Annotated in this window: 120 protein-coding genes (2 of these 120 running past the window's edge); 56 read left to right on the forward strand and 64 right to left on the reverse strand. The window is 68.8% G+C overall.

Features of this window, described 5'->3' with window-relative positions:
- On the reverse strand, window positions 1–957 hold the 5' portion of the coding sequence (locus BM417_RS11455; protein ID WP_093591486.1) for a medium chain dehydrogenase/reductase family protein. It extends 93 nt beyond the left edge of the window; 957 of the gene's 1050 nt are visible here — the first part of the coding sequence; it begins with the start codon at window positions 955–957; the stop codon falls past the left edge of the window.
- A 107-nt stretch (window positions 958–1064) separates the two neighbouring features.
- On the opposite strand from BM417_RS11455, the gene BM417_RS11460 reads away from it, so the two are divergent.
- Entirely contained in the window at window positions 1065–1691 is a 627-nt protein-coding gene (locus BM417_RS11460) for a TetR/AcrR family transcriptional regulator (protein ID WP_218164448.1), read from the forward strand.
- Window positions 1692–1700: 9 nt separating this feature from the next.
- Here BM417_RS11460 and BM417_RS11465 read toward each other — a convergent pair whose 3' ends face one another.
- The 4 genes from BM417_RS11465 to BM417_RS11480 all read right to left on the reverse strand — a co-directional run bounded on the left by BM417_RS11465 (window position 1701) and on the right by BM417_RS11480 (window position 5539).
- Window positions 1701–2645, reverse strand: a complete 945-nt coding sequence (locus tag BM417_RS11465; RefSeq protein WP_093591491.1) for a ribose-phosphate diphosphokinase — start codon at window positions 2643–2645, stop codon at window positions 1701–1703.
- Between the two features lie 10 nt (window positions 2646–2655).
- The gene (locus BM417_RS11470; RefSeq protein WP_245821858.1) at window positions 2656–3138 is read right to left on the reverse strand and encodes a hypothetical protein; all 483 of its coding nucleotides are present in this window, start codon (window positions 3136–3138) and stop codon (window positions 2656–2658) included.
- Window positions 3135–4643 (reverse strand): PHP domain-containing protein, encoded by a 1509-nt coding sequence (locus tag BM417_RS11475; protein ID WP_093591493.1) that lies wholly within the window; start codon window positions 4641–4643, stop codon window positions 3135–3137. The genes BM417_RS11470 and BM417_RS11475 overlap by 4 nt, the downstream gene beginning before the upstream one ends.
- 89 nt (window positions 4644–4732) lie before the next feature.
- Window positions 4733–5539, reverse strand: coding sequence for a metal-dependent hydrolase (locus BM417_RS11480; RefSeq protein WP_093591496.1), 807 nt, complete (start codon window positions 5537–5539; stop codon window positions 4733–4735).
- 272 nt (window positions 5540–5811) lie between these two features.
- Between BM417_RS11480 and BM417_RS11485 the strand changes: the two genes are divergently transcribed.
- The 3 genes from BM417_RS11485 to BM417_RS11495 all read left to right on the forward strand — a co-directional run bounded on the left by BM417_RS11485 (window position 5812) and on the right by BM417_RS11495 (window position 10296).
- A complete protein-coding gene (locus BM417_RS11485) occupies window positions 5812–7035 on the forward strand; it encodes an NADP-dependent isocitrate dehydrogenase (protein ID WP_093591499.1) in 1224 nt (407 codons plus the stop codon).
- A 200-nt stretch (window positions 7036–7235) separates the two neighbouring features.
- On the forward strand, window positions 7236–7523 hold the full coding sequence (locus BM417_RS11490) for an SH3 domain-containing protein (protein WP_093591502.1): 288 nt from the start codon (window positions 7236–7238) through the stop codon (window positions 7521–7523).
- Between the two features lie 142 nt (window positions 7524–7665).
- Window positions 7666–10296, forward strand: coding sequence for a LuxR family transcriptional regulator (locus BM417_RS11495; RefSeq protein ID WP_093591505.1), 2631 nt, complete (start codon window positions 7666–7668; stop codon window positions 10294–10296).
- Window positions 10297–10324: 28 nt separating this feature from the next.
- Here the strand turns inward: BM417_RS11495 and BM417_RS11500 are convergent, their stop codons facing one another.
- Entirely contained in the window at window positions 10325–10639 is a 315-nt protein-coding gene (locus BM417_RS11500) for a hypothetical protein (protein ID WP_093591508.1), read from the reverse strand.
- A gap of 168 nt (window positions 10640–10807) precedes the next feature.
- Here BM417_RS11500 and BM417_RS11505 point away from each other — a divergent pair, with 168 nt between their 5' ends.
- A complete protein-coding gene (locus BM417_RS11505) occupies window positions 10808–11026 on the forward strand; it encodes a hypothetical protein (RefSeq protein WP_093591511.1) in 219 nt (72 codons plus the stop codon).
- Between the two features lie 11 nt (window positions 11027–11037).
- Window positions 11038–11832 (forward strand): exodeoxyribonuclease III, encoded by a 795-nt coding sequence (locus BM417_RS11510; protein ID WP_093591513.1) that lies wholly within the window; start codon window positions 11038–11040, stop codon window positions 11830–11832.
- Here BM417_RS11510 and BM417_RS11515 read toward each other — a convergent pair.
- The gene (locus BM417_RS11515) at window positions 11829–12278 is read right to left on the reverse strand and encodes a hypothetical protein (protein ID WP_093591516.1); all 450 of its coding nucleotides are present in this window, start codon (window positions 12276–12278) and stop codon (window positions 11829–11831) included. The genes BM417_RS11510 and BM417_RS11515 overlap by 4 nt on opposite strands.
- 184 nt (window positions 12279–12462) lie before the next feature.
- On the opposite strand from BM417_RS11515, the gene BM417_RS11520 reads away from it, so the two are divergent.
- From BM417_RS11520 to yhjD, 5 genes are all read left to right on the forward strand, one after another.
- On the forward strand, window positions 12463–14121 hold the full coding sequence (locus tag BM417_RS11520) for a TIGR03767 family metallophosphoesterase (protein WP_093591519.1): 1659 nt from the start codon (window positions 12463–12465) through the stop codon (window positions 14119–14121).
- A gap of 61 nt (window positions 14122–14182) precedes the next feature.
- The gene (locus BM417_RS11525; protein WP_093591522.1) at window positions 14183–16705 is read left to right on the forward strand and encodes a bifunctional FO biosynthesis protein CofGH; all 2523 of its coding nucleotides are present in this window, start codon (window positions 14183–14185) and stop codon (window positions 16703–16705) included.
- A gap of 123 nt (window positions 16706–16828) precedes the next feature.
- Window positions 16829–17020, forward strand: a complete 192-nt coding sequence (locus tag BM417_RS11530; RefSeq protein WP_093591525.1) for a hypothetical protein — start codon at window positions 16829–16831, stop codon at window positions 17018–17020.
- Window positions 17021–17047: 27 nt separating this feature from the next.
- Window positions 17048–18073 carry a tryptophan--tRNA ligase gene (gene trpS / locus BM417_RS11535; protein ID WP_093591528.1) on the forward strand — a complete coding sequence of 342 codons (1026 nt, stop codon included), beginning with the start codon at window positions 17048–17050 and terminating at the stop codon, window positions 18071–18073.
- 24 nt (window positions 18074–18097) lie between these two features.
- Window positions 18098–19084 carry an inner membrane protein YhjD gene (yhjD, locus tag BM417_RS11540; protein ID WP_093591531.1) on the forward strand — a complete coding sequence of 329 codons (987 nt, stop codon included), beginning with the start codon at window positions 18098–18100 and terminating at the stop codon, window positions 19082–19084.
- Between the two features lie 57 nt (window positions 19085–19141).
- Here the strand turns inward: yhjD and BM417_RS11545 are convergent, their stop codons facing one another.
- Window positions 19142–20407: a D-alanyl-D-alanine carboxypeptidase family protein gene (locus BM417_RS11545; RefSeq protein WP_093591534.1), complete on the reverse strand. Its 1266-nt coding sequence runs from the start codon at window positions 20405–20407 to the stop codon at window positions 19142–19144.
- Window positions 20408–20468: 61 nt separating this feature from the next.
- On the opposite strand from BM417_RS11545, the gene BM417_RS11550 reads away from it, so the two are divergent.
- Window positions 20469–20696, forward strand: a complete 228-nt coding sequence (locus BM417_RS11550; protein WP_030478462.1) for an SCO4848 family membrane protein — start codon at window positions 20469–20471, stop codon at window positions 20694–20696.
- Between the two features lie 10 nt (window positions 20697–20706).
- Window positions 20707–21057: a hypothetical protein gene (locus BM417_RS11555; protein ID WP_093591537.1), complete on the forward strand. Its 351-nt coding sequence runs from the start codon at window positions 20707–20709 to the stop codon at window positions 21055–21057.
- Between the two features lie 97 nt (window positions 21058–21154).
- Here the strand turns inward: BM417_RS11555 and BM417_RS49140 are convergent, their stop codons facing one another.
- Complete coding sequence (locus BM417_RS49140; RefSeq protein ID WP_245821860.1) at window positions 21155–21712, reverse strand: hypothetical protein; 558 nt, start codon at window positions 21710–21712, stop codon at window positions 21155–21157.
- Between BM417_RS49140 and BM417_RS50280 the strand changes: the two genes are divergently transcribed.
- Both BM417_RS50280 and BM417_RS11570 read left to right on the forward strand, forming a co-directional pair.
- A complete protein-coding gene (locus tag BM417_RS50280) occupies window positions 21681–21758 on the forward strand; it encodes a hypothetical protein (protein ID WP_406601764.1) in 78 nt (25 codons plus the stop codon). The genes BM417_RS49140 and BM417_RS50280 overlap by 32 nt on opposite strands.
- Before the next feature lie 39 nt (window positions 21759–21797).
- Window positions 21798–22715: a hypothetical protein gene (locus BM417_RS11570; protein ID WP_245821861.1), complete on the forward strand. Its 918-nt coding sequence runs from the start codon at window positions 21798–21800 to the stop codon at window positions 22713–22715.
- Window positions 22716–23430: 715 nt separating this feature from the next.
- Here BM417_RS11570 and BM417_RS11575 read toward each other — a convergent pair.
- Genes BM417_RS11575 through sdhC form a run of 4 tightly spaced genes read right to left on the reverse strand, consistent with a single transcriptional unit; the run spans window position 23431 to window position 26822 of the window.
- Window positions 23431–24213, reverse strand: coding sequence for a succinate dehydrogenase iron-sulfur subunit (locus BM417_RS11575; RefSeq protein WP_093591539.1), 783 nt, complete (start codon window positions 24211–24213; stop codon window positions 23431–23433).
- The gene (gene sdhA, locus BM417_RS11580) at window positions 24213–25967 is read right to left on the reverse strand and encodes a succinate dehydrogenase flavoprotein subunit (RefSeq protein ID WP_093591542.1); all 1755 of its coding nucleotides are present in this window, start codon (window positions 25965–25967) and stop codon (window positions 24213–24215) included. The genes BM417_RS11575 and sdhA overlap by 1 nt, the downstream gene beginning before the upstream one ends.
- Window positions 25968–25989: 22 nt before the next feature.
- Window positions 25990–26397: a succinate dehydrogenase hydrophobic membrane anchor subunit gene (locus tag BM417_RS11585; protein WP_086660969.1), complete on the reverse strand. Its 408-nt coding sequence runs from the start codon at window positions 26395–26397 to the stop codon at window positions 25990–25992.
- Between the two features lie 2 nt (window positions 26398–26399).
- Complete coding sequence (sdhC, locus tag BM417_RS11590) at window positions 26400–26822, reverse strand: succinate dehydrogenase, cytochrome b556 subunit (protein ID WP_093591546.1); 423 nt, start codon at window positions 26820–26822, stop codon at window positions 26400–26402.
- Between the two features lie 545 nt (window positions 26823–27367).
- Here sdhC and BM417_RS11600 point away from each other — a divergent pair.
- From BM417_RS11600 to BM417_RS11625, 6 genes are all read left to right on the forward strand, one after another.
- Complete coding sequence (locus BM417_RS11600) at window positions 27368–28501, forward strand: BMP family lipoprotein (RefSeq protein WP_093591553.1); 1134 nt, start codon at window positions 27368–27370, stop codon at window positions 28499–28501.
- A gap of 93 nt (window positions 28502–28594) precedes the next feature.
- Window positions 28595–30175, forward strand: coding sequence for an ABC transporter ATP-binding protein (locus tag BM417_RS11605; RefSeq protein WP_093591556.1), 1581 nt, complete (start codon window positions 28595–28597; stop codon window positions 30173–30175).
- Entirely contained in the window at window positions 30175–31248 is a 1074-nt protein-coding gene (locus BM417_RS11610) for an ABC transporter permease (protein WP_093591559.1), read from the forward strand. Before BM417_RS11605 ends, BM417_RS11610 begins: the two co-directional genes overlap by 1 nt.
- Before the next feature lie 53 nt (window positions 31249–31301).
- Window positions 31302–32498 (forward strand): ABC transporter permease, encoded by a 1197-nt coding sequence (locus BM417_RS11615; RefSeq protein WP_093593541.1) that lies wholly within the window; start codon window positions 31302–31304, stop codon window positions 32496–32498.
- Entirely contained in the window at window positions 32491–32880 is a 390-nt protein-coding gene (locus tag BM417_RS11620; protein WP_030478475.1) for a cytidine deaminase, read from the forward strand. Before BM417_RS11615 ends, BM417_RS11620 begins: the two co-directional genes overlap by 8 nt.
- Window positions 32877–34151 carry a thymidine phosphorylase gene (locus BM417_RS11625; RefSeq protein WP_093591562.1) on the forward strand — a complete coding sequence of 425 codons (1275 nt, stop codon included), beginning with the start codon at window positions 32877–32879 and terminating at the stop codon, window positions 34149–34151. Before BM417_RS11620 ends, BM417_RS11625 begins: the two co-directional genes overlap by 4 nt.
- On the opposite strand, the gene BM417_RS11630 is transcribed toward BM417_RS11625, so the two are convergent.
- Both BM417_RS11630 and BM417_RS11635 read right to left on the reverse strand, forming a co-directional pair.
- Window positions 34148–35608, reverse strand: coding sequence for a serine/threonine-protein kinase (locus tag BM417_RS11630; protein ID WP_245821862.1), 1461 nt, complete (start codon window positions 35606–35608; stop codon window positions 34148–34150). The genes BM417_RS11625 and BM417_RS11630 overlap by 4 nt on opposite strands.
- Before the next feature lie 189 nt (window positions 35609–35797).
- Window positions 35798–37228, reverse strand: a complete 1431-nt coding sequence (locus tag BM417_RS11635) for a hypothetical protein (RefSeq protein ID WP_407656147.1) — start codon at window positions 37226–37228, stop codon at window positions 35798–35800.
- A gap of 374 nt (window positions 37229–37602) precedes the next feature.
- Between BM417_RS11635 and BM417_RS11640 the strand changes: the two genes are divergently transcribed.
- The gene (locus BM417_RS11640; RefSeq protein WP_093591565.1) at window positions 37603–38697 is read left to right on the forward strand and encodes an adenosine deaminase; all 1095 of its coding nucleotides are present in this window, start codon (window positions 37603–37605) and stop codon (window positions 38695–38697) included.
- Here BM417_RS11640 and BM417_RS11645 read toward each other — a convergent pair.
- On the reverse strand, window positions 38681–39664 hold the full coding sequence (locus BM417_RS11645) for a dTDP-glucose 4,6-dehydratase (RefSeq protein ID WP_093591568.1): 984 nt from the start codon (window positions 39662–39664) through the stop codon (window positions 38681–38683). The two genes, BM417_RS11640 and BM417_RS11645, sit on opposite strands and share 17 nt — an antisense overlap.
- Window positions 39665–39666: 2 nt before the next feature.
- On the reverse strand, window positions 39667–40410 hold the full coding sequence (locus BM417_RS11650; RefSeq protein WP_093591571.1) for a GntR family transcriptional regulator: 744 nt from the start codon (window positions 40408–40410) through the stop codon (window positions 39667–39669).
- Window positions 40411–40499: 89 nt separating this feature from the next.
- Here BM417_RS11650 and BM417_RS11655 point away from each other — a divergent pair, with 89 nt between their 5' ends.
- Window positions 40500–40832: a hypothetical protein gene (locus BM417_RS11655; protein ID WP_093591574.1), complete on the forward strand. Its 333-nt coding sequence runs from the start codon at window positions 40500–40502 to the stop codon at window positions 40830–40832.
- A 57-nt stretch (window positions 40833–40889) separates the two neighbouring features.
- Here BM417_RS11655 and BM417_RS11660 read toward each other — a convergent pair whose 3' ends face one another.
- Genes BM417_RS11660 through BM417_RS11675 form a run of 4 tightly spaced genes read right to left on the reverse strand, consistent with a single transcriptional unit; the run spans window position 40890 to window position 43545 of the window.
- The gene (locus BM417_RS11660) at window positions 40890–42107 is read right to left on the reverse strand and encodes a primosomal protein (protein ID WP_093591577.1); all 1218 of its coding nucleotides are present in this window, start codon (window positions 42105–42107) and stop codon (window positions 40890–40892) included.
- A 54-nt stretch (window positions 42108–42161) separates the two neighbouring features.
- Window positions 42162–42608 carry a YbaB/EbfC family nucleoid-associated protein gene (locus tag BM417_RS11665; RefSeq protein WP_093591580.1) on the reverse strand — a complete coding sequence of 149 codons (447 nt, stop codon included), beginning with the start codon at window positions 42606–42608 and terminating at the stop codon, window positions 42162–42164.
- Window positions 42596–42949 (reverse strand): hypothetical protein, encoded by a 354-nt coding sequence (locus BM417_RS11670; RefSeq protein WP_245821863.1) that lies wholly within the window; start codon window positions 42947–42949, stop codon window positions 42596–42598. Before BM417_RS11670 ends, BM417_RS11665 begins: the two co-directional genes overlap by 13 nt.
- Window positions 42950–42954: 5 nt before the next feature.
- Window positions 42955–43545 (reverse strand): TetR/AcrR family transcriptional regulator, encoded by a 591-nt coding sequence (locus BM417_RS11675; RefSeq protein WP_093591583.1) that lies wholly within the window; start codon window positions 43543–43545, stop codon window positions 42955–42957.
- Between the two features lie 86 nt (window positions 43546–43631).
- Between BM417_RS11675 and BM417_RS11680 the strand changes: the two genes are divergently transcribed.
- Entirely contained in the window at window positions 43632–44048 is a 417-nt protein-coding gene (locus tag BM417_RS11680; protein WP_245821864.1) for a tautomerase family protein, read from the forward strand.
- Between the two features lies 1 nt (window position 44049).
- Here BM417_RS11680 and BM417_RS11685 read toward each other — a convergent pair whose 3' ends face one another.
- Window positions 44050–45231, reverse strand: a complete 1182-nt coding sequence (locus BM417_RS11685; RefSeq protein WP_093591589.1) for a C40 family peptidase — start codon at window positions 45229–45231, stop codon at window positions 44050–44052.
- Window positions 45228–45554, reverse strand: coding sequence for a hypothetical protein (locus BM417_RS11690; protein WP_093591592.1), 327 nt, complete (start codon window positions 45552–45554; stop codon window positions 45228–45230). Before BM417_RS11690 ends, BM417_RS11685 begins: the two co-directional genes overlap by 4 nt.
- A 92-nt stretch (window positions 45555–45646) precedes the next feature.
- Between BM417_RS11690 and BM417_RS11695 the strand changes: the two genes are divergently transcribed.
- A complete protein-coding gene (locus tag BM417_RS11695; protein WP_177320387.1) occupies window positions 45647–46183 on the forward strand; it encodes an SMI1/KNR4 family protein in 537 nt (178 codons plus the stop codon).
- On the opposite strand, the gene BM417_RS11700 is transcribed toward BM417_RS11695, so the two are convergent.
- The 4 genes from BM417_RS11700 to BM417_RS11715 all read right to left on the reverse strand — a co-directional run bounded on the left by BM417_RS11700 (window position 46180) and on the right by BM417_RS11715 (window position 50341).
- Window positions 46180–46770 carry a MarC family protein gene (locus BM417_RS11700; protein WP_177320388.1) on the reverse strand — a complete coding sequence of 197 codons (591 nt, stop codon included), beginning with the start codon at window positions 46768–46770 and terminating at the stop codon, window positions 46180–46182. The two genes, BM417_RS11695 and BM417_RS11700, sit on opposite strands and share 4 nt — an antisense overlap.
- A 114-nt stretch (window positions 46771–46884) precedes the next feature.
- Window positions 46885–47406, reverse strand: coding sequence for a VanZ family protein (locus tag BM417_RS11705; protein ID WP_093591601.1), 522 nt, complete (start codon window positions 47404–47406; stop codon window positions 46885–46887).
- A 77-nt stretch (window positions 47407–47483) separates the two neighbouring features.
- Complete coding sequence (locus tag BM417_RS11710; protein WP_093591604.1) at window positions 47484–49661, reverse strand: FtsX-like permease family protein; 2178 nt, start codon at window positions 49659–49661, stop codon at window positions 47484–47486.
- Window positions 49658–50341 (reverse strand): ABC transporter ATP-binding protein, encoded by a 684-nt coding sequence (locus BM417_RS11715; protein WP_093591606.1) that lies wholly within the window; start codon window positions 50339–50341, stop codon window positions 49658–49660. The genes BM417_RS11710 and BM417_RS11715 overlap by 4 nt, the downstream gene beginning before the upstream one ends.
- A 109-nt stretch (window positions 50342–50450) precedes the next feature.
- Between BM417_RS11715 and BM417_RS11720 the strand changes: the two genes are divergently transcribed.
- From BM417_RS11720 to BM417_RS48620, 3 genes are read left to right on the forward strand one after another with little or no spacing between them, the layout of a single operon-like run.
- Window positions 50451–51581 carry a sensor histidine kinase gene (locus tag BM417_RS11720; RefSeq protein WP_177320389.1) on the forward strand — a complete coding sequence of 377 codons (1131 nt, stop codon included), beginning with the start codon at window positions 50451–50453 and terminating at the stop codon, window positions 51579–51581.
- Window positions 51578–52204, forward strand: coding sequence for a response regulator transcription factor (locus BM417_RS11725; RefSeq protein WP_093591611.1), 627 nt, complete (start codon window positions 51578–51580; stop codon window positions 52202–52204). Before BM417_RS11720 ends, BM417_RS11725 begins: the two co-directional genes overlap by 4 nt.
- On the forward strand, window positions 52201–52395 hold the full coding sequence (locus BM417_RS48620) for a helix-hairpin-helix domain-containing protein (protein ID WP_245821865.1): 195 nt from the start codon (window positions 52201–52203) through the stop codon (window positions 52393–52395). The genes BM417_RS11725 and BM417_RS48620 overlap by 4 nt, the downstream gene beginning before the upstream one ends.
- Window positions 52396–52400: 5 nt before the next feature.
- On the opposite strand, the gene BM417_RS11735 is transcribed toward BM417_RS48620, so the two are convergent.
- From BM417_RS11735 to BM417_RS11770, 8 genes are all read right to left on the reverse strand, one after another.
- Window positions 52401–53264, reverse strand: coding sequence for an aldehyde dehydrogenase family protein (locus tag BM417_RS11735; RefSeq protein WP_093591613.1), 864 nt, complete (start codon window positions 53262–53264; stop codon window positions 52401–52403).
- Entirely contained in the window at window positions 53257–54684 is a 1428-nt protein-coding gene (locus tag BM417_RS11740) for an aldehyde dehydrogenase family protein (protein WP_093591616.1), read from the reverse strand. The genes BM417_RS11735 and BM417_RS11740 overlap by 8 nt, the downstream gene beginning before the upstream one ends.
- Window positions 54685–54688: 4 nt before the next feature.
- Window positions 54689–55645, reverse strand: a complete 957-nt coding sequence (gene deoC, locus BM417_RS11745) for a deoxyribose-phosphate aldolase (protein WP_093591619.1) — start codon at window positions 55643–55645, stop codon at window positions 54689–54691.
- A gap of 10 nt (window positions 55646–55655) precedes the next feature.
- Window positions 55656–57818 carry a bifunctional polysaccharide deacetylase/glycosyltransferase family 2 protein gene (locus BM417_RS11750; RefSeq protein WP_245821866.1) on the reverse strand — a complete coding sequence of 721 codons (2163 nt, stop codon included), beginning with the start codon at window positions 57816–57818 and terminating at the stop codon, window positions 55656–55658.
- Window positions 57815–58150 (reverse strand): hypothetical protein, encoded by a 336-nt coding sequence (locus BM417_RS11755; RefSeq protein WP_143138611.1) that lies wholly within the window; start codon window positions 58148–58150, stop codon window positions 57815–57817. Before BM417_RS11755 ends, BM417_RS11750 begins: the two co-directional genes overlap by 4 nt.
- A gap of 259 nt (window positions 58151–58409) precedes the next feature.
- A complete protein-coding gene (locus BM417_RS11760; protein WP_407656140.1) occupies window positions 58410–59054 on the reverse strand; it encodes a DUF1707 SHOCT-like domain-containing protein in 645 nt (214 codons plus the stop codon).
- A 19-nt stretch (window positions 59055–59073) separates the two neighbouring features.
- The gene (locus BM417_RS11765) at window positions 59074–59271 is read right to left on the reverse strand and encodes a hypothetical protein (protein WP_143138612.1); all 198 of its coding nucleotides are present in this window, start codon (window positions 59269–59271) and stop codon (window positions 59074–59076) included.
- 100 nt (window positions 59272–59371) lie between these two features.
- Window positions 59372–59722 carry a hypothetical protein gene (locus tag BM417_RS11770; protein WP_093591631.1) on the reverse strand — a complete coding sequence of 117 codons (351 nt, stop codon included), beginning with the start codon at window positions 59720–59722 and terminating at the stop codon, window positions 59372–59374.
- Window positions 59723–59895: 173 nt separating this feature from the next.
- Between BM417_RS11770 and BM417_RS11775 the strand changes: the two genes are divergently transcribed.
- Entirely contained in the window at window positions 59896–60156 is a 261-nt protein-coding gene (locus BM417_RS11775) for a hypothetical protein (RefSeq protein ID WP_093591634.1), read from the forward strand.
- Here the strand turns inward: BM417_RS11775 and BM417_RS11780 are convergent.
- The 3 genes from BM417_RS11780 to BM417_RS11790 all read right to left on the reverse strand — a co-directional run bounded on the left by BM417_RS11780 (window position 60134) and on the right by BM417_RS11790 (window position 62094).
- Window positions 60134–60358 carry a sigma factor gene (locus BM417_RS11780; protein ID WP_218164450.1) on the reverse strand — a complete coding sequence of 75 codons (225 nt, stop codon included), beginning with the start codon at window positions 60356–60358 and terminating at the stop codon, window positions 60134–60136. The two genes, BM417_RS11775 and BM417_RS11780, sit on opposite strands and share 23 nt — an antisense overlap.
- A 61-nt stretch (window positions 60359–60419) precedes the next feature.
- A complete protein-coding gene (locus tag BM417_RS11785; protein ID WP_093591640.1) occupies window positions 60420–61412 on the reverse strand; it encodes a Gfo/Idh/MocA family protein in 993 nt (330 codons plus the stop codon).
- Window positions 61413–61446: 34 nt separating this feature from the next.
- Window positions 61447–62094, reverse strand: a complete 648-nt coding sequence (locus BM417_RS11790; RefSeq protein ID WP_093591642.1) for a maleylpyruvate isomerase N-terminal domain-containing protein — start codon at window positions 62092–62094, stop codon at window positions 61447–61449.
- On the opposite strand from BM417_RS11790, the gene upp reads away from it, so the two are divergent.
- On the forward strand, window positions 62093–62716 hold the full coding sequence (gene upp / locus BM417_RS11795) for a uracil phosphoribosyltransferase (protein ID WP_093591645.1): 624 nt from the start codon (window positions 62093–62095) through the stop codon (window positions 62714–62716). The two genes, BM417_RS11790 and upp, sit on opposite strands and share 2 nt — an antisense overlap.
- Before the next feature lie 94 nt (window positions 62717–62810).
- Window positions 62811–64109, forward strand: coding sequence for a glycoside hydrolase family 18 protein (locus BM417_RS11800; protein WP_093591648.1), 1299 nt, complete (start codon window positions 62811–62813; stop codon window positions 64107–64109).
- Between the two features lie 91 nt (window positions 64110–64200).
- Here the strand turns inward: BM417_RS11800 and BM417_RS11805 are convergent, their stop codons facing one another.
- Window positions 64201–64800: a TetR/AcrR family transcriptional regulator gene (locus BM417_RS11805; protein WP_093591651.1), complete on the reverse strand. Its 600-nt coding sequence runs from the start codon at window positions 64798–64800 to the stop codon at window positions 64201–64203.
- 55 nt (window positions 64801–64855) lie between these two features.
- Between BM417_RS11805 and BM417_RS11810 the strand changes: the two genes are divergently transcribed.
- Genes BM417_RS11810 through BM417_RS11825 form a run of 4 tightly spaced genes read left to right on the forward strand, consistent with a single transcriptional unit; the run spans window position 64856 to window position 66861 of the window.
- The gene (locus BM417_RS11810; protein WP_093591654.1) at window positions 64856–65062 is read left to right on the forward strand and encodes a ribbon-helix-helix protein, CopG family; all 207 of its coding nucleotides are present in this window, start codon (window positions 64856–64858) and stop codon (window positions 65060–65062) included.
- A gap of 32 nt (window positions 65063–65094) precedes the next feature.
- Window positions 65095–65481, forward strand: coding sequence for a type II toxin-antitoxin system death-on-curing family toxin (locus tag BM417_RS11815; protein WP_093591657.1), 387 nt, complete (start codon window positions 65095–65097; stop codon window positions 65479–65481).
- A gap of 34 nt (window positions 65482–65515) precedes the next feature.
- Window positions 65516–65893, forward strand: a complete 378-nt coding sequence (locus BM417_RS11820) for a MerR family transcriptional regulator (RefSeq protein WP_093591660.1) — start codon at window positions 65516–65518, stop codon at window positions 65891–65893.
- 47 nt (window positions 65894–65940) lie between these two features.
- The gene (locus BM417_RS11825; protein ID WP_093593557.1) at window positions 65941–66861 is read left to right on the forward strand and encodes an aldo/keto reductase; all 921 of its coding nucleotides are present in this window, start codon (window positions 65941–65943) and stop codon (window positions 66859–66861) included.
- A 70-nt stretch (window positions 66862–66931) separates the two neighbouring features.
- Here BM417_RS11825 and BM417_RS11830 read toward each other — a convergent pair whose 3' ends face one another.
- Both BM417_RS11830 and BM417_RS11835 read right to left on the reverse strand, forming a co-directional pair.
- Complete coding sequence (locus BM417_RS11830) at window positions 66932–67381, reverse strand: flavodoxin family protein (RefSeq protein ID WP_093591663.1); 450 nt, start codon at window positions 67379–67381, stop codon at window positions 66932–66934.
- Between the two features lie 8 nt (window positions 67382–67389).
- The gene (locus BM417_RS11835; protein ID WP_093591666.1) at window positions 67390–67854 is read right to left on the reverse strand and encodes a hypothetical protein; all 465 of its coding nucleotides are present in this window, start codon (window positions 67852–67854) and stop codon (window positions 67390–67392) included.
- Between the two features lie 20 nt (window positions 67855–67874).
- Here BM417_RS11835 and BM417_RS11840 point away from each other — a divergent pair, with 20 nt between their 5' ends.
- A complete protein-coding gene (locus BM417_RS11840; RefSeq protein WP_093591669.1) occupies window positions 67875–68501 on the forward strand; it encodes a class I SAM-dependent methyltransferase in 627 nt (208 codons plus the stop codon).
- 21 nt (window positions 68502–68522) lie between these two features.
- The gene (locus BM417_RS11845) at window positions 68523–68867 is read left to right on the forward strand and encodes a hypothetical protein (RefSeq protein ID WP_245821867.1); all 345 of its coding nucleotides are present in this window, start codon (window positions 68523–68525) and stop codon (window positions 68865–68867) included.
- Here BM417_RS11845 and BM417_RS11850 read toward each other — a convergent pair.
- The 3 genes from BM417_RS11850 to BM417_RS11860 are packed head-to-tail and all read right to left on the reverse strand — an operon-like array spanning window position 68860 to window position 72896.
- Window positions 68860–70461 carry a phospho-sugar mutase gene (locus BM417_RS11850; RefSeq protein ID WP_093591675.1) on the reverse strand — a complete coding sequence of 534 codons (1602 nt, stop codon included), beginning with the start codon at window positions 70459–70461 and terminating at the stop codon, window positions 68860–68862. The genes BM417_RS11845 and BM417_RS11850 overlap by 8 nt on opposite strands.
- The gene (locus tag BM417_RS11855; protein WP_093591678.1) at window positions 70458–71249 is read right to left on the reverse strand and encodes a purine-nucleoside phosphorylase; all 792 of its coding nucleotides are present in this window, start codon (window positions 71247–71249) and stop codon (window positions 70458–70460) included. Before BM417_RS11855 ends, BM417_RS11850 begins: the two co-directional genes overlap by 4 nt.
- Before the next feature lie 9 nt (window positions 71250–71258).
- Window positions 71259–72896 carry a serine/threonine-protein kinase gene (locus BM417_RS11860; RefSeq protein ID WP_093591681.1) on the reverse strand — a complete coding sequence of 546 codons (1638 nt, stop codon included), beginning with the start codon at window positions 72894–72896 and terminating at the stop codon, window positions 71259–71261.
- Between the two features lie 90 nt (window positions 72897–72986).
- Between BM417_RS11860 and BM417_RS11865 the strand changes: the two genes are divergently transcribed.
- From BM417_RS11865 to BM417_RS11890, 6 genes are all read left to right on the forward strand, one after another.
- Window positions 72987–74747 carry a methylmalonyl-CoA mutase family protein gene (locus BM417_RS11865; RefSeq protein WP_093591684.1) on the forward strand — a complete coding sequence of 587 codons (1761 nt, stop codon included), beginning with the start codon at window positions 72987–72989 and terminating at the stop codon, window positions 74745–74747.
- Complete coding sequence (gene scpA, locus BM417_RS11870) at window positions 74744–76879, forward strand: methylmalonyl-CoA mutase (protein ID WP_093591687.1); 2136 nt, start codon at window positions 74744–74746, stop codon at window positions 76877–76879. Before BM417_RS11865 ends, scpA begins: the two co-directional genes overlap by 4 nt.
- A 111-nt stretch (window positions 76880–76990) precedes the next feature.
- Window positions 76991–78031 (forward strand): methylmalonyl Co-A mutase-associated GTPase MeaB, encoded by a 1041-nt coding sequence (meaB, locus tag BM417_RS11875; protein WP_093591690.1) that lies wholly within the window; start codon window positions 76991–76993, stop codon window positions 78029–78031.
- A 56-nt stretch (window positions 78032–78087) separates the two neighbouring features.
- Complete coding sequence (locus BM417_RS11880) at window positions 78088–78381, forward strand: hypothetical protein (RefSeq protein ID WP_093591693.1); 294 nt, start codon at window positions 78088–78090, stop codon at window positions 78379–78381.
- 204 nt (window positions 78382–78585) lie between these two features.
- Window positions 78586–79758, forward strand: a complete 1173-nt coding sequence (locus tag BM417_RS11885; RefSeq protein WP_093591695.1) for a M20 family metallopeptidase — start codon at window positions 78586–78588, stop codon at window positions 79756–79758.
- Window positions 79755–81032: a M20 family metallopeptidase gene (locus BM417_RS11890; RefSeq protein ID WP_093591698.1), complete on the forward strand. Its 1278-nt coding sequence runs from the start codon at window positions 79755–79757 to the stop codon at window positions 81030–81032. Before BM417_RS11885 ends, BM417_RS11890 begins: the two co-directional genes overlap by 4 nt.
- Here BM417_RS11890 and BM417_RS11895 read toward each other — a convergent pair.
- Window positions 81029–82438 (reverse strand): alkaline phosphatase D family protein, encoded by a 1410-nt coding sequence (locus BM417_RS11895; RefSeq protein ID WP_093593560.1) that lies wholly within the window; start codon window positions 82436–82438, stop codon window positions 81029–81031. The genes BM417_RS11890 and BM417_RS11895 overlap by 4 nt on opposite strands.
- Before the next feature lie 19 nt (window positions 82439–82457).
- A complete protein-coding gene (locus BM417_RS11900; RefSeq protein ID WP_093593563.1) occupies window positions 82458–84167 on the reverse strand; it encodes a glycerol-3-phosphate dehydrogenase/oxidase in 1710 nt (569 codons plus the stop codon).
- A gap of 283 nt (window positions 84168–84450) precedes the next feature.
- Between BM417_RS11900 and BM417_RS11905 the strand changes: the two genes are divergently transcribed.
- Together BM417_RS11905 and glpK are read left to right on the forward strand one after the other, a co-directional pair.
- A complete protein-coding gene (locus BM417_RS11905) occupies window positions 84451–85194 on the forward strand; it encodes an MIP/aquaporin family protein (RefSeq protein ID WP_177320391.1) in 744 nt (247 codons plus the stop codon).
- Window positions 85195–85207: 13 nt separating this feature from the next.
- Window positions 85208–86716: a glycerol kinase GlpK gene (glpK, locus tag BM417_RS11910; RefSeq protein WP_093591701.1), complete on the forward strand. Its 1509-nt coding sequence runs from the start codon at window positions 85208–85210 to the stop codon at window positions 86714–86716.
- Window positions 86717–86958: 242 nt separating this feature from the next.
- On the opposite strand, the gene BM417_RS11915 is transcribed toward glpK, so the two are convergent.
- From BM417_RS11915 to BM417_RS11930, 4 genes are all read right to left on the reverse strand, one after another.
- Window positions 86959–87495, reverse strand: coding sequence for a sortase domain-containing protein (locus BM417_RS11915; RefSeq protein ID WP_177320392.1), 537 nt, complete (start codon window positions 87493–87495; stop codon window positions 86959–86961).
- 76 nt (window positions 87496–87571) lie between these two features.
- Window positions 87572–88267 carry a hypothetical protein gene (locus BM417_RS11920; protein WP_093591707.1) on the reverse strand — a complete coding sequence of 232 codons (696 nt, stop codon included), beginning with the start codon at window positions 88265–88267 and terminating at the stop codon, window positions 87572–87574.
- A gap of 30 nt (window positions 88268–88297) precedes the next feature.
- On the reverse strand, window positions 88298–88885 hold the full coding sequence (locus BM417_RS11925) for a class F sortase (protein ID WP_093591710.1): 588 nt from the start codon (window positions 88883–88885) through the stop codon (window positions 88298–88300).
- Between the two features lie 128 nt (window positions 88886–89013).
- Window positions 89014–90417: an NAD(P)H-quinone dehydrogenase gene (locus BM417_RS11930; RefSeq protein WP_093591712.1), complete on the reverse strand. Its 1404-nt coding sequence runs from the start codon at window positions 90415–90417 to the stop codon at window positions 89014–89016.
- Window positions 90418–90526: 109 nt separating this feature from the next.
- On the opposite strand from BM417_RS11930, the gene BM417_RS11935 reads away from it, so the two are divergent.
- Window positions 90527–90976, forward strand: a complete 450-nt coding sequence (locus BM417_RS11935) for a gamma-glutamylcyclotransferase family protein (protein WP_030478530.1) — start codon at window positions 90527–90529, stop codon at window positions 90974–90976.
- A gap of 195 nt (window positions 90977–91171) precedes the next feature.
- Here the strand turns inward: BM417_RS11935 and BM417_RS11940 are convergent, their stop codons facing one another.
- From BM417_RS11940 to BM417_RS11975, 8 genes are all read right to left on the reverse strand, one after another.
- Window positions 91172–91978, reverse strand: coding sequence for an ESX secretion-associated protein EspG (locus BM417_RS11940; protein WP_093591715.1), 807 nt, complete (start codon window positions 91976–91978; stop codon window positions 91172–91174).
- Window positions 91978–93177: a PPE domain-containing protein gene (locus BM417_RS11945; RefSeq protein WP_093593569.1), complete on the reverse strand. Its 1200-nt coding sequence runs from the start codon at window positions 93175–93177 to the stop codon at window positions 91978–91980. The genes BM417_RS11940 and BM417_RS11945 overlap by 1 nt, the downstream gene beginning before the upstream one ends.
- A gap of 2 nt (window positions 93178–93179) precedes the next feature.
- On the reverse strand, window positions 93180–93545 hold the full coding sequence (locus BM417_RS11950) for a transcriptional regulator (protein WP_093591718.1): 366 nt from the start codon (window positions 93543–93545) through the stop codon (window positions 93180–93182).
- A gap of 97 nt (window positions 93546–93642) precedes the next feature.
- Window positions 93643–94227: a DUF3558 domain-containing protein gene (locus tag BM417_RS11955; protein ID WP_245821868.1), complete on the reverse strand. Its 585-nt coding sequence runs from the start codon at window positions 94225–94227 to the stop codon at window positions 93643–93645.
- 6 nt (window positions 94228–94233) lie between these two features.
- Window positions 94234–94800, reverse strand: a complete 567-nt coding sequence (locus BM417_RS11960; RefSeq protein WP_177320393.1) for a GNAT family N-acetyltransferase — start codon at window positions 94798–94800, stop codon at window positions 94234–94236.
- Window positions 94801–94809: 9 nt separating this feature from the next.
- Window positions 94810–95559 carry an HAD-IA family hydrolase gene (locus tag BM417_RS49145; RefSeq protein WP_143138613.1) on the reverse strand — a complete coding sequence of 250 codons (750 nt, stop codon included), beginning with the start codon at window positions 95557–95559 and terminating at the stop codon, window positions 94810–94812.
- 5 nt (window positions 95560–95564) lie between these two features.
- Window positions 95565–95951 carry a DUF1707 SHOCT-like domain-containing protein gene (locus tag BM417_RS11970; protein ID WP_093591727.1) on the reverse strand — a complete coding sequence of 129 codons (387 nt, stop codon included), beginning with the start codon at window positions 95949–95951 and terminating at the stop codon, window positions 95565–95567.
- Between the two features lie 153 nt (window positions 95952–96104).
- The gene (locus tag BM417_RS11975) at window positions 96105–97871 is read right to left on the reverse strand and encodes an acetyl/propionyl/methylcrotonyl-CoA carboxylase subunit alpha (protein WP_093591731.1); all 1767 of its coding nucleotides are present in this window, start codon (window positions 97869–97871) and stop codon (window positions 96105–96107) included.
- A gap of 134 nt (window positions 97872–98005) precedes the next feature.
- On the opposite strand from BM417_RS11975, the gene BM417_RS11980 reads away from it, so the two are divergent.
- A complete protein-coding gene (locus BM417_RS11980; protein WP_093591734.1) occupies window positions 98006–98662 on the forward strand; it encodes a hypothetical protein in 657 nt (218 codons plus the stop codon).
- Here the strand turns inward: BM417_RS11980 and BM417_RS11985 are convergent.
- From BM417_RS11985 to BM417_RS11995, 3 genes are all read right to left on the reverse strand, one after another.
- Window positions 98659–99945, reverse strand: coding sequence for a dicarboxylate/amino acid:cation symporter (locus BM417_RS11985; RefSeq protein WP_093591737.1), 1287 nt, complete (start codon window positions 99943–99945; stop codon window positions 98659–98661). The genes BM417_RS11980 and BM417_RS11985 overlap by 4 nt on opposite strands.
- 183 nt (window positions 99946–100128) lie before the next feature.
- On the reverse strand, window positions 100129–100728 hold the full coding sequence (locus BM417_RS11990) for a Maf family protein (RefSeq protein ID WP_093591740.1): 600 nt from the start codon (window positions 100726–100728) through the stop codon (window positions 100129–100131).
- Window positions 100688–102100, reverse strand: a complete 1413-nt coding sequence (locus BM417_RS11995) for an MFS transporter (protein WP_245821869.1) — start codon at window positions 102098–102100, stop codon at window positions 100688–100690. Before BM417_RS11995 ends, BM417_RS11990 begins: the two co-directional genes overlap by 41 nt.
- Window positions 102101–102177: 77 nt before the next feature.
- Here BM417_RS11995 and BM417_RS12000 point away from each other — a divergent pair, with 77 nt between their 5' ends.
- The 3 genes from BM417_RS12000 to BM417_RS12010 all read left to right on the forward strand — a co-directional run bounded on the left by BM417_RS12000 (window position 102178) and on the right by BM417_RS12010 (window position 104021).
- Entirely contained in the window at window positions 102178–102564 is a 387-nt protein-coding gene (locus BM417_RS12000) for a hypothetical protein (protein ID WP_093591743.1), read from the forward strand.
- A 252-nt stretch (window positions 102565–102816) separates the two neighbouring features.
- Window positions 102817–103689, forward strand: coding sequence for a hypothetical protein (locus tag BM417_RS12005; protein ID WP_143138614.1), 873 nt, complete (start codon window positions 102817–102819; stop codon window positions 103687–103689).
- Entirely contained in the window at window positions 103686–104021 is a 336-nt protein-coding gene (locus tag BM417_RS12010; RefSeq protein WP_093591749.1) for a hypothetical protein, read from the forward strand. The genes BM417_RS12005 and BM417_RS12010 overlap by 4 nt, the downstream gene beginning before the upstream one ends.
- A 63-nt stretch (window positions 104022–104084) precedes the next feature.
- Here BM417_RS12010 and BM417_RS12015 read toward each other — a convergent pair whose 3' ends face one another.
- Together BM417_RS12015 and BM417_RS12020 are read right to left on the reverse strand one after the other, a co-directional pair.
- A complete protein-coding gene (locus BM417_RS12015) occupies window positions 104085–104306 on the reverse strand; it encodes an acyl-CoA carboxylase subunit epsilon (protein WP_093591752.1) in 222 nt (73 codons plus the stop codon).
- Window positions 104303–105949, reverse strand: coding sequence for an acyl-CoA carboxylase subunit beta (locus BM417_RS12020; protein ID WP_093591754.1), 1647 nt, complete (start codon window positions 105947–105949; stop codon window positions 104303–104305). Before BM417_RS12020 ends, BM417_RS12015 begins: the two co-directional genes overlap by 4 nt.
- A gap of 117 nt (window positions 105950–106066) precedes the next feature.
- On the opposite strand from BM417_RS12020, the gene BM417_RS12025 reads away from it, so the two are divergent.
- The 3 genes from BM417_RS12025 to BM417_RS12035 are packed head-to-tail and all read left to right on the forward strand — an operon-like array spanning window position 106067 to window position 108324.
- Window positions 106067–106870, forward strand: a complete 804-nt coding sequence (locus BM417_RS12025) for a biotin--[acetyl-CoA-carboxylase] ligase (RefSeq protein ID WP_093591757.1) — start codon at window positions 106067–106069, stop codon at window positions 106868–106870.
- A 13-nt stretch (window positions 106871–106883) separates the two neighbouring features.
- Window positions 106884–107408, forward strand: coding sequence for a PH domain-containing protein (locus tag BM417_RS12030; RefSeq protein ID WP_093591759.1), 525 nt, complete (start codon window positions 106884–106886; stop codon window positions 107406–107408).
- Entirely contained in the window at window positions 107395–108324 is a 930-nt protein-coding gene (locus BM417_RS12035; RefSeq protein WP_093591762.1) for a hydroxymethylglutaryl-CoA lyase, read from the forward strand. The genes BM417_RS12030 and BM417_RS12035 overlap by 14 nt, the downstream gene beginning before the upstream one ends.
- Before the next feature lie 393 nt (window positions 108325–108717).
- Here the strand turns inward: BM417_RS12035 and BM417_RS12040 are convergent, their stop codons facing one another.
- Window positions 108718–109155, reverse strand: coding sequence for a MaoC family dehydratase (locus BM417_RS12040; protein ID WP_245821870.1), 438 nt, complete (start codon window positions 109153–109155; stop codon window positions 108718–108720).
- 96 nt (window positions 109156–109251) lie between these two features.
- Here BM417_RS12040 and BM417_RS12045 point away from each other — a divergent pair, with 96 nt between their 5' ends.
- The 3 genes in view from BM417_RS12045 to BM417_RS49840 are tightly spaced (at most 1 nt apart) and all read left to right on the forward strand, a layout consistent with a single transcriptional unit that may run on beyond the window.
- Window positions 109252–109737, forward strand: a complete 486-nt coding sequence (locus BM417_RS12045; RefSeq protein WP_093591765.1) for a YbaB/EbfC family nucleoid-associated protein — start codon at window positions 109252–109254, stop codon at window positions 109735–109737.
- Window positions 109734–110048: a WXG100 family type VII secretion target gene (locus tag BM417_RS12050; protein WP_093591768.1), complete on the forward strand. Its 315-nt coding sequence runs from the start codon at window positions 109734–109736 to the stop codon at window positions 110046–110048. Before BM417_RS12045 ends, BM417_RS12050 begins: the two co-directional genes overlap by 4 nt.
- A gap of 1 nt (window position 110049) precedes the next feature.
- Window positions 110050–111389: the 5' portion of a glycohydrolase toxin TNT-related protein gene (locus tag BM417_RS49840; protein WP_093591771.1), read on the forward strand. The gene runs 1288 nt beyond the window's last position; only the first 1340 of its 2628 coding nucleotides appear in the window; the start codon lies at window positions 110050–110052; its stop codon lies off the right edge, out of view.

Genomic DNA, 111389 nt, shown 5'->3' on the forward strand with positions numbered 1-111389 from the left:
GGCGATCTGCGGCGTCAGCACACCGGCCTTGACCAGCTGAAGCACCTGCGTGAGGTCGTCGCGAAGACGGGCGCGGAACGCGGCGATGCGGAAGCGCTTGCCGGCCCAGAAGTTGTAGAAGCCCGCGCGCTTGCCGTTGGGCAGCAGGTTCCACACCATCAGCTGGCCGAACAGCTTGAGCACCGGCAGCATCGCGTTGCCCGCTTCGTCCTTCGTCGCGGCCGAGCCGTAGTTGACCAGGGCGCCGCCGCGGCGGATCAGTCGCCACGAGTCGTGCAGGGCGGGGCCGCCGACGTGGTCGAACACCGCGTCGACACCTTCCGGCGCCAGCTCACGGATGCGGTCGTACATGTTCGGGTCGCGGTAGTCGACGGGGATCGCGCCGAGCTCGCGGACCGCGTCGTGGTGACGGGCGGAGGCCGTGCCGATCACCTTGATGCCGGCGTGCCGAGCGAGCTGGACCAACGTCGAGCCGACGCCACCGTTCGCGCCCAGCACGACGATCGTGTCGCCGCGCTTGACCTTCGCGGTGCGGTACATCATCTGCCACGCCGTGACGCCGTTGACCACGACGGTCTCGGCGGCGGCCGCGTCCACGCCGTCCGGCACCGGCACCAGGTCGGCGGCCTCGACGATCAGGTGGCTGGCCCACCCGCCGACCTTCGTGACCACGGCGAACCGGTGTCCGCGCAGGTCGCGGTCCACGCCGGGACCTGCGGCGACGACCGTGCCGACGACGTCGTAACCGGGCACGAACGGGAACGCGGGCTGGTCGTAGTACTTGCCCCGGCGCATCTGCTGTTCGGCGAACGAGACGCCGGTGGCGTCCATCCGCAGGACGACCTGACCCCGGCCCGGTGCGGGCAGGTCGCGGACCTGGACCTGCAGGCCGGCGGGCTCGACCACGCCCGGCAGAACGATCTCGGTGGTGCGGGTGGTGGCGGTCGTGGCGTTCATCGTGTGCTCCTTGCGTTCCGGTTGTGCTTACGGACATAAGCTAACGCCCGTAAGTCTAGAAGCGCAAGGCCTAACAGTCATAAACTTTCAGGTGTATGGTTACGGCCGTGACGAACACGGAACCGCGCAGGCGCAACCGCCGAGGTGAGGGCGGGAAACTGCGAGACGAGATCATCGCGGCGGCCCTCGCGCTGCTGGACGAGGGCGGCGACGAACGCGCGGTCACGCTGCGCTCGGTCGCCCGCAAAGCAGGGATCGCGGCACCGTCGATCTACGCGCACTTCGCGGACCAGCCGTCGATCATGCTGGCCGTCGTCCAACAGGAGATGGACACGCTCACCGCCGCCCTGCGCGAGGCCAACGACAACGCGGACCCAGATGCGCGCACACGGCTTTTCGCGGTCGGCAACGCCTACCTGGACTTCGCGCAAGTGCACCCGCAGCGCTACCGGATCATGTTCGGCGGCCTCTGGACGCCGTCGGTGGACGACACCTCGATCACCGACGCCGACCTCGACTCACTGGGCGTGGCGGCGTTCACGCTGCTCGTCGAGGTGCTCGGCGCGTGCATCGAGGAGGGGATCGCGCACGGCAGCGACGACCTCTACGGCGACGCGGTGGCGTTGTGGCTCGGACTGCACGGCCTCGCCCACCAGCGGGCCGTGGTGCGCAAGATGCCAGGACCGGCCGACGTCGGAGACCGGCTGATCAGGGCACTCGCGCACCTGAAGTGACCTCGGTGACTACGGGGCCTCGAACAGCGTCGACACCGACTCGCCGACGTTGATCCGCCGCATCGCCTCGGCCATCGCCGGCGCGATCGACAGCACCTTCAACTTCGGCACCACCTTGTCGGCCGGGATCGGCACGGTGTTCGTGGCGACGATCTCCAGCACGTCCTCGAACGCCTGCAACCGGTCCAACGCCCCGGACGAGAACAGCCCGTGCGTGCAGGCCACCCGGATCGGCCCGGCGCCGCGCTCCCGCAGCTTGTCGATCAGCTCGACCACGGTCGAGCCCTTGGCGATCTCGTCGTCCAGCACGATCACGTCGCGCCCGGCCACCTCGCCGATCACGGTCTGGATCTGCACCTTGTCGTCGGCGAACCGCTGCTTGGCGCCGGCCGCGACCGGCAGGCCCAGGATCCGGGCGAAGTGCGCGGCCTCCTTGGCGTTGCCGAGGTCCGGCGACACCACGACGGTGTTCGACAGGTCGTACTGGGAGAAGTGCGCGGCCAGCTCGCGCAGCGCGTGCAGGTGATCGACGGGCACCGAGAAGAACCCGTGCACCTGCGGTGAGTGCAGCGTCATCGCCAGCACCCGCGACGCGCCCGCGGCGACCATCAGATCGGCGACCAGGCGGCCGCCGATCGAGATCCGGGGCGCGTCCTTCTTGTCCGAACGTGCGTAGGCGTAGTGCGGCAGAACGACGGTCGTGCGCGCGGCGGAGGCGCCACGGGCAGCGTCCAGCATCAGCAGGAGTTCGACGAGGTGTTCCTGCACCGGAGGCACCAGTGGCTGGATCAGGAACACGTCCCGCTCCCGGCAGTTCGCCTGCAACTGCACTTCCAGGCAGTCGTTGGCGAACCGCGTCAGGCGGCTGGGTGACAGCTCGACACCGAGATGACCACAGATCTCCGCGGCGAGTGAGGGATGGGCAGAACCACTGAAGACAGCGATGTCACGCACACCCCGAAACCTAGTCGATGACCAGCACCAACTTGCCGTCGCGGAAGAACGGCGTCAGGTTCCCGCGCGTGTCGACCGTGTGGGTTCCGCGCGGCAGAACGACCTCTATGGCCGTGAACGCGAGGATGTCCGACACGCCATGACGGCCGCGCAACGACCGTTGGCCTTGGTACCGCAGAGCACGTCCCTCGCGGCGGTACTGGTGTGCCTCAGCAGCAGCGGAGGCGCCTACTCGAAGCGCCTCCGGGCCTACCTGACGTGCTGAGGAAGCACCGCGTACGGAGACGCCGAAACCCTGCGCGACCAGTGAGTTCACCACTGCGTCAGACGGGGGAACGGGCAGGAGGAAGGACATCGCGTAGTGGCTGTCGACCTCGTGCACCACGACCGTTCGGGCCGTGGTCAGCACGGTGTCGTGCAGTTCCAACGCGATCTTCTCCGCTTCCCAGCGGTTTTCATAGCCGGCGTCGATGCCGACGAAGGTGCTGGTCACCTGACCTCCACGAAGATCGGGTTGGTGTAGCACCACAGGTCCTCCCACGGGTTCGCGGCTCCGGGTGTGTCCGCCTGCGGTTCGAACGCGCCGCGGTTGCCGTCGGTTCCGCGCATTCGGAGGTAAAAAGGCTCCCGGACGTTGCGGAACGTGTGCGTGAAGACCGCATAGTGCCAGCGCGGCTCGTAGGATCGCTCGACCTTCACATGTGGCGTGGCCAACGTTTCAGATGATGATCGTCCGGTTACCGCGCCCTTGATGAGGTCCAAACGGCGCAATCGTGGCACGAAACCGGCGCTGTTGGGGCGAGTTGCCAGACGTGCTTTGACCAGCACGGTCACGTCCGAACCACGACGAACGCGCAGCCGGCCGCCCATCGTCTCGGTTCCGCCGGACGCGTAAACGTGGAATTGAAGATCATCGACCAAGCCGCCGTGCGAAACCCACGCTCGACCTGCCCTCAAGCCCTCCATCACGGCGCCGCGCGTCCGCCGGGTGGCGCCCACGACGGTCCGGGAGAACTCACCGGGGAAGAAGTCGACATAGGGCGGCAGCACCTGGGGCACCCCGCCCTCGATCGCGTCGAGGTGCTTGCCGGTCAGGTCGAACTGGTCGCCGGGCTCCGGCACGCGGACGATCGTGTCGCGCGAGTTGAAGTGCGAGTCGGAGTTCGACGTGATCCACCAGCCGAGGCCCTCGGCGAGCAACGAGTCCCAGACACCGCCGACCTTCGCCGTCATCCAGTCGAAGCCGCCGTAGGTCCTGTAGGCCTCGGGCGGGTAGGGCGCGTAGGAGTTCGAGCCGGGGCTGTTCGCATAACCGCCGCGGTGGCCGCCGGGACCGCGCAACGGGTCGCCGTCGCCCTGCGCTCCGGGCGCGCCCTCCATGCCGACAACGATGTCGGGGGCCAGGTCGCGCATCGCGCGGAGTTCGTGGGGCGCCACCCGGCCGTTGCGCATCGGGTGGTTCACGAACACCAGCGCGGACTTCATCGTGCCGTTGCGGATCTTGGTCTGCAGGAACCGGATCGCGTCGAGCGCCTTCTTCTCGTTCGCCGGGTTCGAGGCTTCGGCGCCGTTGAGCCGCCAGTCGAACTGCCGCTCGAAGTCCCGCAGCACACCTGCCTCGTCGCGGCAGTCCTCGAAGAACAGCGTCGCGTGCTCGGCGCCGGGGACGTTCCACTCCATCCCGTGCCACAGCAGCAGTTGCGGGAACTTCCGCTTGGCGCGCTGAAGGTCCGCGGCCGTCGCCTCGACGGAGTGCGCCTCGTGCGACGCGTGGCCGTGGTCGGTGATCACGAGCCAGTCCGTGCCGTGCCGCAACGCACCGCGGATCTGCTGCTCGATGGTGTACATGCCGTCGTACGAGTACTGCGTGTGCGTGTGGTGATCGCCGGAGAGCCACTGGTAGCGCGACGTGGCCGAAGCGCTTCCCGTGCCCAGCGCTCCCGCCACGCCGAGCACGCCGGCTCCCTGCAGGAAGCGTCTGCGGGCTACTTCGGACATGGCTGATCCTCCACACGACTGGTCGGGGTTCGTGGAGGCTAGAGCGAACGGGTGAGCCGCAGGTGGACGGCGAATGGCCAGCGGTCGAACTAGATCGGAAGCAGGTCCACCCAGTCCAGGAACGGCAGCGCGCCCGTCCCCTGCAACGCCGCGAGCCCCAGCCAGATCGACAGGATCGTCACGATCGGCCCGACGATCGCCATCTCGACCACACCACCGGTCTTCATCCGCATGATCTTCGGCGGCGCGACCGGGAACCACGTCTTGCCCATGATCGGGATCGGCCACAGGATCGGGCAGCCCTGCTCGGTGATCGCGTCCCCGACGTAGTGCGCGAAACACCCGATGCCGACCGCGATCCCGCACGCCGCCGCGGAAGCGTCCGTCTGCGAGGTCCACGCGATCATCGCCCAGGTGATCCCCGCCGACACCGCGGTGATCAGCAACGCGTCCTGCTTGGGGCACCAGTCGTTCATGATGCCGCGCACCGCCAGACCGGCGAACACGAACATCAGCACCGGCAGCGCCCACTTCTGGCTGTTCTGAATGACCGCGGCGGTGAAGACGGCGGCGAACAACGCGAAGACGAGCGTGTGCGTGAGACCGCGATGTCCGCCGTCTCGCTTGGAATCCCGCTTCAGGCGTGTCGTCCGATAGACGAAGCTGCTCAACGCGTTGATGCCCGCGGACAGCCCGCTGCTCAACGCTCCGAACGTGCGCGAGATGGTCGATCCGGGGTGGTCCAGGTCGGGCAGAAGTGCCGCGCCAGTGGCGAGAACCGCTCCCACGGCCCAGCTCTGCGGCGAGAGCTGGCCGATCGGGTGAGTCGACGCGATCGCGGTGACGGCGCTCCAGGCGAGCAGCCCGCTCATCGCATGTGTTGGCCCAGTTGACACTTACGCCCCTTCTAGTGATCACCCGACCGTGCTGACAGTAGTCGTGGCTTGAACGCCGCCGGGGCCGAACTCGTTCAACGGCGAAGAAGATCGACTCATGCCTGGTGGGGCCCTCTCTCGTGGTGACCAGTGGGCGAGAGGACTACGGTTCACACCAATGGCGCAGTGCTTGGCGTCAGTTGAATCGATGTAACCAGGGTCGCAGGCGCAGGACGGCGGTTTACCAGTACGCTTGTCCTGCTTGCATCGTCGCGAGAGGAGCGCCCAGGATTATGGGCAAGATCAAGGTTCAGGGCACCGTCGTCGAACTCGACGGCGACGAGATGACCCGGATCATCTGGCAGTTCATCAAGGACAAGCTGATCCACCCGTACCTGGACGTCACTCTGGAGTACTACGACCTGGGCATTGAGCACCGGGACGCCACCGACGACCAGGTCACGATCGACGCCGCCAACGCCATCAAGAAGCACGGCGTCGGCGTCAAGTGCGCCACCATCACCCCTGATGAGGCGCGCGTCGAGGAGTTCGGCCTGAAGAAGATGTGGGTCTCGCCGAACGGCACGATCCGCAACATCCTCGGCGGTGTCGTCTTCCGCGAGCCGATCATCATCTCCAACGTCCCGCGGCTGGTCCCCGGCTGGACGAAGCCGATCATCATCGGCCGTCACGCCCACGGCGACCAGTACAAGGCCACCAACTTCAAGGTGCCCGGCGCCGGCAAGCTCACGATCACGTTCCAGCCGGAGGACGGCTCGGACCCGATCGAGCACGTCGTCACCGAGTTCCCGGCGGAGGGCGGTGTGGCGATGGGCATGTACAACTACAACAAGTCCATCGAGGACTTCGCCCGCGCCTCGTTCTCCTACGGCCTGCAGCGGGGCTACCCCGTCTACATGTCGACGAAGAACACGATCCTGAAGGCCTACGACGGCGCCTTCAAGGACATCTTCGAGCGCGTGTTCAACGAGGAGTTCAAGGCCGAGTTCGACGCCAAGGGCCTCACCTACGAGCACCGCCTCATCGACGACATGGTCGCCGCTGCCATGAAGTGGGAGGGCGGCTACGTCTGGGCGTGCAAGAACTACGACGGTGACGTCCAGTCCGACACGGTCGCGCAGGGCTTCGGCTCGCTCGGCCTCATGACGTCGGTCCTGATGACCCCGGACGGCAAGACGGTCGAGGCCGAGGCCGCGCACGGCACCGTGACGCGTCACTTCCGCCAGCACCAGGCCGGCAAGCCGACCTCCACGAACCCCATCGCGTCGATCTACGCGTGGACCCGTGGCCTCATGCACCGCGGCAAGCTGGACAACACCCCCGAGGTGATCCGCTTCGCCGAGGCGCTCGAGGAGGTCGTGATCGAGACCGTCGAGGCCGGTCAGATGACCAAGGACCTGGCCCTGCTGATCAGCAAGGACCAGCCGTGGCTGACCACCGAGGACTTCCTCGGCGCGCTCGACGAGAACCTCAAGAAGAAGATGGCGTCGTTCTGACGGTCGCCTGATTCGAGTACGTGAGAAGGCCACCCCGGTCACACCGGGGTGGCCTTTCCCGTTCCACGTCACCCGGTCGGTTCCTCTTGCGGGTGGTTGCCGCGCCGCGCCGTCCACACAGGTCTTTCAGCCGCTATATCTGCTGTTCCAGGGCTTGTGCGTGCGGAGGCGTCGCGATGTTTGGTGTTCCGGTTCGGGGAATGATCGTCATTGGTGTGCTCGGGGTCGCCGGCGTCATGTACGCCGTGAACGGCGGCAAGCCGATGGGCAGTGACAAGGGGTCGGAGATCTGCAAGATCACGGTGACCGCGGACATCCTCAACGTCCGGTCCGGGCCCGGTGACATGCAGCCGATCGTCTCGACCATGCCGCGCGACGCGGTGACCGACGCGCAGGGCCGCGTCGAGAACGGCTACCGGATGCTGAGCGACCGGCGCTGGGTGAGCCAGTCGTTCGTCGCGCTGACCAGCGACTCCACCTGCAAGTAGCGAAAATTCCAGGTGTTTCCCGGTCCGGAAAGCCCTTTCCTGCTCGGGCCGCTCTCCCTAGGATTGATCCGGCTGGCCTAGCGCGGTCAGCCGGAACGCGCCGCCACGTGTTCGAAGAGCGTGCGGCGAAAGGACGTATTCGGTGGCGGTCGCTGGTTGTGTGGTGTCCGACCGCAAGCGCGAGCTGACGGCTCTGCGCGACGCGCTGGAGGCGGCCTGTGCGGGCGCTCCTTCGGTGGTGTGCGTCGAGGGCCGCATGGGCATGGGCAAGACGTCCGTGCTGGCCGAGACCGTGCGGATGGCCCGTGAGCTGGGCTTCCAGGTCTTCCGCGCGCAGTGTTCCGCCTCGGAGTCGGGGTTCCGGTTCGGCGTGGTCGCGCAGCTCTTCGAGAGCGAGGCCGACGATATCCTCGACGGGGACGCCGACCAGGCGGCGATGCACCGGTTGCACCGGCTCGTGCGCGAGATCTCGCTGGGTGCTCCGGTGCTGCTGGCCGTCGACGACGTGGAGCAGGCCGATGCCCATTCGTTGAAGTTCCTGTCCTACCTGAGAAGACGGCTCAGTGACCTGCCCGTCGCCGTCGTGGTGACGCGGGGGCTGGCGGTCGACGCGACGTCGTTGCTGCGCGAGGTGGTCGGTGACGCCGTGCGCGTTCGGCTCGTCGGCCTTGATCAGGCGGGGTGTGCCCGGTTCTTGCGCGCGTTGTTCGCTTCGGGCGTCACCGACGAGGTGGTCGCCGACTGGCGGGTGGCGACCGGTGGCAACCCGTATCTCCTCGGCCTGCGGCCTCGCGACCTCGGGGAACGCTCTGGCGAACTGGTAGCGCGGCTTTCGTCGGCCGGGTCTTCGGTGGTGGCGCTGGCGCGGTCGTTCGCGGTGCTCGGCGAGGCCGATCTGGCGCTGGCGGGCGCGGCGGCCGGGCTGGGACCGCAGGAGGCCGTGGACGCGTCACGGGCGTTGGGCGGCTTGGGGTTCGCGGGCGTGCCGATGGTGCTGTCGACGTTGGCGCAGAGCACGACCGCGTTGGACCGGGCGGCGATCCACGCGCGGGCGGCCCGGTTCCGGCACGACGACCAGGCGCCCGTCGACGTCGTGGCGGCGCATCTGCTGGAGGCCGCGCCGATCGGGGAGGACTGGGTGCGGGACGTGCTGCGCGCGGTCGCCCGGAAGTCCACTTCGGACAGAGCGATCGCCTGTCTGCGCAGGCTTTTGCGCGAACCACTGCCGGACGACCTGCGCGGCGAGGTGCTGGTCGAGCTGAGCGAGGCGCAGTCGCTGGTCGATCCGGGTGCGGCCCGCGCGTCGTTGACCAAGGCCGCGGGTGCGTCGATGGACGTGCCGGCGGAGGGGCGGATGGCGTTGCTGCTCGCCTACGACCTGGCCGGGCGGCGGCTGTACCGGGACGCGGTCGCGAAGGTCGAGTCGGTCATCGCGCGCGTCTGCGGTGCGGACCCGGACTTGGCTCAGCGGCTGGACCTGTACGCGTTGTCGCTGGGTTTGGAGGAGTCGTTCTTCTCCGGCGAGGTGGAGACGCGGATCGCGCGGCTGCTGGGTTCGCGGATGACGTCGGCTCGCAACGCGCGCTTTCTGAACACCCTGCTGGCTTATCGGGGCGCGACGATCGGCGCGAACCCCGGCGAGACGCGGCGGCGGGTGCAGGCCGCGCTGCCGTTGCACATCGGGCGGGACCTGATCGACCAGTTCTCGTTCGCGCACATGATCGTGGCGTTGATCGGGATCGACGAGTACGAGATGGCGGACCGGCAGTGCGAGGAGGCGCTGCGGGTGACGTACGAACGCGATCTCGCCCTGTGCGCGGCGCTGGTGCAGGGGTTGCGGTGTCACGTGGCGCGACGGCTGGGTTCGTTGGCGGTGGCGGAACAACTCGGCCTGGCGTCGCTGGCACGGTTGGACGCGGTGGGCGCGGGTCAGGACGGCAACATCGTGGCCGCAGTCGCCGGGCTGGCCGGCGTGTGGGTGGACACGGGCGACACGACCTCGGCGTCGCGGCTCGTGCGCGAACGCTCGCTCGACGGCGATCTCCCCGAGTACTCGCACTACAACGCGCTTCTGCACCAGCGCGGCCGTCTGCACATGGCGTCGGGAGATCCGGTTTCGGCGTTGCGCGACCACCTCTTGTGCGGTCAGCGCATGGAACGCCGTGGCGCGCGCAACCCGTCCTTGCAGCCGTGGCGCTCGCACGCGGCGTTGGCGCACTTGGCGTTGGGGGAGCGGGATCAGGCCGCCCGGCTGGCGTTCCAGGAGCTGGAACTGGCCCGCGACTGGGGACTCGCCGTGCCGATCGGGGTCTCTTCGAGGGTCGCCGGTGTGGTGGCTTCGGACGTTCTGCTGCTGGAGGAGGCCGTGTCGACGTTGCGCGGCACCCCGGCCCGGCTAGAACTGGCGCGGGCGCTCGTCGACTGGGGCGTGGTGCTGCGGTCGCTCGGCCGTGGCCCGGAGGCGCTGGCGGCGTTGCGGCAGGGCCACGACGTGGCGAAGAGGTGCGGCGCGATTCCGTTGATGGGCCTCGCGGCACGGGAGTTGCGTGCGGCCGGCGGACGTCCGGCGCGCGTGCCGTCGGGTTCGGTGCTCACCGCGCAGGAAGAACACATCGTGCGGCGCGCGGTGCACGGCCTGACGAACCGGCAAATCGCGGCGGAGTTGTTCGTGACGCCACGGGCCGTCGAACTGCATCTGACCCGCGCCTATCGAAAACTGGGCATTTCCGGGCGCCGGGACCTGGCCGCCGCATTGGAAAAGGCCGGCGCGTGAGGGCGGCGCCGGCCTTTTCCCGCTCGTCCTACTTGAGGACGATGATGCCCAGCGCGAAGATCTTGCCGCCCAGCTTCAGCCCCTTGACGTCGACGCTCGCGCCGACCTTCAGCTCACCGGAGATGATGGTCTTCACGACGTCGTAGTCCACGTCCACCGTCGTCGAGGCGTCGACCTTGACCTTGATGGACTTGCCCTTGACGACCGCGACGACCTCGCCGGTCAGGTCCGCGGAAACCTCGGCCGACTGCGCCGGCGCCGGCGCGGCGAAGGCCTGAGCGGCACCACCGAACAGCACGGCGGTGGCGGCGAGACCGACGAGAACACCCTTGATCGCGTTCATTTCTTCTCCTTGATGCTGTTCGTGCTTCGGGGAGATTTCCTGGGCCCGCCGAAAGAATGTCCGTCGCACTTCCGCACGCTCAAGGCCTTCGGTTCAACATTTCGTTGTCCCCGAAGCGCGCCTTTGCATTGGTCAACGACTTCGGTGGCGTGTGGCAAACTTGCGGGCATGCTGCGGAACATGTTTCGGTGGGGCAGATCCAAGGGCGTCACGCAGTGCTCCTGCGACCCCGAGTGGCAGGGCCTCTACACCGAGATCGACGGCCAGCGCCAGCTGGCGCTGCCCCGCGACGAGATGGCCACCCTCGTCGGCTACCTCGACCTGACCGCACACTGCGCCGGCTGCGGTGCCGAGTACCCGAAGCCCTGGGGCCTGGCCTCCCAGTAGGCTCCTTCGTCGTGCTCACGGTCTCCACGGTCAACGTCAACGGTCTGCGCGCCGCCGCGAAGAAGGGCTACCTCTCGTGGCTCGCCACTTCCTCGGCCGATGTGGTGTGCCTCCAGGAGGTTCGCGCCGAACCCGCCGAGCTCGCTGCCGACGTCCACTCACCTGAGGGCTGGTACGGCGTGTACGCCCCGTCCTCCTTGAAGGGCCGCGCGGGCGTGGGCGTTCTCTCGCGCGTAGAGCCCACTTCGGTGCGCATCGGCTTCGGTACCGCCGAGTTCGAGGCGAGCGGCCGCTACGTGGAGATCGAACTGCCCGGCGTCGTCGTGGCGTCGCTGTACCTGCCGTCCGGCGACGTCGGCACCGAGAAGCAGGACGAGAAGGACCGCTTCATGGCGGCCTTCCTGCCGTACCTGGTGTCGCTGCGGGAGAAGGCGGCTGTAGCGGGCCGTGAGGTGCTCGTGTGCGGTGACTGGAACATCGCGCACCAGCAGGCGGACCTGAAGAACTGGAAGACGAACCAGAAGGAGTCCGGCTTCCTGCCTTATGAGCGGGAGTGGATGACCTCGGTGTTCGCCTCTGGGTACAACGACGTGATGCGCTCCTTGCATCCGGACGTGGTTGGGCCCTACTCGTGGTGGTCGTACCGCGGCAAGGCGTTCGACAACGATTCCGGGTGGAGGATCGACTACCAGGTCGCCACCGATGGGCTGGCGGCTCGGGCACGGACCGCCGTGGTGGAGCGGGCGGCGACGTACGCCGAGCGCTGGTCGGACCACGCCCCGGTCACCGTCGAGTACGAGGACTAGGTCCGCCGCCTCCGCGTCGCCCACAGGTGCTGCAACCCCAGCCCGAGCCCGGCCACCCCCACCACCCCGAGGATCACAGGCACCGCGTACGGATAACCGGCCTCTCCGGCCTCCGTGAACACCTCGCCCTTGGCGCCGATGTCGAACGCACGGATGGTGTCGCCGCGCTGCAGCCCACGCGGCATCCCGTTGCGCACGTGCACATCGGAAAGCGTGACCTTGCCGTCGTCGCTGACGAACGTGCCGGTGCGGGTGTAGCAGCGGAACGAGCACTCCGGCACGTCGCCGACGGTGTAGGTGCCGACCGTGCCGAGGCTGAAGCCGATCCTGAAGGCCTTCGGGGCCATCGGGATCGCGATGGCCAGCAGAACCACGCCGACCACGATCGCGATGGCGGCGATCATGTTGTCGCTCTCTGACGCCTCACGGTCGTTGTCTCTCGCCACGTCATACCCCCTGTGTTGGGCAACCACGCTTCAACGCCGTCAGGCACGTGCCTGTTGCGAGTTACTCCGAGTGATCCAGCCCGAACAGCCTTTATCGCTCTTGTCGCCCACCTGACGGCTCGATTCAACCCACCCGTTCCCCGAATATGAACACGATTCACCATCGATGAATCGGGGGCGGCTCATGACAGGGTTCAACCGGCGTTCGTTCCTCCTGGCGATGGGTGTAGGCGCCGCAGGCGTGCCACTCCTGGACCGCCAAGCGTTTGCGTCCACGGCGGGCACCACGCTCGACGTCACGGCCGCGCCGATCGGCGCCAGCGGCTACCGCAGGCTCACGGCGGGCCCCGGCTGGCCGACGGTCGTCCGCGGTGACCTCGTCGCCGCGAAACCCAACCGGGAAGCCAGGCGCCGCGCGCTGACCAGCTTCGTGCAGTTCTCCGACATGCACATCTGCGACGCCCAGAGCCCGCTCCGGTTCGAGTACCTGCACCCGATCATGGGGTCCAGCGCGCACCGGCCGCAGGAAGCCCTCACCACGCAAGGCTCCACGTCGCTCGTCAAGCGCGTCAACGCCGTTCGCCAAGGACCGCTGACCGGCAGGCCGTTCGACTTCCTCATGACGACCGGCGACAACACCGACAACCACGAGAACATCGAGCTCGACTGGTTCCTCACGGTCCTCAACGGCGGCCGCATCACGCCGAACACCGGCGACGCGCGGTACGAAGGCGTGCAGAACGCGGGCATCAGCACGTTCTGGCAGCCGGACCTGAGCGGTAGCGACGACTACAAGGCACAGGGTTTCCCGCAGCTCAACGGGCTGCTCGACGCGGCCGTCCGCGAGTTCACGAGCCCCGGCCTGAACATCCCCTGGTACTCCACGATCGGCAACCACGACGACAGCGTGGTCGGTGCGCTGCCGGACGGGTTGCTCGACAGCTGGTACACCGGCCGCAAGAAGATCGTGGGGTTCGGCGACCCCGTGCAGAACGCCAAGGTCGCGCAGGCGTTCAACGATCCCAAGGCCATCCCGGAAGCGATGGCCATCCTCGCGAGTGGCGGCGTCGTCCGCACCGTGACGCCGGACAGTCGGCGCAGGCTGTTCAACACTGGTGAGTTCGTGCGCAAGCATCTGCCGTCGGGTGGGCACGGCTACACGGACGCCAACGCGGACGGCGTGGACGTCTTCTACACGTTCCGGATGGCTCCTGGTGTCACGGGCATCAGCATGGACACCACGAACCTCGCAGGGTTCTCCACGGGCTCCATAGGGCTGCATCAGCTCAACTGGATCGAGAAGACCCTCAAGCGCAACAGCTCGCTCTACTACGACTGGCTGGGCCTGCCGCAACGGCAGAACGTCACCGACGAGCTGTTCGTGCTCTTCAGTCACCACACGAGCACGACGATGGGCAACGTTCTGCCGGACAAGCGCCGGCCGCTCGACCCGCGGATGAACGGCGACGCGCTGCTGAATCTCCTGCACCGCTTCCCGAACGTGCTGGCGTGGGTCAACGGCCACACGCACCGCAACGTGATCACCCCGCATCGGCACAACACGCCGTCGCGGAGCTTCTGGGAGATCAACACCGCCGCGCACGTCGACTACCCGCAGCACGCCCGCGTGATCGAGGTCGCGGACAACGCGGACGGCACGTTGTCGCTGTTCACGACGTTGCTCGAAGCGGACGCGCCGTACCGGGTCGACTACGACGACCGCAGCGACACCGGGCTCGCCAGCCTGTGCCGGGAGTTCACCTACAACGACATCCACTCGCGGACGAACCCGCTGGGTACGCCGCTCGACCGGAACACGGAACTGCTCGTCGCCGTCCGCTGAGTGGGATGTCCCACAGCCCGTCGCACCTGATCAGGAATTTCGGCGGCCTAAGGTCGTTGACGTGGCAGTGGACATCTCGCTAATCCCACCGCAGCCCCGTCCGAGTGCGGCGGCCATGCGGCGTGCGCTGCGCCGGGCCGCCGACGGTGCGGTGCTCGACGCGACAGAGGCCTCCGTGCTGCTCCACGCGCGTGAGGACGACCTGGACGCGCTGCTGACAGCGGCGGGCAAGGTGCGGGACGCGCACCTGCTCGCCGAGGGGCGGGCCGGGATCGTCACGTACAGCCGGTCGGTGTTCATCCCGCTGACCAGGCTGTGCCGCGACCGGTGCCACTACTGCACGTTCGCGACCGTGCCGCACAAGGTGCCCGCGGCGTTCCTCGAACGCGACGAGGTGCTGGCGATCGCGCGGGCCGGGGCCGCCCAGGGCTGCAAGGAAGCCCTCTTCACGCTCGGCGACCGGCCGGAGGACCGCTGGCCCGCCGCGAAGGAGTGGCTGGAGGCGCGCGGCTTCGAGTCCACTTTGGACTACGTGCGGGCCAGCGCCATCGCGGTGCTGGAGGAGACCGGGCTGCTGCCGCACCTGAACCCCGGCGTGCTGAGCTGGGAGGAGCTGACGCGGCTGCGACCCGTCGCGTCCAGCATGGGCATGATGCTGGAGACCACGGCCGAGCGGCTCTGGAGCGAGAAGGGCGGCCCGCACTACGGCAGCCCGGACAAGGATCCCGCGGTCCGGCTGCGCGTCCTCACCGACGCCGGCCGCGTGAACGTCCCGTTCACCACCGGAATCCTGATCGGCATCGGCGAGACCATCACCGAGCGCGCCGAGTCGCTGCTCGCGATGCGTCAGATCGCCAAGCAGTACGGGCACATCCAGGAAGTCATCATCCAGAACTTCCGCGCCAAGCCGGACACGGCGATGCGCGGCATGCCCGACGCCGACCTCACCGAGCTCGCGGCCACGATCGCCGTCGCACGCCTGGTGATGCCGTCGACCGTGAGCGTGCAGGCGCCGCCGAACCTGGTCGGTGGCGAGTTCGGCCTCATGCTGCGCGCGGGCGTCGACGACTGGGGTGGCGTCTCGCCGATCACGCCCGACCACGTGAACCCCGAGAAGCCGTGGCCCCAGGTCGACCAGCTCGCGGAGATCACCGAGGAAGCCGGTTTCTCCTTGCAGGAACGGCTGAACGTCTACCCGCGCTTCGTCCGCGCGACGGTCGGGCAGTGGATCGACACCCGGCTCACCGCGCACGTTTCCGCGCTGGCACTGGAAAGCGGCCTCGCGAACCCGGACGCCGAGGTCGTCGGCCGTGAGTGGCAGGAGCCTGACGGTGGGCTCGACACCTACGGACGCGCGGACCTCAACACCGCGATCGACACCGAAGGCCGCACGAGCGACCGTCGCGGCGACTTCGACGAGGTCTACGGCGACTGGGACGAGCTGAAGATTCCCGTTGCCCCGCAACGGCTTCCCGACGACGTCCAACGTGGACTGAAGATCGCCGAGAACGATCCGGCCGCGTTGCTCGACGACACCGAGGCCGCCATGGCGCTGCTGACGGCCGACGGCGAAGCGCTCGAGGTGATGACCCGCCTCGCCGACGACCTGCGGCGCGAGGTGGTCGGCGACGACGTCACGTACGTCGTCAACCGGAACATCAACTTCTCCAACGTCTGCTACGTCGGGTGCCGTTTCTGCGCGTTCGCCCAGCGCGAGCGCGACGCGGACGCGTTCCGGCTCTCCGCGGAGGAAGTCGCCGACCGCGCGCAGGAGGCGTGGAACGACGGTGCCACCGAGGTCTGCATGCAGGGCGGCATCGACCCCAAGCTGCCGGTGACCTACTACGCCGACGTCGTGCGCGCGATCAAGAAGCGGCTGCCCGAGATGCACGTCCACGCGTTCAGCCCGATGGAGATCGTCTCCGCCGCGGCGAAGGCCGGCGTGAGCGTGCGCGAGTGGCTGACCGAACTGAAGGAAGCCGGCCTCGACACGATTCCCGGCACGGCGGCCGAGATCCTCGACGACGACGTGCGGTGGGTGCTCACCAAGGGCAAGCTGCCGACCGCGACCTGGCTCGACGTCGTCGGAACGGCCCATGAGCTGGGCATTCGTTCGTCCAGCACGATGATGTACGGCCACGTGGACCACCCCGGCCACTGGCTCACGCACTTCCGGGTGCTCGCGAAGCTCCAGGACCGCACCGGCGGGCTCACCGAGTTCGTCGCGCTGCCGTTCGTGCACCGCAACGCCCCGATCTACCTGGCAGGAGTCGCCCGTCCCGGCCCCACCCGCCGCGACAACCGCGCCGTGCACGCGTTCGCACGGTTGGCGCTGCACGGGCGCGTCGACAACATCCAGTGCTCGTGGGTGAAGCTCGGCGACGAGGGCACCGCGGAGATCCTCAACGGCGGTGCGAACGACATCGGCGGCACGTTGATGGAGGAGACCATCAGCCGCATGGCCGGATCCGAACACGGCTCGGCGCGTACTGTGCGTGAGCTTGAATCCCTGGCGTCGCTCGCAGGGCGTAACGCCCGTCAGCGGACTACGACATATGGGCGAGTGCTATCTGATCACGAGTGACCGATAGTCTGATTCGGCGCATCGACGCTACCGGCCTTCGGTAGCTTGGCGGCCAATCAGTCAGCAAGGTTCACCCGTTCCGGGGTGGATCTGTGCCTTGGGGAGGCTCGGCAAGTGCACGGCATGAGTCTGGTTCTGAGCGCTGCGGTCGAAAGCAGCATGACCGGCACCGCTGCTGGTCCCGTGGGTCTGATCGCGGTGACGGCGGGCGTCGGTGGTCTGGTGTACGGCCTGGTGAAGCGGCGCAAGCCGGCCCCGGTCGTCGCGGCCAACCAGCGCATTGACCTGGTCCAGCAGGACTCCGCGCAGAACTGATCGAGCTGGTCTGAGAAGATTTCGTTCGTGTCCACGGAGAACGCGCCTGTAGAGGCTGTCAAGCGCCCCCGCGTCCTGTCCGGCATCCAGCCGACGGCCGGGTCGTTCCACCTCGGCAACTACCTGGGTGCGGTGCGGCAGTGGGTGGCGTTGCAGGAAGCGCACGACGCGTTCTACTGCGTCGTCGACCTGCACGCGATCACCGTGGAGCAGAACCCGAAGGAACTGCGTCAGAACACGCGCGTCTCGGCCGCGCAGCTGCTCGCGCTGGGCATCGACCCGGATCGGGCGACCCTGTTCGTGCAGTCGCACGTCCCGGAGCACGCCCAGCTCGGCTGGGTCATGCAGTGCATGACCGGCTTCGGCGAGGCGTCGCGGATGACGCAGTTCAAGGACAAGTCCGCACGCCAGGAGCAGTCCGTCGGCGTGGGCCTGTTCACGTACCCGATCCTGCAGGCCGCGGACATCCTGCTGTACCAGGCGCACTACGTGCCGGTCGGCGAGGACCAGCGCCAGCACCTGGAGCTGACCCGCGACCTCGCGACGCGCTTCAACTCGCGTTACGGCAAGACGTTCCGCCTGCCGGAGGCGTACATCGTCAAGGACACGGCCAAGATCTTCGACCTGCAGGACCCGACGGCGAAGATGAGCAAGTCGGTGCCCGGCGGTGTCGTCGAGCTGCTGGAAGACCCGAAGCGGTCGGCCAAGAAGATCCGTTCCGCCGTCACCGACACGGGCCGCGAGGTCCTCTTCGACGTCGAGAACAAGCCGGGCGTCTCGAACCTGCTGACGATCTACTCCGCGCTGACCGGCCGGACGGTCGAGTCGCTGGTCACCGACTACGACGGCAAGGGCTACGGCGACCTGAAGAAGGACCTCGGCGAGGTCTTCACCGAGTGGGTCACGCCGGTGCAGGAACGCGTGAAGATGTACCTCGACGACGTGGCGTCGCTGGACAAGATCCTGGCCGCCGGTGCCGAACGCGCCCGTGAGGTCGCCTCCGGCACGTTGCGCCGCACGTACGAGAAGATCGGCTTTGTTCTGCCTGAGTAGTGCAGGTGCACTAGCGTCCTACGCGTGGACAAGTGGCGGCGGAAGTACGCGTGGCTCGACCACATCGTGCTGGCCTATGAGCGCTTCACCGAGAGATACGGCACCCACTACGCCGCCGCGGTGACGTACTTCAGCGTGCTGTCGCTGGTGCCCATCCTGATGATCGGCTTCGCCGTCGCGGGTTTCGTGCTCCAGTCGCAGCCCGATCTGCTGGCTGAGCTGCGCGGAGCCATCGCCGAGGCGGTGCCTGACCCGAACCTGAGCAAGCAGGTCAACGAGGCCGTCACCACCGCCCTGGACTCCAAGGGCACGGTCGGCATCATCGGTCTGCTCGGCGCCGCGTACTCCGGTCTCGGCTGGATGAGCAACCTCCGCGACGCCCTGACCGCGCAGTGGGGTCACGCGAAGGAGAACCTGCCGTTCCTCGGCACGTTGTGGCGCGACCTGCTGGCGTTGCTCGGCCTGGGTCTCGCGATCGTGCTGTCGTTCGGCATCACGGCGCTGGGGACCGGGTTCGCGGAGCTGATCCTGAGGTGGATGGGTCTGGAGAACGCCGGCTGGGCGCACGCGATGCTGCGGATCGGCACGATCATCCTGTCGCTGCTCGCGAACTGGCTCGTGTTCCTGTGGGTGCTCTCGCGGCTGCCGCGCAAGCCCGTCGGGTGGCGCAGCGCGATCCGCGGGGCGTTCGCCGGAGCGGTCGGGTTCGAGATCCTGAAGCAGACGGCGACGATCTTCCTGTCGTTCACGACCAAGTCGCCGACCTCGGCCGCGTTCGGGTCCGTCATCGGTGTGCTGGTGTTCGCGAACCTGGTGGCGCAGTTCGTGCTGTTCATCACGGCCTGGACGGCCACGGCCAAGGAGAACCGCGAGCCCGAGGTGGTGAAGGCGCCGCCGCCCGCGGTGATTCAGCCCGTGGTGTCGGTGCGGTCCGGGCCCTCGCCGTCGTTGATGCTCGGCGCCGGCGCGGTGGCCGGTGCGCTGCTCGGCCTTCGGTGGCGCCGCAAGTAGCGTTCAGAACGAGAACGGCCCCAGCGCGTCTGCGCTGGGGCCGTCGTTTTAGGTGTCTCAGACGCCCTGTGCCGCCTGCGCGGCCTGACGGCGTGCCCTGGCCGCCTTGGCGCGCTTGCTGCGGATGAAGAGCACCAGGCCGGCCAGCAGGCCGAGGACCGCGACGGCCGTGATGGGCAGGCCGACGGTGCCGAACGCGGTCGGCGTCGGGCGGCCCGTGCGCGGGTCGGTGACCGCCACGTCCTCCGCGTCGGTGCTGTCCTGGGTGGGGACGACCTTCGGCTTCGGCTGCGGGGCGCCGTCGACGAGCTTGCCGACGCCGCCGGGGCCCATGGCGAAGCCGTAGTCGAGCAGCCTCGAAGCCTGGGCGTCGATGCGCGTGGGCGTCTGCTGGCCGCGCAGCAGGACGACGACGAGACGGCGGCCGTTGCGTTCGGCCGCGCCCACGTAGGTGTGCTGCGAGTCGTCGGTGAAGCCGGTCTTGCCGCCGAGCGCGCCTTCGTAGTTCGTGAGCAGGCGGTTGTCGTTCTGCAGCATGATCGTGCCGCCGTTGCGGCCGGGGAACTGCGACTGCTGGAGCTTGATGGCCGAGGAGAACTCCTCGTACTTCATCGCGCCGCGGAAGATCAGGCCGACGTCGTAGGCCGAGGTGCTGGTGCCGGGGGCGTCGAGGCCCGACGGGGTCACGGCGCGGGTGTCGAGGGCGCCGAGCTCCTTGGCCATGGCGTTCATCTTGCGCAGGGCGTTCGGCACGCCGCCGAGCTGACGGGCCAGCGTGTGCGCCACGTCGTTGCCCGAGGTGAGCAGCAGGCCGTGCAGCAGCTGACGGACCGTGTACTGGCCGCCGTCCTTCAGACCCACGCAGGTGCATTCCTGCTGCGTGTCCTCGGCGCTGGCGGTGACGACGAGGTCGCCCCGCAGTTCCTTGGCGACGACCATCGCGAGCAGCACCTTGATGACGCTGGCGGGACGCTGACGACCGTGCGGGTCGTACGCGGCGATGACCGCGCCGCTGTCCATGTCCGCGAGCAGCCACGACGCGGCGGTGATGCCGCTGGGCGGCTGGCCGGAGTTCGGCGGCAGGATCAGACCGCACTCGCCCAGCCGGTCACCGCCGATGGGCTTCTCCGGCACCTCGAGCGCGGCAGGGGCCTTCTGGCCGGGCGCCGGCTGCTCGGACGTGTCCACCGGTGGAGGTGGGGTCTCGCGGTTCTCACACTGAGCCGAGCCGGCGGCCTGCTGTGCGGTGCTCGTCGGTGCGGCGAACGCGGCTGTGGCCGTTGCTAGGACCAGGGCGACGATGAGCCGTTTTGGGAAGGGCACACGTTCAGGCTATCCACCCCCGTTTAGCGTCTTGCACGCACCACGTCTGATACTGGTCGGCGTGAAGCTCTCGCGCCCGATGTCACTCTTCCTGGTGGCTTTCGGAGTGTGGTCGTGGGTGATCTGGCCCACTTTCCTGAAGAACATCTGGAAGGACCCCCGTTCGTTCAGCGACGGACCTACCGCGTTCTTCACGGTCCACCTGGTGCTCGTGATCGCCTCGCTCGTGTTCGGCACCGTCATCGGCGTGCTGGGCGTGCGGGGATTCCTGGCCACTCGACGTCGATAAGGAAAACGCTGTGGAGTTCGTACGCCTGCTGCTGGTGTTCCTGCACCTGCTCGGCATGGGCATGCTCGTCGCGATGATCATGTTGCAGGCCAGGGCCGGCAAGGACGCCCCGGTCAACAAGGGCTGGCTGCACGGCGCCGCTCTGCAGCTGCTGACCGGCGTCGCGCTGGTGGGCATCGACCCGCTGGTCGACTCGGTGAAGTACGACCACATCAAGATCGGCGTGAAGCTGCTGGTCGTCGTGGCCATCGCCGCCGTCGTGGCGATCAACGTCAGCAAGCCGAAGGCGCCGTCCTGGCTGCTGCCGACCGCTGCCTCGCTGGTCGTGCTGAACGTGGGCATCGCGGTCTTCTGGACCTGATCGGGGGATGTAGCCCGCTCTGGCGGGTGACGTGGGCGCGCTTTTCGCCCGACCCGCTGTACCCGCGCGCAACCATCCGAGGCATGTCACGTATCGCCTATATCGGTGTGCTCACCGCCGGAGCAGTGTTGACGCTCGTCGCACTGCACGGTGCCGCCCCGGAGGCCTCGGCCTCCGGGGATGGCCAGGTGTGCGCCGCTGCGTGGTGCCCGAAAGTACGCCCAGGATGGCGCGCGCCGTCGCCGAGAGGTGAGGAGCCTCCGACGTCGTCCACGACCACCCCGCCGACAACGACCACCACCCCGTGCACGACGACCACGACCACCACCACCGACAAGCCGCCGGGTTCGACGCCGCCGAGGTCGACGACCACGACGACCACGACTCCGCCGGGTTCGACTACTTCGACGACGACCACGACTCCGCCGGGTTCGACGACCTCGACGACGACTTCGAGGACCACGACACCGCCGGACTCGACCACGTCGACGACGACCACGCCGAAGACCTCCACCCCGCCCACGACGACGAAGCCGCTGGTAGCGACTCCGCCGGTCGCGAGGCCCCCGGTCCACCAGGACAACCGCCTGGCCAACACCGGCGCCTCGACCACGTGGCTGCTACTGCTCGGCGTGCTGCTCCTCGTAGGCGGCACCGCTCTGATGCTGCTCGACCGCGCCAGGCGACCCTCCCGGCGCTGACCCCCGAAAACTGTCGGTGTCCCTCGTCACACTGGTGACGTGCGAATCGAACACCTGCGCGAACGCAGCGATCTCGGCGTGATCAGTGCCGGCGCCCTGAAGTCACTGGGCGTCACCAACCCGTGGCGACGATGCACCCCGGGCGGGCCGTGGCAGCGCATGTACCCAGGCGTCGTGCTGCTGCACAACGGCCCGCCCACCCCGGACCAACAGCTGACCGCGGCCCTCCTGCGCGCAGGCCCAGGAGCCGTGGTCACCGGAGCCGAAGCCTGCCGCCGCCACGGCCTGCCCGCCCGCACTCCGGAGCTCCACGTCCTGGTGCCGGGCACGGCCCGCGGCAGCGGCACGCTGATCCTCGAACGAGCCTCACCCATGCCCACGTCCTCGGACGTAGGCGGCTACCCGGTGGTGTCCGCGGCCAGAGCCGTCGTGGACACCTGCCGTTTCCTGCGCTCCGAGGACGAGGCCACCGCCCTGATCGCGGCCGCCGTCCAACGAGGCCGCTGCACACCCTTGGAGCTCTGGGCGCAGGCCCGCACCAACCGCTTCGGCACGAAGCTGGTCCGCACCGTCCTAAGAGAACTGGGCCGCGCAGAATCCGTGGCAGAACGGGACGCCCGCCGCCTCTCCCGAAAGATCCGCCTGACCACACCCCACTGGAACGCCACGATCGCCGGCGCCGACGGCGTGCTCATCGGCAGACCGGATGCCTGGTACGACGACGTGGGCCTGGCCTGGGAGATCGACTCGAAGGCGTTCCACTTCGGACCGCGCGACTACGCCCGCACCCTAGCCCGCAACAGTCGTTACGCGGCAGCGGGAATCCTCGTCGTGCAGACGCTGCCGACGCGACTGCGGGACGACCAGGACGCGGTGGCGCGCGAACTGAAGGCGGCGCATCGTGCGGCGGCGGCCAGACCCCGCCCACCGGTGCACGTCGTGGTGGAGGCGAGCTGACCAACCACGCACTTCGTCACTGCCTGCGCGCCACCCTCGCAAGGCGACTGAACGTCCGGAACGCGACCACCCCCGCTGGAACAGGAACCAGCCATCGCAAGCCCCCCACGCGGCGCCACCCGGCGCCCGCCAACGCAAGGCGACCACCTACGAAGGTCCGGCGCGCGGTGCCACCAGGCACCCGCCCTCGCAAGGTGACTACCTACGAAGGTCCGGCGCGCGGTGCCACCAGGCGCCCGCCAACGCAAGGCGACCACCTACGAAGGTCCGGCGCGCGGTGCCACCAGGCGCCCGCCCTCGCAAGGCGACCACGTACGAAGCCTGGCGTGGCGATGCGAAGCGAGCCGTGTGAACCTCTGCCGCCTGGGATGCGGTGCACCCCGCTCACGGCGATTGGGGCTTTACCTTGAGTGGGCGGGATGCTCCCCTCACGGGCACGGCCGGGCGCTTTTCAGCCCGGCCTTTCCGGCCGTCAAGCATCCCGCCAGAGGCTCAAGGTCAAGCCCCAATCGCAACCCCGCACTTCGTCCCGACCCGCGGAACCACCCTCGCAAGGCGACCACCCGCACGGAACGCGACCAACCCCGCTGGAACCCGACGGCCCGCACGCAACAGCACCCGCACGGCCCGCGCACACCCAAGGAACCCCCAGGGCAAACGGCAAAGCGCCGCGCCCCCAAAGGGAACGCGGCGCCTAGAAGCAGCCCAAAAGCCGTCAGACGCGCTTGAACAGCAGCGCCCGCTTCACTTCCTGGATCGCCTTGGTCACCTGGATGCCACGAGGACAAGCGTCGGTGCAGTTGAACGTGGTCCGGCACCGCCACACGCCGTCGATGTCGTTGAGGATGTCGAGCCGCTCCTCAGCGCCCTCGTCACGCGAGTCGAAGATGAACCGGTGCGCGTTCACGATCGCCGCCGGCCCGAAGTACGAGCCTTCGGCCCAGTAGACCGGGCACGACGTGGTGCAGCAGGCGCACAGGATGCACTTCGTCGTGTCGTCGAACCGCTCGCGGTCGGCGGCCGACTGGATGCGCTCGCGCGTGGGCTCGTTGCCGTAGGTCACGAGGTACGGCTTGACGGCGCGGAACGCCTCGAAGAACGGCTCCATGTTGACGAGCAGGTCCTTGTTCACCGGCAGGCCCTTGATGGGCTCGATGGTGATCGTGGTGTGCTTGTCGCCCTTTTCCAGGAGGTCCTTGAGAAGAACCTTGCACGCCAGGCGGTTCACGCCGTTGATGCGCATCGCGTCCGAGCCGCAGATGCCGTGTGCGCACGAGCGGCGGAACGTCAGCGTCCCGTCCACGTACCACTTGATGTGGTGCAGCAGGTTCAGCACGCGGTCCGACGGCAGGGCCGGGATGTCGAACGAGTCCCAGCGCGGCTCGTCGTCGATCTCCGGGTTGAACCGGCGGATCTTGACGGTGACCGTGACAGCGCCGTCCGGAACCGGCGGCTGGGAGCCGCGCGAGCCAGCAGTAGTTTCAGCGGTGGCGGTCATCAGTACTTGCGCTCCATCGGCTTGTACCGGGTAAAGGTCACGGGCTTGTAGTCCATGCGGATGTCCGCGGCCAGACCGTCGCCCTGCTTGTAGAACATGCTGTGACGCATGAAGTTCGTGTCGTCGCGGTTCGGGTAGTCCTCGCGGGCGTGACCGCCGCGGGACTCCTTGCGCGCGAGCGCACCGTGAACGAGCACCTCGGCCAGTTCCAGCAGGAAGCCGAGCTCGACGGCCTCCAGCAGGTCGGTGTTGAAGCGCTTGCCCTTGTCCTGGACCTGGATGTGCGCGTAGCGCTCCTTCAGGGCCTGAACGTCGTGCAGCGCCTGCTTCAGCGTGTCCTCGGTGCGGTACACGGACGCGTTGGCGTCCATGGTGGCCTGAAGCTCGGTGCGGATGTCCGCCACGCGCTCCTGGCCGTGCTCCGACAGCGCCAGGGCGACCTGGGCCTCGACGGACGCGGCCGGGTTCTCCGGCAGGTCGACGTGCGACTCACGCGACAGCGCGTACTCCGCGGCGGCGATGCCCGCGCGGCGGCCGAAGACGTTGATGTCCAGCAGCGAGTTCGTGCCGAGGCGGTTCGCGCCGTGCACGGACACGCAGGCGCACTCACCCGCGGCGTACAGGCCGGGAACGACGTTGTCGTTGTCCCGCAGCACTTCGCCGTGGATGTTCGTCGGGATGCCACCCATCGCGTAGTGCGCGGTCGGGTACACCGGGACGGGCTCGACGACCGGGTCGACGGCCAGGTAGGTGCGCGCGAACTCGGTGATGTCCGGCAGCTTCGTCTCCAGGACCTCGGCACCGAGGTGCGTGCAGTCCAGAAGAACGTAATCCTTGTTCGGGCCGGCGCCACGGCCTTCCAGCACCTCGAGGGCCATCGAACGGGCCACGATGTCGCGCGGCGCCAGGTCCTTGATGGTCGGGGCGTAGCGCTCCATGAACCGCTCACCCGAGGCGTTGCGCAGGATCGCGCCCTCACCGCGGGCACCTTCGGTCAGCAGGATGCCGAGACCGGCGAGGCCGGTCGGGTGGAACTGGTAGAACTCCATGTCCTCCAGGGGCAGGCCCTTGCGGAAGACGATGCCCATGCCGTCGCCGGTCAGCGTGTGGGCGTTCGACGTGGTCTTGAAGACCTTGCCGAAACCACCGGTCGCGAACACGACGGACTTGGCCTGGAAGACGTGGATCTCGCCGGTCGCGAGCTCGTAGGCGACGGCGCCGGTGCAGACCGGGCCGTTCTCCGTCTCGGTCAGGCAGATGTCGAGCACGTAGAACTCGTTGAAGAACTCGATGCCGTGCTTGACGCAGTTCTGGTAGAGCGTCTGAAGGATCATGTGGCCGGTGCGGTCCGCGGCGTAGCAGGCGCGGCGCACGGCGGCTTCACCGTGGTTGCGCGTGTGGCCGCCGAACCGGCGCTGGTCGATCTTGCCCTCGGGCGTCCGGTTGAACGGCAGGCCCATCTTCTCGAGGTCGAGAACGGCGTCGATCGCCTCCTTCGCCATGATCTCGGCGGCGTCCTGGTCGACCAGGTAGTCGCCGCCCTTGATCGTGTCGAAGGTGTGCCACTCCCAGTTGTCCTCCTCGACGTTGGCGAGGGCGGCGCACATGCCGCCCTGGGCCGCGCCGGTGTGCGAACGCGTGGGGTAGAGCTTGGTGAGCACCGCGGTGCGGGCGCGCTGGCCGGACTCGATCGCCGCGCGCATTCCGGCACCACCAGCGCCGATGATGACTACGTCGTACTTGTGGAACTGCATTGTGGTGGGCTCCCCGCGCGGGTCAGTTCGAGATGTTCGGGTCGAAGGTGAAGATCACGAACGTGCCGAGCGAGATGATCAGCACCATCGAGACGTAGAGCAGCATCTTCAACCAGAACCGGGTGGAGTCCTTGCGGGCGTAGTCGTTGATGACCGTCCGCACGCCGTTGCCGCCGTGGATCTGCGCGAGCCAGAGCATCGCGAGGTCCCAGAACTGCCAGAACGGGGACGCCCAGCGGCCGGCGACGAAACCGAAGTTGATCTTGTGCACGCCGCCGTCGAGGATGTTCATGATGAACAGGTGGCCCAGGACCAGGACCACGAGCAGCAGGCCGGAGAGGCGCATGAACAGCCAGCTGTAGAGCTCGCCGTTGCTGCGGCGGGCAGCGGGGCGGCGCGGCTGGCGGGGCTTGTCGAGTGCGAGTGACATGGTCAGTGACCCCCAACCAGGTCGGAGATCGTGCGCTCCATCATGAAGTAGAAGCCGGGGATCATCACGACGACCCAGACGGCCAGCACGGTCCAGAGCATGACCCTCTGGTACTTGGCGCCCTTCTCCCAGAAGTCGACCAGCATGACCCGGATGCCGTTCAGCGCGTGGTAGAGCACCGCGCCGACGAGGCCGACCTCGAAGAGGTTGACGATCGGGTTCTTGTAGGTCTCGATCACCGCGTCGTACGCGTTCGGTGACACCCGCACGAGTGCGGTGTCGAGCACGTGGGTGAAGAGGAAGAAGAACGTGAGGACACCGGTGATCCGGTGGGCGACCCAGGACCACATGCCCAGATCACCGCGGTAGAGCGTCCCACCCCCTCGGGTGGTGCCCGACCGCTCGGGTGCGCCTGCGCTGGTCATGCGCCGCGACCTCCAACGTCAGTGGTGGTGGGTCGGCAACAGTTCTTCCCGACCATGACCGGAAAATCCTAGTCCCGCACGTTGGAACCGACCCAGCAGGCGCACCCGCTCTGTGATCGATGAGACACGCTGTCGATCCACCAAGCGGTCTTGATCGATTCCGAAATGCGGTCCACGCCACAAATCGGTCACGAAAAGAGGACGGCGGCCTGGACCTCCGCCTTGGTCCGGGCCGCCGTCGTCGGCAAGGGCACTTGCCACCCGGTACACGACCGGAGGCCCTCGACCGGTTCAACGTCGAGCGAAACTGGGCCGAATGGACGAAGATCGGGTGTGGAGAAGGGGTCGAAGCGGAGGTATCGCCACGCGCCGAACACGATTGATCACCACTGGTACGGCCAAAGCGTCGAATGCGTAACCGATAGGGGTCTTTGTAGGTGCTGGCGGCAACGAGGTTGGTTACTAAGAGGTACGGTGCCGCCTCTAGGACCCAACAACGTCGTTGGGGAGGAACCTCAGGGAGGAGACGAGCCGTGCGTCGTCGTATGCGTGGTGTCGCGGTCGCCGCGATCGCGTTGACCAGCGTGATGACTATGGCCGCCTGCGCGAAGGACTCGGGTGGCGGTAACACCACCTCGGGTACGGGCACTGGCGCCGCTTGCGAGTTCGCCGAGGCCCCGACCGCGCCTGCCACCTCGAACACCAGCGCCGCCAACGGCGACAAGGTGGACGCGAGCACGCTGAAGGTCGGCTTGGCCTACGACATCGGTGGCCGTGGCGACGCGTCGTTCAACGACTCCGCCGCCGCCGGTCTGGACAAGGCGCTCACCGATTTCGGTGTGAAGAAGGAGAACACCCGCGAGCTCTCCGCCGCGCCGAACGAGGACGAGTCGGCCAAGCAGACCCGTCTGCGCCAGCTGGCGTCCGAGGGCTTCAGCCCGATCATCGGTGTCGGCTTCGCCTACGCCGAGTCGATGAAGCTCGTCGCCGCGGAGTTCCCGAACGTCAAGTTCGGCCTGGTCGACTCGGCCGTCGAGGGCGCTGCCAACGTCACGCCGCTGCTGTTCGCCGAGCAGGAGGGCTCCTTCCTGGCCGGCGTCATCGCCGCGTACCAGAGCAAGAAGTGCCACGTGGGCTTCGTCGGCGGCGTCGAGATCCCGCTGATCCAGAAGTTCGAGGCCGGCTACTTCCAGGGTGCCAAGGCCGCCGCGCCGAAGATCCAGATCGAGAAGAAGTACATCACGCCTGCCGGTGACTTCACCGGTTTCCAGGACGCCCCGAAGGGTCAGGAAGCCGCGAAGGGCCAGATCGACAAGGGCGCCGACGTCATCTACCAGGCCGCCGGTGCGTCCGGTAAGGGCATCTTCTCGGCCGCCAAGCAGGGTGGCGTGCTGGCCATCGGTGTCGACTCCGACCAGTACAACCAGGCGACCGTCGCCGACACGAAGGACGTCATCGTCTCCTCGATGCTCAAGCGCGTCGACGTCGCGGTCTACGACTTCATCAAGGCCGTCGCGAAGAACGACCTCAGTTCGCTGCCGAAGGTCTTCGACCTCAAGGTGAACGGTGTCGGTTACTCCACCTCGGGTGGCAAGATCGACGCGAAGCTGCAGGGCATCCTCGAGGGCTACAAGGCCCAGATCATCGAGGGCAAGATCAAGGTCGCGGACAAGCCGTAGTCCTCGCCAGTCGTTCAAGTCGTTTGCACGTGCCGGGCCCTGTGAGGATCTGCCCTCACAGGGCCTGGTGCGTGGTAGGAGGAGCACTCGACGATGAGCAGTTCCACGTCCGCACGGACGGATGATCCCCCCGCGGTGGTGCTCACCGGCATCACGAAGCGATTCCCCGGTGTGGTCGCCAACAGCGACGTGCACCTGACCGTCCGCCGTGGCGAGGTACATGCCCTGTGCGGTGAGAACGGCGCGGGCAAGTCCACCCTGATGAAGATCCTCTACGGCATGCAGCCGCCGGACGAGGGCACCATCGAGGTGAACGGCGAACAGGTGCGGTTCCGCACGCCGTCCGACGCCATCAAGGCCGGTATCGGCATGGTGCACCAGCACTTCATGCTGGCCGACAACCTCACCGTCCAGGAGAACGTGGTCCTGGGTGCCGAGGCTCTGCACGGCATCGGCAAGAAAGCCCGCGCGCGCATCATCGAGCTCTCCGGCAGGACCGGCCTCAACGTCGACCCCGGCGTTCTGGTCGAGCAGCTCGGCGTCGCCGACCGGCAGCGCGTCGAGATCCTCAAGGTGCTCTACCGCGGCGCCAAGGTGATCATCCTGGACGAGCCCACCGCCGTGCTCGTGCCGCAGGAGGTCAACGAGCTCTTCGACACCGTCCGCGGCATGCAGGAACAGGGCTACACGTTCCTGTTCATCTCGCACAAGCTCGACGAGGTCCGCGCGATCGCGGACTCCGTCACGGTGATCCGCCGCGGCACGACCGTGGGCAGCGCGGACCCGAAGACCGTCAGCTCCCGGCAGCTCGCCGAGATGATGGTCGGCAGCGAGCTCCCCAGCCCGGAGACCCGCGAGTCCACCGTGACCGACACGGTCGTGCTGGACGTCAAGGGCCTCAAGCTGATGACTCCGGACGGCACGCGGCCGATCCTCGACGACGTCGACATGGTGGTCCGCTCCGGCGAGGTCGTCGGCATCGCCGGCGTCGAGGGCAACGGCCAGACCGAGCTCGTCGAGACGATCATGGGCATGCGCAAGGCCGGCAGCGGCACGATCACGTTGCAGGACAAGGACCTCACGAAGCTGGGCACGCTCGCCCGGCGCGAGGCGGGCATCGGTTACATCCCCGAGGACCGTCACCGCCACGGCCTGCTGCTCACGCAACCCCTTTGGTACAACCGGATCCTCGGCTACCAGACGCGCAAGCCGACGGCCAAGGGCATCTGGCTCGACACCGACGGCGCGAAGAAGGACACCGAGCGGATCGTCACCGAGTTCGACGTCCGCACGCCCGGCATCGACGTTCCCGCCGCCGCGCTCTCGGGCGGCAACCAGCAGAAGCTCGTCGTCGGCCGCGAACTGTCCGGCGACCCCGTGCTGCTGATCGCCTCGCACCCGACCCGCGGTGTGGACGTCGGCGCGCAGGCGCTGATCTGGGACGAGATCAAGCGCGCCCGTGCCGCCGGTCTCGCCGTGCTGCTGATCTCCGCCGACCTGGACGAGCTGATCGGCCTCTCGGACACGATCAAGGTCATGCTGCGCGGACGCCTGGTGGCCGACGCCGACCCGAACACCGTCACGCCCGAGGACCTCGGCAGCGCGATGACGGGTGCGGGCAGCACGAGCGCAGCGGTCCAGGAGACCGCTGTCGTCGAGGAAGGCGAGAACTGATGGGACACCTGCGCGGCAAACTCCTGCCGCCCGCGTTGGCGATCGTCTTCTCACTGCTGTTGTGCGGCGTGGCGCTCATCATCTCCGGCGCGAACCCGCTCAGCGCGTTCGGTGCGATGGTGACGCAGGTCGGCAAGGGCACGACGTTCGTCGACATCCTCAACTCGACGGGCATCTACTACGTCGCGGCGCTCGCGGTGGCGATCGGGTTCCAGATGAACCTGTTCAACATCGGTGTCGAGGGCCAGTACCGCGTCGCGGCCGTGGTCGCCGCGGTCGTCGGCGGCTCGATCGCGCTGCCCACCGGCATCCACACGCTGGTGATCATCATCGTGGCCGCGATCGCCGGTGCCGCCTGGGCCGCGATCCCCGCGATCCTCAAGGTGACGCGCGGCGTCAACGAGGTCATCTCGACGATCATGATGAACGGCCTGGCGATCGGCCTGTCCGCGTACCTGATCCGCCGGGACGTCTTCGGTGAGCTGCGGGGCAACAACATCCGCACCGCCGAGATCCCGGAGAGCGGCTGGATGCCCGGCATCTCGTTCGGCGGCTCCGGCACGATGTTCGGCTTCATCTTCGTGGCCATCGCCCTGGGCATCGGCTACTGGATCATGATGAACAAGACCCGGTTCGGCTTCGAGCTGCGCGCCTCCGGCGAGTCCTCGACCGCCGCGTCGGCGGGTGGCGTCAACTCCAAGAAGATGGTGCTGGTCGCGATGCTGCTCTCGGGAGCCATCGCGGGCCTGATCTCGCTGCCGGAACTGCTCGGCCGGGACCACACGTTCAGCCTGAACTTCACCGCGGGCATCGGCTTCTCGGGCATCGCGATCGCGCTGCTCGGCCGCAACCACCCCGGTGGCATCGCGTTCGGCGCACTGCTCTGGGCGTTCCTCGACAAGTCGGGTCTCGCGCTCGACAACGTCGGGGTGCCCAGGGAGATCGTCACCATCATGCAGGGCTCGATCGTCCTGTCGGTCGTCGTCGCCTACGAGGTGGTGCGACGCTTCGAGCTCGCCTCGGAGCAGCGTCGCGTCGGCCGTGAGCTCGGAACTGTCGGAGGTGCGGCGTGATCTCGACGTTGGAAGAGAAGCCGCACATCCCGGCGGCGCCTCGCAAGCGCAAGATGCCCGGCTGGGCAGTGGCCATGCTCGGTGTCGCCGGCGCGATCGCGTTGCTGTCGATCACGTCGATGCAGACCGGGTTCCCGCAGCTCACGTCGTCGGGCACGACCCAGACCGCGGTCCGGCTCGCGCTGCCGATCCTGCTCGCCGGTCTCGGCGGCCTGTGGGCGGAACGCGCCGGCGTGGTCAACATCGGCCTCGAAGGCATGATGATCATGGGCACCTGGGGCGCGGCGTGGGCCGGCTACCAGTGGGGTCCGTGGGCCGCTCTCGTCGCGGCCGTCGTCTTCGGTTCGCTGGGCGGTCTGCTGCACGCGATCGCCACGGTCACGTTCGGCGTCAACCACATCGTCTCCGGTGTGGCGATCAACCTGCTCGGCGCCGGTCTGACGAAGTACCTGTCGACGCTGATCTTCCTGCCGCTGTCGAACAACCCGCGGCAGTCGCCGCCGGTCCAGTCGTTCGACACCTTCTCGGCGGCTGGTCTCGGTGACTGGCTCGGCGAGCTCGAAGCGGGCCAGCGGCTGTTCATCTCCGACGTCGCAGGCATCCTGCGCGGCCTGGTCACCGGCGTCTCGCCGCTGACGATGATCGCGATCCTGCTGCTGCCGCTGTCGTACTACCTGCTCTGGCGCACCCGCTTCGGCCTGCGCCTGCGCTCGGTCGGCGAGAACCCGCACGCGGCGGACTCGCTGGGCGTGAAGGTGTACTTCCACAAGTACGTCGCCGTGATCGTCTCCGGTGGTCTCGCCGGCCTGGGTGGCGCCGCGCTGGTGCTCAACCCCGGTCAGCTGTCCTACCTGGAGGGTCAGACCGGCGGCCGCGGCTACATCGGCCTCGCCGCGATGATCTTCGGCAACTGGCGGCCCGGCGGCCTGCTGGGTGGCGCGGCGCTGTTCGGTTACGCCGACGGCCTGCAGCTGCGTTCGGGCGGCGAGACGGTGCTGGCGCTGGTCTACGGCGTGGTGATCCTGCTCGCCGCGATCGTGGTGTGGCAGCTGATCCGCCAGCGGTGGTTCTCCGCCGCGTCGGCGATCGTCGTGGCCGTGCTGATGTACCTGCTGTACATCAGCCTCGACGAGATCCCCGGCGAGTTCGTGTCGTACGCCCCGCACATGGTGACGCTGGCCGTGCTGGCCGTGGCGTCGCAGCGGTTGCGAATGCCGGCCGCTGACGGACTGGTCTACCGCCGTGGCTGAGGTCGACTGGGACCTGCTGCGGGCACGGGCAGTGGAGGCGGCGTCGTTCGCCCACTGCCCGTACTCGGGGCTGCAGGTCGGATCAGCGGCGTTGTGCGACGACGGCCGCATCGTCACCGGGTGCAACGTCGAGAACGCCTCGTACGGCGTGGGTTTGTGCGCCGAGTGCGCGATGGCCGGGCAGTTGCAGCTCACGGGCGGCGGCCGGTTCGTCGCCGTGGCCTGTCGTTCCGGTGCCGGTGAGCTGCTGATGCCGTGCGGTCGCTGCCGTCAGGTTCTCTACGAACTGGGCGGTCGTGACTGTTTGGTGGACACGCCTTCCGGTGTGCTGCCGATGTCGTCGGTGCTGCCGGACGCGTTCGGACCGGAGGATCTGCCATGAGTTTCTCCGCCGTGGACGTCATTCGCGCCAAGCGCGACGGTTTGGCGTTGTCGGACGCGCAGATCGACTGGGTCATCGACGCCTACACGCACGGTGCCGTCGCAGACGAGCAGATGTCCGCGCTGGCCATGGCGATCTTCCTCAACGGCATGACGTCGTCCGAGACCGCGCGCTGGACGCAGGCGATGATCTCGTCCGGCGAACGGCTCTCGCTGCACGTCGACCGCCCGACCGTGGACAAGCACTCGACGGGCGGTGTCGGCGACAAGATCACGCTGCCGCTGGCACCTCTCGTCGCCGCGTGTGGCGCTGCCGTGCCGCAGCTTTCGGGCCGCGGTCTCGGCCACACCGGCGGGACCCTGGACAAGCTGGAGTCGATCCCGGGGTGGCGGGCCGCACTGTCCACTTCGGAGATTCTCGACCAGCTGTCGTCGGTCGGTGCCGTGGTTTGTGCTGCCACCGAAGGACTTGCTCCGGCCGACCGCAAGCTCTACGCGTTGCGGGATGTCACCGGAACGGTCGAGGCGATTCCGCTGATCGCGTCCTCGATCATGTCGAAGAAGATCGCCGAGGGCGCCGAGTCACTGGTGCTGGACGTGAAGGTCGGCTCCGGCGCGTTCATGAAGGACCTGACGTCCGCACGTGCGCTGGCCGAGGCGTTGGTCGCCATCGGCGTCCAGCACGGCGTGCGGATCTCGGCCCTGCTGACCGACATGTCGGTGCCTCTGGGCCGCGCAGTCGGCAACGCGGTCGAGGTGGCCGAGTCCGTCGACGTGCTGCGCGGTGGCGGACCTGCCGACGTGGTCGAGCTGACCGTGGCCCTGGCACGTGAGATGTTGTCGCTGGCCGGGATTTCGGTCGACCCGGCGGCCGTGCTGGCGTCCGGTGAGGCGTACGAGGTGTGGGCGCGGATGATCCGTGCCCAGGGCGGCGATCCCGATGCCGCACTGCCCGTCGCCTCGCACAAGCACGTCGTCGAAGCGCCCGCCACCGGCGTGCTGTCCACTTTGGACGCTTACGGCGTCGGGGTGGCGGCGTGGCGGCTCGGTGCCGGCCGTGCGCGCAAGGAGGACCCGGTGCAGTTCGGTGCCGGCGTGCTCTGCCTGGCCAAGCCGGGGGATTCCGTCGAGGCAGGCCAGCCGTTGCTGGAGCTGTACACCGACACCCCGGACGCGGTCGACGGTGCTCTGCAGGCGCTGGAAGGCGCCTACGAGGTCACCGACTCCGCGCCGGAGCGTTCACCGCTGGTGATCGACACCATCCGCGGTTAGCCGACGAGCGAGCCCGCCAGGGGCGACCTGTCCTGCTTCCACAGCACGCACAGGACCTCCTGGCGGCCCGGCGTCGCCGCGTCGTTGTAGGCCTCCCACTCCTTCTGCGTGGGCACGAGGCCGGTGAAGCCGAGGACCTCCTTGGAGTTCGGCTCGATGGCCTTGAACTGCTCGGTGCAGTAGTTCTTGGTGAAGTCGGCGAGCCACTGCGTGCCGGGGTAGGCGATGTCCTTCGGCTTGTCCCACAACGGCGTCGCGGCGGAGAAGAGCTGAATCCCGTGCGGCCCGCTGCACGGCACCTCGGACCTGACCGGTGACCCCTGCGTGAGGAAGTCCTTGGCGCACTGCGTGCCGGAGAGGTTCCACTCGGGCACGTCGCCGCCGCGGCCGAACGTGGCGATGCGGCGCGACGGCAGCGGGGCACCTACCGGCAGGGACGCGGCCTCGGTCCACTCGCCGGAGTTCTCGCTGGTCTGGCTGGTGCTCGGACCCGCGTTGTTCGTGGTCGAGTTCTTCGGCTTGAAGACCTGGTACCCGGCGAACGCGACGCCCGCGAGTACGGCGATGCCGACGACCACTGCGGCGATCTTGACCGCCGTGCCCTTCTTCTTGCCACTGTTGTTGTGCGGCAACGAAACCTGCGTGGCGCCCTGGCTGATCGCGGTCAGCATCTGCCGCGCCTGGGGCGCGGTCAGCCGGCGCGTCACGTCGACGGTGAGGAACCCGCGGATCACCTCGGCCAGCGCGGGCGAGGCGCGCCGCAGCACGGGTGGCTCGTTCATGACGGCGTGCAGCGTCGACGCCGTGGAGGTGCGTTCGAACGGGCTGATGCCCTCGACCGCGTGCGCCATCGTGACGCCGAGCGCCCACAGGTCCGACGCGGGCGAGGCCTCCCAGCCGCTGAGCCGGTCCGGTGACATGTACGCGGGCGAACCGACGATGCCGCCGTTGTGGGTGAGCCTGGGGTCGTCCATCGCCTGCGCGATGCCGAAGTCGGTGAGCTTCACGGCGCCGTCCGGGCGCACCATGATGTTGCTGGGCTTGACGTCCCGATGAACGATGCCGGCCTGGTGCGCGGCCTCCAGTGCGCCCAGCACCTGCAACGCCACGTTCGCCATCCACACCGAGTCGCGCGGCCCGTGCCGTTGCACGATGGTGGAGAGGTCGAGCGCGTCGACCAGTTCCATCGCGAGGTAGGTGCGGTCGTTCTCCCGGACGATGTCGTAGACCGTCACGACGGCGGGGTGGTTCAGCCGGCCGGCGGTCCGCGCCTCGCGGAGCATGCGCTCCTCCAGCACGTTGCGTTCCTCGGCGGCCATGCCCTGCGGTGGGTGCAGCTCCTTGAGCGCGACGGCCCGGCCGAGCACCTGGTCCTGGGCACGCCACACGACGCCCATCGCACCTCGGCCGAGTTCGGCCAGCAGTGCGTAGCGGTTGGCGACAAGTCGCTGTTGCACGGACTTCCCTTCCGGACGCCCCTGGCTGCCCTTTTGGTCACCCCCAGATGGCGGCGAGCATAACCACGGCGTGTGTGAGCGCTCTCGTCATGGTCACGTGTGTCGCCTCGCGCGGGTTCACCTCAAGACGCGGAACGGCCCCGGAGCAGCAGCTCCGGGGCCGTTCGTCAGGCAGGGCGGTTCAGGCGATCAGGCGCCCTCGGCCGCCAGGTCGTCGTCGTCCATGTCCTTGCCACCGTTCGCCGGCTTCGGGCCGCCGTTCTTGCGGGTGCGGCGCTGCGGGCGCGGCAGGGCGGTGGGCGGCGGGGGAGGCGTGGGCGAGCCGCCGCCGAGGATGAGCTCGGCGAAGGTGGCCATGGCCTCGTCCAGCTGGCCGCCGATGCGCAGTTCGGACTCCTGGTTCGACTTGCGGACCAGGGACTGCAGCGCGTCGGCGTCCGGGCGGGCGCCCACGGTCTCGGCGACCTTGGTGAGGCTCGCGTCGACCGTGCCGCCGAGCTCGGAGATGCGGCTGGCGAAGCCGTCCTCGACCTTGTCCAGGCGGTTGGTCATGTTGTCGAGCTGCGAGGTGACGAGCTCCAGGCGGCGGGCCAGGGACTCGAGGCGGTCGGCGGCGTCGACCTGGTCGCGGGACTGCTCGATCGCCGCGTACAGGGCGGTGCGGGCCTCGTCCAGCTTGCCGTTGACGACCTCGCGGGTGTCGGCGACGGCGGTCACCAGCTCGGTGCGGGTCTCGGCGAGCGAGCCGGCGAGCGAGTCGCGGGTCTCGGCCAGCGTTCCGGCGAGCGAGTCGCGGGTCTCCGCCACGACGCCGGCCAGTTCGCCACGGGTCTCCGCCACGGCGCCGGACAGCTCGGTGCGGGTCTCGGTGAGCGACGCGGCCAGCTGGTTGTGGCGGTCGGTGACCGTGGACACCAGCTTCTCGCGGCTGTCGTTGATCGCCCCGGCCAGCTCCCCGCGGCTCTCGGCGATGGCGGTGACCAGCTCGCTGCGGGCAGCGGCGAGGGCGTCACGCTGCTCGTCGGCGCGGCCGTGCACGCTGGAGAAGGACTCGGCGAGGATCTTCTGCAGGGCCTCGCGGGTGCCGTCGAGGTGCTCGTGCACGCCCTCGTCCACCTCGTCGAGACGGCCACGCAGCGCGGCCTCCAGCGCTTCGACGCGCTCGCGCAGCGGGTTCGTGACGGCGGCCGGGATCGCGTCGACCTTGCCGTCCTGCTTGTCCAGGTGGCCGTCGAGGTCGTCGATGCGCTTGTGGATGCTCGAGAGCTTGTCCTCGAGGCCGTCCATGCGGCCCGCGACACCCTCGAAGCGGCCGGCGACGCCGTCGAGGCGTCCGTCCAGCTGCGCGAACGGCTTGGCGAGCTTGTCCACCAGGGCGTCGACCGCGCGACCGATGTCGGCGACGGCGTTGTCCTGGGCCTCCAGCTTGGCGAGGGCCTCGTCCAGGCGCTCAGCGAGAACGCTGACCTCGGTGCGGTCCGGCAGCTCCGACAGGCGCTTGCGAACCGAACCCAGCGACTCCAGAGGCGACATCCGGGCGTGGATCTCGTCCAGCGCGTCGAAGATCTGCTGCTGCTCGCTCTCACGGATCTCCGCGGCGCGCGTGAGCATGTTGCGCATCCGATCGAAGGACATCGTGGAGTTGTTGTTCTCTGTCACGGCTGAGTGCCTTCGTCCAGGGGAGGGGGAGACCACGGGAGCCTATCCGCGTCACGGGACGTCGCTGTACCACCCCCGCCAGAAAATGGCCGGGTGCGGATGGCCAACTAACCCGATCAGGTTACCCGACTACTCTGAACGCCAAGTCACCGGCCGAATGCGGGCAGTAGCCGCCGATGATGTTCCTACCTTGGGGTGACTCAAGCCTCGCGTTGGTTGCAGAAAGTTGCTGATCACGGATCTGCAACGACGTTGATACAGCAAACGATCATATCGGCGGCAAGATCATTTTGGCCAGCACTGAAGCGGCGTGTCGCCTGGAGTAACGTGTAGCAATGTCCACGCCGCTTACCTTGGAGTCCATCCGCAGCGCGCCGAAGGTGCTGCTGCACGACCACCTCGACGGTGGCCTCCGCCCGCAGACGGTGATCGAACTCGCCGATGCCACCGGCTACCAGGGCCTGCCCACCACCGACGCGGGCGTCCTCGGCGGCTGGTTCCGCGACAACGCCAACTCCGGCTCCCTCGTGCGCTACCTCGAAGGCTTCGCCCACACGTGCGGCGTCATGCAGGACGAGGCGTCGCTGGTGCGAGTCGCCGCCGAGGCCGTCGAGGACCTGGCCGCGGACGGCGTCGTCTACGCCGAGATCCGCTACGCGCCCGAGCTGAACACCGACAAGGGCCTCTCGCTGGAACAGGTCGTCGAGGCCGTCCAGGAGGGCTTCCGCGTCGGCGAGCAGCGCGTCGCCGCGACCGGCCGCAAGATCCGCATCGGCACCCTGCTGTGCGCGATGCGCCAGAACGAGGGCTGGCTGCGCATCGCCGAGCTGGCCGTCCGCTACCGCGACCTCGGCGTCGTCGGCTTCGACATCGCGGGCCCCGAGGCCGGTTTCCCTCCCACCAGGGGCCTCGACACGTTCGAGTACCTGCGCCAGCAGAACGCGCACTTCACCATCCACGCCGGTGAGGCGTTCGGCCTGCCGTCCATCTGGGAGGCGATCCAGCACTGCGGCGCCGAACGACTCGGCCACGGCGTGCGGATCGTCGACGACATCAAGGTTTCCGGCGACGGCACCGTCCAGCTGGGCCGCCTGGCCGCGTACGTCCGCGACCGCCGCATCCCGCTGGAGATGTGCCCGACCTCGAACCTCCAGACCGGCGCCGCCCCGACGCTGGCCGACCACCCGATCGGCCTGCTCGCCAAGCTGCGGTTCCGCGTCACCGTCAACACCGACAACCGCCTGATGAGCGACTGCACCCTGTCGAGCGAGTTCGCCGCGCTGGCCGAGACGTTCGGCTACGGGTGGGCGGACCTTCAGTGGTTCACGATCAACGCCATGAAGTCGGCGTTCCTCGGGTTCGACGAGCGGCTGGCGATCATCAACGAGCTGGTCAAGCCGGGCTACGCCGCGCTCACCGCCCAGCCGTAGCCGCCCACGTGCTCTCGTCGATCGCGCTGAGCTTCAGCAGCGGCTCCCACCACGCGCGGTTGGCGGCGTACCAGCGGATGGTGTCCCGGACTCCGGCCTCGAAGCCGATCTCCGGGCGCCATCCGAGCTCGCGGCCGATCCGGGTGGAGTCCAGCAGGTAGCGGCGGTCGTGGCCGGGACGGTCGGCGACGATCGACTTCCGCGACCGCGGCAGCCCGAGCTCGTCCAGAACGAGGTCGGCGATCTCATCGACGCTCGCCTCGACACCCGTGCCCACGTGGTAGGTCCGGCCGATCTCGCCGTCCCGCAGCACCGCGTCGATCGCACGGCAGTGGTCCAGCACGTGGATCCACTCGCGGCGGTTGTCGCTCGACGCGTAGACAGGCAGTTGCTCGCCGTTCAAAGCACACGTCGTGAACAGCGGCAGGACGTTCTCGGGGAACTGGTTGGGGCCGTAGTTGTTGGCGCAGTTGGTGATCGTCACCGGCAGGCCGAACGTCTCGTGGTACGAGCGAACCCCGTGGTCCGCGCCGGCCTTCGACGCGTTGTAGGGCGTGCGTGGCCGGTAGGGCGAGTCCTCGTGGAACGCCTCGGTGGCGTCCAGTGCAAGGTCGCCGTACACCTCGCACGTCGACACGTGGTGAAACCGCCGAACGCCCGCGCGACGACAGGACTCCAGCAACGCCTGCGTGCTGAGGACGTTCGTGCGGAAGAAGCGGCCGGGATCCAGCACGGCGAGGCTGTTGTGCGACTCGGCGGCGAAGTTCACGACGACGTCGATGCCCTCGACGTCCGCGTCGGCGATGTCCGCGTGCACGAACGGCACGTCGGCGGGCAGGTTCGCGCGGGTGCCGCGGTAGGTCAGCGCGTCGAGGGCGATGACCTCGTCCGCCGGGTGTTCGCGCAGCCAGTAGCGGGTGAAGTGCGAGCCGATGAACCCGGCCGCACCGGTGACGAGCACGCGCATGGTCAGTCCTCCGTGGGGATCGCGGCGACGCCGGGAGGTTCCGCGCCGGGCCAGCCGCGGAACTCGACCTCCAGCTGGAACCGGTGGCCCAGGTAGTGGTGCTCGGACAGGGCGATCGGGTGCTCCGCGGCGTCCAGCGCGATGCGGCGCACCAGCAGCACCGGCGTGGCGGCGGTGACGCCGAGCAGGGAGCCGACGTCGCCCGCCGCGACGGCGGCGATGCTCTGCCGCACGACGGCGATCTGGTTTCCGTTGCGGCGCAACGTCTCCCAGGTTCCGGGCGACTCGGCGTCGGCGCGGCTCACCGGTGCGGCCAGCGCCAGGGGTACCCACTCGGTCACGACGTCGAGTGGCGTGTCTCCGGTGCGGCGCAACGAACGCACGCGCAGCATCTCGCCCGGACCCAGCGTCGAGGCGACGCCGGCGGAGGCCTCGCGGTAGCCGTACTCGAGAACGGTGCGCACCAGTGCGACACCGGCTTCGGCCACGGCTGACTGCGCGTGCTGGAACGTGCCGAGCGCCAGCGGTTGTGCGAACGACACGACGTACCAGCCGGCGCCCTTTCGGGACGCCAGCAGGCCTTCGTCGCGGAGCTGCTCCAGTGCGCGGCGCACGGTGACGCGGCTGACCTCGTAGCGGCGGCCGAGTTCTGCCTCGCTCTCGATCGACCCGGCCGGACCGTAGTCGCCGAGCGTGATGCGCTCCCGCAGCTCGGTGGCGAGGCGCTGCGACCGGGAGCCTGTCATAAACCTGTATCATACAGGTGTGTCAACCGGATGTGGTTCCGGTCGTGCGTGACAGCTGATCGACAGCTGTCGCTGGAAGAGTTGGTCGCATGCGCCCTGCACTGATCGCCGGAGGACTCGCGGTCCTCGCCTCGATGGCCCTCGCCCTGCCCGCCAGCGCCGACTCCTGGGAGAACGCCGCCTTCTACGCCGGAACGGACCTGACCGGCACCAAGCACTCGGTCGACCTCACGAACAAGCAGTGCGTGAACATCACGCCCGCGAAGTCCGCGAGCAACATCTCGGCCGCCGACATCGAGGTCTTCTTCAACGCGGACTGCCAGAAGGGGAGCCCTGGTGAGCCCAGCGACCTCTACTACGTCCTCGGCAGCCTGCACCAGGGCAACTTCCCGTTCCCCGCGGTGAGCTACCGAGTCCGTTAGACGCCAACGAAAAGGGGCCGCTCACCAGAAGTGAGCGGCCCCTTCGCGCAAGCGGACTCAGTTGGTGTTGAGCCGGTCCTCGAACGAGGCCTGCAGCGTGCGGAACGCGGCCACCTCGGCGGTGTACGGCGCGGACGGCGCGAGACGCGTCGGATCCGGCGACACCACGAACGACACGAGCCAGCCCAGCGACTCGGACGAGGCGAGCGCGTCCTTCACGGACTCGTCCTCCGCCCACTCGGCCGCGTCCTCGAACAGTTCGACGGCGAGGTCGAGCTGCTGCGGGTCGAGGGAGTCGGGGCCCTCCTCCATGTCCTCGGCGATGCCGGTCAGCACGTAGACGTTGTCGTCGTCCACCTCGACGTCGAGCTCGCCCGCGGTGGCCTTGACCTTGATGTCGTTCCAGGTCTCGACCTCGGCCAGGTCGTGCTCGTCGTTCTCGGCGACGAAGCGGCTCAGGGCGCGCTGCGAGGTGAAGACCTCGATCTTGCCGCGGCGGCCCAGGAACACCGGGTCGTCGCCCAGGTAGCAGCGCAGCGTGTAGAACTCGCCGGCGGACGTGATGATCTTGATTGGGTCGACGCCGACCTCGGCCCAGAAGCCCGTGGGCTCGGCCTTCTCCTCGTCGGAGTCCTCGTCCGCGGGGGAGTCGACGGCGGCCGCGGCCGTGGCGGCCTCCAGCACGGCGAGCTCCTCCTGCGCGACGGAGAGCTCCTTCTCGGGGACCTCCGGCGTGTTCACCACGCTGTCGATCGCGTCGAGGACCTCGTCCCACTTCTCGGAGACGACCTCGGACAGCTCGCCCCACAGCTTGCCGCCGTCACGGCCGCTGAACGGCAGCGTGCCCTGCGGCAGCAGCGAGAAGCCCTCGGCGCTGTCGAGCACCTCGTGGACCTTCTCCAGGTCGCAGACGTCCGCGAGGGCGCGCACGATCGCGATGACGTCGGCGAGCTCACCGATCGTCCAGGTGTCCGGGTCCTCCGCGACGAGCTCGGGCACACCGACGAGGTCGAACTGGTGGTTGTCGTCCGGCGAGAGGTCCGCGACACCCAGCGACGGCACGACCGGCCACGCAGGGTGATCGGTCAGGTCGTGCTCCTCGGCGGTGCGCACGAAGGCGGCGAGATGCGCGGCGTCGGGGAAGACGAACAGGTCTTCCTCGTCGCCGAGGAACGCCTCCCACTCCTCGCCCTTCTCGCGCCAGCGGGGTGCCCACAGAGTGACGACGTCACCCTGCGTCAGCCCCAGCTCGATGGGGACGATGTCCTGCGCCATCCTGACCTCCCGGTCACGCCTGCCTGATGCCGTCGACGAGCCTAACGGTGCTGATCACCGGAGCCACGAGGGGTTCTCGAAGAAAGCGTCGTCGTCGGTGTCCTCGACGCGCGGCGCCCGCTGCCTGCGCTCCGGTGGTGCCTGCTCAGCAGGCGGTTTGGGTGCCACGACGGGGTTCCACGTCGACCGGAAGGGTGAGTCGCCGGCGATGGACTCGACGTCGATCGCCATTCCGTCACCGAGGGCCAGGGCCATCTTGTTGAAGCTGATCTGCACGGCCGAGTTCGTGGCGAGCTGGACGGTCTCCGTGACGACCTGCCCCACGGCCTGCGCACCCTGCTTCAGCAGCGAGGGGTGCAGGTGCAGGGCCTTGATCTCGCCCTTCGGCGACGCCGTGACCATGCACGTGCCGTTCGGGTGCTCGACCGTGGCGGTGAGGGCCGCGAGTTCGCGCTGGAGCTGCTCGGTGGCCCGCATGCGTTCCTCGTTCACCGCTGCCACCCGAGCTCGTCCTCGTCAGGTCCGCGTTCGACGCCGAGAGCGGTGAGCTCGCGCGGGTCGACCACGCGGTCCAGGGTCTGGTGCAGGCGGGTGTTCGCGTTGCGCTGGGCCTTGTCGGCGATGCGCATGATCTCGGCGGCCAGTCCGTGCGGGCCCATCCGCAACGCCGCCGGGCTCACCGCGATCTGCTGCGGCGGACCGCCGGGCGTGGCGACCACGGTCACCGCACCGTCCGGAGAGGACGCTCGTCCTGTGATGGGACCACTGCGCGTGACGTGCTCCGACACGGCCTGTTCGACATCGCGCACCTTCCGCGCGGCGCGCTGGACGTCGTCGTCCACTCGGATCACCCCCTGATGGGGACAGTGTGCCGCATTCCAGGATCTTCGGTGGCGGCATGTAGCAAGGCGGTGAGTTCGGCGGCCACGTCGTCCAGCGGTTCGATGCTGCGCTGGGCCCGGCACATCGCGACCGCGCCCTCCGCCGCCGAGACGCAGAGGTGGGCGAGGCTGCGCGCCCGCACGGGCGAGACCCCGTGCTCCTCCAAAGACGCGGCCAGCTGTGCCGACCACGCCCGGAACCCGTCCGCCGCGGCCATGAGCGCCTGCGGGCTGACGTTCTCCTCGATGGACACGGCGAGCACGGGACAACCGGCCTGAAAACCGGTCTCGGTGACGATCTGCCGCCACAGCGCGAAGAACGCCTTCAGCCCGTCGACCGGTCCTTTGCGGAGCTTCGCCGTGAGCACCTTCGAGACGGTGTCGGCCGCCCACTGGACCGCCTCGGTCGCGAGCTGCGTCTTGCCGCCGGGGAAGTAGTGGTAGGTCGAGCCGAGCGGCGTGCCCGCGTGCTTGGCGACCTCGCGGATGCTCGTCGCGTTGAGGCCGCGCCGCCGGATCATGTCGGCCGCGCCGGTGACGATCTGCTCTCGGGACATGTCAGGCCTTTCTGGCTATAACGCTCGTCATAGGTTAGCGTCCGCCTGGGTATAACAGTCGTCATAGATCGGGGAATGTCATGCCGATGATCGAACTGACCGCGCCGGCCGGATCGCTGACGGACGCGGGCCGCAAGAGCGTGCAGCGCGACCTGGCCGCGTTGCTGCTGAAGTGGGAGGGCGCGCCGGACAACGAGTTCTTCCGCTCGGTGGCGTGGACCTACCTGCACGAACTGCCGACGGGTGCGCAGACCACGGCCGAGGACGACGCGCCGCGGTTCCGGGTGGACGTCCGGGTGCCGGCGGGCGCGTTGTCCGACCGGCGCAAGGCCGGTCTCGTGCAGGAGGCGACCGCGCTGGTGCTGGAGGCCGCCGGACTGGGTGAGGCCGACGCGTTGCGGGTGTGGGTGCTGATCCACGAGCAGCCCGAGGGGACCTGGGGCGCGGGCGGTCAGATCGTGAAGTTCGCCGACCTGAAGGCCGCGGCCCAGGCCGCGAAGTAGGTCACCCGGTCGGGCGGTAGAAGCCGTAGAACGACATCCCGCTGTTCGTCGTCCGGATCGGCTGCACCTGCACCGGGTCGCCGGCCTCGACCATCTGGCCGTTGCCGATGATCATCGCCACGTGCCCGTCCCACACCACGAGGTCGCCGGGCAGCAGCTGGTCCGCGGGCACCGAGGCGCCCATCGCCTGGGACGAGGCCGGGCGCGGGATGTCGAAGCCGGCGCCCCCGTACGCCCACTGCGTGAGGCCCGAGCAGTCGGTGCCCTGGGGCGGGTTCGCGCCGCCCCACACGTACGGGGTACCCAGGGCGGACAACGCGTTGCGCACGGCCTTGGCCGCGGTCTCGTTCGGTGCCTCGGCGCTGCTGCCGTCGGGCAGGTTCACCCCGACGCCCTCGCCGGGCTGCGGTGGGATCGCGACGGGCAGACGCGGGCCGGAGCCGCCGCCACCTCCACCGCCGCCCGAACCGCCGCCACCGCCTCCGCCACCGCCTCCGCCACCGCCGCCGCCACCCGACCCGGACCCGCCGCCGTTGTTGGAGCCGGGACCGGATTCCTGCTTCGGGGTGTCGGAGGCGCTGGAGGCCGAGGTGGTGCCCTCGTCGCCGCCGAGCGGTTCGCCGAGCTTCGCCAGCGCGCCCGCGTCCGGCTTCTGCAGGCCGTTGATCTGCCCGACGAGCTGCGTGAGCTGGTCGCGCACCTTCTGGAGTTCGGCGGAGGTCTTGCCCTGGTACCCGGACGCCATTCCGGCGAGGTCGGCCACGGCCGCCAGCACGACGCCGGGCCCCGCCACGAGCGACAGGGCGAGTGCCGCGGCGAGCTTCGGGGTCGCCTTGGACGTGAACTCGTCGATGAGGCCCTGGATCGCCGTGCGGCCGCCGGTCACCGCGGACACGCCGGTCGAGGCCGCGGTCTTGAGCGCGGAAGCGTTGGAGGACAACAGGTTCGCGGCCGAGGCGAAGGTGGAGACGCGGGTGGTGAAGGCGTTGGCCTTGTCGCCGGACCACGTGTTGAGCACGGCGGTCGAGGCCGAGCCGTGCCGCGTGCCCAGGTCGGTCATCGCGGTCTGGGCGCGGCCGAAGGCGTCGCCGGCCCGCGTGGCGCCGCCGGTGTCACCGTCCAGCTTGGCCAGGTCCTCCTTCATGGGCGCGATGAACTGGCTCAGCAGCCCCTCGACGCTCATACCTGCGCCGCCTTGTTGATCGCCGCCTTGTGCGCTTCCTCTTGGGCGACGTACGACTCGCGGGCCTTCGAGACCGCGGTGCCGAGACCGGCGAGCCCCGTCGACGCCGCCTTCAGCGCGTCGAGCTGCGCCTGCGCGGCCGTCTGGAACGCGGCGTTGAGGCCGACCTCGTTGCCCAGCTTGCCGAAGCAGTCGCCAGGGAGGCTGGTGGTGCCGTTCAACGTGCCGGTGCCCACGGCGCCGACTTCGCTCGCCAGACCGCTCACCGCGGACGCGTATCCGGTCAAGGCGTCGAAGTCGACCTTGAGGCCTTGTTCCGCCATCTGAAAGCTCTTCCCCCAGTAGTGACCTGTTCGCCTTGATCCTGCCCCGATGGGCGGTACCTCGCCCGTCGTTCCGCCAAGATCATGGAACGGTGGGTGTGATCGAGCACTGGAACCGGATCCTGGCATGGCTGGCGGAGCACGCTCCTGCCACCCGTGCCGTGCTGCGGCCGAGGTATGACGCGCTGCCGGAGCTTCGGGTTCCGATCGATCTCCAGCTGTGGTGGAGCGTCTACGGCGGCACCGAGGACGGGCGCTTCGCCGAGATCCTGCCGCCCTTCTACACGCCGCTGGGCGCCGATCGCGCGTTCGTGCTCAGGGACACCCACGCGAGCAAGCCCGTCGATGCCTCCGAGGCGGGCTCACCGATCTCGGGCTTCCACCCGGAGTGGCTGCCGATCGCGTTCGACGGCACCGGCGACGTGCTCGCGGTGGACCTCCGGCCCGGCGTGCTGCGCGGCTGCGTGGTCGAGTGGGACCAGGAGCGCAACGAGATGGTCAAGCCGGAGTGGACGTCGATCGTGGAGATGTTCGACCAGGTCGCGACGGCCCTGGAGACGCGCAGCGCGGTCGGGCACTGCTTCCCGGAGGTCAACTCCGCCGGCGAACTGGGCTGGCGAACCAGCTAGACCCGTTCGAGGATGCCGAGCGTGATCAGGCCCTCGACGATCTGGTCGACGCCCAGCGCCGCGAGCAGCACGCCCAGCACCCGCACGAGCACCCAGGCGTAGGTCATCTTGACCCAGCGCATCGCGATGCCGAGCACCGCGATCGCCGCGAGGTCGAGCGCGATCACCGCCGCGAACCCGCCGGCCAGCACGAACGTCGTCTCGATCGACTTCGTGTCCGAGAGCAGGAACAGGTAGGCCAGCGCCACGGGGTTCGCGTAGTAGGCGGTGGCCAACTCGTGCGTGCCGCGCGTCTCGTCGTGCGTCGGTTCCTGCTTGCGTCCGAGCACGAGGTCAAGCGCGTGCACGAACAGGATGACGCCGCTCGCCAGGTACAGCGCCCCCTCGCTGATGTGGAAGACGGAGAGCAACGCCCGTCCGGCCACCACCACGAACAGGCCGACACCCAGCGCGATCGCGGTGGAGGTGAACGCCACCCGCCACCGCGTCCGGGAGTCGGCGCCCTCGGTGTCCATCAGGAACGCCAGCAGGATCTTCGGCGGGCCGACCACGGCGACCAGGATGCTGAACGCCTCCACGAACTTCATGGCGGCCATGATCAGGCGGTGGGCCCGGCGGCGCGCGTCACCTCACGCCGCCGGGTGAACGCGGGATCGGATCGTCCCGGTCCTGCCGAGGTACTGCGCTCTGGAATCCGCAGTTCAGCGCACTCCGGCCAGCTCGCGCCGCGGCACCGCGGTGGTCGTCACGCGGGCGTAGACCTTCACGGCGGCCAGTGCGCCGAGCCAGCCGAGCGCAGTGCCGGTCGTGTTGGTGATGAGGTCGTCGACGTCGAAGATCCGGTTGGCCCACAGCAGCTGCGAGCCCTCGATCAGCAGCGAGACGCCATAGCCGATCAGCGCGGTCTGGCCGATCGTGCGCCTGCCCCAGAACATCAGCATCGCGCCGAGCGGCACGAACAGCAGGACGTTCAACGTCATCTGGTCGAACGCGATCTGCCCGTCGCGGAAGGTGTCGGCGATCCACTGGAACGGGACGAGCTGCACGGACTGGCGCGGCGGCGCGGTCTGCATCGGCAGGAACGTCGCCGAGAACAGCATGCTCGCGTACACGGTGATGGTGGCGCCGCGGAAGGTCAGCTGACGGAACAGCAGCTGCGGGAGCAGGAACACGACCGAGAGGAAAACGCCCCACTGGATGCTCGCGAGCTGTGCATTCGTCATGAATCCAAGTTAGGAAAAAGGCCCTCCGCGCACATCGCGCTGAGGGCCAGTTCCATCCTCGTACTTCCGGCCGAGTACTACTCGGCCGCGTAATCCCGCGGGCTGATGCCGCGTAGTACCGGACCGCACGCCAGGGCCGCTACCAGCGCGACCACGATGCCAACTCCCACCGGGGCGATCACCCACGGCGTGATCGGCATTTCGCCGTGACCCACCATTCCGCGCGCCAGAGTGAGCAGTCCGAGGCCCACGACAATTCCCGCGCCGCACGCCGCGATTGTGACGGCGAACACCGGCAGCATCACTTCTCGGCGCAATGCGTGAGCCAGCACACGAATCGGAGTTCCCGCCGCGATCAACGCGCCGAAAGTGCGCCTGCGGTCGATCACCGACCCGGCCGCGGCCACCGCCGCGCCGATGCCGCCGAGCACCGCCGCGATGGAGAGGCCGATGATCGTGGCCCGCTGGAGGTCCGCCATCAGCGTGTCGCCGAAGAGACCCCGCTGCTCGCCGTCCACGAGCCGCACGCCCGGCAGTGTGCCGATCAGCGCGGTGTGCACGGCGTCGCGGTTCTCCGGCGTCGTCGGCACGCCGACCATCGACACCTCGCCCGCGAGTGACGGCAGCAGGCCGCGGTCGATGACCGCGCTCACCCGGCCGCTGCCCTCGAAAGGCCGCGTCTCGTACTGCGCCGGCAGCTGCGCGGTCAGTGTGTCCTTGCCGCCGCTCGACTTGAACTCGTTGCCCTGCAACGGTCCTGGCGAGTAGACGGCGGGTCCGGCCTGGCAGTGGAGGCCGGTCAGCACCTTCGCGACGTCGGCGCACTCACCGACGACGACGTACGTGCCGTTGTCGCCATTCCTGATCGTGCCGTCGAGCATCGTGACGACCGGTCCCGAGGTCGCTAGGCGCAACGGCGTGATGTCGTGCGTCACCTGCTCCGCCACGATCGCGTTCTCCAGCCACGTCGAGTCGCGATACGGGACCTGGCTCTCCAGCCCCGGCAGCATCGTGAGCGCCATCGAGCCGGTGAACACGGCGATCACCACGCCCGCCGAGCCGCGGAACGCCGCCACCGGGTCACCGGCGAGCCTGCGTCCGGCCAGCAACGTCGACGGCCTGCGCCACCGCCCCACGAAGAACCTGCCGACCCACGCGGTCAGCACGGGCCCTGCCAGCACCAGCGCGAGCGCCACCGCGCCGAGGCCGAGGAGCACGACGGTGAACTGGCCGTCGCCGCTCGCCTCCTGCGCGTACACGATGCCGAGGAAGAACACGCCCAGCGCGCCGGCGATGGTCAGCAGCCGCCACGACCTGACCTTGCGCTTGGCCTCCGCCGCGAGCGGCTGGTTCACCACGCGTCGCAGTCCCATGATCGCGGCCCCGACGACCAGCAGCGGTGCGAGCACGGCCACCGCCGCCACGACCGCGGGTTCCGGCACGAAGTCGCCGGGGTACCAGGTGCCGCCCTCCCACGGGACCTTGGCGGTGAGGTGGCTGAACGGCTGGGCCAGCACCACACCCAGCACGCTGCCGACGACCGCGCCGATCGCGGTCTCGACGGCGGTCATCACCACGACCTGCCGTGGACTGGCACCGGCGAGCCTGAGCGCGGCGAGGCGCCGTTCCCGTTTCGCCGCGGTCAGCCGGGCCGCCGAGGCGACCAGCACCAGGCACGGCACGACCAGCACCACGAGCCCGACGCGCGTGAGCAGGTAGAGCATGCCGTGGTAGTCGTCGCGGTACGAGCCCGCGCCGCCCCGCAGATCGACCGCGGGATAGCCGTTCTCGACCTTCTCGTGGCCGATGATCGCGACGAGCTCGCCGGGGAACTTGAGCGCCTCCGGCCCCAGCTCGGCGATCCGCACGCCGGGGAAGCGGTTGCCCAGCTCCTCCGCCGGGGTGCCGCGCACGAGGTCCGCGAGCGCGGGCGACAGCAGCACCTCGCCCGCTTCCGGGAACTTGGCGATGCCGGCCGCGACCGGGATCGCGCCCTGCTCGGTGCGGGCGACGTCGAACCGTTCGATGAGCTTGCCGTCGTACGAATCCCGGTTCATGGCAACGGAAATGGCGCCCTTGTCGCCTTGGCCGACTCCGTCGCGCCACGCCGTGCGGTCGGCCCGTGCCTGCAGGCCGTTCGGTGCGGCGAGAAGCCACAGGACCAGCGACACCGCGATCATCACGCCGAGTGCGACCAGCACCGTCGCGACCTGGCTGCGGCGGTCCCTGCGCAGTACCGCGAGAGCGATCCTCACGCGGACACCCCCGCGGTCTTCTGCGCGATCTTGCCGTCCTGGATCTCGACGACGCGCAACGCCCGGTCGGCGATCGCCTTGTCGTGCGTGACGATCACGATGGCGGCGCCGGTCTCCTCCGCGGCCTGGAGGAGGGCGGTCATCATCTCCTGGCCGGTGCGCGTGTCGAGGGCGCCGGTCGGCTCGTCCGCGAAGATCACCCGCGGCTGGTGGGCGAGGGCCCGCGCGATCGCTACCCGTTGTGCCTGCCCGCCGGACAACTGGCTCGGCAGCCGCTTCTCCAGGCCGTGCAGGCCCAGGCGCGCGAGCCAGAGCCGGGCCGCGCCGAGCGCCTGCTCGCGCGACCCGCCGGCGAGCAGCATCGGCAGCGCCGCGTTCTCCTCGGCGGTCAGTTCGGCCACGAGCATGCCCGACTGGAACACGAACCCGAACGCCGTGCGCCGCAGTGCACTGCGTCCCATCTCGTTCAGCTCGCCGATCGCCCGCCCGTCCAGGAACACCTCGCCGCCGTCGGCGCGCAGGATGCCGGACAGCACGTGCAGGAGCGTCGTCTTGCCGGATCCGGACGGACCGACGACCGCCAGCACGTCCCCGGCCTTGATGTCGATGTCCACCCCGGCGAGCGCGTGCACGTCGCCGTAGGTCTTGACCAGGCCCCGAGCGGCCAGAACCGAATTCATGTTCCTCAAGGTGCCGGGTTCCGGCCTGCGAAACCTCGGCCTTAACGACACACCGGATCAGCCGGATGACCGAGGCCGTAGAGGTGTGGTGGTCCTACCGTTGTCTCCCGTGGACAGTCATCGGGGCCAATGGCCGATCGCCGCCGTTCTCGCCTTGCTGATGCTCGGCGAGCTCTTTCTGATGAGCGGGGGCGGCAGCCCCGAGGCGCTGGTGTGGCTGATGACCGTGCCGGTGTGCATCGTTGCCGTCACGTCGTTCAAGTCGCGTGTCTTCACCATCCCGGTGGCGGTGCTGTCGATCTTCGTGTCGTCGTTCGTCATCAGGTTGTTCAACGTGAACCTGCCGACGCTGCTGAGCCCGCTGACCGTCGCCGAGACCGCCGCGTGCCTGGTCATCACGGCCGTGGTCGTGCGAGAGGAACCCCGCCGCGCCGCCACGTGGTCGGTGGGCTCGCTGGTCGCCGTGAGCTTCTTCGCCGCCATCGTCCGCGACAACTGGATCTCGTCGAGCAACTACAACGAGATGCTCGGCTCGCTCGTCCTGGGCTTCACCGCCGTCGGTACCGGCCTGTACTTCCGCGCCCGCGACACCGAGGGCGGTCGCCTGATCGCCGCCGCCGTCACCGACGCGCAGAAGGAAGAACGCATCGCCCTGGCCCGCGAACTGCACGACGTCGTCGCCCACCACGTGACGGGCATGCTCGTGCAGGCACAGGCAGCGCTGGAGGTCTCCGACGACGACCCGCGGGCCGCTCACCGCCTGCTGCCGGGCATCGTCCGTTCGGGCACGGAGGCCCTGGGCGCGATGCGCCGCCTCGTCGGCACCCTGCGCCAGGGCGAGAACGAGGCCGCCACCACCGACCTGGCCGCGGACGTCATCTCGGCCGTCGAACGCACCCGCGAGCTCGGCTTCGAGACCCGCCTGCGCATCGACCTGCCCGATGAGGTGCCGCCGGAGCTCGGCCGTTCGGTGCTGCGCCTGGTCCAGGAGTCGCTCACCAACGTGCACAAACACGCCGTGTCGCCCACGATGATCGACGTGGAGATCTCCCGGACGCCCGGCGGGGCGTTGCGCGTGATCGTCGCCGACGACGGTCAGCTGCACGAGCTGAACCAGGGTGGCTACGGTCTCGTAGGTATGCGTGAGAGGGTCGACCTGCTGGGCGGCCTGTTCTCCGCGGGTCCGCGCGAGCGCGGCTGGCAGGTGCTCGCCGAGCTACCCCTGGAAGGAAACAAGTGATCTCGGTCCTCATCGCCGACGACCAGGAGATGGTCCGCGTCGGGTTTCGGATGATCCTGGAGAAGCAGCCGGACATCACCGTCGTCGCCGACGTTCCCGACGGGATCTCGGCCGTCACCGCTGCTCGTGAGCACAAACCCGACGTGGCCCTGCTGGACATCCGCATGCCAGGGATGGACGGGCTCGAGGTGACCAAGAAGCTGTCGCCCACGACGAAGGTCGTCGTGGTGACCACGTTCGACCTGGACGAGTACGTGCACACGGCGCTGGAGAACGGGGCCTCCGGGTTCCTGACCAAGGACGCCGGGCCGGCTCTGCTGGTGGAGGCCGTCCGGGCCGCCGCCGCGGGGAACGCGCTGATCTCGCCTCAGGTCACCGTGCGGATGCTGGAGCACTTCGCCCGGCCTGCCCAGCGGCCTGACCTGTCGTTGCTCACGGCTCGCGAGCAGGACGTGGTCCGGGAGGTGGCGCGGGGGCTCTCCAACCAGGAGATCGCCTCGTCGCTGTTCCTGTCGCTGTCCACCGTGAAGACGCATCTGGCTTCCGTGCAGACCAAGCTGAACGTGCGCAACCGCGTCGGGATCGCCTCGTGGGCGTGGCGGGCCGGTCTGGTGAACTCGTGACCACCGAGTTCCCGCGCACCATCGGCAAGGTGGCGGCACGCGAACTGGCGTCGAACGGCTACATGACGTTCGACTCGCTGACGAAGGTGTCCGCGAAGACGTTGCTGAAGATCCACGGCGTCGGCCCGAAGGCCGTCAGGATCCTCGGTGAGGAGCTGGCGGCGCAGGGCAAGGCCTACGCCGCCGACTAGCTTCCCTAGACACCCATCGGGTGCCAGACCGTCTTCGTCTCCAGGTACGCGCGCAGGCGCGACATGTCCGGCGTGACGGTGAAGTCCTCGCTGGGCTTGTTGCGCAGCACGCGCTTCACGGTGCCCGCCGCGCTCCGCTCCAGGTCCGCGCGGATCGACTCGGGCGCACCGGTGAGGTCCAGCGCGTTCACGTCGCCGTGCGAGGCCAGCCACGGGGCGATCTCCGCGGTGCGGCCGGTGATGATGTTGACGACGCCGCCGGGGACGTCGCTGGTGGCCAGCACCTCGGACAGCGTGATCGCGGGGAGCGGGCGGTCCTGCGAGGTGATGACCACGCAGGTGTTGCCGGACGCGATCACCGGTGCGATCACCGAGATCAGGCCGAGCAGCGACGACTGCTGCGGGGCCAGGACGGCGACCACGCCCGTCGGTTCCGGGGTGGAGAACGAGAAGTACGGGCCCGCCACCGGGTTCGAGGAACCCAGGACGGCCGCGATCTTGTCGGTCCAGCCCGCGTACCAGACCCAGCGGTCGATCGCGGTGTCCACGAGGGACTGCGCCTTCTTCGCCTGCACGCCTTCGGAGGACGCGACCTCGGCGATGAACTGCTCCCGGCGGCCTTCCAGCACCTCGGCCACGCGGTACAGGACCTGGCCCCGGTTGTAGGCCGTGGTGCCGGACCAGCCCGCGAAAGCCTTGCGGGCGGCGGTGACCGCGTCGCGGGCGTCCTTGCGGGAGCCCTGGGCGGCGTTCGCGAGGAAGGTGCCCTTCGCGTCGGTCACCGGGTAGCTGCGGCCCGATTCGGAGCGCGGGAACTTGCCACCGATGTAGAGCTTGTAGGTCTTCGCGACCGTGAGTCGATCAGACATCGAGGTAGGCCTCCAGACCGGTGCGGCCGCCCTCACGGCCGAAGCCCGACTCCTGGTAACCGCCGAACGGGGCGGTCGGGTCGAAGCGGTTGAACGTGTTGGACCAGACGACGCCGGCGCGCATGCGTTGTGCCATCCAGAGAATGCGCGAGCCCTTCTCCGTCCAGACACCGGCGGACAGGCCGTACGGCGTGTTGTTCGCCTTGGCCACGGCCTCTTCCGGCGTGCGGAACGTCAGCACGGAGAGCACCGGCCCGAAGATCTCCTCGCGGGCGATGCGCATCGCCTGCGACACATCGGAGAACACGGTCGGGGCGAAGAAGAAACCCTTGTCCGGCAACGGGCAGGAGGACGTCCAGCGGGTGGCGCCCTCGGCCTCGCCCGCCGCGGTCAGCTCCTTGATCTTGGTGAGCTGCTCGCGGGAGTTGATCGCGCCGACGTCGGTGTTCTTGTCCAGCGGGTCGCCCACGCGCAACGTGTTGACGCGCGCGTGCAGCTTCTCGATCAGCTCGTCGGCGATCGACTCCTGCACGAGGAGGCGGGATCCGGCGCAGCAGACGTGGCCCTGGTTGAAGAAGATGCCGTTGACGATGCCCTCGACGGCCTGGTCGAGCGGGGCGTCGTCGAACACGATGTTCGCCGCCTTGCCGCCCAGTTCCAGCGTGAGCTTCTTCGACGTGCCCGCCAGCTGACCCTGGATGATCTTGCCGACGTCGGTCGAGCCGGTGAAGGCGACCTTGTTGACGTCCGCGTGCTCGACCAGCGCGGCGCCGACGTCACCGGCGCCCGGGATGATGTTCACGACGCCCGGCGGCAGGTCGCACTGCTGGATGATGTCCGCCAGCACCAACGCCGTGAGCGGGGTGGTCTCGGCAGGCTTGAGCACGACGGTGTTGCCGCACGCCAGCGCTGGTGCGATCTTCCACGCCGCCATCAGCAGCGGGAAGTTCCACGGGATCACCTGGCCCGCGACGCCCAGCGGCTTCGGGTCGGGCCCGTAGCCCGCGTAGCCGAGCTTGTCCGCCCAGCCCGCGTGGTAGAAGAAGTGCGAGGCCGCCGTCGGGATGTCGGTGTCGCGCGACTCCTTGATCGGCTTGCCGTTGTCGAGCGACTCCAGGACGGCGAGCTCACGGCCGCGTTCCTGGATCTGCCGCGCGATCCGGTAGATGTACTTGGCGCGCTCGGAACCCGGCATCTTCGACCACACGCGGTCGTAGGCCTTGCGCGCGGCCTTCACGGCGGTGTCCACATCGGACTGCGACGCCGTCGAGACCTCCGCGAGCACCTCCTCGGTGGCCGGGTTGATGGTCTTGAGTGGCTCGCCGGTGCCCTCGACGAACTTGCCGTCGACGAACATCTTGTACGAGGGCTTGAGGTTCGCGATGTCCCGCGACTCGGGCGCGGGGGCGTATTCCCACATGTCTTCAGTCCACCGTCACGTAGTCCGGGCCGCTGTAGTGGCCGTCCAACTGGGTCCGACGCTGCATGAGCAGGTCGTTGAGCAACGTCGACGCGCCGAACCGGAACAGGTGCGGGTCGAGCCACTCCGGACCGGCCACCTCGTGCACGGCCACCAGGTACTTGATCGCGTCCTTGGTCGTGCGGATGCCACCGGCTGGCTTCACCCCGCGCAGCTCACCCGTCTGGTCCTTCCAGTCCCGCACGGCCTGCAGCATCACGTGCGTCACCGGCAGCGTCGCGGCGGGCTGCACCTTGCCGGTCGACGTCTTGATGAAGTCACCACCGGCCAGCAGCGCGAGCCACGACGCGCGGCGCACGTTGTCGTACGTCACGAGCTCGCCGGTCTCCAGGATGACCTTGAGGTGCGCGTCCCCGCAGGCTTCCTTGATCTTGACGATCTCCTCGAACACCTGCCCGTACCGGCCGCTCAGGAACGCGCCGCGGTCGATCACCATGTCGACCTCGGCCGCGCCCTGCTCGACGGCGAACCGGGTGTCGGCCAGCTTGATGTCCATCGTGCTGCGGCCACTGGGGAACGCGGTCGCGACGCTGGCGACGTTGATGCCCGTGCCCACGAGGTCGTCGGCCGCCGTCTTCACCATGTCCGGGTAGACGCAGACCGCCGCGACCTTCGGCACGTCGGGCCGTTCGGGGTCGGGCCTGCGGGCCTTGGCGGCGAGCGAGCGCACCTTGCCGTGAGTGTCAGCGCCTTCCAGCGTGGTCAGGTCCACCATGCTGATCGCCAGGTCGATGGCGTGCAGCTTCGAGGCCTTCTTGATGCTCCGCGTGCCGAGGCCCGCGGCTCGTTGCTCGACGCCGACCTGGTCGACGCCGGGGAGCCCGTGCAGGAAACGCCGCAGCGACGATTCGTCGCGCACGGCGTCAGCCAGGGCCGACGGCAGTGTCGTTGGAGCAGCCATGCCTGGGAGTCTAAGCGGAATGGGACGCCCGTCCTAAGTGAGACGATTTTCGCAGGTCAGCACGGCTCAGCGGCACGGTTCGCTCGTCAATTTCCGGTGCTGCCTGAGCGGCGCTGCCCGTGCGTTTGAGCTTCTGCCACGGCAGCACCGCGCCGGCCAGCGCGGTGATCACCGACTGGATCACGACCAGGTACATGAGCTGCCGGTAGACGATCGGCTGGAGCGCGACGGCCCACAGCGGACGCAGGCGTTCGCCGTCGAGCCGGAACGCGATCACCGCGGGGATCAGCTGGAGCACCAGGAACCCGAGCCAGGCGAGCGCACCGGCGACGGGGTCGGTCCAGAGGCTCAGCACCGCGAACACGTCGATCGCGGGCGCGAGGATCGGCAACGCCACCTGGTAGAGGAAGAGGTACGGCAGCGCCCGGCGGCCGAGCTTGCCGCCCAGGCCACGTTCGAAGATCGCGCCGCGGTGCTTCCACATCGCCTGCAACGTGCCGTAGCACCAGCGATAACGCTGCCGCCACAGCTGCCCGAGGCTCGCCGGCGCCTCGGTCCAGGCCCGTGCGGACTCCTCGTAGACCGCCGACCACCCGGCTCGCTCCAGCGCCATCGTCAGGTCGGTGTCCTCGGCCAGCGTGTCCTCCGGGACGCCGCCGACCTCGCGCAACGCCTCCACGCGGAAGCCGCCGACCGCGCCCGGCACGGTCGGCATGCACTGCATGACGTCGTACATGCGCCGGTCGAGGTTGAAGCCGATCACGTACTCGATGTGCTGCCAGCGGCCGAGAAGCCCGGACCTGTTGCCCACCTTGGCGTTGCCCGACACCGCGCCCACCGCGTGGTCCGCGAACGGCTGCACGAGGTTCGCGACGGTCTCCGGTTCCAGCACGGTGTCGCCGTCGACCATCACGACGAGTTCGGTGCGGGTGTGCCGCAGTCCGGTGTTCAGCGCCGCCGCCTTGCCCGCGTTCCGCTGGCGCACCAGGGAGACGTTGGGCAGGTTCAGGCTCTTGACCACCTCGGACGTGCGGTCGGTCGAGCCGTCGTCGATCACGATCACGTGCACCGGGTTGGTGCTCGACAGGATCGTGCGGACCGTCGCCTCGATGCCCGCTTCCTCGTTGTACGCGGGGACGAGCACCGTCACCATCTGCGGCCGCAGCCGCGGCGCGTGCTTGCCCGGCTTGCGCCGCGCGTGGATCGCGGTCGTCACCAGTAGCACCGCCGCGCGGGCGAGCGCCAGCAGGCTGGAGATCACGACGAGCCACGTCAGCAGTTCCGTGACGAACCGCGAGAACCGCACCGCGAGCGACACGGCGGTGCCTTCGAAGCGTTCGGCCGCCGTCGCGGCACGGCTGGCCTGAGACACCCCGAACGCGTCACGGGCGGTCTGGAACGCGAACCCGCGCTCCTTCAGGCTCGGGATCAGCTTCTCCAGTGCGGCAACGGTTTGCGACCGGTCGCCACCGCCGTCGTGCATCAGCACCACGGCGCCCTTGGAGTCCTTGGGCGTGGAGTTCGCGACGACGGCATCGGTGCCGGGCGTGCGCCAGTCCTCGCTGTCGAGGTCGGAGAGCAGCACGAGGTTGCCGGCCGCCGTGATCCGCTCGATGCCGACCAGGTCCTCGTCGTCGACGGCGTCCGGCCGGTTCGAGTACGGCGGCCGCACGACCTGGCTGAACTTCCCGGTGCCGCTCGCGACGACGAGCCCGGTCTGCCCCAGCTCGACGTGGGCGCGGGTCTCGCCGACCTTGCCCAGGTCGACGTGGGTGAAGGTGTGCAGCCCGACCTCGTGGCCCTCGGCGTCGATGCGTTCCAGCACGTCCTGGTGCTGCGCCGCGTTCGCGCCCGTGACGAAGAACGTGGCCTTGACCTGGTTGCGCCGCAGCACGTCGAGGACTTTCGGGGTCCACTCGGGGTCGGGCCCGTCGTCGAACGTCAGCACCACCGTGCGGTCCGGCGTCGTGCGCGAGCTGAGCCCCGCCCCGGTGTCGCCGACGAGCGGACCGCCCTGGTGCACGGTCTCCGGCACGGTGCCCGACGGTCCCGCGGTCGGCGCCGCGCCCTGGCCCACGCGTCCGACGACGAACGTGTCCAGCAGCAACGCGCCCAGCAGCACCACCATGCTCAACGCCAGCAGCACCCAGTGGGCGCGTGGCTGAGGCCTCACGGCTTGCCCTGACCGGGGTTGCTCGGCCGGTTCGACGCGCCCGGCGGCTCGGTCTTCCTGTTGCCGTTGTCGGCCGTGGTCGTCGTGGTGGCGTTCGCCACTGGAGCCGTCGTGGTGGTCGCCGACGACCTGGACACGGTTTCGTTGCGTGGCAACGATGTTGCTTCGGGTGACGAAGTCGGGGCGTCCGTCGTGGTGGTGACGGCGGGTTCGGCGGCCTCGGGGATCGGCAGCAGCGTCGTCGGGTTCACAGGGCCGCCGGCGAGCGCGACGACGAGAAGTACCAGGTAGGCGAGCACACCGACGGCGACTGTGCCGATGGCGAAGCGCATCACCTTGCGGCGGCGGCCACTCGGATCAACGAACACGGGTCTGTCAGAGGGAGTCGTCATGACCTTCGTGGGGGAGCGGCGAGCGGACGCCGGAGGTTAACCGGCTGCGCCGCCCAGCGGAAGCCCCTTCATCGCAGGACTCCAGACCGATAGATCATGCCGATCTCTCCGCGCGACCGCGTTTCCTGAGACGCCCGCTCAGGCGCCCCGGCGCTCGCTTGGGCAACACCCCGCACGTGCTGCCTGCTCAAAACAAAACTCAGTCCAGCAGTTCGCGCAGGATGCTCGTCTTCTTCCTCTTCGGCCCCTTCACTTCCACGCCACCCATCAGCGCGAGCCCGGTGATCCGCACCGTAGGCGCGCCAGGGATGTGCCGGCGACCAGGCGCGCGGTCCTCGAAGGCGCCCATGAACCCGAACCCGTCGACCTTCACGTTGATGTCGTCGGGCACGCGGATCTCGACGCCGCCCCAGAACGCGAAGACGCTGATGGTGACCTCGGCCTCGGCGAAGCTCGCGTGGGTGAGGTCCAGCTCGATGCCGCCCATGACGGCGACGGCGTTGTGCAGGCGCGGTACGACCCACTGGCCCTTGCGGTTGACGCCGGACCAGAAGGCGATGGACACCGCGCTGCCGGGTTCGCCGCCGATGCGGTCGCTCACCGCCGGTTGGTACTGCGGCACGGCCGGGTTCTGCGGCAGGCCGCTGAGCACCAGGTCGGCGGTGATGGGGACGAGTTCGCCGTACGTCTTCGCGGCGTAGACCGCCACGAGTCGTTCGTCCAGCTCGTGGATGTCGAGGCGGCCCTCGGCGGTCGCCTTGTGCAGCACCTGCGCGATCCGTTCCCGGTCCGCGTCGGAGGCCCGCATGTGACTCTGGTCAGCCGGTACCAGCTCGTCGCTCACCCGATCGAGTCTAGAACGCTCACTTGCGGTTCGGTGCGTACTTGACGGTGATCGCGAAAGCGATCACGAGGAGCGCGGCGAGCGCTGCCGCGAGGGCCGGGCTGTAGCCCCACGTCAGCGGCAGCACGCCGATCAACACGGCGAGTGACCCCGAAACACCCAGGATGACCAGCGGGGATTCACACAACTGCTGGACGGGCTTCTGTTCGATCGTCACCGTTCGCACCTCCGCGTCTCAACTGGCTACGAGACTCTTCGGAGCTGCCTTGTCGGTTCTTTACTCCCGGATCGGGTTGTGCGGGCCCCTGATCAGGTGGTCATCGGAACGGGTTGGTCACCGGAGGGTTCGCCAGTCGCACCGACGCCTTCAGCGCGTCCAGTTCCGCCTCGGACGCCGACCCGCCCTGCGTGACGGCGACACCGCGCTGCAGTGACAGACGCACCGCGTTGGTGAAGACGAGCTCGACGTTGCCGCGCGTGTCATTGACGCCTTCCAGTTCCCACGACGTCTGGACCGTGTACGTCGTCTTGACCTTGATCTGCTCGTCGAACCTCAGGCTCTCCGCGAGCTTGCGGGCCCTGTCGTCGTTGTCCGGGAACCCCCGCACCTGAACCGTTGCCCACGCACCGGGCTCCCACTCGAACGCCAGGTAGGCGTCGTTCGCCATCGCGCTTGCCGTTCACGTCCGGGACCGGATCACCCGGTAGCGGTTTGATCGTGCCCCCCTTGAGCACCGTGACGTAGGCCGACTGGCCGCCGGTGCCCACGAGCGCGATCTTCTGCGCCGTGCGCTCGGTGGTGTAGGTCTCCGGCTTCAGCCCGGGAACCGGACCCACGCTGATGTTGCGCACCAGCGGATCGAACGCCACGGTGGTCGCCGGGGCAGGCGCCGCGCCCGGCCGGATCAGCAACGGCAGCACGCCGGCGACGATCAGCACGAGCACCCCGGCCGCCGTCACCCGCAACGACTTCGCGCGCTTCCCGGTCCTGATCGCCCGCGAGACACTCACCCCGTCCGACGCGGGCACCTCCACGGTCCGCAGCGACCCGAGCAGCCGGGCACCGTCCTCTTCGGACATCACGGCCGCCTGCGCTCGTTGAGGAACGTGCGCACGAGGATCGTCCGCACGTACGCGTCGATGTTGTCGGCGGCCTTGGCTCTGCGCCAGTTCGTGTAGAGCCGTGTGATCGCGACCTGCACGACGTCATCGGTGCTGTGCACGTCGCCGCACAGCAGATAGGCCGTGCGCCGCAACCAAGGCAGTGCCGCCGTGACGTACTCGGTGTACTCGTTGTCAGCCAAGCCTCCCCATCCGTCCGCACTCAGGACACGGCGCGGCGTGGGGGAGGTTGGGCGACGTGGGTCACGGAGTCGGCTGGCGCAGCGGCAGCCCGGCCGCCCGGTAGATCGAGTCGATCACCGTCATGTTCTTCACGGCGTCGTCCGCGGTCGTCGGGAACGGCTTGCCGTGCAGCACGGCGTCGGTGAACGCGTCGAGTTGATAGGCGTATGTCGCGCGCTTCTCGAACGTCTCCGCGGACTTCTTGCCCTTGAGCTCCAACGACAAGCGGTGCAATGCCTGGGGGACGAGCGGGTTGACGACGCTCAGTGTGCCGTTCTCCCCGACGGCCTTCATCGACAGCTTGAGCACCGTCGACGACCACAGCGAGGCGTGCACGGAACCCGTGTGGCCGGAGGGGAAGCGCAGCGAGGCGCGCATCGCGCGGTCGATGGAAGGCCCGCGCAGCAACGCTTTTGCCGATCGCACCTCGGGCTCTTCGCCGCCCAGCAGCCGCGCCATGTGCACGGCGTAGCAGCCGGTGTCCATCGTCGCGCCGCCCGCGAGCGAGTAGTCGTAACGGATGTTGGAGAACAGTGGCAGCGGGATGCAGACCGAGGCCTCGACGTGCCGCAACGGGCCGAGCACGCCGGAGGAGATGATCTCGGCGACGCGCATCGCCAACGGGTGGTAGCGGTAGTGGAACGCCTCCATCACCACCAGGCCGGACGCGTCGGCGGCCTTGGCGACGGTCGCGGCTTCGGCGGCGTTCGCGGTGAACGGCTTCTCGCACAGCACGTGCTTGCCGGCCTCCAGCGCGGCCAGCGTCCACTTGCCGTGCAGGCCGTTGGGCAGCGGGTTGTACACCGCGTCGATCGCCGGGTCCGCCAGCAGGTCCTCGTACGAACCGTGCACGCGCGCAATGCCGTGCTTGTCGGCGAAGGCCTTGGCCTTGTCGGCCGATCGCGCGGCGACCGCCACGACCTCGGCGACCGTCGAGGACCGGGCCGGACGGACGACAGCGGGTGGCGCGATCTTGGCCGCGCCGAGCACTCCGATGCGCACGTGGTCTATCACGCGCGCGATCCTACACCTCGTGCAGTTAACAGTGTTACTCCACCAGATCGGTCCTTCGTGGAGGGAAGAACGGGATCTTCTCGATCGGCGACCGGTCCGACCAGTTCCACGACTCCATCTGGGCGCGAGAGCGCCTGCCGAAGAAGGCGCGCCACAGCTCGTAGCCGTCGACCTCCAGCGTGATCGGGCCGGCGCCGACGTCGCCGAACTCGGTCTTCACCGTCACGTCCGTCAGCCTGCGCGGCGCGATCCACACCAGGGTCGGCTGCCACACGGCGTCCGGCAGGCGTTCCCGGCCCAGAGCCGCGCGCAGGTCGGCCTCGTGCGTGATCGCGTCCAGCGCGAGCTGGTACGGGATGCGCGGCATCTCGCCGATCTTGTCGCCGAAGACGTTCCACTGCTCCAGCAGGTCCTCCACCGGGACGTCCGCGCGCTCGGCGACGTGCCGCGCCGTCCACTCCTCCGACGGCGCGCCCTCCATGCGTCCGGTGACCAGATCCGACGACTGGCCCGAGAGGTGCGCGATCACCTGATGCACGGTCCACTCAGGACAAGCGGGCACGGTCCGTGCGAGCTCCTCGGCGGTCAGGCCCATCGTCAGACCGATGATGCGCTGACGTGCCTCGCGGTAGATCTCTTCGAACACCCCTAGCTCCTCCCAGCGGGTTACGGTGTCGAGCATGGACGTCCTGGTCGTCGATCATCCACTCGCCAAGGCGAGACTCACAACGATGCGTGACGCGCGCACGGACAATGCCGCGTTCCGCGCCGCGCTGCAGGAACTCACCGTGATGCTGGTCTACGAAGCGATGCGCGAGGCGCCGCTGAAGGAAGACCGCACGCACACACCGGTAGCCCGTACCACCGGCTACAAGCTCGCAAACCCGCCGCTGCTGGTGCCGGTGCTGCGGGCGGGGCTCGGCATGGCCGACCAGGCGCACAAGCTGATCCCGGACGCCCAGATGGGGTTCGTCGGTCTGGCTCGCGACGAGGAGACGTTGCAGCCGACGCCGTACATGGAGTCGCTGCCGGAGGACCTCGCCGGACGCCCGGTGTTCGTGCTCGACCCGATGCTCGCGACGGGCGGTTCGATGGCGTACACGATCCGCCTGCTGACCCAGCGCGGCGCGACCGACGTGACGGCCGTGTGCGTGCTCGCGGCGCCCGAGGGAATCAATCACCTGGAGGACTCGAAGCTGCCGTGCCGTCTCATCACGGCCTCGGTGGACGAGAGGCTGAACGACTCCGGCTTCATCGTGCCCGGCCTGGGCGACGCCGGTGACCGACTGTACGGGGCGGTTTAGGACATACCTCCGATCGGACGTAGCAGTGGTCTAGACCTCAGGCCTATCGTGCTGTGGACCACATCGCCGCTGCCGCGAACGAACTAGGAGACTCATGTCCAGACGGAGATGGGGTGTCGCCGCACTCGCGGTCGGCGCCCTGTCCGCGTCGCTGGCCGTTGCGCCCGCGAACGCCGACGTCGAGACCAATGGGCACCACGGTTACTCGAAGACCCGCACGGTGGGGTACTTCATCCAGTGGGGCGTGTACGACCGGAACTTCCGGGTCAAGAACCTCGTGGACAGCGGGGCCGCCGCGCGGCTCACGCACCTGAACTACGCCTTCGGTTTCCTCGACGAGGCGGGCAAGTGCATCAGCGCCGACCCGTGGGCCGACTGGCAGATGCCCCACACCGCGGAGCAGTCCGTGAGCGGCAAGGCGGACGAGGCCGGTCAGGCGCTGATGGGCAACCTGAACCAGCTCAAGCAGCTCAAGGCCAAGTACCCCAAGCTGAGGATCAACATCTCGCTGGGCGGCTGGACGGGCTCGCGCTACTTCTCCAACGCCGCGCTGACGCCCGAGTCGCGGGCCGCGCACGTCAAGTCGTGCACCGACATGTGGATCAAGGGTGACCTGCCCGGTCTGCCCGCGGGTGCCGCGAAGGGCGTCTTCGACGGCGTCGACCTCGACTGGGAGTGGCCGTCGAGCGCGGGCAACCCGACCCCGCCGAACGTCATTCGCCCCGAGGACAAGCAGAACTTCACCAAGCTGCTCGCCGAGTACCGCAAGCAGATGGGCTGGAACCGCGACCTGACGGCGTTCCTGCCGGCCGACCCGGTGCAGGTGGACCGCGGCTTCGAGGTCGCGAAGGTGTTCACCTACCTCACTTTCGGCACGTTGCAGGGCTACGACTACCACGGCGCCTGGGAAGCTCCGGCGAACCAGCAGTCCGCGCTGCGGGTGCCCAAGGGTGACCCGTCGGAGTTCGAGTTCAGCTCCGAGGTGACGGTCAACGCGTGGCTCCGCCGCGGTGCCCCGCGGTCGAAGGCGGTGCTCGGCGTTCCGTTCTACGGTCGCGGCTGGGACGGCGTCGCCGCCGGTACGCGCAACGGCCTGTTCGGCACCGGTGTGCCGGCGCCCGCCAAGTACGAGGCCGGCTACGAGGACTTCCACCGCATCAAGGCGAAGCTCTCCGAGCCCGGCAACACGTACAAGCTCTACCGCGACGAGCGGGCCGGCTTCGCGTGGATCTACGACGGCAAGACCTGGTGGACCTACGACGACGCGACCGAGATGAAGCGCAAAGCCCGCTACATCAACGACCGCAGGCTCGGCGGCGCGATGATCTGGTCGCTCGACGGCGACACCGCCAACGGCGAACTGATCAAGGCGCTCGACGGAGCTCTGAAGTAAGGCCGCACCACCGAGACGGACTGTCCTAACCGGACAGTTCAGCGGGTCCGGGGAGGTTTCGCGGCGGCCGCCTCCCCGGATTCCGTGGTGCTCACAGAGTTTTCCCGGTCTCCGCCCGCCAGCCCCTGCCGTGCGCGCGCAACGCCAGTTCGTACGTGGCGGCCGCGTCGATGCCGGGCGGCAGGTTCCCGTTGAGCTCCAGGCTCACCAGGCCGTGCGCGATGCCCCACATCGACATCGCGATCTGCTCCGGGTCCTCCGCGAGGTACACCCCCTGCTCCACCGCGCGCCGCACCGCGTTGATCACCGGCGCGAACGTCCTGCCCGCCGCGCGGCTCATCTCCTTCGTCGGTTCGACGACCTTCGAGTAGAGCACCGAGTAGAACTGCGGGTCCTCCAGTGCGCCGCGCCGGTACGCGAGCCCGATCTGCAGCAGGTCCTCCGCGGGGTCGTCGGTGACGGGCACCGCCGCGAGGTTCTTGCCGAACTGGGTGAACGCCTCGTCGTAGAGCGCCTCGAGCAACGCCGGTTTTCCGCCGAAGAGGGAATAGACCGCCGTCGTCGAGGTGTTGACGTCGGTGGCGATCTTGCGCAGGCTCACCGCGGCGGGGCCCTCGGTGCTGAGCAACTCGCCCGCTCGCTCGAGCAGACGTCGTCGCAGAGCGTCGTCGTGGGTCTTGGGCCTGGGCATCGCGCAATCCTAACGGCCGCTGGCCCCAGTGGTATCAGGTTGATACCGTCACTCCATGGCGATGACCTTGCGGTTGACCGAGGAGGAGAACCTGCGGCTCGCCGAACTGGCGCAGTCCGAGGGGCGCTCCAAGCAGGAGGTCGTGCGGCTGGCGATCGCGGATCGTTACCAGCGCATGCAGCAGGAGGAGAAGCTCGGCGAGGTGCTTGGGCGAGTCCTGCCGAAGTACCGAAGTCTTTTGGATAGGCTCGGATCTTCCTGAAACTGTCAGACCTCTGTGATCAACTGGGTGCCGTGATCTCCTACCTCGACGCCGGGGACCTCTTAGTGCTGGCCACGGCCGTGACCGGTGGCGATCTCCTCGTCAGGGACATCGGCCTGCTGGACACGGCGGCCTACCGTCCCCGCGCCACCGTGCTCGGCGTGGAGGCCTACGACACGCTGTGGCTGAAGTCCTCCGCCCTGCTCGACTCGATCGTCCGAACCCGCCCTCTGGTCGAGGGCAACTGGCGGCTCGCCTGGGTCGCGGCCGTCACCATGTGCGACATCAACGGCTACTGGATCGACGCCGACGAGGACGACGCGCTCGACCTCGTCCGTGCCCTGGGCCGCGACAAGATCGACGTCCCGGAGATGGCCGGCCATCTCGAAGCGTGGGGACTCCCGAAGGATTCCGCTTGACCTAGAGTGCACTCCAGGTCTTAGCGTCGAACTCGTGAGTTACTCGATAGCCCAAGCCGCGCAGCGCAGTGGGTTGTCCATCGACACCTTGCGCTATTACGAACGAATCGGGCTCGTCGACCCGCCCGCGCGTGACTCGGGCGGCCGTCGCAGCTACTCGGAGGAGGACCTCGGCTGGCTGGCCTTCGTGACGCGCCTGCGCACGACCGGCATGCCGATCCGCATGATGCGCGAGTTCGCGCAGCTCAGGCACCACGGCGACCTGACGGCAGGCCGTCGCAAGCAGATTCTCGTCGAACATCGGGGTGACGTCCGCGCCCGCATCGCGGAGCTGCAGACGTGCCTGGAGGTGCTCGACTACAAGATCGACCACTACGCGGTGGTCGAGCAGGACTTGGAGGCGACGGCGTGAGCCGTTTGTTGGGATCGCTGGAGGTCGGGCCGCAGGGGCTCGGCTGCATGGGAATGTCGGAGTTCTACGGCGCCGGCGACGAGTCGGAGTCGATCGCGGTGATCCACCGGGCCCTGGAGCTCGGCGTGACGCTGCTCGACACGGCCGACATGTACGGGCCGCACGTGAACGAGGAACTGGTGGGCCGCGCGATCGCGGGCCGTCGTTCCGACGTCGTGCTGGCCACGAAGTTCGGCATCGTCCGCGAAGGGGGCGGCGGCCGTTCGGTGCGTGGCGACCGTGCTTACGTGCGGTCGTCCGTCGAGGGCTCGTTGAAGCGCCTCGGCGTGGACGTGATCGACCTGTACTACCTGCACCGCGTGCCGGCGGACACGCCGATCGAGGAGACCGTCGGCGCGATGGGCGAGCTCGTGGCGGAGGGCAAGGTGCGGTTCCTCGGCCTGTCCGAGGCGGGCGCTTCGACGCTGCGCCGCGCCCACGCCGTGCACCCGATCACCGCTCTGCAGAGCGAGTGGTCGCTGTGGTCGCGCGACATCGAGGCCGAGATCGTGCCCACGGCCCGTGAGCTGGGCGTCGGCCTCGTGCCGTACTCGCCTCTCGGCCGTGGCGTGCTGACCGGTCGTTTCACCTCTGCCTCGGACTTCGGTGCGGGGGACTTCCGGGGTGTCGCGCAGCCGCGGTTCACCGGCTCGAACCTCGACGCGAACCTCAAGATGGTGGAGGCACTGCGCGCTCTGGCCGAGGACCGCGGCGTCACCGCCGGTCAGCTGGCGCTGGCGTGGGTGCAGCACCGCGGGCAGGACGTCGTGCCGATTCCGGGGACCAAGCGGATCAAGTACCTGGAGGAGAACGTGGCGGCGGCGTCGTTGGAGCTGTCCGACGCGGATCTCGCCGCGATCGAGGCCGCCGTGCCCGCTTCGGCGGTGGCCGGAGACCGGTACCCGGACATGAGCTCGATCGGTCGCTAGAACATACGTTCGAATGCATCCCCAGGGTTGTCCACAGGTTGGGGACAACAGGCTGTGGACAACCCTGGGTTCATGTGGACAACTGGGCCGCGACGGTGGCGCCGAGCTCCCAGCACGCCTCCAGATCGGCCTTCGTGGGCTCGCCAGTGACGACCACGTGCTGCGCCGCCTTCTCCCAGCCCAACCCGGTCGTGGCGGTCTCCACGCTGCGCACCGCACCGGTCGTGTCGTTGTTGCCGTGCACGTAGAGCCCGAACGGCCTGCCCCGCGTGGAGTCGAGACACGGGTAGTAGACGGTGTCGAAGAAGTGCTTCAACGCACCGCTCATGTAACCGAGGTTCGCGGGCGTGCCCAGCAGATAGCCGTCGGCTTCCAGCACATCCACAGCGGTTGTGGACAACGCGGCCCGTCTGACCACTTCCACGCCCTCGATCTCGGGTGTGGACGCGCCGGCGACCACGGCCTCGAACATCGCCTGGACGGCGGGCGACGGCGTGTGGTGGACGAGAAGCAGCCTCATGACCGCTCTTAGTACCACTCGAAGTCGGGGTCGGTCGGCTCCTCGTCGTCCACGCCGATCGCTTCGAGCTGCTCGCTGGTGACGATCTCGCCGTTGTCCGGCTTGGCCAGAGCCAGGATCATCTCGACGAGATCGACGTGCCTCTCCTGCGACTGCCGGTGCAGCCGGGCCAGTTCTTCGCAGACCTCCAGCGTGCCGGTGCCCTCGACCCGCTTGTAGAGCAAACCGCCCTCCAGCATCCCGGAGAGCGGATGGGTGTTGCTGCGATACGAGTGCGCGACGCTGTGGAAGAAGAACCGCAGGGCCGGCTCGCCCTCCAGGCTGAAGCCGAACAGGTGCCTCAGCCCGCGCAGCAGCTCCTTGTGATAGGTCTTCAGCCGTGCGGCGAGCGACTCCGGCGGGGTGGGCCCGGACTCGGGCATGTCGTGCGCCTTGAGATAGGCCAGCGCCAGGTCACGCCGGGTGTATTCCATGAGCGGCAAGATAGTTGACCATGACCCGCGCCTCCTACGACGTTGTTGCCGCCAGCTATGCCGAGCTCATCCCGGACGCGCACGACGGCCGCCCGCTCGACACCGCGATCATGCGCGCGTTCGCCGAGCTCACCGAAGGCCCTGTCGGAGACCTCGGCTGCGGCGCCGGCCGCATCACGCAACACCTGCACGAACTGGGCCTCGACGTGTTCGGCGTCGACCTGTCCGACGGCATGCTCGACCAGGCGAGAAAGCTGTACCCGCACCTCACGTTCACCCAGGGCGACATCACGAAGCTGGACCTGGAAGACGACAGCCTCGGCGGCGCCGTCGTCTGGTACTCCACGGTCCACATGTCCGCGGACGAGGTGCCGTGGCGGGAACTCCACCGGGTCGTCAAGCCTGGCGGGTACCTGTTGCACGGCTTCAAACTGGGTGACCAGAAGAAGCGCCTGAGCTACGCGTACGGCCACGACGTGGACCTCTACGTCCACTGGCACGACATCGACGAGACCGTGAGCAACGCGACCGCGGCCGGGTTCAACGAAGTGGCACGCCTGCAACGTCAGAAGGGTGTCGACGAAGGCGGGCCGCAGGCGTTCTTGTTGCTCCAGAAACGGAACCCCGCAGCCGGAAGCACGTCTTGAAGGGTGTACACAGGAGGGACCATGAAGACCACCGCCCTAATGCACACCAGTCCTCGTCAGCGCCGCATCACCTGGGGTTTCGGCCTTGCGGTCGGCATCGGGATGATCGGGATCGGGCCCCTGTTCGCGTCATTGTGGCCTGGGTTCGACCACAGCCCGTGGGACATCAACACGATGTTGCTCGGACTCGGTGTGGGGCTCTGCGCGATCGCGTACATCTTCGGTCGGATCGCCGTCGCGGCGGTCACCGAGGGACGCCGCAACGCGGTGTCCCCGCCGACCAGAAGGGCCTACCTCGTGGCCGGCGGGGGTTTCGTCCTCGCCGCGCTCGCCTTGACCTACGCGCTGGCGACGTCAGCTAGCTGACGAGCTCAGTCACCCGTTCCCGCAGTTCAGCCAACCGGGCCCTACCTGACGCACGGGCGGACTCCAGTCCGTCCGTGACCGGTTCCACGACCTCCAGGTAGGCCTTGAGCTTCGGCTCGGTGCCGGACGGGCGCACGATCACGCGCACGCCGTCCGCCGTCCACCGCAGCACGTCCGCGCTGGGCAGCAGGTCCTCGGACGCGAAGTCCGCGGGCGGGTTCGCGCGCAGCCGGGCCATCGTCGCGCCGATCAGGCTCAAATCGGTGTACCGCAAGGAGACCTGGTCGGTCAGGTGCAGGCCGTGGTCCGTCGCGAGCTGGTCCAGCGCGTCCAGCAACGTGCGGCCCGAGGCCTTCAGGCCGGCGGCCAGGTCAGCGGCGACGACGGCGGCCGAGATGCCGTCCTTGTCCGCGACGTGCGTGGGATCGACGCAGTTGCCGAGCGCTTCCTCGTAGGCGAACACGAGGCCTTCGCCCGCGCGCGCCAGCCACTTGAAGCCCGTCAACGTCTCCGCGTACCGGGCACCGTGCGCCGCCGCGATCGACTTCAGCAGCGACGACGACACGATCGTCGTTGCCACCAACGGATCCGTGGACTCGGTGGTCGACAACACGAGCGAGCCGAGCAGCACGCCCGTCTCGTCGCCGCGCAGCATCCGCCACGTCTCGCCGTCCTTGACGCCCAGCGCGCACCGGTCCGCGTCCGGGTCCAGCGCGATGGCCAGGTCCGCGTTCACCGACGCCGCAAGGGAAAGCAGCTCGTCGGACGCGCCGGGCTCCTCCGGGTTCGGGAACACCACGGTCGGGAAGTCCGGATCCGGCACCGCCTGCGACCGCACCACGTGCACGTCGGTGAAACCCGCACGCCGCAACGCTTCCACGGCGAACGCGCCGCCCACGCCGTGCATCGGCGTCAGCGCGATCTTCAACGAACGGGAGCTGCCGCGAGGCAGTGACGCCACCTGCTCCAGGTACGCGTCCACCTCGGCGTCGGAAACCGTGGTGTAGGTGACGTTCCGAGGCACGGACACCGCGGCCGGAACCGCCTCGATCGCCTTCTCGATCTCGCCGTCCGCAGGCGGCACGATCTGCGAACCACCGGTCAGGTACAGCTTGTAGCCGTTGTCCGCGGGCGGGTTGTGCGACGCGGTGATCTGAATCCCCGCCACCGCGCCATGTGCGCGCACCAGGTACGCCAGCACCGGCGTCGGCAACGGCCCTGGGAGCACGCGCACGTCGAAGCCCGCGGCCGCCATCACCTCGGCGGCGGCCACGGCGAAGTCCTCCGAGCCGTGCCGGGCGTCCCGGCCGACGAACACCAGGCCGGACGTACCGAGCCACGACGCCAGACCGGCGGTCGTGCGGACCACCGTGGCGACGTTCATGCCGTTCGTGCCCGCCCGCACCGGCCCGCGCAGCCCGGCGGTGCCGAACGTCAGGGGCCCGGCCATGCGGTCCTGGAGGTCTTCCAACGCGGCGGGGTCGCCGCCCATCGCCCGTGCCAACACGCCCTGGAGCTCGGTTCGCGTCGCGTCCGACGGGTCGTCAGCGATCCACCGGAACGTCGCGTCACGCAGTGCCGGCGCCAGGCTCATGCGCGCTCCACCAGCTCACGCAGCAGCGTGCCCATGCGCTGAGCCGCGGCGGCGCCGGCCTCCAGCACCTCCTGGTGGTTCAGCGGCTCGCCGGTGATGCCGGCCGCGAGGTTCGTGACCAGCGACAGACCGAACACCTCGACGCCCTCGGCACGTGCGGCGATCGCCTCGTGCACGGTCGACATGCCGACCAGGTCCGCGCCCATCGTGCGCAGCATCCGGATCTCGGCGGGCGTCTCGAAGTGCGGGCCCGGGAGCCCCGCGTACACGCCCTCCTCCAGCGACGGGTCGATCGCCTGCGCGACCTTGCGCAGCCGCGGCGAGTACAGGTCCGTGAGGTCCACGAACCGTGCGCCGACCAGCGGCGACACGGCCGTCAGGTTCAGGTGGTCGGAGATCAGCACGGGCTGCCCGACGGACATGCCCTGACGCAGGCCACCGGCCGCGTTGGTCAGCACGACCGTGGACACGCCCGCGGCTGCGACGGTGCGCACGCCGTGCACGACCTTCTGGACGCCCTTGCCCTCGTAGCCGTGGGTGCGGCCGAGAACGACGAGGACCTTCTTGCCACCGACCTCGACGGAACGGATGGTGCCGCCGTGGCCGAGCGCGGTCGGCGCCTCGAAGCCCGTCAGCTCGCCCACCGGGATCTCGGTGACCGGGTCGCCGATCACGTCGGCGGCGGGCCGCCAGCCCGAGCCGAGCACGATGGCGATGTCGTGCTTCGCGTTGCCGGTGCGGCTCTGGATCTCTTCCGCGGCCTTGCCGGCCAGCTCTTCTGGAGTCACCGCGAGAGCTTAAACCGGTGCGAAGGTGGAGGCGATCGCGTCGAACAGTCGCACGCGAGCCTCGTCCTCCTGCTCGGTCGGCACGATGACCTCGACCACCCACAGGTCGTTGCCGTAGGGGAGCAGCCGGGAGAAGTGCGACCTGCGCAGCGCGGTGGGTTCGTCACCCTCGACCGTCTTGTAGAGGAACTGGATGCTGTTCTCGCTGCGTGGTCCAGGGAGGTCCGGCGTCGAGGTCGTCTCGCCGCCGAAGAACCTGCCGGGCCAGCGTCCCTGCACGCCGGCCACGTACGTGTCGATGTCGCGCTTCGGGTAGTACTCGGGGAACCGCTGCACCGTCACCTCGTACGCGCCGCTGCCCGACACGAAGTGCACCACCGCCGAGACCGGGAACCGCTGGTCGGCGCCACGTTGCTCGGTGTAGACCGACCAGCTCTGCTCGACGTTCAGCGTGAACCTGCCGCCCTGGTCGCCGTTCGCCAGCACGGCCGACGCGGTGCGGGGCCGCAGGGTCGCCGACGTGGGCAGGGTCGGCAGGGTGGGCAGCGTCTGCTCGGCCGGCGGCAGCAGTGGCGCGCCCGCGGCCAGCCTGGTCAGCGCGAACCCGCCGCCGGATCCCGCCACGAACAGCAGGAGTGCCGCCGCCAGGACGAACGTCGTGGCCACACGTCCGCGTCGCCTCTCCGGCGTGATCGGCTTCGTGATCATGAACGGCAACGGGCCCGGGTCGTCGGCCAGCGGCGCGTCCGGCTCGATCTTCGGCTTGGGCCGCACGACGATCGGCACCTGCACCTGCTCGCGGACCTCGAACGCGTCCGTGCCCGGCTCCGGCAGCAGCGGGTAGACCTGCCTGCGCACGTCGACCAGCGACAGCCGCCCGGCCGGTTCCTTCTGCATCAACCCGCTGATCACCGGCGCGAGCCGCCCGGCGCCCGCCGGCACGGGCACGTCGCCGTGGATCACCGCGTTGATCGTCTGCATGACGTTGCGGCCCACGTACGGAGGCTCGCCTGCCATCGCGGCCCACATCGTCGCGCCGAGCGACCACCGGTCCGCGGCCGCCGACACGTCACCGCCCTGAGCCACCTCGGGCGCGATGTAGGCGGGCGTGCCGAGCGTGATGCCGCGTGCGGTCATGGTGGCCTCGGCGACGTTGCGCGCGATGCCGAAGTCCGTGAGCTTGACCCGTCCGTCGTCCGCGATGAGCACGTTGCCGGGCTTCACGTCCCGGTGCGTGATGCCGGCCCGATGAGCCGACGCCAGCGCCGCCGCGATCGCGTCCAGCACCGCCGCGCCCTGCTTCTCGGTGAGGCAGCCCTGCTCCTGAAGCACCTCGCCGAGACTGCGGGACGGCACCAGTTCCATCACCACGTACGGGTCGCCGTCCTGCTGAAGGACGTCATAGAGCGTCACGAGGTTCGGGTGGGACAACGCGGCGACGGCACGCGCCTCGCGCATGGTGCGTTCTCGCAGCTGAGCGGCCTCGACCTCGGGCATGCCGGGGGTCTGCAGGATGCCCTTCACCGCGACCTGCCGGCCCAGCACCTCGTCGTGAGCGGCCCACACGGTGCCCATCGAGCCCTGACCGAGCACGTGCAGCAGCCGATATCGATCCGCGATCAGGCGCTGGAGGTCACCGTTGTCCACGCCTCAATTGTTCCTGACACACTGACTGCATCGTTAACGGCGGTGAACCTCACATAGCCGTGTCGGTACTGGTCGGTAACACTGCAACGCATGATGGAGTTGGCATTGACCGCCGAATTCCGCCCGAACGAGTTCCCCTCAGCGTCGAGGGAACAGTGGCGTGAGCTGGTCGACGCCGTGCTCCGCAAGACCGGCGCGAGCTTCGACTCCCTGGTCACGAAGACCTACGACGGCATCGAGCTCCAGCCGCTCTACACCCTCGACGACGCCCTGGAGCCGTACGCGCTCGCGCCGGTGAAGCAGGGCTGGGACATCCGGCAGCGCCACGCCGTGCCCGATCCGGTCGCCCTGATGAACGACCTGGAGGGCGGCGTCACCTCGGTGTGGCTGGCCGTGCCGGCCGCGTCGCTGGAGCGCCTCCTCGACGGCGTGTACCTCGACCTCGCGCCGATCGTGCTCGACGGTTCCGTGGACGCCGCACGCGCGATGCTGCGGATCTACGACCAGGCGCCGGTACTGGCCGACGAGGTGCGCGGCAACCTGGCCCTGACACCTCATGGCGAGGCTCTCGACGTCATCAGGCAGGCCCGCTCGCAGTTCCCGGGGCTGCGGACCGTCGTGGTGGACGCGCTGCCGTTCCACGATGCCGGCGGCTCCGACTCCGAGGAACTGGGCGCCTCTCTCGCACTGGCGGTTTCGCACCTGCGTGCTCTCACGGCCGCTGGGTTCGAGGTGTCTGCTGCATTCGAACAGTTGGAGTTCCGTTACGCAGCGACGGCCGACCAGTTCATGACCATCGCCAAGCTGCGCGCCGCTCGTCGGCTGTGGGCGCGCGTGGCCGAGGTGTCCGGCGTTGACGCCGTGCAGGTGCAACACGCCGTGACGTCGTCGGCGATGATGACCCGCCGCGACCCGTGGGTGAACATGCTGCGCACCACCGTGGCCTGCCTGTCCGCGGGACTGGGCGGCGCCGACTCGGTGACCGTGCAGCCGTTCGACGCGGCGATCGGGCTGCCGGACGAGTTCGCCCGGCGGATCGCGCGCAACACGCAGAACCTGCTGCTGGAGGAGTCGCACCTCGGTGAGGTGATCGACCCCGCGGCCGGGTCCTGGTACGTGGAGAAGCTGACCGACTCGCTGGCCGTGGAGGCCTGGGCGTGGTTCCAGGAGATCGAACGGGCGGGTGGGCTGGAGGAGGCGCGTTCGCTGGTGGCCTCGCGGATCGCTGCTACCTGGGCGGCGCGGTCGGCGCGGCTCGCGAACCGGAGTGACCCGATCACGGGCGTCAGCGAGTTCCCGAACCTCGGCGAGAAGCCGGTCGTCCGCGAGCCTGCGGTCGGAATCGATTCGGATTCGCAGGCCCCCTGGGGGGAAACACCCCCCATCCCAAGTTTCTCAGGCAGGTCTGACAATTTCGGGCTGCCTCGGGTCCGTTATGCACAGGCCTTCGAAGAGCTGCGCGACCTGGCCGACGCCCAGCCCGAACGGCCGCAGGTCTTCCTGGCCACCCTCGGCCCGGTCGCCGCCCACACCGCCAGGGCCACCTTCGCCGCCAACCTCTTCAACGCCGGCGGTTTCGCCACCCCGAACGCGGGCGCGACCAGGACCCCCGAAGACGTGGCCGCGAAGTTCAAGGAGTCCGGCGCCAAGGTCGCCGTCCTGTGCGGCAGCGACACCAGCTACGCCGAAAGCGCCGTCCCGACCGTCGAAGCACTGCGTGCCGCCGGTGCGGAGCGGGTACTCCTGGCAGGCAAGAAGACCGACGCGACCGTCGACGGCTTCGTCTACACGGGATGCCCGGCGCTCGAGATCCTCAACGACACCTACGGCTTTCTGGGAGTGGAGCGATGATCCCCAACTTCGCGGACATCGACCTCGGCCCGCTCCCGCAGGCGAAGTACGAGACCGACCTGCCGCCGTGGGAGACGCCGGAGGGCATCGCGGTCAAGCCGGTCTACGGTCCGTCCGATGTAGACGGTCTGGACTTCCTGCGGACCTACCCCGGCGTGGCGCCGTTCCTCCGCGGCCCCTACCCGACGATGTACGTCAACCAGCCGTGGACCGTCCGTCAGTACGCGGGCTTCTCCACCGCCGAGGAGTCGAACGCCTTCTACCGCCGCAACCTCGCGGCCGGCCAGAAGGGCCTTTCAGTCGCGTTCGACCTGGCGACCCACCGCGGCTACGACTCGGACCACCCGCGCGTGGCCGGTGACGTCGGCATGGCCGGCGTGGCGATCGACTCGATCTACGACATGCGCACGCTGTTCGACGGCATCCCGCTGGACAAGATGTCCGTGTCGATGACGATGAACGGCGCGGTGCTCCCGATCCTGGCCCTGTTCGTGGTGGCGGCGGAGGAGCAGGGGGTGAAGCCGGAGCAGCTCATGGGGACGATCCAGAACGACATCCTCAAGGAGTTCATGGTCCGCAACACCTACATCTACCCGCCCGCGGCGTCGATGCGGATCATCTCCGACATCTTCAGCTACACCAGCCGGCACATGCCGAAGTACAACTCCATCTCGATCTCCGGCTACCACATGCAGGAGGCCGGGGCGACCGCCGACCTGGAGCTGGCGTACACGCTCGCGGACGGCGTCGAGTACATCCGCGCCGGCAAGGAAGCGGGGCTGGACGTCGACGCGTTCGCGCCGCGGCTGAGCTTCTTCTGGGCGATCGGCATGAACTACTTCATGGAGATCGCCAAGATGCGGGCCGCGCGGCTGCTCTGGGCCAAGCTCGTGAACGACTTCCAGCCGAAGAGCCAGAAGTCCCTGAGCCTGCGCACGCACTGCCAGACGTCCGGCTGGTCGCTGACCGCGCAGGACGTGTTCAACAACGTTGCGCGCACGTGCGTCGAGGCGATGGCGGCGACGCAAGGACACACGCAGTCGTTGCACACCAACGCACTCGACGAGGCGCTCGCGCTGCCCACGGACTTCTCCGCGCGCATCGCCCGCAACACGCAGCTGCTGCTCCAGCAGGAGTCCGGCACGACGCGCGTGATCGACCCGTGGGGCGGCAGCGCGTACGTCGAGCGGCTCACGAACGAGCTCGCCGCCAAGGCGTGGGAGCACATCGCCGAGGTCGAGAAGGCCGGCGGCATGGCCCGCGCGATCGACGAGGGCATCCCGAAGCTGCGCATCGAGGAGGCCGCCGCCCGCACCCAGGCGCGCATCGACTCCGGTCGCCAGCCCGTCATCGGCGTCAACAAGTACCTGGTGGGCACCGACGAGCAGATCGAGGTGCTCAAGGTCGACAACGCCGGCGTGCGCACGCAGCAGCTCGAGAAGCTGCGCAGGCTCAGGGAAGAACGTGACCAGTCCGCAGTGGACAGTGCGCTCGACGCGCTCACGAGGGCGACGGACAACGGCGGCAACCTGCTCGAGCTGGCGATCAACGCCGCCCGCGCCAAGGCGACCGTCGGCGAGATCTCGGAGTCGCTCGGCAAGGTGTGGGGACGGCACACCGCCCAGATCCGCACCATTTCCGGTGTCTACCGGCAGGAGGTCGGATCGGTGTCCAACGTGGACGCCTGCCGCGAGGTCGTCGAGGCCTTCGCGGTGGAGGAGGGCCGCCGGCCGCGCATTCTGGTCGCCAAGATGGGCCAGGACGGTCACGACCGCGGCCAGAAGGTCATCGCCACGGCGTTCGCGGACCTCGGCTTCGACGTCGACGTCGGCCCGCTGTTCCAGACGCCGGACGAGGTCGCGCGCCAGGCCGTCGAGGCCGACGTGCACATCGTCGGCGTGTCCTCGCTCGCCGCCGGCCACCTCACGCTGGTGCCGGCGCTGCGCGAGGAACTCGCCGAGCTCGGCCGCGAGGACATCATGATCGTCGTCGGTGGCGTGATCCCGCCGCAGGACTTCGACGAGCTGTACGCGGCGGGTGCGGCGGCGATCTTCCCGCCCGGCACCGTGATCGCGGACGCGGCGAAGGATCTACTGGTGAAACTCGCGAACCAACTTGGCCACAATGGCTAGCGCGATGACCACCGACCTTCGCCGGGTTCTTTCGGCGCTCAGCGGGATCCCTCGCGGCGTCTCCCCCGCGCCCCCATATGCCCGATATGAGGACGCGGGGGAGACACCACGATGAATCCGTCTGACCGTCGAAACAACGCGACGAAGGCCGGTGGTCACCGCGCCAGGGTGATCGATGTCGCCGAGTACACCAAGGGCGTCCTCGACGGCAATCGCGGCGTGCTGGCCAGGGCCATCACGCTGGTCGAGTCGACGCGTGCGGACCACCGGGCCAAGGCCCAGGAGCTGCTGATCGAGCTGTTGCCCAAGTCGGGCGACGCGATCAGGGTCGGCATCACCGGTGTGCCCGGCGTGGGCAAGTCGACGTTCATCGACGCCCTCGGCACCACGCTGACCGAGCAGGGGCACCGGGTGGCGGTGCTCGCCGTCGACCCGTCCTCGACCCGCACCGGCGGCAGCATTCTGGGCGACAAGACGCGGATGCAGCGGCTGTCGGTGAACCAGAACGCGTTCATCCGGCCCTCGCCCACGTCCGGCACGCTCGGCGGCGTCGCGCAGGCCACCCGCGAGACCATCGTGCTGGTCGAGGCCGCCGGGTTCGACGTCGTGCTGGTCGAGACCGTCGGCGTCGGGCAGTCCGAGGTGGCCGTCGCGAACATGACGGACTGCTCGCTGTTCCTGACGCTCGCGCGCACCGGTGACCAGTTGCAGGGCATCAAGAAGGGCATCCTGGAGCTCGCGGACGTCATCGCGGTCAACAAGGCCGACGGCGATCACGAGCTGGACGCCCGCAAGGCCGCCCGCGAGCTGGCCGGGGCGTTGAAGCTGCTGCGCCCGCCGGACGCGTTGTGGCACCCGCCGGTCCTCACCTGCTCGGGTCTCACCGGGGCCGGTCTGGACGAGCTGTGGTCCCGAGTGATGGAACACCGGCGGACCCTGAAAGACGCCGGGGAACTGGACGAACGCCGTCGCCGCCAGCAGGTCGAATGGACCTGGATGATGGTCCACGACGAACTGTGGCGGCAGGTGCGCGAGAGCACCGCCGTGCGTTCCCTCGCCCCCTCTCTCGAAGAGAAGGTCCGCCTCGGAGAGCTCACCGCCACCCTCGCGGCAGAGCAGATTTTGAAGGCGTTCCAATCGGACTCACGGTAGGCGCTTAACTAGTTTGGGTGACCTTCGATCGTGGTATTCGAGGTAGAGTTCAGGCCATGTCGAGGTTGCTGCTGGCCTGCGTGTTCTCGCTGATGAGCGTTCTCGGGATCGCCGGAGTGGCGTCCGCGCAAGAGGCGGCGAGCGCGCCTGTGGTGGCTGCGCAGCAGACGACCGTGAACCCGGCTCCCGACGTGAACGCGCCGCAGGCGCCCTCGCCTGAGACCCGTGAAGAGACCAAGCGCAAGCTGTGGATCGGCGGTATCGCCGTGCTGCTGTTCGTGCTGGTCTACTACCGCAACAAGAAGCGGTGGGCGAAGTGGCGCAAGGAACGGGCTGCCAAGAAGGGCTAGCCGAACGGTCGGTGGGCTGAGAGCGCACCTCCCACATGCTGGGACGTAATAGTCAAAATTAAGCGTGTCTCGCGACCATTTGCGTCATCGTTGATCGGTCAGACCGAAACTCGCTCGCCGCTTGGCGCAGCGCCGCGACCGGCCGTCCGGTTGATCATCATCAGCGCGCTGCGTCTTACAGGTGGTGATGCAGGATGGTGGCAAATGGGTACCGACTTGAAGATCAGCACACGCTCGACCGTCGAGCGGTACTCGGACGCGCTGCTGGACCTGTCGCACTCGATCCACGCCGAGCCTGAGCTGGCCTTCGAGGAGCACCGCAGCGTCGAGAAGATCACCACCCTGCTGGCCCGCGAGGGCTTCAAGGTCGACCGCGGGGTCGCAGATCTCGACACCGCGTTCGTCGCGACGTACGGCGACGGCGAGCTGGTGCTGGGGCTTTGTGCCGAATACGACGCTTTGCCCGAGGTCGGGCACGCGTGCGGGCACAACGTCATCGCCGCCGCTTCCGTCGGCTCCGCGCTCGCTCTGCGTGACATCGCCGACCAGTTGGGTATCACCGTCAAGGTGATCGGAACTCCAGCGGAAGAGGTCGGCGGGGGCAAGGTGCTCATGCTGGAACGAGGCGTGTTCGACGACGTCTCGCTCTCGATGATGGTGCACCCGGCGCCGTACGAGTCGTGCGCCGCCAAATCGCTCGCCATCACCGATCTCGAGGTGCGCTACACGGGCAAGCCGTCACACGCGGCCGCCGCCCCCCACCTGGGCATCAACGCCGCGGACGCGGTGACCGTCGCGCAGATCTCGATCAGTCTGCTGCGGCAGCACTTCGAACCCGGCCAGATGGTGAGCGGCATCGTCACCAACGGCGGCACCGTGCCGAACGTAATACCCGCCCGCGCATCGGCGATGTTCGATGTGAGGGCGGAAAACCTGGAATCGTTGCAGCGTCTGGAGAACCGGATCCGCGACTGCTTCTCGGCCGGCGCACTCGCGACCGGTTGCACCCATGAGGTCGTGCAGGTCTCACCGATCTACGCCGAGTTGACTCCCGACCCGTGGCTGGCGGACGCCTACCGGCGTGCGGCCACTGAGCTGGGAAGACGACCGCTCTCGCCCGAACAGGAACAACGAGAGAAGATCGGGAGCACCGACATGGGCAACGTCACCAGAGTGTTGCCCGCCATCCACCCGACCATCGCCATCGACTGCGGAGACGCGGTGAACCACCAACTAGAGTTCGCGACCGCCTGTGCCTCGGCGTCGGCCGACCGTGCGCTCCTTGACGGAGCACTTGCCATGGCTTGGACGACGATCGCGACAGCCACCGATTCCCAGCAGCGAGCACGGCTGCTGGCCCGCGGAGGTGCGGCATGACGGTTCTGGACTCCCGGCCCTCGGGCTCCTCAACTGTGAAGACGTCCACCGAGATGCTCGTGGACCCCACCGGGGTGAGCATGTCTCCTGTGGATGATCTGGGAGAAGGCCGTGGCCCCGCCTGGCTCGACGACTGGCTGAAGGCGAACTCCGCCGACGTCGTCGCCTGGCGCAGGCACATCCACGCCAACCCAGAGCTCTCCCGGCGCGAGTACAACACCACCGAGCTCGTAGCGAAGCTGCTGCGCGAGGTCGGCCTCAAGCCGCGCATCCTCCCCGGCGGCACGGGCCTGATCTGCGACATCGGCCACGGCCCTCGCTGCGTGGCTCTCCGCGCGGACATGGACGCCCTGCCGCTGCACGAGAACACCGGCCTGCCGTTCGGGTCCACTGTGGACGGTGTGTCGCACGCGTGCGGTCACGACGCCCACACGACGGTCCTGCTCGGCACCGCGCTGGCGCTCGCGTCGGCGACGGAGCTGCCCGGCCGCATCCGGCTGGTGTTCCAGCCGGCGGAGGAGGTCATGCCGGGCGGCGCGCTCGACGTGCTGGCCGCGGGCGGACTCGACGGTGTGGAGCGAATTTTCGGTCTGCACTGCGACCCGCGCCTTCAGGTCGGCCGCATCGGCACGCGCATCGGCGCCATCACGTCGGCCTCCGACCTGCTGGAGCTGCGGCTGTCCTCGCCGGGCGGCCACACCTCGCGCCCGCACCTCACCGCGGACCTGGTGCACGCGCTCGGCACGGTCATCACCGGCCTGCCGACGATGCTGTCGCGCCGCGTCGACCCCCGCTCCGGCACCGTCCTGGTGTGGGGCGCGGTGCACGCGGGCGAGGCGCCGAACGCGGTGCCGCAGGAAGGCCTGGTGCGCGGCACGCTGCGCACCGGCGACCGCGACATCTGGGCCGAGCTGGAGCCGTTGGTCAAGGACCTGGTGACGGGCCTGCTGGCCCCGACCGGCGTCGGCTTCGACCTGCACCACCGCCGCGGCGTGCCGCCGGTGGTGAACGAGCGCGAGTCGACCCAGATCCTGCGCGCCGGAATCGAGGCCGCACTGGGCGACGACGCGCTCGCAGGCACCGAGCAGTCGTCCGGTGGTGAGGACTTCGGCTGGTACCTGGAGCACGTGCCCGGCTCGTTCGCGCGCCTCGGCGTGTGGAACGGCCAGGAGAAGCAGCGCGATCTGCACCAGCCGACGTTCGACCTCGACGAGCGTGCGCTCCTCGTGGGCGTCCGCGTGATGGTGCACACCGCGCTGGCAGCGCTCGCCTAGAGCGGAACCCTCTCGGTTTGAGCAGTGTTGTGGCGCGTGCGGAACGAATGCGCACGCGCCACAGCGCTGTCCGGGTTCTTCTTGTCCGCCACGTAGTGCCAGTCGAACCGCACCTCGTCCGCGGTCACCCGCAGCGTCGAGACGCCGTGCGAGTCCAGCTCCACGAACCGCACGTGCGGGTTGAGCGCCTGGAACTGCGCCTCGACCTGCAACGCGACCGTGCGCGGCGGCACCTTCAGCAGGTCGTCGAAGTTGTCCGACGTCAGTGACGTGACGACGTACTCGGTGGCCACCGGCTGCCCGCCGAGCGGCACGTCGATGGCCCACGAGCTGTGGATGTCGCCGGTCAGGAACACCGTGTTCTTCCGGTCTCCCAACGACCTGAGCACCAGCTCCCGGTCGGCGGGAAAGCCGTCCCACTGGTCGGGGTTCGACTGCGGGAGGCCCGGCAGCGGCGGGACCTTGAGCGGGCTCATCATCACCGAGTTGCCGACGAACTGCCAACGAGCGCGGTCGGTGGTGAGGGTGTCGATCAGCCGGTCCCGTTGGGCGGCACCGAGGATCGTCGCGTCGGTGCGGTACGAGCGCAGGTCGAGCATGGTCAACGTCGCCAGCTCGCCGAAGCGGAACGTCCGGTCGAGCCTGCCCTCGCGCACGGGCATCCACTCGTAGTAGGCCTGTGTCGCGGCGGCCAGCCGTGCGCCCCACGGGCCTTCGGTCGCCGGATCGTGTTGTGGCGAACCGATGCTGGACGAGTTGTCCGCGCTCTCGTGATCGTCCCAGGTGGCGATCATGGCGTGCGCCGCGTGCAGCGACTGGACGTGCTGGTCGGTCTTGTACTTCGCGTGCCGGCGCCGGTAGTCGTCGAGGGTGAGGCACTCGTGCGGCGGGTCCTGCTCGCGGACCGCGCCGTAGTTGTTCTCGTAGATGTAGTCGCCGAGATGGATCACGGCGTCGAGGTCCTGGCGGGCGAGGTACCCGTAGCCGGCGAAGTGCCCGGCCGACCAGTTCGCGCACGACGCGACGCCGAAGTTCAGCTCGGACCCGCAGCCCCCGGTCTTGGTCCTGCCGACCGGCGACACGACGTCGCCGACGCGGAACCGGTACCAGTAGCGGGTGTTGTCCCGCAGGCCGTGGACCTCGACCTTCACCGTGTGGTCCCGAGCAGCCGAAGTGCGGGCGATGCCGCGCTTCACGATCCGGTGGAAGTCCTCGTCACGCGCGACCTCCCACCGGATCGGCTTGGAGGTGATCACGCGCGTCCACAGCAGGACACCGTCGGGCAACGGGTCGCCGGACGCGACACCGTGCTCGAACACAGGTGCAGCGGCGTGGGCGGTACCGGTCGAAGCGGCACCGGCCACGGCTGCGCCGATCAGGAAAGTTCGTCTGCCAACCCCGGTCATGCCCACAGCATGCCGAAGATCAGCTCACGGGTTCGGTCAACTGAGGCCGCGCTTCCGGTGCCGAGGCGCGAACCGCGTCCGCCGCCTGGTCGTCCGGCTTGGTCTGGGACGTGCGCTCGGCCTCGACGCGCGCGTTGTAGATCTCGACCTCGCGCTTGATCGCGTCCTCGTCCCACCCGAGGATCGGCGCGACCAGCCGGGCCACCGCGTCCGCCGAGTCGACGCCGCGGTGGGCGTACTCGATGGAGATGCGGGTGCGCCGCGTCAGCACGTCCTCCAGGTGCATCGCGCCCTCGTGCGAGACCGCGTACACCGCCTCGACCTGGAGGTAGTCGGGGGAGGCCGGGATCGGCTTGAGCAGCTCCGGGTTGTCCGCGGCCAGTGACAGCACCTCGTGCACCAGCGAGCCGTAGCGGTCCAGCAGGTGCCGCACGCGGTACGGGTGCAGGCCGTGCTTGGCCGCGAGCTGATCGGCCTGGTTCACCAGCGCGTGGTAGCCGTCGGCGCCGACCAGCGGCACCTTGTCCGTGATGGACGGCTGGATCCGGCCCGGCAGGTCGACGTGCGCCGCGTCGACGGCGTCCGCGCCCATCACCCGGTACGTCGTGTACTTGCCACCCGCGATCGCCACCAGGCCTGGGGAGACCCTCGCGACCGCGTGCTCGCGGGAGAGCTTTGACGTCGAATCGGATTCGCCCGCCAGCAACGGCCGCAGGCCCGCGTAGACGCCCTCGATGTCGTCGTGCGTCAACGGGGTCGCGAGCACCGAGTTGACGTGTTCGAGGATGTAGTCGATGTCGTGCTTGGTGGCCGCTGGGTGTGCCAGGTCGAGGTTCCAGTCGGTGTCCGTGGTGCCGACGATCCAGTGGTTGCGCCACGGGATGACGAACAGCACGGACTTCTCGGTGCGCAGGATCATCCCGGCCTCGGCGACGATCCGGTCGCGCGGGACGACGATGTGCACGCCCTTCGACGCCCGCACCCGGAAGCGCCCGCGCGAGCCGGAAAGCCGCTGCAGCTCGTCCGTCCAGACGCCGGTCGCGTTGATCACGGCGTGCGCCCGCACGTCTACTTCGCGCCCGTCCTCGACGTCGCGCACCCGCACGCCGGACACGCGGTCCGCCTCGCGCAGGAACTCGACCACCTGGGTCGACGTGCGCACCACGGCGCCGTAGTGGGCGGCGGTGCGGCCGACCATCATCGTGTGCCGGGCGTCGTCGGCCTGGGCGTCGTAGTAGCGGATGCCGCCGATCAACGCGTCGCGCTTCAACGCGGGGACCAGCCGGAGCGCGCCCGCACGGGTGAGATGTTTCTGCCCCGGCACGGACCGGGCGCCGCCCATCGTGTCGTACAGGAACAGTCCGGCCGCCGAGTACGGGCGTTCCCAGATGCGGTTGCTCAGCGGGTAGAGGAACGCGACGGGCTTCACCAGGTGCGGTGCGAGGCGCGTCAGCATCAGCTCGCGTTCGCGCAGTGCCTCGCGCACCAGGCCGAACTCCAGCTGCTCCAGGTAGCGCAGGCCGCCGTGGAAGAGCTTGGAGGACCGGCTGGACGTGCCCGACGCCAGGTCACGGGCCTCGACGAGTGCCACCCGCAGTCCGCGCGTGGCGGCGTCCAGTGCCGCGCCGACACCGACGACACCCCCACCGACGACCACGACGTCGAACGTCTCGGCACCCAGCCGCTGCCAGGCCTCCTCGCGTTCGGCCGGGCCGAGCCGGCCGGTGATCGGTGGTTCGGCATGGGTTCGCGGTGGTGCAGCTGCGTTCTTGCGCGTGACCACGACAGACGCCTCCCTGCTACGACTTCGCCTCACGCTACCTTCAGCGACCGCCGTCCGCCCATGGGCGCGCGGGCCAGAACCTTATGGCCTGAGAACGGCCTGACCACCCGTACTTGGCGTGGACAACTGATCAGGTGGGTAATAGCGTCCGAGCACGTTGTAGGCGGGCGGCGCGGCCCTGACCTCGGGTTTGCGCGTCCTGCCTGGCGCAAACGAGTGGAGGTCGACGATGAGCGCAGGCTCGATCTTCGTCTGGGAGATGCTGGGGACAGCGGTCCTCATCCTCCTGGGTACCGGTGTCGTCGCGAACCAGGTGCTCAAGAACACCCTCGGAAACAGCACGGGATTCCTGTTCGTCAACGTCGGCTGGGCCTTCGCGGTCTTCACCGGCGCCAGCATCGCCAACCCGAGTCAGGCTCATCTCAACCCCGCTGTGACGCTGGGACTCGCGATCGCGGACAAGACGCCGTGGGGCGACGTGCCCTTCTACGTCCTCGGGCAGATGGTCGGCGCGATCATCGGTGCGATGCTCTGCTGGGCCACCTACAAGCTGCAGTTCGACACGCACGACGAACCGCAGAACACGCTCGGCATCTTCTCCACCGGCCCGACCGTGCCGAACGCGCCGTGGAACCTCGTCTCCGAGATCATCGGCACGTTCGTGCTCGTCGCGTGGATCCTGCTGTCGCCGGCCGCGAAGGAGTCGGTGGACGGCGTGCCGACGTTCGGCAACTCGGCGCTCGGGTACGCGGGTGTCGCGTTCGTCGTGCTGGTGATCGGTACGTCGCTCGGTGGCCCGACCGGCTACGCCATCAACCCGGCGCGCGACCTCGGTCCGCGCATCGCCTACGCGTTCCTCATGCCGATCCGCAACAAGGGCAACGCCAACTGGGGCTATTCGTGGGTCCCCGTCGTCGGCCCGCTAGTGGGTGGCGCGCTCGCCGCGCTGCTCTTCCTGGTTCTCCCGGTCTGAAAGGACTTCTCGCATGACGCAGTACGTGGCCGCGATCGACCAGGGCACCACGTCGACCCGGTGCATGATCTTCGACCACTCCGGGCGGGTGGTCTCGGTCGATCAGAAGGAGCACGAGCAGATCTTCCCCAAGGCGGGGTGGGTCGAGCACGACCCGAAGGAGGTCTGGCAGAACACCCGCCAGGTCGCCGCGGGCGCGCTCGCGAAAGCCGATCTGTCCACTTCGGACATCGCTGCCGTCGGCATCACCAACCAGCGTGAGACCGCGCTGGTGTGGGACAAGAACACCGGTGAACCCGTCTACAACGCCATCGTCTGGCAGGACACGCGCACCGACAAGATCGTTCAGGAGCTGGGCGCGCTGGGCGGTGGCCAGGAGCGTTACCGCCAGAAGGTCGGCCTGCCGCTGGCGACCTACTTCTCCGGGCCCAAGGTCCGCTGGATCCTCGACAACGTCGAAGGCGCGCGGGAGAGGGCCGAAGCCGGCGACCTGCTGTTCGGCAACATGGACACGTGGGTGCTGTGGAACATGACCGGCGGGGTGGACGGCGGCGTGCACGTCACCGACCCGACGAACGCGTCGCGCACCATGCTGATGGACCTCGACACGTTGCAGTGGGACTCGTCGATCGCTTCCGACATGGGCATTCCGATGTCGATGCTGCCGGAGATCCGTTCCTCGTCGGAGGTCTACGGCCAGGTGCGCGAACGCGGCGCGCTGGCCGGGGTGCCGATCGCGGGCATCCTCGGCGACCAGCAGGCGGCGACGTTCGGCCAGGCCTGCCTGTCGCCCGGCGAGGCCAAGAACACCTACGGCACCGGCAACTTCATGCTGCTCAACACCGGTACCGAGAAGGTGATGAGCGAGAACGGGTTGCTCACCACCGTCTGCTACAAGATCGGTGAGGCCCCCGCGGTCTACGCCCTGGAGGGCTCGATCGCGGTCACCGGCTCGCTGGTGCAGTGGCTGCGCGACAACCTCGGCATGATCTCCAGCGCGGCCGAGATCGAGGAGTTCGCGAAGACCGTCGACGACAACGGCGGCGCGTACTTCGTGCCGGCGTTCTCCGGCCTGTTCGCTCCGTACTGGCGTTCCGACGCCCGCGGCGCGATCGTGGGTCTCACGAGGTTCGTCAACAAGGGCCACCTCGCGCGGGCCGTGCTGGAGGCGACGGCCTTCCAGACGCGGGAGGTGCTCGACGCGATGAACGCCGACTCGGGCGTCGACCTGACCGCGTTGAAGGTCGACGGCGGCATGGTCGTGAACGAGCTGCTGATGCAGTTCCAGGCGGACATCCTCGGCGTGCCGGTGATCAGGCCGGTCGTCGCGGAGACGACCGCGCTGGGCGCCGCCTACGCGGCCGGTCTCGCGGTCGGGTTCTGGAAGACCGAGGACGAGATCCGCGAGAACTGGGCGCAGGACAAGCAGTGGGAGCCGCAGATGGACGAGTCCCGCCGCGCGTCCGAGTACGCCAACTGGAAGAAGGCCGTGACCAAGACCTTCGACTGGGTTGAGGACTGATTTTTTGGTCGCTGTGTTTTTTGGTCGCTGCTTCGCAGACTCCGGCTCGTTCGCCGGGAAGCTGGTCGTCCGTCCGCCGCTTCGCCCCGATTGGGCTTCGCCGAATCGAGACGAAGAGGCGAACGGACGACCAGCGCGAACTCGCGAACCCCGCGAACTCGCGAACTCGCGAACCCTCGGGCTCGCGGGCGGTTACCGGGCTGAAGCCGGCCGCCCCTTCGTCCTGATCGGGCTTCGTCGAATCACGACGAAGGGGCTGCGTGCACGATCACGTTGTCGCGGGTGCCACACGTGATCAGTCGCAGCCCCTGCTCGTCCTTGTCCCGCGCCACGGCCTCCGCGAAGAAGTCGTCGCGGATGATCCTCTCCGTGCGGGTCACGGTGAAGCGGGCGACCGAACCGTCCTTCTTGGACACTTCGACGACGTCGCCCGTCAGCAGGTCGTTCAGCCGGAAGTAGACGCCTCTGGCCTTGTTGCTCTCGATCCGGCCGACGATGATCCACTGCTGCGGTTGCGTTTGGTACCAACCGGCCTGCATGCCCTCGTTGGCGGGCGGCATCTGGACGACGCCCTGCTGGTCGAGGCCGAGTGCGACCAAGGACGACCGCACGCCGATCCGCTCGATCCGAAGCTCCATCGGGTCGGAGTTGCCGAGCGGTGACACCACCGGCGGCGGCGCGCTGTCGCTCGTCGCCGCCGACGGCTTCGGTGCAGGTCCCTGCGAACAGGCGGTGGCCAGTACCACAGACAGCACCGCGATCAAGACACGAGTCCCCACGAATCCATTGACGCACATCTCGTGGCTTAGTTGCGCGTCCGATCGGGACAGAACCGAAATGTGATCAACTTCTTGATCACGCGGTCGCGCCACCACCGGTCTGCGGGGCACCCTTCGGCTTCACGATCGGAGACTTGGCCGACTTGGCCGCCGCCTTGGGCTTGTCCGCGACCGCCTGCGCGGGAGCCTTCGCGGTGACCACGAACTCCACCTGCACCTGCTTGCCGCCACAGGTCATCTCGGCCTGGTAGGTGCCGGCCTGGTCGACGACCTTGCCGTTGCCGATGCGAAGGTTCACCGACTCGTGCTCCAGCTTGATCGGGGCGGTGAAGCCGGGCGAGGTCGCGACCTCGCCGCAGTCCGACTGCTTGGTCTTCATCACACTGATGTCGCCGCCCGCCTCGACCTCGGTCTTGTCGAGCGTGAACTTGTCACGCGGAGCCGCGACCGTGAACGCCCTGGTGACCTTCTCGCCCTTGCAGGTCAGTTCGGCGGTGTAGGAGCCGGGGACGAAGCTGGCGTTGGCCTCGGCGACATACGTCTTCGGGCCCCCGACCAGGAAGTCGGACGAGTACCAGTTGATGAAGCCGTTCGAGTACGCCTTGCCCTCGCACCTGGCGCTGACGTCGTAGGAGATGGTGATGTAGTCACCGGGGGCGTACTCGGTCTTGTCGAGCTGGAAGCCGTCGGACGACTGGGCGTTGGCGAACGGCGCGAACGTGAGCGCGGCGGCGACGGCCGCCAGACCGGCTGCAGCCTTGATGATGTTCATTTTTGTTGTCCCCCATTGGATTTCTGATGTTCAGACGAGAGTTGCGTAGACGATGACGTTGTCCCGGTAACTGCGCGCGGCGTGGTCGTAGCTGCCCCCGCAGGTGATCAGCCGCAGTTCGGGCACGTCGGTGTCGCCGTAGACGGCCTCCGTGGGGAAGCTGTCCTTGGCGATCTGTTCCTTCTTGCGTACGCGGAACTTCGCCGTGGTGCCGTCCTTTCTGGACACCACGACCTCGTCGCCGGCGACGAGTTCCTTGAGGCGGAAGAAGATTCCCGGCTGCTTGTTGCCGTCGACGTGACCGAGGACGACCGCGGGTCCCGCTTCTCCCGGTGTGCGGGCGAGGCGGTACCAGCCCGCTTGCATCGGCTGGTCGACCGGCGGGACCTCGACCGTCTCGTCGGCGTTGAGCCCCAGGGGCACCAACGACGACACGGCGTTGATCTTCGGGATGCGGATCTCGGCCGGCTCCGACGGTGGCATGCCCTCTGCCGCAGGCGAAGATGCCGTTGACGAGGCGCCGGCCGGTGGTGCCGGTGGTTCGGCCACCTGAGGGGCACACGAACCGAGAAGCGCTGCTGCCGTCAGTGCGACGGCAGCAGCGAACGAACGCTTCATCTTTCCCCCCAGGCGATCTGCTTCCGGCTTGCAGAACGAAGTAAATCCGTTCCGCCTGCAGATCCGCTGCAAGCGTCTGCAAGTCGCCTGTAGGGCGCAGAAGTCCTGGTGAGAAGTTCAGTCGTGCGTCAGTCCAGGTCGTCGTGACGCATGAGCTGGCGGCCGGCCTCGGTGATCGAGCCGGACAGCGACGGGTAGACCGAGAAGGTCGTCGCGAGGTGCTCGACGGTGAGCTGGTTCTGCACGGCGAGCGCGATCGGCAGGATGAGCTCGCTCGCGTTCGGCGCGACGACCACACCACCGATGACGACGCCGGTCGCCGGGCGGCAGAAGAGCTTCACGAAGCCGCGGCGCAGACCCTCCATCTTGGCGCGGGGGTTCGTGGCGAGCGGCAGCATGATCGTGCGCGCGGGCACCTCGCCCGAGTCGATCGCCTGCTGGCTGATGCCGACGCTGGCGATCTCCGGGTTGGTGAAGACGTTCGCGGCGACGGTCTTGAGCTTGATCGGGCTGACGCCCTCACCCAGCGCGTGCCACATCGCGATGCGGCCCTGCATGGCGGCGACGGACGCGAGCAGCAGCACGCCGGTGCAGTCGCCGGCCGCGTAGACGCCGCTGACGTTGGTCCGGCTGACTCGGTCGACGGGGATGTACCCGCCACGCCCGAGCTCGATACCGATCTTGTCGAGGCCGATGTCGGTCGTGTTCGGCACCGAACCGACGGTCATCAGGGCGTGCGATGCCTCGATCGTGCGACCGTCTTCCAGGTGGATCAGAACGCCGTCGCCGGTGTTCTCGACCTTGTCCGCGCGGGCGTGCTTGACGACGGCCGTGCCGCGCTCGGCGAACACGTCCTCCAGCACCGCGGCCGCGTCGGCGTCCTCGTGCGGCAGGACGCGGTCCCGGCTGGAGACCATCGTCACCTTCACACCCATCTCGGTGTAGGCGCTGGCGAACTCGACACCGGTGACGCCGGAACCGATCACCGCGAGGTGTTCGGGCAGCTCAGGCAGGTCGTAGATCTGCCGCCAGGTGAGAATCCGCTTGCCGTCGGGCTCCGCGCCCTGCAACACGCGCGGCGTCGCACCGGTTGCGATGAGCACCACATCGGCGTTGAGGATCTCGTCGGTGCCGTCCGCGCCGGTCGCCACGACCTGGTGCTGGGCGAGCCCGCGCGAGTCGTCGACGAACTTCGCGCGCCCGTTGATCAGCCGCACGCCCTCCCGCTGGAGGCGTGCGCGCACGTCCGCTGACTGGGCCAGCGCGAGGCCCTTCACCCGTCCGTGTACGACCGGCAGGTCGACCGTCGCGAGCTCGTTGTGGGTCTGAATGCCCAGCTCACCGGCGTTGCGGAAGGCACTGCGCGCGCCCGCCGAAGCGATGAAGGTCTTGGACGGCACGCAGTCGTACAGCACGCACGCGCCACCGGCTCCGTCGTTCTCGACGACGGTCACGTCGGCGCCGTGCTGCGCAGCGACCAGGGCTGCTTCGTAACCTGCGGGTCCGCCGCCGATGATGACGATGCGGGTCACGATCAGTTCCCTTCTGCGTGCTTGCTGGGCGGCTCAACCGTACGCGTTGACCGAATCGACCGTGTCGTCAGTACCGAAAGGTGATCGCCGGGTCGCTACGCTGTCGGACGTGCCGCTCTATGCCGCGTACGGGTCGAACATGGATCCGAACCAGATGATGGAGCGAGCCCCGTACTCCCCGCTCGCGGGGACCGGCTGGCTCGTTGGATGGCGCATGACGTTCGGTGGCGAGGACCTCGGCTGGGAGGGTGCCCTCGCGACGATCGTCGAGGAGCCAGACCACCAGACGTTCTGCGTGCTCTACGACGTGTCGCCACGCGATGAGTCGCGGCTGGACCGGTGGGAGGGTGCGCTCGGCCTGTACAAGAAGATCCGGTTGCGGGTGCAGACCCTCGAGGGGTCCGTGGTCGCCTGGCTCTACGTGCTGGACGCCTACGAGGGCGGGCTGCCGTCCGCCCGCTACATCGGGGTGGTCGCCGACGCGGCGGAAGCCGCCGGGGCGCCCGACGACTACGTGAACGACCTGCGGACCCGGCCCTGCCAGGGCATCGGTCCCTAGCGGCGCGACCCAGAACGTTGGCTGGGCAATTCACGCTCAGCAGGGCACCTCGTCGTACCGCCCCCCACGCCCACGTACAAACCAGTACGAGGACGTGGGGGCGGTACGACGATGCACCCGTCTGACCGCGAATTCGCCCGGCAACGTTCTGGGCCACGCCACTAGATCTCGCGCTGACGGCTCCTGCCCCAGCGGTCAGGAGCCGGCCGCCTCCGCCAGCAGTTCCACCAGGTGGTGGTGCATGCGCCGGTAGTCGACCGGGGTGATGGTCGACCACGGCGCCTGACCGGCCGTGGCGCGGCGCATCTGCAGGTAGCGGCCCTTTGGCGTGTCGTAGAACGCGACCACGCGGTCCGGGCGGACGCGCTTGCCCCACTTGTCGCGGGCCGCGGCGCCGAACTGGCCCCGGTTCGAGGCGTCGCGGACCATTTCGGCCAGCGTGTGGGCGTCGTCGGCGCGCAACGTCGCACTCAGCGCGGCCTCCAGGTCCTCCGGAGTCGCCGCTGAGGCCGCCGCTCCGTCCAGGTCGGCCGACGGCAGGGTGATGGAGTGGCCCTCGCCCGCCGGAGCGGTGGGCAGGGCGGTGAGCGCCTCGCGCGGGAGGCCGTCGGCTTCCGCCGGGCGCAGGATCAGCTGGGTGCCGTCGAGGATCGCCAGCACACCCGCCTGGCCCTTGCCCGCGGCGAGCACCCGGAGGCTGCGCTCGTGCAGCCACATCCGGGCGTCGATCTCCTGCTGCGGGCGGTTCAGGACGTGCAGCAGGTCTTCCAGGGTCGGGTCCAGGGAACGCGGGCCGCCGAGGCCTCTGGCGCCGAGCTGCAGCCAGACCTGGTCCTCGATGGCGCGCCGTTCCTCGGTGGTCTTGCCCGGTGAGGGGACCTTCAGGACGAGCGGCATCGTCTCCAGGCCCAGGTGCTCCCAGAGGACGTCGAACTCCAGCGTGGAGATGATCACCGGGTCGCGCGTGTCGCTCATCCCGACGTCCAAGCCGAACAGAGTCATCAGTCGGTCGTGCTCTCCCCGATGACGGGCAACGTGTAGCTGCCCACGCCGTAGATGTCGTCGCGCTCGCGGAGGTAGTCGGCGGCCTTGTGCTCCAAGTCCTCCTCTTCCTCGCCCTTGCGTCCACCGCCCATCCCGCCGAACGGGTCGAACGACTGCGGCATCGGCACGGCCCTGCGGTGGACCTGGTCGCCGTTGTTCGCGGCACCGACCGTGCCCATCGGACCCATGGCGGAACCCGCCGCGTTCGCGACACCGGCGGCGTGGCCCTGGTTCATGACCGTGCCCATGGCGGCACCGGAGGCCGCGGTCGCGCCGTCCTCCATCTGCTTCACCTCGGTGCCGGCGGACGATCCCGAACGGCTGGAGGTGCGCTGGCCCGCCAGGCCGACACCCGCGGTGCCCGTGCCACCAGGACCGGTGGTGGTCGCCGTGACCGAGCTCTGCGAGCCCTTGACGGCGGGAGTCGTGCTGGTTCCCGTGCTGGACGTGCGCGTCGTGGAGCCCGGCGCGGGCGTGCCCCCGCGAGGCGGTGGAGCAACGGTGCCGCGCGTGCCCGTCGAGGTGCGGCCGCGCGTCGCGCTGCCGCCGGTGCCGTTCGGGCCGACACCCCAGACGGCGGCCGTGCCCACCTGGGCGCCACCGCCGTGCACGGGGCCGGAGCCGCTGATCTGGAGCTGCGGCGGCTGGGTGAACTGGCCGAGGGTCGAGGTGTTCGCGGTCGTGGACGACGCGTAGGTGGACATGACCTCACGGGCGCGGCGCTCGGCGGCGTCCTGGGCCGCCTCCTGCTTCTCGTGGTCGGTCTGGCCGCCGAAGAGGTGGGTGATGCCGGTGACGAGGGCACCCGGCTGCTCCGCGGTCACGCTGACCGGCGCCGGCATGTCCGCGCGGGCCTTCGAGACGTACCCGGCCTGGAGTTCGGCCGAGTAGCGCATGACGTCCGAGCCGGTGCGCGCGCTGTCCGCCCAGGCGGCGATGGGGTTCAGGCCGGCCTGCGCCATGTCGGCGGCCCTGCCCTGCCACTTCGCGCCCGAGAGAGCGATGCCGGAGTGCAGGTCGTCGTTGATCTCGGTCAGCGCGGCCGACACGCCCTGCCAGCGTTCCATCGACGCGAACGACGCGGAAGCGCCCGGACCTGCGTGAATGCGCTCGTACAGCTCTTTGTGGCTGTAGCCCTGCCAGCGGTGATCTGCCATGGTCAGCACCCGCTCTTGTTCATCATGCCGGTGTTGTCGCCCTCGACCACGTTGTACTGCCGTTCGATCTGGTTGAGGTTGTCCATCGCGGTCTTGAGCTGCCGCTGGTAGTTCAGCAGGGCCTGCAGAGCCGAGTCACCGTCCGCGATCGAGCGGTCGTTGAACTTCTCCGCGGCCTCCTGGCTGACCGGGTCACCCGCCCACGGGCGCACGCGGAACTCGGTGATCGCCATCTCGATCTGCTTGTCCAGCTTGATCAGGGCGGCCGAGAACGTGTTGCGCAACGCCGGGATCGCCTCTGGCTCCACGTTCAGCTCGTGCGAAGCGGGCGGCGAGGAGTCGGCCCCGCTGCGTCCCCCTGGCGGCATGGTGAAACCTCCGGCGGTTGTACCTACAAGCGCTTGGACACTCTAACCACCGAAGGTAACGCTGGGGAGTGCGATCAGTGACATCCGCCCGAGTGGGTCAGCGCTTCTGGAGCAAACTGGCCATCGCCGCCTCTGCCACGCGCTGGGCGCCGAGGCAAAGATGATCTTGTTGCACGGCAGTGGAATTGCCGCCGTCGCGGAACATGACGTCGAGGAACTGCCCATCGGCGACGTCTATCTCCACATTGCAGACGTCGTGCACGTCGGGTGTGCGGACAGTAATCGCCGCGAATCCCTCGATCGCGCTCACCGTGTAGTCCACCTGAGCGTTCTCCGAGAGCCACACGTCCGCGCCCGAGGCGAGCACGAGTGCGATCCTCGCCACATTGCCGCTCGTCGTGCTGCGGATCGTGCACGCCCGCGCGCTGCCGAAGCTCGGCTCGACGTATGCGCTGGGCGGGTTGTCGAGGCTCAGCGCCATGCGCTGGTCGGCGGTCAGCACCGCGCAGGGGTCCACCCTGTCGAGCGGCACCGCGCGCGGCCGTTGCGGGAAGTCAAGCTGCGAGGGCGTCGTCGTGGGCGACGGAGGAGGGGGAGGCGGGGTGGTCAGCGAACTCTGCTGGGGCGCCGCCGTGCACCCGGCGAGCGCCATCGCGACGATGAGGAGCCCCGTGGTCCGCATGGCCGGTCACCGTAGCTGCTCTGGGAAGGGGTCCGACGCCAGCCGTGACCACAACAACTGGTCTTCGCGCTGATCATCGACGATCGCCTCCTCGCGAAGACGACCCTCCAGAGTGAATCCGCACTTCTCCGCGACCCGCTGCGACGCCGTGTTCGACACCGCGTGCCGGTACGTGATCCGGTGCATCTCCATCGCGCCGTAGACCCAGCCGAGCACGGAGTTCAGCGCGGCCGGCAGCACGCCCTTGCCGCGGTGCTTCGGCTGGCTCCAGCACATCACCTCGGCGGACTTGAGGTGGTGGTCGACGTTGTGGATGACGATCCCGGCCATCACCTCGGCGGTGACGGCCTCGCACACCGCCCACGACCACCGGTAGTCCTTCTCCCAGCCGTCGGTCAGCAGCAGGACGAGCGTCTCCGCGGAGGGGGCGCCGTCTGCGGTCAGGCGGGGCATGTACCGCTTGGTCTCCGCGTCCGCGAAGGCCTCGGCCAGCGCCGGCACGTCGTCGATGCGGTCGTCGCCGCGGAAGGCGCGCAGGTAGTACTCGCCCGCGTTGATCTCAACTGGCTCCACGGCCAGAGGCTAACCGTCGCTCGTGAAACCGTCGTGCCGCTCCGCCAGGTCGTCGAGTTCGGGCCGGTGCGCGGACGCCGGAAGGCCGTCCGGCGCGGTGGTCAGCTCGACCACCCAGTCCACGTCCTCGGCGTCGTCCTCGCCCGCCAGCATGTCCCTGTGCACGGCGCACGGACCCCAGCCGGCCTCCAGCAACTCCGTCGCCAGCTCCTCGGCCTCGTCGCGGTCCGGCAGGATCAGCAGCACGGTCGGCGGGATCAGCTCCCGCACGGCCAGGGCCGTCCGCAACGCCGCCGTGTCCGGCACGTGCACGCCGTCCAGCCCCGCCGCCGTCGCCGCGGCCGCGTTCTCCGCGGTGTCGTCGCAGAAGACCGCCGTCGGGTAGCCGAGCTCGTCCAGCACCCTGCGGTAGATCGCGGGATCCGGCTTCGCGAGGCCGAGCCGGGACGAGTTGAAGACCGCGTCGAACTCGGCGTCGAGGCCGAGCAGCGCCAGATCCGCCTCCAGCTGCGTGGTCGCGTTGGACAGCAACGCCACGAAGCACTGCCGCCGCGCCACCCGGACCAGTGCCAGCGCCTCGGGGATCACCTCGCCGGGGGTGGCCGCGAAGTCCGGCCCGACCGCGTGGCGCCACTGCTCGTCGGAGATCTCCCCGGTGACGGCGCGGAGCAGCAGCGACGGCTCGAAAGCTCTCTCGGCGAGCTCTGCCGGCATCGGCGGGAAGCGGCGCACCACGCCGTCGAGATCGAGCAACAGCAAGGGTTTCAGCGTCGGCGTCCGTTCCACTGGCCCCACAGGATCGCCACGGCGGGGATGAGCAGGAAGATCAACGGGTTCTTGACGAAGGCGAAGAACAGGATCGCCACGGCCACGCCCACCACGGGAACGACCGCGCCCTCCCAGCGGCGCGCGGGCGCCTTGTAAGGCTCGTTGAACATCGGCACGGGCGCGACGAACTGCGGCCGCGGATCGGGAAGGTCGTAGAACAACGCCATCAGCTCGCCGCGGGTCTTCGCGGTGGTGATCTTCGCGGACCGGTCGCCGTACTCGTTGATGTCGATGCGGCCCGCGCTCATGTGCTCACCGAGCACCTGCAACGCCTGCTGACGCTCGGTGTCACCGATGCGGATGTCCCTGCTCGGGTCGCTCACGTACCAATCGTAGGTGAGCGACCCGGCCGGTCAGTCCTTCAGCGGGCAGATCACAGCCCGCCGCCGCGGTCCACCGTGAGTGTCAGACCCCCTGAGTACGTTGGGACGCGGGGGAGCCACCGCCCAGGGGGACCCTTGCGCGAGCCTGCGAACTCAGTCCTTCAGCTCGCAGATCACGGTGCCCTGGGTGATCGGGTCGCCCGCGGCGGCCGCGAGACCCGTCACCGTGCCGGCCTTGTGCGCCGTCACCGGGTTCTCCATCTTCATGGCCTCCAGCACCACGATCAGGTCGCCCGCCTCGACGGTCTGCCCGTCCTCGACGGCCACCTTCACGATCGTGCCCTGCATCGGCGCCGCCACCGCGTCACCCGACACGGCCGCCGAACCACCACCGGCGCGCTTCGACTTGGGCTTCTTCGCAGCGGCGGCAGCGGGACGTGACCCGACGGCGAGATCGCCCGGCAGCGACACCTCCAGGCGACGCCCACCGACCTCGACCACCACGGTCTGACGCGGCGTCGCTTCCTCGGCCGCGTCGGCAGCACCCGCGAACGGCGCGATCTGGTTGTCGAACTCCGTCTCGATCCACCGCGTGTGCACGGTGAAACCCTCGGGCTTCTCGGCGGTGAACGCCGCGTCCCGCACGATCACGCGGTGGAACGGCAGCACCGTCGCCATGCCGTCGACGACCATCTCGTCCAACGCACGCCGCGCACGCGCCAGGGCCTCCTCGCGGTTCTCGCCGGTCACGATCAGCTTGGCCAGCAACGAGTCGAACTGCCCGCCGATCACCGAACCCGACTCGACACCGGCGTCGACGCGGACACCGGGACCGGACGGCGCGATGAACGTCGTCACCGTGCCCGGCGCGGGCAGGAAGCCACGACCGGCGTCCTCCCCGTTGATCCGGAACTCGATCGAGTGCGCGCGCGGCGCCGGGTCCTCGGTGAACCGCAGCTTCTCGCCGGCCGCGATCCGGAACTGCTCGCGCACCAGGTCGAGGCCCGTCGTCTCCTCCGACACCGGGTGTTCGACCTGAAGGCGCGTGTTGACCTCCAGGAACGAGATCGACCCGTCCAGCCCGACGAGGTACTCGACGGTGCCGGCGCCGTGGTAGCCGGCCTCCAGGCAGATCGCACGCGCCGAGGAGTGGATCGTGGCGCGCTGCTCGTCGGTCAGGAATGGCGCGGGCGCCTCCTCGACCAGCTTCTGGTGGCGGCGCTGCAACGAGCAGTCGCGCGTGCCGACGACGATCACGTTGCCGTGGGTGTCGGCGAGGACCTGCGCCTCGACGTGGCGCGGCTTGTCCAGGTAGCGCTCGACGAAGCACTCGCCGCGGCCGAACGCCGTGACGGCCTCGCGGACCGCGGAGTCGAACAGTTCGGGAATCTCCTCCATCGTGCGCGCGACCTTCAGGCCACGGCCGCCACCGCCGAACGCCGCCTTGATCGCGACCGGCAGGCCGTGCTCGGAGGCGAACGCGATGATCTCGTCCGGTCCGTTGACCGGGTCCTTGGTGCCGGGCACCAGCGGCGCGCCCGCGCGCATCGCGATGTGCCGCGCGGTCACCTTGTCACCGAGGTCGCGGATGGCTTGGGGGGTCGGGCCGATCCAGACCAGACCGGCGTCGATCACGGCCTGCGCGAACTCCGCGTTCTCGGACAGGAAGCCGTAACCGGGGTGCACGGAGTCGGCCCCGGACTGCGCGGCGGCCGCCAGCACCTTCTCGAACGACAGGTAGCTCTCGCCGGGAGTGTTGCCGCCCAGTGCGAACGCCTCGTCGGCGAGCCGCACGAACGGCGCGTCGCGGTCGGGTTCGGCGTAGACGGCGACGCTCGTCAGACCGGCGTCACGGCAGGCGCGGATGACCCGGACGGCGATCTCACCGCGGTTCGCGATGAGGACCTTGCGCAGCGACACGGCGTCGTACCTCCTGCTGGACCGGTTAATTACGGCTCTGGCTGGTGCCGCAGTCTACGGAAATCGACGAACTCCGAGAGGGAGAGACGGCTCACTTCACATCAATCGTGAGCCCATCGGCCACAATCTGCGATGTGGGTGGAACCAGGTCGGTGCAGGTGATCGCCGTCGTCGCTGCCGTGGTCTTCGTCGCGGGGCTGACCTTCGCCTATTTCCAACGGCCCGACAGCACCGATTCAGGTCAATCCGGCACCGACCCCGGAATGCGCTGCGGTACCACCGTCTGCCAGGTCGTCATCGGCAAATCGGTCGGCAAGGACCTCGTGGAGCTGCTCGCCGGAACCGGCGGCGGGCGGATCAGGGTGACCGGCGAGTCGGGCCCGTACATCTTCGAGATGACCATCGCCGAGTCCGGCGCGACGGTGACCGCCGAGTCGCTGGAGTGCCGGGCGGCGGCGATCAGCGTGTGCCTGGTGCGCGGGGACGGCGGCGGCAAGGTGCTCGGTGAGGTGCTGTTCCGCAAGGACGGCACGTGGTCGCGCGCGCAGGCCGCCTACCTGTCCAACGCGGGGTACCTCGGGCTGCACGACGTCAACGAGGACGGCACCGCGGACATCGTCTCGGCCCAGCGCGCCTGCGACGGCCAGTGCAACGACGCGTTCGTCCAGGTGTTCTCGGCCCTCGGCGCGAACGTCGGCTGTACGACGCCGGCACCGGCGCGGGAGCAGCTTCCAGGCTGGCCCGCACCGGTGCCGAAGTTGTCGCAACTACGTCCGTGCGCCGATTCCTAGGCGTTGACGAGGTCCTTCTCGGCCGGAGCGGCGGGCTCCTCGATCAGGTTCTCGCTGCGCGCCACCAGCACCGGCACGGTGATCTGACCGGCCACGTTGGTCGCGGTGCGCATCATGTCGAGGATCGGGTCGATCGCGTAGACCACGGCCACACCGGTCGCGATCACGGCCGGCGGCAGGCCGACGACGCTCAGCGTCAGGGTGAGCATCGTGTACCAGCCGGTCGTTCCGGCCGTGGCCAGAGCGCCGAACACGGCCACGAGCACGATACCGGCGTACTGCCACACCGAGAGCTGGATGCCGAACAGGTTCGCGATGAAGATCGTCGCGATGGCCGGGTAGACCGCGGCGCACCCGTCCATCTTGGTCGTGGTGCCCAGCGGCACGGCGAAGTTCGCGTACTCCTGCGGGACGCCGAGGTCGGTGGCGGCCTTGCGGGACAACGGAAGCGTGGCGCCGGAGGACCGCGACACGAACGCGAACTGGATCGCCGTGCCCGCCTTGCGGAAGAACTCGACCGGCGAGGTCTTGCCGACGAACTTCAGCAGGATCGGGTAGACGACGAACAGCACGAGCGCGGAACCGGCGTACACGGCCAGGATCAACGAGAACAGCGGCTTCACGAACGCGTTGCCGTAGGACGCGACGGCGTTGCCGATGAGGCCGAAGATGCCGATCGGCGCCAGCAGGATGATCCAGCCGACGACCTTCTGGATGATCTCGAAGAACGACTTCACGAGGTTCGTGAACGGCGCGGCCTTGTCACCGAGCGCGTAGGCGGCGAAGCCGACCAGCACCGCGATGAACACGACCTGGAGCACGTCGCCCTCGGTGAACGAGCTGAAGATGTTGGTGGGCACCAGGTTGTCGAGCAGCGCCTGCCACGAACCGGAAGCGCGCTTGGCGAGCTTGTCGACGGCACCGGCGGCGGGTTCGATCTGCACGCCCTGGCCGAGCCGCAGGACCGAGGCGACCGCGATGCCGATCAGCACCGCGATGAACGACGTGGTGGCGAACCACAGGAACGTCTTGCCGCCGAGACGGGCGGCGGTGCGGCCGCCGCCGAGGTTCCGCAGCGACGCGATGCCGACGACGATCGCGGTGAAGACGAGCGGGATCACGGTGAGCTGCAGCAGCGCCGTGAAGGTGGAGCCGATCTTGGCGAGGACGGGCGCGAGCCACGTGCCCTTGCCGAGCCAGCCGGCCAGCGCGCCGAGGACGAGCGCGCCGAGAACTGTCAGTCCGAAGACCTTGGGCTTGCGGTATGTCTGAACGAGCGACACTGGAACATCTCCTGGGCAGGGATGAGCGAAAGGGGGCGTCGGAAGCGATTAGCTCCGACAGCCCGTGCTCGTCCTGCGTGCCAGGTCGATGTTCCTGCGACGCGTCAAGTACTCGTTCACCGCTAGCCCTCAACGCCGGCGTTGAGGGCAGTCTTCCTCGATCAGGTGAACTGTGACCAGCGTCTACCAGAGTGTGGACACGGAGACACCCACCTGGCTGAGCAGCCTTCGGGTGAGCGGCAGGCTGATGCCGATGACGGACGTGTGGTCGCCGTCGATGCCGTCGATGAACCAGCCGCCACGCCCGTCGATCGTGAAGCCGCCGGCGACGTGCAACGGTTCGCCCGTCGCGATGTACGCCTCCATCTCCTCCTCCGACGGCGTGCCGAACCGCACGGTGGTCGACTCGGCGGCCGAGGCACGGCCCGTGATCTCTCCCGCCGCGACCCGCAGCACGGTGTGCCCGGTGATCAACGCGCCGCTCTTGCCCGCCACCCGCCGCCACCGCTCCAGCGCGATCTCGGGCGTGCCGGGCTTGCCGACGAGTTCTCCCTCGAACAGCAGCATCGAGTCGCAGCCGACGACCACGCAGTCGTCGTCGTGCTCGATCGCCTCGGCCTTGGCCGCGGACAGCACGACGACGGTCTCCTCCGGCGTCGGGTTGTCGAGCGACGCGATCAGCGCGTCCTCGTCGACACCGGAGACGCGGACGACGGGTTCGATGCCCGCGGACCGCAGGACGTTAAGACGGGCGGGTGACTGGGAGGCCAGGATCAGACGCACGAGCGGAGTCTGTCACGCCTGCTGGAGCGGCGATCTGGCGAAAGGCGAACGCGGCGACGAGCCCGACCGCGATCGCCGCGAGCAGCAGGTAGAACGCCGCCCGCACGGCCGAGGTGAAGTCACCGGTGGCCGCCAGCACGATCTGCAGCACGGCCGCGGTCGCCGCGCTGCCCAGCACGTTCCCGAACTGCCGCGAGGTGTTGTAGATGCCGGATCCCGCGCCCAGCAGCGACCGGTCGAGAGAGCGCGTGGAGATGTTCGTCAGTGGCGAGTAGACGAGCCCCATGCCGGTGCCCAGCGCGAGCATCGACGGCAGCAGCACCCACTGCGGCCCGTCCCCGAGCAGGAACGTCATGGCGCCGATGCCCAGCGCCATCAGGATGAATCCGGTGATCGGCAGGTACTTGGCGTCGGCGCGGTTCGACAGCCGTCCCGCGAAGATCGCCACCACGCCGGACATCAGCGACGCGGGTGCCGTGACCAGGCCGGTCATCAGCGGCGACAGCTTCGGCACGGTCTGGAGGAAGAGCGCCAGCGGCACGAACACACCGGTCACGGTGATGCCGATCATGATGTTCGCGACGTTGCCGAGCGAGAAGTTGCGGTTGCGGAAGATCCTGAGAGGCATCAACGGCTCGGGGTTGCGCGCCGAGCCCTGCCACAGCACGAACAGCACGAGGATCAGCACCCCGGCCCCGATGACCTCGGCGATCGTCAGCGGCCCCGCGACCCGGCCCCACCGGTAGTGCTCGCCGTTCTGGATGCCGAACACCAGCAGTCCCAGTCCCAGGCAGCACAGCACGACGCCGAGCACGTCGAACCTCGGCGCCCGGTTCGGCCGCAGGTCGGGCACCCAGAGGTACAGCAGCACCAGCGCGAGCACGCCGATGGGGAGGTTCACGAAGAAGATCCACTCCCAGCCCAGGTGCGTGACCAGCACGCCGCCGAGCAACGGCCCGGAGATCGTCGCGAGCCCGGCCACCGACCCCCACATGCCGAGCGCCGCGCCCCGCTTGTTCGCCGGGAACAGGTGCGTGATGAACGCCATCGTCTGCGGCGTCATGGCCGCGGCACCCAGCCCCTGGAAGACGCGCGCCGTGATCAGCGCCTCGGCGCTGGTGGCGAGCCCGCAGGCCAGCGACGCCGCCACGAACAGCACGAGCCCGATGCCGTAGAGCCGCTTGGGCCCGTACCGGTCACCCAGCCGCCCGGTCAGCAGCAACGGCACCGCGAACGCGAGCAGGTAGGCGCTGACGACCCAGATGACGTCGTTCAGGGAGGCGTTCAGGTCGGTGATCATCGACGGCAGCGCGACGTTGACGATGGTCGTGTCCAGCAGCGTCATGAAGAAGCCGATGCACAGCGCGTACACGGTCCGCCAGTTCTCACGGTCCGTCCGAGTAGTACTACTGATGCGCGATCACCTCTTCAGTCGGCACTCTCGGCAGAGTGAAGCGCTGGGTGCTTGTCCTCACCGAACGCGGTTCCGATCGCGAAGGCAAGCGCAGACGGATCGCGGCACTGCTCGTCGTGCTCGGCGGCCTCATTGGATCGTGGGGCGTTGGAAGCGTGCTCGCGAGTGACCCGATCGGCTATGGAGTGCCCATCTGGCCGTTCGCCGACACCGCCGACCGCGCGGAGCACGCACTGCTCACGCAGGTCGTGCCCGCGGTGCGTTCCGGCTCGCCGCTCAACCACGCCGGGGTGCAGGTGCTGCGTCAGACGTCCGCGTACGGCAGCGCGTTCTGGACGCTGAAGATGCAGGTCGACGGCGAGACTCGTTGTCGCGAGGTCGCCGTCGGCCTGAACATCACCAGTCGACGAGTCGACTGCTGATGAGGGCCGAGTCCCGCTGGGTGTCTCGGCGCCTGACAAAGCTGTGAGAAAATTGCAGTGTCGCAGGGGCCGGGGACTGGGAAACACGATCCTGGCCGCCTCGGCACCAGCACATGATCGGTGTCCCAGTGGTCTCCCAATCCGGTCTCCCATGACGACATGCCAGCGGCATGCACATACTGGCACCTGACAGAGCACTCATCAACCGCTTATCCGCTTGGTCGCAGCGTCTGACGGATCTACCTTGTCCTCATGCAAGCAACAACACCCTTTGACCCGTTCGAGGGCATTGAGGATCTGCCAGAGCCGAGCCCGGCTGAGACACGCGCCGCCCTGCTGAAGAAGGCGAAACGAGGCTTCGTCCCGCTCCGCAAGGAGTTCGTCCAGAAGCGGCGGGGGGAACGGAGTGGGAGTCGAGGGTCGGTGCTGGCCGAGTTCATCACCAATCGACAGCGGCGTGCGCTCGACGCCCTCCTGCTCCTGCACGGACTCTGGCCGGTCGTCGAGGACGAGCCTCTGGACATCCGGACCTGGGCGCGGCTTCTGTCGGTCTCGGATTCGTGTACTCCGAACGCGGCGAGCAAGGCGTTCGCCGTCTTGGACGAGTTCGGGCTTGTGAAGCGAGAACATGAAGGACGACGCACAATCGTCAGTCCCCTCATCGAGACCGGTAGCGGTGAGCCCTGGGTTCGTGCCGGCGAGAATCCTGATGAAGGCGGACCCGGCTTCTTCGTTCTGCCTCACGACTACTGGGTGTCGGGCCTGAGCGACCGACTCTCGTTGCCGGGCAAGGCGATGCTGCTCGTGCTGCTCCACGACACGCAGAGCCCCGACGCCCGCACCTTCACCGTGCCGCTCGAGCGGATGGCCCTGTACTACGGGTTCAGCGAGCGGACCGCCGAGCGTGGCTACCGTGAGCTCGAAAAGGCGGGGATCCTGCTGAAACGGGTCCAGAAGATCGTCGACCACCGGCACCCGGCCGGCAGGCGAGAAGTCCATCACCGTGCGTTGGCGAGTCCGTTCAGCACGCATGACCGGATGGTCCTGCAAGGCAAGACCAGGAGAGCGGTCCGGAACAAGGCAGCGAAGGCACAGGCGGCCGAGGCTCTTGGTGGTGTGAAGTGAGGCCGCGGGCGGACGGGGCCCCAGATGGGACCCCGCCCCATGACCAGGCCCGCGGCAACGGGCGGTCAAGTGGGCCGAACACCAACTATCCCCAGGTCACCGAGGAAGTAGAGCAGCAGCCCACGAGCACGATACCCATCGACTCACAGTCACTGCAGGACGCGCAGGACCCCGTCGCGGGGCCGTTGGCCGTGATCGTGGTGGCGGTGCTGGACTTCTTCCGCCCCACGATCTTCGGCAACTCGTGGACTCCGTGGCTGCGTGCGGCGTTCGCGGTCGTGGTGTTGACAGGTGCATTTGTCGCGGTTGCTTGGGCGGTGCAGCAGGCGTAGTCGTTGCGGAACTCGAGGAGATCAAGCCTTGGCCGCTAGGGGACTGTTCAAGGCTTGATCTTCTTAGCCGGGAAAACCGGAGGCGCGCCACGCGCCCGGTCCGTGCTGCGACGGCCGGCGAACCCGGCGTGCCGGGTTCGCCCACTCGGAGCGTTGCTTCGGCTTCTCCTCCACGGGCGCGGCCGAAGCCAGCCCGGCGATGACCGCGGTCAGCGCGGCCAACTGGTAGTCGTCCGGCGTGCCCTTGACGACCTTCAGCAGCGGCTTTTCCTCCGGCGCGGTCACAGCGGGATGTTCCCGTGCTTCTTGGGCGGCAGCGTCTCCCGCTTGTCCCGCATCATCAACAGCGCCCGCGCCACGTAACCGCGGGTGTACGACGGCGGGATCACCGAGTCGACGTAGCCGCGCTCGGCGGCGACGTACGGGTTGCACAGCGCGTCCTCGTACTCCTGCTGGAGCTTAGCGCGCAGTGCGTCGACGTCCTCGCCGTTGGCAGCCGCCGCCGCGAGAGTCTTGCGGTGCACGATGTTCGCCGCACCCGAAGCGCCCATGACGGCGATCTGCGCGGTCGGCCACGCGAGGTTGATGTCGGCACCGAGGTGCTTGGAGCCCATGACGTCGTACGCGCCGCCGTACGCCTTGCGCGTGATCACGGTGACCAGAGGAACCGTGGCCTCGGCGTAGGCGTAGATCAGCTTGGCGCCGCGCCGGATGATGCCGTTCCACTCCTGGTCGGTGCCGGGCAGGAAGCCGGGCACGTCGACGAACGTCAGCACCGGGATGTTGAACGCGTCGCAGGTGCGCACGAACCGCGCGGCCTTCTCGGACGCGTCGATGTCGAGACAGCCGGCGAACTGGGTGGGCTGGTTCGCGACGACGCCGACGGAGTGGCCGTCCACGCGGCCGAAGCCGACGAGGATGTTCGGCGCGAACAACGGCTGCACTTCGAGGAAGTCGCCCTCGTCGAGCACGCGGTTGATGACCTCGTGCATGTCGTACGGCTGGTTCGCGGAGTCCGGGATGAGCGTGTCGAGCTCGCGGTCGTCGTCCGTGATCGAGTCGGAGATCGACCCCTCGGCCAGCGTGCCCTCGAAGGCGGGCGAGTCCGAGAGGTTGTTGGACGGCAGGTAGCTCAGGAGCTCCTTGACGTACGCGATCGCGTCTTCCTCGTCGTTGCCGAGGTAGTGCGCGTTGCCGGACTTGGTGTTGTGCGTGCGACCGCCACCGAGCTCTTCCATCGTCACGTCTTCGCCGGTGACGGTCTTGATGACGTCTGGGCCGGTGATGAACATGTGCGAGGTCTGGTCGACCATCACGACGAAGTCGGTCAGCGCGGGGGAGTAGACGTGGCCGCCCGCGTTCGAGCCCATGATCAGCGAGATCTGCGGGATCACGCCGGAGGCCTTGACGTTGCGGGAGAAGATCTCGCCGTAGAGGCCAAGCGAGACGACACCCTCCTGGATGCGCGCGCCGCCGCCCTCGTTGATGCCGACGATCGGACGGCCCGTCTTGATCGCCAGATCCATGATCTTGACGATCTTCTCGCCGTAGACCTCGCCGAGCGAACCGCCGAAGACCGTGACGTCCTGGGAGAACACGCACACCGGACGGCCGTCGACGGTGCCGTAGCCCGTCACGACGCCGTCGCCGTACGGGCGGTTGCGCTCCTGGCCGAAGTTCGTGGAGCGGTGCCGTGCGAGCTCGTCCAGTTCGACGAACGAACCGGGGTCGAGCAGGAGGTCGATGCGCTCGCGGGCTGTCTTCTTGCCCTTCGCGTGCTGTTTTTCGACCGCGCGTTCCGAGCCGGCGTGAACCGCCTCGTCGTTGCGTCGGTAGAGGTCAACGAGCTTGCCCGCGGTGGTGTGGACGTCCGGGGCGCCTGAAGCGCCGGTGGGGACGTGCCCGATCGGCTCGGTCGCACTGCTCATGGGCTCGCAGCCTAACGAGACCATTGCTGAACTGCCCCGTGCAGTTGTCCAGGTCACGGCAACCTGTTGGCAATCTCTGATCGCACGTACTCTCTTCCGTTCCCATAACCTGGCGCGATGACCACCGCACTCGACGCCGAAGAGCTGCGCTCCCGGCTTGTCGCACCCAACGGCCCGTACGCCGCTCTCGACGTCGTGGAGACCACCGCGTCCACGAACGCCGACCTGGCCGGTTCCGGTGCCGCTGACCGCACCGTGCTGATCGCGCTGGAGCAGAGCGCGGGGCAGGGCCGTCGCGGCCGCTCCTGGTCGTCGCCCGCGGGCGGGCTCTACCTGAGCGTGCTGTTCCGGCCCGCCGGCGTGCCCGCCGCGAAGCTGCCGTGGCTGAACCTGATCGCCGGACTGGCCTTGGTCCGTGTCGCCCAATCGGCTGGAGTCGAGGCGACGTTGAAGTGGCCGAACGACCTGCTGCTCGGCCCCGACGCGGGCAAGGGCGCGGGGATCCTGTCCGAGATCACCGCCGACGGCGCGGTCGTCGTCGGCATCGGCCTCAACGTGGCGAAGCTGCCCTCCGACGTCCAGCCCGCGCCCGGCGGCCTCGCGCCGGCGTCGCTGGAGGACCTGGGCGCTGCCGAACTGGATCGCGGCGAGCTCGCGTTCCGGCTGCTGGTCGAGCTTGCCGGCCTGGAAGGCGTGTGGCGCAAGAACGGCGGCGACGCGGTCGAGTCCGGCGTGCTGGAGGAGTACGAGGAGCACTCGTCGACCGTGGGCTCGCAGGTTCGGGTCGAACTTTCAGACGGTGTTCAGCTTCTCGGGGTGGCGCAGCGCATCGAGGCCGACGGCACGTTGGTCGTGCGCGGAGCCGATGGTGCTGACCACGGCGTGTCCGCTGGTGACGTGGTGCATTTGCGCCCGGCGTAGTTAGGGTTGGTCCATGGCCTACCCCGACGACCTGCTGAGTTCCGGCGAGCACGTCGTGATCCACAAGCACCCCCACTGGAAGATGCTGATCTTCCCGGTGTTCTGGCTGCTGGTGGTGGTCGCGCTCGGCACCTACCTGGCCGGGCTGGTCGGCGACCAGTCGTGGGCCACCATCGCGTGGATCGCGCTCGCCGTCGTCGGCGTCGTGCTGATCCTGTGGCTGACGCTGGCACCGGTGGTGCGCTGGCGGACGACGCACTTCATCATCACGTCGGACCGCGTGATGTACCGCGAGGGAGTGTTCAAGCGCACAGGCCTCGACATCCCTTTGGCTCGTGTGAACAGCGTCCGCTTCGAGCACAGTCTGATGGACAGGGTGCTCGGCTGCGGCACGCTGATCATCGAGTCGGCCTCGGACGAGCCGCTCGAGTTCGACGACATCCCGTCCGTGGAGAAGGTGCACACCATGCTGTACCGCGAGGTCAACGACAACCCGGAAGACGACTTCCACCCGGGAGTGGTCGATGGGCGCGCGTGAGGTCGGCCTGCCCGACGTCGTCGGCTCCGGGTCGCTGCCCTCGGCGGTGAAGATCTGGGAGGTCGGGGCTCGCGACGGGCTGCAGAACGAGTCGGTCGTCGTGCCGGTCGCGGTGAAGCTGGAGTTCCTGTCGCGGTTGGCCGACGCCGGACTGTCCGTTTTGGAGGCCACGTCCTTCGTGCACCCCAAGTGGGTGCCGCAGCTGGCCGACGCCGCCGAGTTGCTGGCCGGGCTGTCGCGGCGGGACGGGGTCGTCTACCCCGTGCTGGTGCCGAACGAGCGTGGCCTGGACCGTGCGCTGGAGGCCGGTGTCACGCACATCGCGATCTTCGCCTCGGCCACGGAGACGTTCGCTTCGCGGAACCTGAACCGGACGCTGGACTCGCAGTTCGAGATGTTCGCACCGACGGTCTCCCGTGCGCTGGCGGCCGGACTGGACGTGCGCGGGTACGTGTCGATGTGCTTCGGCGACCCCTGGGAGGGTCGCGTCGAACGGGCCCAGGTCGTGGCCGTCGGCGAGCGGCTGCTGGAGATGGGCTGCTCGCAGTTGTCGTTGGGCGACACCATCGGCGTGGCCACGCCAGGGCAGGTCGAGTCGTTGCTGGAGGGGTTCCGCGACGTTTCCCGTCTGGCCGTGCACTTCCACGACACGTACGGGCAGGCCCTGTCGAACACCCTCGCCGCTTTGCGTTGCGGGGTAACGACTGTGGACTCTTCCGCCGGCGGGTTGGGCGGGTGTCCCTATGCGGAGTCGGCTACCGGCAACCTCGCCACTGAGGATCTTGTTTGGATGCTTGACGGGTTGGGGGTTGAGACCGGGGTCGACCTGGACAAGCTGGTCGAGACCTCGGCTTGGATGGCGGAGCAGTTGGGGCGGCCGTCGCCGTCTCGTGTGGTGCGGGCGCTGACGAAGTAGCCCGTTTTTGGCGGGCGTGACCTTGCGGCTGCTTCCTGGGGCTCCGCCCCAGACCCCGCCAATCTGATCCAAAACCGGGGGCCTACGCCGTGCGCAGGTTGATGGCACGCCTGTTGCTTTGGGCGGAGGCGCGTTGCGTAGAGGGGCGCGTTGGTGGGGTGGTTTCGTCACGAGTCGCACCAAGAGCGGGCCACACATGAGTAGGGGTGTCAACTCGACGAAAAGCGTGTCGAGTTGACACCCCTACTCATGCGCAGCAAGAGCTATGGCACGACTCGTGACGAAACCACCCCACCCAGACCGCACGGTAAGGACGGCTCGCCTTCGGCATCGCGGCGATCATTGGCTTGCCGTGACCGTGCGCTCTGACGGCTCGCCTCCGGCATCGCGGTGTCAGCCGCGCGCGGTGAACATTCCCGTCGCGATGAACCGGTAGACCAGCTCGTCGCCGCGCCTCGCCGTCCCCTCGAACTCCACCAGGCCGAGCTCCGGGCGCTTCTTCGACAGCCGCGCGCTCAGGACCTCGGCAGCGAACGTCAGCGTGTCGCCGGGGTAGACCGGGGCCGGCCACGAGAGTTCGCGGCCGCCCGGCGAGCCCTGGGAGGTGGAGTCGGCGAGGACCTCGTCCACCCAGCTGCGCATCCAGAGCGAGGCCGTGTACCAGCCGGAGGCGGACAAACCGCCGAAAATCGAGTTCTTGCCCGCTTCCTCGTCCAGGTGGAACGGTTGCGGGTCGAACTTCTTCGCGAAGTCCAGCATGTCGTCCCGGTCGACGGTTACCTCGCCAAGCGGGATGATGCGGCCTGCGGGCAGATCCTCGAAGGCGATCACGTCGTTGATTCTAGTAACTGAATCCGCTGGGAACCGATCTATGGGCGACGGCGTCCTAGAGCCCGAGCCCAGGGCTATGCGTGTGAGGGGGACTCGGTGGACGACCACCGTGCGCAGGTCGAGGAGCTGCTGGCCGACTATCGGCGCAGCCGCGAGCAACTGGCGTCGGTCCAGCGTGAGCTGGCTGCTGTGTCCGGAACGGCCTCCAGTCCTGACGGGACGGTCGAGGCGACCGTGGGTCCCGGAGGCAAACTCGTGGGGCTCGAGCTCTCCGAGCTGGCCTATCGCAGGCATCGGCCCGAGCAACTGGCCGAGTTGATCGTCCGGACCGTCGCCGCGGCCGCGGCCAGTGCGGCCGAGGACACCTATCAGGCGTTGAGCGCGGTGTTGCCGACCGCCGCGGATCCTGCCGCGGTGGTCGCCGGTACCGCCGACCTGCAGCCGTCGGAGTACGAGTCCGACGAGTACGAGACCGTGGATCTGGGGCGGCAGCCCGTTCGCCGTCGTGCCGACGACGACGAGGACAACGAGCAACGGGAGAGCTGGCTCGACTCCGAGCTCATCAACAGGAGGGTCCGATGACCGGGTACTCGGCCGACCTCGAGCGGTTGGACGCCGGAGCGCGCGACATGAAGGGGTTCGCCGGGCAGGCGACCGAGATCGCGGGGACGCTCGACAGGGCGTTGGCCGCGTTCGGTGCCTGTTGGGGGGACGACGCGGTCGGGCGCAGTTTCGCCGCTTCGCACGAGAAGCCTTCCGGGGACGCGTCGGGTGCGTTGTCCGGACTCTCGACGGCGTTGGGGGACGTGAGCGACAAGCTCGCCGCGACGGCCGAGACGTATCGGCACGTCGAGCAGAGCAACGCGTCCTCGATGAGAAGGTTGGACGGCTGACATGGGCATCGAGCTTCCCGCCGAACTCGCCGCGGTCGCCGCCAAGGCCGGTGTCTCCTGGCCCAAGGCCGACGAGGACGCCATGCGTTCCAGCGCCACCGCGTGGCGCGAGGCGGGCGACAAGATCAAGAGCCTCGGAACCTCCTCCGACGGTGCCGCCAACCGTGCCCTGGGCGGCATGTCCGGCGGTACCGGTGACGCCGCGCGTGGCCGTTGGGCCAAGGTCGTGGCGCCGGACGGCGACTTCCAGCGCGCTGCCCGCGGGTGTCACGCCGCCGCCGACCGCCTCGACCACGCCGCCAAGCAGGTCGGTGCCGCGAAGGTCGAGATCGTCCGCGAGCTCGTGACGCTCGCCAAGAACAACGACGCCGCGACGGCCTCGGCCAACGCCGGCAACCCCAACGCGCTGCTCGGCCTCGACACCCTGACCAAGGGCGCCGCGGCCAACGTCGCGAACCTCCAGAACACGCTGAGCTCCGCCATCCGGCTGGACAGCGGCATCGACATGAGCCAGGGCTCGCAGCCCGTCAACACCGCCCCCGGCGCCCACGGGCCCGGCGGTGGCGGTGGCCTGCTGTCGCCCGTCACGAACATCGTCGGTGGCGTGGTGGCCCCGGTGGCGGGCGTCGTCGCCCCCATCGTCGAGCCCGTCGCCGCCGTGGTCGCTCCGGTGACCGAAGCCGTGGCCCCGGTCGTCGGCGCGGTGACCGCTCCGGTTGCGCCCGTTGTCGGTGCCGTGACGGCGCCGGTCGCGCCCGTCGTCGGTGCGGTGACCGACGCGGCCGCGCCGATCCTCGACGCCGCCGCTCCCGTCACCGCGCCCGCCGCTGCCGTGGTGCACCCGGTGCTCGACGCGGTGCCCGGTAGCCGTGACGCCGTCGGGCCGGTGTTCGACGGCAACGGAAATGGCAACGGCAACGGTGACGGGCCCCGTGGTGAGAGCCCCGGCCGGGGCGAAGGCAAGGGACTGCTTCCCGGCGTCGTGGCCGACGTGGGTCATGCGGCCGGCCCGGTCGTCGCGCCCGTCGCGCATGCCGTGGCGGACGTGATTCCGAGTGTTCACGGCAGCCTCGGCCCGATCGCCGACGGCACGACCCAGGCGTCCGGCGCCGTGCTCGACCCGACGTTGGTCCGCGGCTCCGACGTGCACGGCCCGGTTTCCTCCGCTCCCCAGGCCGCGGCACCCGCTGCCGCCGCCCCAGCCGCTCCCGCGGGTCCGGCGATGGGCGCCGCTCCGGCCGGTGGTCCGATGGGCGGCCCGATCGGTGGCGCCGTGGGTGCTGTCGGTGGTGCCGTGGGTGGCGCTGTCGGTGGTGTTCCGGCGGCGGCCTCCCCGGTCGG

Source organism: Lentzea waywayandensis, from assembly GCF_900115955.1.
GTDB classification, from domain to species: Bacteria; Actinomycetota; Actinomycetes; order Mycobacteriales; family Pseudonocardiaceae; genus Lentzea; species Lentzea waywayandensis.

Bases quoted from the DNA above. Each gene is read 5' to 3' on its own strand.
- BM417_RS11790 (WP_093591642.1), bottom strand. From the start codon at position 62,094: ATGCTCGACACCGTAACCCGCTGGGAGGAGCTAGGGGTGTTCGAAGAG.
- BM417_RS11640 (WP_093591565.1), top strand. From the start codon at position 37,603: ATGTCCACGCCGCTTACCTTGGAGTCCATCCGCAGCGCGCCGAAGGTG.
- BM417_RS11520 (WP_093591519.1), top strand. From the start codon at position 12,463: ATGACAGGGTTCAACCGGCGTTCGTTCCTCCTGGCGATGGGTGTAGGC.
- BM417_RS12025 (WP_093591757.1), top strand. From the start codon at position 106,067: ATGACCACCGCACTCGACGCCGAAGAGCTGCGCTCCCGGCTTGTCGCA.
- BM417_RS11690 (WP_093591592.1), bottom strand. From the start codon at position 45,554: ATGGCGGAACAAGGCCTCAAGGTCGACTTCGACGCCTTGACCGGATAC.
- BM417_RS12005 (WP_143138614.1), top strand. From the start codon at position 102,817: ATGCAAGCAACAACACCCTTTGACCCGTTCGAGGGCATTGAGGATCTG.
- BM417_RS11885 (WP_093591695.1), top strand. From the start codon at position 78,586: ATGGGTACCGACTTGAAGATCAGCACACGCTCGACCGTCGAGCGGTAC.
- BM417_RS11840 (WP_093591669.1), top strand. From the start codon at position 67,875: ATGACCCGCGCCTCCTACGACGTTGTTGCCGCCAGCTATGCCGAGCTC.
- BM417_RS12035 (WP_093591762.1), top strand. From the start codon at position 107,395: ATGGGCGCGCGTGAGGTCGGCCTGCCCGACGTCGTCGGCTCCGGGTCG.
- BM417_RS11685 (WP_093591589.1), bottom strand. From the start codon at position 45,231: ATGAGCGTCGAGGGGCTGCTGAGCCAGTTCATCGCGCCCATGAAGGAG.
- BM417_RS11635 (WP_407656147.1), bottom strand. From the start codon at position 37,228: ATGCGCAACATGCTCACGCGCGCCGCGGAGATCCGTGAGAGCGAGCAG.
- BM417_RS11950 (WP_093591718.1), bottom strand. From the start codon at position 93,545: ATGCCGCCAGGGGGACGCAGCGGGGCCGACTCCTCGCCGCCCGCTTCG.
- BM417_RS11645 (WP_093591568.1), bottom strand. From the start codon at position 39,664: ATGCGCGTGCTCGTCACCGGTGCGGCCGGGTTCATCGGCTCGCACTTC.
- BM417_RS11865 (WP_093591684.1), top strand. From the start codon at position 72,987: ATGATGGAGTTGGCATTGACCGCCGAATTCCGCCCGAACGAGTTCCCC.
- BM417_RS11715 (WP_093591606.1), bottom strand. From the start codon at position 50,341: ATGAATTCGGTTCTGGCCGCTCGGGGCCTGGTCAAGACCTACGGCGAC.
- BM417_RS12030 (WP_093591759.1), top strand. From the start codon at position 106,884: ATGGCCTACCCCGACGACCTGCTGAGTTCCGGCGAGCACGTCGTGATC.
- BM417_RS11655 (WP_093591574.1), top strand. From the start codon at position 40,500: ATGCGCCCTGCACTGATCGCCGGAGGACTCGCGGTCCTCGCCTCGATG.
- BM417_RS11650 (WP_093591571.1), bottom strand. From the start codon at position 40,410: ATGACAGGCTCCCGGTCGCAGCGCCTCGCCACCGAGCTGCGGGAGCGC.
- BM417_RS11675 (WP_093591583.1), bottom strand. From the start codon at position 43,545: ATGTCCCGAGAGCAGATCGTCACCGGCGCGGCCGACATGATCCGGCGG.
- BM417_RS11830 (WP_093591663.1), bottom strand. From the start codon at position 67,381: ATGAGGCTGCTTCTCGTCCACCACACGCCGTCGCCCGCCGTCCAGGCG.
- upp (WP_093591645.1), top strand. From the start codon at position 62,093: ATGGACGTCCTGGTCGTCGATCATCCACTCGCCAAGGCGAGACTCACA.
- BM417_RS11680 (WP_245821864.1), top strand. From the start codon at position 43,632: ATGATCGAACTGACCGCGCCGGCCGGATCGCTGACGGACGCGGGCCGC.
- BM417_RS11825 (WP_093593557.1), top strand. From the start codon at position 65,941: ATGGGAATGTCGGAGTTCTACGGCGCCGGCGACGAGTCGGAGTCGATC.
- BM417_RS11475 (WP_093591493.1), bottom strand. From the start codon at position 4,643: ATGTCCGAAGTAGCCCGCAGACGCTTCCTGCAGGGAGCCGGCGTGCTC.
- BM417_RS11835 (WP_093591666.1), bottom strand. From the start codon at position 67,854: ATGGAATACACCCGGCGTGACCTGGCGCTGGCCTATCTCAAGGCGCAC.
- BM417_RS11490 (WP_093591502.1), top strand. From the start codon at position 7,236: ATGATCGTCATTGGTGTGCTCGGGGTCGCCGGCGTCATGTACGCCGTG.
- BM417_RS11920 (WP_093591707.1), bottom strand. From the start codon at position 88,267: ATGAACATCATCAAGGCTGCAGCCGGTCTGGCGGCCGTCGCCGCCGCG.
- BM417_RS11625 (WP_093591562.1), top strand. From the start codon at position 32,877: ATGAGTTTCTCCGCCGTGGACGTCATTCGCGCCAAGCGCGACGGTTTG.
- BM417_RS12050 (WP_093591768.1), top strand. From the start codon at position 109,734: ATGACCGGGTACTCGGCCGACCTCGAGCGGTTGGACGCCGGAGCGCGC.
- BM417_RS11660 (WP_093591577.1), bottom strand. From the start codon at position 42,107: ATGGCGCAGGACATCGTCCCCATCGAGCTGGGGCTGACGCAGGGTGAC.
- BM417_RS11845 (WP_245821867.1), top strand. From the start codon at position 68,523: ATGAAGACCACCGCCCTAATGCACACCAGTCCTCGTCAGCGCCGCATC.
- BM417_RS11735 (WP_093591613.1), bottom strand. From the start codon at position 53,264: ATGTCTGATCGACTCACGGTCGCGAAGACCTACAAGCTCTACATCGGT.
- scpA (WP_093591687.1), top strand. From the start codon at position 74,744: ATGATCCCCAACTTCGCGGACATCGACCTCGGCCCGCTCCCGCAGGCG.
- BM417_RS11740 (WP_093591616.1), bottom strand. From the start codon at position 54,684: ATGTGGGAATACGCCCCCGCGCCCGAGTCGCGGGACATCGCGAACCTC.
- BM417_RS11805 (WP_093591651.1), bottom strand. From the start codon at position 64,800: ATGCCCAGGCCCAAGACCCACGACGACGCTCTGCGACGACGTCTGCTC.
- BM417_RS11895 (WP_093593560.1), bottom strand. From the start codon at position 82,438: ATGACCGGGGTTGGCAGACGAACTTTCCTGATCGGCGCAGCCGTGGCC.
- BM417_RS11575 (WP_093591539.1), bottom strand. From the start codon at position 24,213: ATGACCGCCACCGCTGAAACTACTGCTGGCTCGCGCGGCTCCCAGCCG.
- BM417_RS11585 (WP_086660969.1), bottom strand. From the start codon at position 26,397: ATGTCACTCGCACTCGACAAGCCCCGCCAGCCGCGCCGCCCCGCTGCC.
- BM417_RS11905 (WP_177320391.1), top strand. From the start codon at position 84,451: ATGAGCGCAGGCTCGATCTTCGTCTGGGAGATGCTGGGGACAGCGGTC.
- sdhC (WP_093591546.1), bottom strand. From the start codon at position 26,822: ATGACCAGCGCAGGCGCACCCGAGCGGTCGGGCACCACCCGAGGGGGT.
- BM417_RS11705 (WP_093591601.1), bottom strand. From the start codon at position 47,406: ATGACGAATGCACAGCTCGCGAGCATCCAGTGGGGCGTTTTCCTCTCG.
- sdhA (WP_093591542.1), bottom strand. From the start codon at position 25,967: ATGCAGTTCCACAAGTACGACGTAGTCATCATCGGCGCTGGTGGTGCC.
- BM417_RS11850 (WP_093591675.1), bottom strand. From the start codon at position 70,461: ATGAGCCTGGCGCCGGCACTGCGTGACGCGACGTTCCGGTGGATCGCT.
- BM417_RS11500 (WP_093591508.1), bottom strand. From the start codon at position 10,639: ATGAACGCGATCAAGGGTGTTCTCGTCGGTCTCGCCGCCACCGCCGTG.
- BM417_RS11530 (WP_093591525.1), top strand. From the start codon at position 16,829: ATGAGTCTGGTTCTGAGCGCTGCGGTCGAAAGCAGCATGACCGGCACC.
- BM417_RS11810 (WP_093591654.1), top strand. From the start codon at position 64,856: ATGGCGATGACCTTGCGGTTGACCGAGGAGGAGAACCTGCGGCTCGCC.
- BM417_RS11505 (WP_093591511.1), top strand. From the start codon at position 10,808: ATGCTGCGGAACATGTTTCGGTGGGGCAGATCCAAGGGCGTCACGCAG.
- BM417_RS11600 (WP_093591553.1), top strand. From the start codon at position 27,368: ATGCGTGGTGTCGCGGTCGCCGCGATCGCGTTGACCAGCGTGATGACT.
- BM417_RS11775 (WP_093591634.1), top strand. From the start codon at position 59,896: ATGTTGCGCACCAGCGGATCGAACGCCACGGTGGTCGCCGGGGCAGGC.
- BM417_RS11955 (WP_245821868.1), bottom strand. From the start codon at position 94,227: ATGCGGACCACGGGGCTCCTCATCGTCGCGATGGCGCTCGCCGGGTGC.
- BM417_RS11880 (WP_093591693.1), top strand. From the start codon at position 78,088: ATGTCGAGGTTGCTGCTGGCCTGCGTGTTCTCGCTGATGAGCGTTCTC.
- meaB (WP_093591690.1), top strand. From the start codon at position 76,991: ATGAATCCGTCTGACCGTCGAAACAACGCGACGAAGGCCGGTGGTCAC.
- BM417_RS11800 (WP_093591648.1), top strand. From the start codon at position 62,811: ATGTCCAGACGGAGATGGGGTGTCGCCGCACTCGCGGTCGGCGCCCTG.
- BM417_RS11770 (WP_093591631.1), bottom strand. From the start codon at position 59,722: ATGGCGAACGACGCCTACCTGGCGTTCGAGTGGGAGCCCGGTGCGTGG.
- BM417_RS11945 (WP_093593569.1), bottom strand. From the start codon at position 93,177: ATGGCAGATCACCGCTGGCAGGGCTACAGCCACAAAGAGCTGTACGAG.
- BM417_RS12020 (WP_093591754.1), bottom strand. From the start codon at position 105,949: ATGAGCAGTGCGACCGAGCCGATCGGGCACGTCCCCACCGGCGCTTCA.
- BM417_RS11925 (WP_093591710.1), bottom strand. From the start codon at position 88,885: ATGAAGCGTTCGTTCGCTGCTGCCGTCGCACTGACGGCAGCAGCGCTT.
- BM417_RS11700 (WP_177320388.1), bottom strand. From the start codon at position 46,770: ATGAAGTTCGTGGAGGCGTTCAGCATCCTGGTCGCCGTGGTCGGCCCG.
- BM417_RS11485 (WP_093591499.1), top strand. From the start codon at position 5,812: ATGGGCAAGATCAAGGTTCAGGGCACCGTCGTCGAACTCGACGGCGAC.
- BM417_RS11605 (WP_093591556.1), top strand. From the start codon at position 28,595: ATGAGCAGTTCCACGTCCGCACGGACGGATGATCCCCCCGCGGTGGTG.
- glpK (WP_093591701.1), top strand. From the start codon at position 85,208: ATGACGCAGTACGTGGCCGCGATCGACCAGGGCACCACGTCGACCCGG.
- BM417_RS11615 (WP_093593541.1), top strand. From the start codon at position 31,302: ATGCCCGGCTGGGCAGTGGCCATGCTCGGTGTCGCCGGCGCGATCGCG.
- deoC (WP_093591619.1), bottom strand. From the start codon at position 55,645: ATGGCTGCTCCAACGACACTGCCGTCGGCCCTGGCTGACGCCGTGCGC.
- BM417_RS11890 (WP_093591698.1), top strand. From the start codon at position 79,755: ATGACGGTTCTGGACTCCCGGCCCTCGGGCTCCTCAACTGTGAAGACG.
- BM417_RS11940 (WP_093591715.1), bottom strand. From the start codon at position 91,978: ATGACTCTGTTCGGCTTGGACGTCGGGATGAGCGACACGCGCGACCCG.
- BM417_RS11610 (WP_093591559.1), top strand. From the start codon at position 30,175: ATGGGACACCTGCGCGGCAAACTCCTGCCGCCCGCGTTGGCGATCGTC.
- BM417_RS11755 (WP_143138611.1), bottom strand. From the start codon at position 58,150: ATGCGCTTCGCCATCGGCACAGTCGCCGTCGGTGTGCTCGCCTACCTG.